This window comes from Amycolatopsis sp. NPDC104775 (genome assembly GCF_055583325.1).
The window spans coordinates 1-85,660 of the sequence record NZ_JBVJOE010000013.1 but is presented as its reverse complement, the minus strand read 5'-3'; the positions used below and the strand labels follow the sequence as shown (position 1 = coordinate 85,660).

Here is an 85,660-nt window from a genome sequence, read left to right as displayed (position 1 = left end):
CTATACCCCCCCCCCCCCCCCCTCCTCCCCCCCCCCCTCCCCCCCCCCCCCCCCCCCCCCCCCCCCCCCCCCCCCCCCCCCCCCCCCCCCCCCCCCCCCCCCCCCCCCCCCCCGCTTCCCGTCTGCGCACCCGGATATTCAGGAAGAAGCCATGAGAAAGATCCTCAGCACGCTCGCCGTCGTAGTCGCCGCCACCGCGGGCCTCACGGCGTGCGGATCCTCGGACGCTTCCGGGGAAACCCTGCGCGTCGGCACCCTCACCGACGCCCCGCCGAGCATCTACCTCGAAAACGGCCAGTTCACCGGCTACGACAACGAACTGCTGCGGGACATCGCCAAGCGCGAGGGCTTCAAGGTCGACTTCGTCGGCACCGAATTCTCCAGCCTGCTCGCGAAGGTGGCCGGCGGCCAGCTCGACATCGGCAGCTCGACGATCTCCGCGACCGCCGCGCGCAAGAAGACCGTGGCGTTCAGCAACGGCTACGACACCAGCTACACCACCGTCGTCAGCAAGAAGGGCGCCGCGCTGCCCGCCGCGAACTCGTTCGCGGGCAAGCGGGTCGGCGTCGTGCAGGGTTCGGTGCAGGACGAGTTCGCCGGCAAGCTCGCCGGTGCGCAGGTTGTCCGGTTCCCGGATTACAACGCCGGTTTCGCGCAGCTCAAGACCGGCGGTCTCGACGGGTGGGTCGTCCCGAAGGACATCGGCCAGAAGTACATCGACCAGAACCCGGCGGTGCCGCTCGAATTCGGCTACACCGTCGCGGACAAGGACACCCCGTCGGCCTTCGCGGTCGCCAAGTCGAACACCGAGCTGTTGAAGAAGATCAACGACGGCCTGGCCAAGGCGATCGCCGACGGCACCGCGGCCCGGCTGCACGCGCAGTTCTTCAAGGAGGCTCCGGTCGCGAAGGAGCTGGAGAAGGGCGGACCGGGCCTCCCGGTGGCGAACTCCTGATGCGCGGGCACACTGGTGGCATGAAGAAACTGATCGTCACCGCCTTCGCGGCGGCACTGGTCGCCGGTCTCACCGCGTGCGGTGGCGACGCTGGCGAGACCACCCTGCGGGTCGGCACCCTCAGCGACTCCCGGCCCAACGCCTACCAGGAGAACGGCCAATTCACCGGCTTCGACAACGAGCTGCTGAAGGACATCGCCGCGAAGGAAGGCCTGAAGCTGGAATTCGTGTCGACCGACTTCTCGGCGCTGCTGGGCAGCGTCGCGAACGGCCGGTTCGACATCGGCAGTTCGGCGATCGCGCAGACCGACGAGCGCAAGAAGACGGTGGCGTTCAGCGATCCGTACAACTACCAGTCGCTCGGCATCGAGGCGAAGGCGAGCGCGGGCATCACCGACGAGAACTCGTTGGCGGGCAAGCGGATCGGCGTGGTGCAGGGCACGGTGTCGGACACCTGGCTCGCCGCGAACGCGCCGAAGGCGCAGGCGGTCCGGTTCCCGAACGACGCGGCGGCGCTGAGCGCGCTGAACTCCGCGGCGGTCGACGGCGCGGTGTTCGACCAGGTGTCCGCGGAGGATTACGCGGCCAAGAACCCGCAGTTGAAGGTCACGAAAGCGATCACTACCAACATTCCGCACGGGTACGCGGTGCGCAAGGGCAACAGCGAGCTGCTGGCCAAGCTGAACGACGGCATCAAGAAGGCGGTCGCGGACGGCACCTGGCAGAAGGTCCACCAGCAGTTCGAGCCGAACATTCCGGTTCCCGCGGATTTCAAGACGAAGTAGCCTGATGGACCAGTTTTTCGACACCTTCCTCAACTGGCAGTACATCTGGGAGGTTTTCCCGGACCTGCTCAAAACCGGCCTGCTGAACACCCTGATCCTGTCGGTGGCGGCGGCTGTAATCGGGACCCTGCTCGGCATGGTGCTCGCGGTGATGGGCCTGTCCACCAAACGCTGGCTGCGCTGGCCGGCGCGGGTGTACACGGACATTTTCCGCGGCCTGCCCGCGATTCTGACGATCCTGGTGATCGGCCAGGGCGTCGGCCTGCTCGCTCGCGGATTGGTGGGCAACAACCCGTACCCGCTGGGCATCGCCGCGCTGAGCCTGATCGCCGCGGCGTACATCGGCGAGATCTTCCGGGCCGGTATTCAGAGCGTCGACAAAGGACAGCTGGAGGCGAGCCGTGCGCTCGGCATGAGCTACTCCAAGGCGATGCTGCTGGTGGTGATCCCGCAGGGCGTGCGGCGGGTGCTGCCCGCGCTGGTGAACCAGTTCATCGCGCTGGTCAAGGACTCGACCCTGGTGTACTTCCTCGGTTTCCTTACCTCGCAACGAGAACTGTTCCGCATCGGCCAGGACCTCGCGGCCAACACCGGCAACCTGTCGCCGCTGGTCGCCGCGGGTGTGGTCTACCTGGTGATCACCGTGCCGCTGACGCACCTGGTGAACTACATCGACAAGCGGCTGCAGACTGGTCGCAAGGTGACCGCGGAGAGCAACGAGATGCTCGCGGGTGGGACGGTATGAGTACGGCAATTCGTTCGTCTTCGGTGGAATTGAAAGACATCCACGTCCGCTTCGGGACACTGGAGGTCCTGCGCGGAGTGAATTTGAAGGTGCCGAGCGGCAGCACCACGTGCGTCATCGGCCCGTCCGGTTCGGGCAAGTCGACCCTGCTGCGCTGCGTGAACCGCCTGCAGGAGCCCGACAGCGGCGATCTGCTGCTGGACGGGGAAAGCGTCATCGCCTCGGATCCGGACGCGTTGCGCCAGCGCGTGGGAATGGTGTTCCAGCACTTCAACCTGTTCGGGCATCGGTCTGTTCTGGACAACATCGTGCTGCCGCTGCGCAGCGTGCGCGGTCTGTCCAAAGAGGACGCAGCGGAGGTCGCCCGTGCCCGGCTGGCCGAAGTCGGTCTCGCGGACAAGGCCCCGTACCGCCCGGCGGCGTTGTCCGGAGGCCAGCAGCAGCGGGTGGCGATCGCCCGCGCGCTGGCGATGGAACCGGAAGTGATGCTCTTCGACGAGGCCACGAGCGCGCTGGACCCAGAGCTGGTGAAGGGCGTCCTGGACCTGATGGCGGGGCTGGCATCGCGAGGCTTGACGCTGATCGTGGTGACGCACGAGATGGGGTTCGCCCGCAGCGTCGCCGACGAGGTCGCGTTCATGGACGCGGGCCGGATCGTGGAGCAGGGGACGCCGGAGCAGGTGTTCGAGGCACCGGCTAGTCCTCGGTTGCAGCAGTTCTTGTCGCAGGTGCTGTGAGGGGACGACCGTCCTCGCAGAGCACGAAGCTTTCGCTGGCTTGCGCGGCTTCCCAGGCGACGCGGAGCCGCCGGGCCAGCGACGGGGCTACTCGCTGAGTCGCCTCGTCGATCGCCACGAGGTGCACGGCCAGGATCTCTGGGTCGGCAAGGGTTAGGCGGGCGGCTTCCGCTTCGGAGATTCGGCCTCCGTCGAAGATGAACGCGAGCCCTTCCGGCATCCGGCCGTCGTCCGGTGCGTAGTCGATGACCAGCAGCGGACCGAGCGGGCGGTCGATCCCGATTTCCTCGGCTTGTTCCCGGCGCGCCGTGCGCCACGGCGGCTCGCCCGCGTCGCATACGCCGCCGGGTATGTCCCAGCTGTCTTTATAAGACGGCTCGACGAGCAGAACGCGCCCCGTTTCGTCGCACAGCAGGGTGCCTGCCGACATCCGCTTCCGCGGCAGCGAGCGCACATACTCGTCGAACGGCAGCAGCTCCTTCGGAACCGCCAGGTACCGTGATCTCCATGGGGATGATCTCGCGGCTCACGTACTACCCGGTCAAAGGCTGCGCTGGCACCACAGTCCAGTCCGCCGACGTGACCCCGGCCGGTCTCGCGCACGATCGTGAATTCATCGTCACCGCGGCCGACGGCGACTTCCGCAGCCAGCGCCGCTTCCCGATCATGGCCGCCATCCGGCCCCGCCTCCTCGACGGCGGCTCCCGCCTCGCCATGTCCGCGCCGGGGATCGAAGACCTGACCATCGAGGTCCAGAAGGACGGCCAACGCCACCCCGCGTCCACCTTCAACTGGACCGGCGAGGGCGTCCACCAGGGTGCCGACGCCGCTGAGTGGTTCTCTACCGTGGTGGGTAAGCCGTCCGTGCTGCTCGGCGTCACTCCGGAGCATGACCGCGTCACGGGCGGCGAGACTCCCGGCACCGCGAGGTTCGCCGACGGCCACGCGATCCTCGTCATCTCGGAATCCTCTTTGGACCACCTGAACGAACGAATCGCCGAGCGCGGCGGCGAACCGGTGCCGATGGACCGGTTCCGGCCCAACCTCGTGATCCGCGGCTGGGCGGAACCGCATGCCGAAGATTCAGTCCGTCGGATGGAAGCCGGTGGCGTCGAGTTCGCCTACGCGCAGCTGTGCGTGCGCTGCGCGGTGCCGATGGTCGATCAGGAAACCGGCAAGCGCTCCGGCCCGGAGCCGATTCGCTCGCTCGCGGGGTACCACCGTGACCCGGACGGCGGCGTCCTGTTCGGCATGAAGGCGGCGGTGACCCGGCCCGGTCAGCTGGCGGTCGGCGACGCGGTGATGGTGCACTCCTCGGCCGGCCCGATCCGCAGCACCGAAGCCGCCGAGCCGCCGTTGACGGCGACGGCCAGCTTCCCCGCCGAGTCGGTGTAGACGAGGTTCGCGCCGGGCGGCACGTCGGCGAAGGTCCGGCCGATCGTGGCGGACACCGCGACCTGTTCGCTGTGCACCGTCACCTCACCGGTCAATCCGGTTAGTTCGAGGTCGGCGGGAGTGGCGGCGAGCTGGACGTTGCCGAAATGGTCGACGGTCAGCACGTCTGAAACGAGCTTGCCCGGGAAGGCTGCGACCAGCGGTTCCGGCAGCCGCACCAGGTCGTGGATGGCGGGCCCGAAGGAGCCGGGGTTCGCGCCGAGAGCGAGCTTCGCGGCAACCGGCGCGAAGATGTCTCGTCCGTGAAAGGTCGCGGACGTCGGCGTGCGCACGTCGATCACGTACGACGCGTACACGCCGCCTAGCGCCTCCGCGGCGGGTATCAGCAGGCCGTTGTCCGGGCCGACCAAGATGCCGTGCGTCGCGACCACCACGATGCCTCGGCGCTCAGTGCCGACGCCGGGATCGACGACAGCGAGGTGTACGGCCTTAGGCAGCGACGGCACGGTCTGGGCGAGCACTGCCGCGCCTGAGCGCACTTGCTGCGGCGGTACGAGGTGAGTGACGTCGAGAACGCGTACGTCGGGCGCGATGCCGGCGATGACCCCGTGGCAGGCGGCCACGAAGCCGTCACGCAGCCCGTAGTCGGAGGTGAACGAAATCCAGCGGTAGGCCATGACCTGCATCATCCTCGCGGTAGCGGTGCTCGGGTTAGGGTGCAGCGGTGACGACGCTCGCCGATTACCCGAAGATCGCCGCCGGAAAAGTCCGGGACCTGTACGCGGTCGGGGACGACCACCTGCTGCTGGTCACCTCGGACCGCATTTCCGCCTACGACTTCATCCTGGACACGCCTATCCCCGACAAGGGCCGCGTGCTCACGGCGATGAGCGTGTTCTGGTTCGAGCAGCTGTCGGACCTGATCCCGAACCACCTTGTCGCGTACGACGACCCGCGCATCCCTGCCGAGGTACGCGGACGCGCGCTGCTCGTACGCCGTCTCGAGATGCTTCCGGTGGAGGCTGTCGCGCGCGGGTACCTCACGGGGTCCGGCTACTCGGACTATCAGCGTACGGGCGCGGTGTGCGGCGTAGAGCTGCCCGAGGGGCTCGTAGAGGCCTCGAAGCTGCCGTCGCCGATCTTCACGCCCGCGACGAAGGCGGCGTTCGGCGAGCACGACGAGAACGTTTCGTTCGACGCAGTGGTCGCGGCTATCGGCGCGAAGCGTGCGGAAGAGCTGCGCGAGGCGACGCTCGCGGTGTATCGCCGCGGCGCGGAAGTGGCGGCGAAGCGCGGAATCCTGCTGGCGGACACGAAGTTCGAGTTCGGCGTGGACGAGACGGGCGCGCTGGTGCTGGCGGACGAAGTGCTGACGCCGGATTCGTCGCGGTACTGGCCGGCGGAGGGGTACGAGCCGGGAAGGGTGCAGCCGTCGTTCGACAAGCAGTACGTGCGCAATTGGCTGACGGGGCCGGAGTCGGGCTGGGACAGGGCGTCGAACGTGCAGCCGCCGCCGTTGCCGAGTGAAGTGGTGGAGGCGACGAGGGGAAGGTACGTGGAGGCGTACGAGAGGATGACGGGGTTGTCGCTGGAGGACTGGCTGTAGCAGCCGAGGGGGCACAGGGAGAGAACCCCGAAAACTGTCGGTGCCCGCTGACAGACTGCAACCATGACCACACCGTACGCAACACCGCGCGCGAGGGCATTGGGCCTGGAGCTACGCGCGGCGCGGGAGAGAAGAAGACTGGGTGTAAGAGAGTTGGCCCGGTTGCTGGGGATGACGCCTGGTTTCGTGACGAACTGGGAACGAGGACTGCGGCTGCCGAAGCCGGAGGACATCGGAGCGGTCCTGGCGCACTGCAGGGTGATCGGGCCGGACCGCAGGCGAATAGTGGAGATGGCGCGAGGAGCGCGAGAGCAGGACTGGATAGACAGCGGCGGAGAAGAGCCGTACCTGGAGTGGGAGCGCACGGCGGAGGCAGTGTTCGGCTGGGAGCCGGAGGTGGTGCCGCCGTTGTTGCAGACGAGCGGGTACGCGCGAGCGCTGCTGTCGAGCGCTTCGGGCGCCGCCGAGGACGAGCTGGAGGCGCGGGTAGCCGAGAGGCTGGCGCGGCGTGCGGTGCTCGATTCGGGTACGCGGTGTGTGCTGGTGCTGGGGGAAAGGGCGCTGCACAAAAGGATCGGCGGCGCGGACGCGATGGCGGAACAGCTGTGCCATCTGCGCGAGCGGCTGGCGGAAGGCAAGGTCGACCTGCGAGTGGTCCCGGCGGACCCCCGTCCCGATCTGGGCAGGGGGTTCACGATTTTCGATTTCGCGGACCTGCCGTCGATCGTCCACGAGCGGTTGCTGCGAGAGAGCGCGAGCAGTTCGAGCCCGGCGCGGGTGGCGAAATATCGCGAGGCGGCGGAAACGTTGCTTGAGTTGTCCTTGCCGAAGCCAGAGACGGACGCTCTGCTGGAGTCGGCGATACGAAAATTGTCGGTGCCCTAGGGCAGAGTGGGTGCCGATGGAGGGAGCGGCATGAGCCGAGCTTTGGTACTGGGCGGCGGTGGCGTCGCCGGGATCGCGTGGGCGACCGGATTGCTGACCGGGCTCGCGGAAGCGGGTCAGGACGTGACCGGGGCCGACGTGCTGATCGGCACGTCGGCGGGCGCGGCGGTGGCGGCGCAGCTGGGCAGCGGGTTGCCACTGCCGCGGTTGTACGCGCGGCAGACCGATCCGGCCTTGCAAGCGGCGGAGATCGCGGCCGATTTCGACCCGGAAAAGTTCGGCGAGGAGTTCGCCGCGGTGCTGGCCGATGGCGGCACCGCGGCGGAAATCCGCCAGGCGATGGGAAAGTACGCCCTGGCCGCGGAAACCGTGCCGGAACCGCGCCGTCGTGCGGTGATCGAATCCCGCCTGCCGTCACACGATTGGCCCGAGCGTGCGGTGAAAATCGTTGCGGTGGACGCGGAGACCGGTGAACCGGCGGTCTTCGATCGTACTTCTGGCGTCTCATTGGTCGAGGCGGTCGAGGCGAGCTGCGCGGTGCCCGGCATCTGGCCGGTGGTGCCGATCAACGGAAAGCAGTACGTCGACGGCGGCGTCCGTTCTGCCGTGAACGCCGACTACGCGGCCGGTTTCGCCCAGGTGACCGTGATCGCCCCGATGGGCGCGGCGGAACCGCTCCCGGTGGAGCGTCCGCTCGAACAGGTCCTGGCAGAGCTTCGCGAGGCAGGCGCGAAGGTCGCGGTGCTGGAGCCGGACGAAGCCTCGGTCACGGCGATCGGCCCGAACCCGCTGGACCCAGAAACCCGAGCGGCGGCCGCGGCGGCGGGACTGGCACAGGGACAACGGGGAGGGATCGTCTGGGAGTAAGGCTGCCCGACCGCCGGACGGCTCGCTGCTGACCTCGGCTGGCCGTCCGTCGGCTGCGGTGCGGGTTTGGCTTGACGGGCGGGTTTGGGTTCCGCGCTGTGCTGGTTGAAGCTTTGCCGTGGTCGTGTGTGTGCGGCCGAGTTCTGCTCGGTGGGGTGTCAGGTGGCTGCGGTGTGGGCTCGCCTTGGTGGGTGGCTCCGGAATCCGTGTGGCGCTGGTTCATGCCTTGCCGTCGCCGTGTGTGCGCCGCCGAGTTCTGCTCGGCTGGCCGTCCGTGGGCTGCGGTGTGGGCTCGTCGCGGCGGGCGGTTCCGGAATCCATGCTGCGCTGGCTTGATTCCAGCCGCCACCGCGTATATACCGGCAAGCTCTGCTCGGCGCGGCAACCGGAGATTCCGGGCGGCCCCAACGCCGACTCCGGGTGTGGCGAGTCAGGCGGCGACCGCGTTGACCCAGTAGCAGTGGGTGAACACCAGGTTTCCCCCGCGCGAGGTGATCCCGCGGCACCTCCCGCACTGGCACACTGGGCTTCGTGCTTCTGCTCATCAGCGGCAGTCTGCGGGCCGGTTCGGTCAACGCGGCTGTCATCGCGACCGCGGCCGGTTTCACGCAGTCCACTGTGTACGGCGGCCTCGCTGGGCTGCCGCATTTCAATCCGGACCACGATCGGGAACCGTTGCCCGTCGAGGTCGTGGCGTTGCGGGAGGCGATCGGGGCGGCGGACGGCGTCCTCTTCTGCACCCCGGAGTACGCCGGTGGCCTGCCGGGTTCCTTCAAGAATCTGCTCGACTGGACCATCGGCGGCGGCGAGATGTACGGCAAACCCGTCGCGTGGATCAACGCGTCTTCGATTGCCGCGCCGACCGGGGGCGCGGACGCGCACGAATCCCTCCGCAAGACGCTCACCTACGCGGGCACCCGCATCGTCGACGACGCTTGCGCGAGGATCCCGATTCCCCGCCAGGCCGTCGAGAACGGCACCCTCCTCGACCCCGACCTGCGCGGACGGGTCGCGGTCGCGGTGCGGCGGCTCGTGGAGGCGGCCAAACCGGTTACTCCGTGAGCGGTGGCGGGCGAGGTGTTCGGAAGGGGCTAGCGTCCTTCGACAGGTCGCGAACTTGTTCTTCGACAACGGAAGTCGGTGCCGCGGCCGAAATCGCCGCGCGAGAAAGCGGCCTGCGTGGATCCTGCGGACAAAGCGAGCACAGGCCGGGGCTTGGCTGAGACACAGGCCCGAAAATCAGTGGCACTGCGGCATTTGCCCGGTTAGCGTCCACAAGAGTGAATTACGAGCATCCTCTCGCCTACCTCATCGGCATCGAAGGAGCCGCGCTGCTCCGCGCGTTCACCGGCGAGCACGATCGCGAGTTCGTCGAAGCGCGGCTGGCCGAGATCCGCGCGCTGCTGGCCGACGAAGAGCTGGCTGAAGGCGTCGAGGTAACCCACCTCGCCCCGCGGGACGGGTACGCCCGCTGGGCCGCCGCGTACGACTCGGGCGAGAACGCTGCCTTCGCCGACGAGCCCCACCTCGCGGCGATCCTCGACACCATTCCGCCGGGCCGTGCGCTCGACGCCGCCTGCGGCACCGGGCGTCTCACCCGCCTTCTGGTCGAGCGCGGGCACCACGTGGTCGCCGTCGACGGTTCGCCCGAGATGCTCAGCCGCGCCAAAGCCGACTCGACTTTGGTCGCCGACCTGCGGGAACTGCCGGTCGACGACGGGTCGCAGGACGTCGTGCTCTGCGGGCTCGCGCTGACGCACGTGCCGGACCTGACGCCGGTGATCGCGGAGTTCGCCCGCGTCCTCGCCCCGGGCGGGCACCTCGTCCTCTCCGACGTGCACCCGGAGCAGGTCCAGCGCGGATCGATCCCGTCAGTGCGCACGGCCGAGGACGCTCCGGCGCGGGTGAGCACGAGCCACCACCGCGTGGGTGACTACTTGCGCGCGTTCTTCGCCGCGGCTCTCACGCCGGTGAGCTGCCAGGAGCCGACGCCCGCGTCGACCGCACCGCGCCAGGTTCCGGGAGGCGGGCCGTGGGACCTCTGGCCGTGGTCGCTCAACGGGCTGGTCCCGGACGCTCATGCCGCGGCGGCGAAGGACGTCCCGTCGATGCTCATCTGGCACTGTCGCAAAGCTGCCTGAACACCCGCGCGGGCCCGACGGTGACTGTCCGCCGCGTAAGTCTCACTCGCAGTTCACGGAGCGGTCAGGCGGTCGCCACACGGCTGCGGCGCAATGGTGGGGTGGATGCTCGCCTGCTGGTCTCGCTGTCCGGGGTCACCACGCGCACGCTGCACCGTTGTGCGCATCTGGCGGCCGAACTCGAACGTCGGCATGTCCCGCTGTCGATCCTGCATGTCGCGCGCACCGAAGACGGACCCGTCACGGCCTGGGTCCGTACGCGCGCCGCAGCGGGCGACTCGGTGCTGCTCAACGGCTACGACCACCGCATCCCGCCGACGCATCGCGCTGTGCACCTGGGCCGTAAGGCCGAGTTCGCCGCGCTCCCCGCGCACGAAGCGCGGCTTCGGCTCATCGCCGCGAAGGCGGCTCTCGACGCTACTGGCGTGACTGTCGACGGCTTCGCACCACCGCGCTGGCTCGCGTCGCCCGGGACCGTGCAGGCGTTGCGGGAACACGGCTTCACGCTGTGCGCCGACCAGAACGCCGTCCGGGACCTGGTGACCGGCGAGATCCGGCGCGCCCGCGTACAGGACTTCACGAGTCAGTCGCACCGTACGGAGACCGTCCGTTGCTTCGCGCTCGTACTGGCCTCCGCCCGGGCCGCGCGCCGAGGCGGGCTGGTGCGGCTTGGTATCGACGCCGTCGACCTCAGCCGCCCCGGCTTGCGGCAGGCGTTGCTGGACGCGGTGGACGTCGCCCTCGAAAACCGGGCTTTCGGGAGCACCTACGGCTCCCTCCGGCACACCGCTCCCGCCTAGACCTCCGTCGCGACGCCTCGCTCCAGCACCTTCACCTCGGTGCCCTCCGGGGCGAGGTTCTGGAACAGCCCGTAGTGCATCGCCGGGTTGGCCAGCACCGCCTCGTGGATCGGCACCGAGCGGCGCGGCGCGACCGCGCGCAGGAAGTCCACCGCTTCGCCGGCTTTCAGCCACGGGGCTCCGGTGGGCAGGCCGAGCACGTCGACCTTCTGCTCGGGCACGAAGAACGAGTCGCCCGGGTGGTAGAACGCGCCGTGGTCGACGAGGTAGCCGATGTTCGGGATGACTGGGATGTCGGCGTGGATCACCGCGTGCTCGCCGCCGACGACCGACACCGAGGTGCCGCCGAACTCGAACGCGTCCCCGGGACGGGCGACCTCGAACTCCAGGTGCAGTTTCTCGATCGCCTCGGCCGAACCGGGGTCGACGATCAGCTTCGCGTCGGGATTCGCCTCGAGCAGCCTGGGCAGCCGTTCGACGTCGAGGTGGTCGAAATGCTGGTGGGTGATCAGCACCGCGGACAGTTCGCGCTCGGCCTCGAAGCCGGTGGAGAACGTGCCCGGGTCGAGCAGAATCCGCTCCGCGGCGGTCTCGAGCAGTACGCAGGAATGTCCGAAATGGACGATCCGCATCAGGTTTTCTCCTTACCAAGATCGGTCGGTTCAACCCTACGCCGCGGGTCCTGTTTACGAGGGCGTCCAGCGCGAGCTTCCGGTCGGAGGACTTTCCGCGCCCGCTCTCGGATGCCATGCTGGCGGGAAGCCCGGGCAACTGTTGGCAGAGTGTCAGCAACCTCGTAGCCTGGGGGTTCACCGAGACGGGGAGACGCCGATGACCGCGGTCCAGCCGAAGCCGACGCACGTCGGCGAGACGTTCGATTCGCTTAGCCCGGCCACCGACGAGGTCGTCGGCACCTATCCGGTGCACACAGCCGACGAGGTCGGTGCCGCCGTCGAGCGGGCCAGGGCGGCTGCGCGCTGGTGGGACGGCCTCGGCTTCGCGGGTCGCGCGGAGCGGCTGCAGCGCTGGAAGGGCGTGCTCACCCGGCGGCTGCCGCAGCTGTGCCAGGTGGTGCGTGACGAAACCGGCAAGCCGATCGCGGACGCCCAGCTGGAGAGCGTGCTGGCGATCGAGCACATCGCGTGGGCGGCGAAGAACGCTCGCAAGGTGCTCGGCAAGCACCGCCGCTCGTCCGGCCTGCTGATGGCCAACCAGGCCGCGACCGTGGAGTACGTGCCGTTGGGCGTGGTCGGCGTGATCGGGCCCTGGAACTACCCGGTGTTCACCCCGCTCGGCTCGGTCGCGTACGCGCTGGCCGCGGGCAACGCCGTGGTCTTCAAGCCCAGCGAGTACACCCCGGGCGTCGGGAAGTGGCTGGTGGACGCCTTCGCCGAGGTCGTGCCCGAGCAGCCGGTGCTGCAGCTGGTCACCGGGTTCGGCGAGACCGGGGCCGCGCTGGTCGGCTCCGGCGTGGACAAGATCGCGTTCACCGGCTCCGCGGCCACCGGCAAGAAGATCATGGCCGCCGCCGCGGACACCCTGACCCCGGTCGTGATCGAGGCGGGCGGCAAGGACGCGCTGCTGGTCGACGCGGACGCGGACCTGGAGGCGGCGGCCGACGCCACCGTCTGGGGCGCGTTCTCGAACTCCGGCCAGACCTGCATTGGCGTCGAGCGCGTTTACGTGCACGAACGCGTGGCCGACGAGTTCGTCGCGCGGGTGGCCGAGAAGGCGAAGAACGTGCGCGCCGGTTCCGACGAGGACGCGCAGTACGGCCCGATCACCATGCCCTCGCAGCTTTCGGTGATCCGCCGGCACATCGAGGACGCGCTCAAACGCGGCGGGAAAGCGGTGGTCGGCGGGGTGGAGAGCGTCGGCGACCGCTATGTCCAGCCGACCGTGCTGGTCGACGTCCCGGAGGACTCCGAGGCGGTGCGCGAGGAGACGTTCGGCCCGACGGTGACCATCGCCAAGGTCCGCGACATGGACGAGGCGGTGGAGAAGGCCAACGCGACCAAATACGGCCTCGGCTCGACGGTGTTCTCGCGGGCGCGCGGTGCCGAGCTGGCGTCGCGGCTGCGCGCGGGCATGACCGCGGTGAACGCGCCGCTCTCGTTCGCCGGGATCGCGTCGCTGCCCTTCGGCGGCGTCGGCGATTCCGGGTTCGGCCGGATCCACGGCCCGGAGGGGCTGCGCGAATTCGCCCGGCCGAAGGCAGTGGCCCGGCAGCGGTTCACCGCACCGATCACGCTCACGTCCTTCTCCCGCAAGGAATCCACGGACGCACTGGTCGCCAAGCTGATCACCGTCCTGCACGGCAAGCGTTAAGGAGAACTGTTGCCCGGCTTCGGCGATTTCCAGCACGAGATCTACTTCGCCGGATTGACCGGCCGCGTTCCGGACCTGCCGATGTCGTACGCGGAGCTGGAAGCGCGTGCGGCGCAGGCACTTCCGCCGTCGGTACTGTCCTATGTGGCCGGTGGCGCGGGCGACGAGCGCACCCAGCGCGCGAACGTCGAGGCGTTCGAGCGCTGGGGCTTGGTTCCGAGGATGTTCGTCGGCGCGAAGGAACGCGACCTGTCGGTGGACCTGTTCGGGATGACGCTGCCGTCGCCGCTGTTCCTCGCGCCAGTCGGGGTGATCGGCCTGTGCGCGCAGGACGGTCACGGCGATCTCGCGACCGCCAGGGCCAGCGCCCGGACCGGCGTGCCGATGGTCGCCTCGACGCTCAGCGTCGACCCGGTCGAAACACTCGTCCCGGAACTGGGCGAGACTCCGGGGTTCTTCCAGCTGTACACGCCCACCGACCGGGACCTCGCCGCCTCGCTCGTGCACCGCGCCGAGGCAGCGGGTTTCCGCGGCATCGTCGTCACGCTCGACACCTGGGTCACCGGCTGGCGGCCGCGAGACCTGTCGACCGCGAACTTCCCGCAGCTGCGCGGGCATTGCCTGGCCAACTACTTCACCGACCCGGTGTTCCGGAAGCGGCTCGGCAAGGCCCCCGAAGACGACCCGGCGGCCGCCGTCGGGTTGTGGGCGCAGCTCTTCGGCAACCCGCTGACCTGGGACGATCTGCCCTGGCTGCGGTCGCTGACGAACCTTCCGCTGCTGGTCAAAGGCATCCAGCATTCCGACGACGCCCGCCGCGCCATCGACGGCGGGGTCGACGGCATCTACTGCTCGAATCACGGCGGCAGGCAGGCCAACGGCGGTCTCCCGGCGCTGGACTGCCTGGCCGAAGTGGTCGATGCCTCCGGCGGCACGCCAGTGCTGTTCGACTCCGGCGTTCGCTCCGGAGCCGACGTGATCAAGGCGCTGGCCTTGGGCGCGACCGCGGTGGGCGTCGGCCGCCCCTATGCCTGGGGTTTGTCGCTGGCTGGTGCGGACGGTGTTGTCCATGTGCTGCGTACCTTGCTCGCCGAAGCTGACCTGATCATGGCGGTGGACGGCTATCCGACCTTGGCGGACCTCACCCGCGAGGCGCTGCGGCGGGTCGGATAGCCCTCACGAGGGGAGGAAATACCCCTCGCTCTCGTCCCACGGAAGATCGAAATCGTCCAGGTGCACGCGCCATTCCGCGTCCGGTAGCGCGCGGCGCAGCTCGGTCACCGAGCCCAGCACGTGTTCGAGCACCGGCATGACCCGGTCGAGATCGAACGGCATCTTGGTGGACCCGGCCACGATCGAGCCTGGCTCGCTGCCGCCTTCCTCGTACAGGAAGAGGGATTCCTCGTCCGGGTAAGGGAAGGACGACTGGCGCGTGGTGACGATGCGCTCGACGGCGGCTGTCTCGGTCGAAGTGAGCGCGGTCGCCCGGCTCGCGTCGTAGTAGAGGGAAGTGCTCATGGCCCGACCGTAGCGAGGGGGTCCGACAAAAACGGACAATCAGGCGAACGGCTCGCCCAGCAGCTGCGGATCGAGGACGATCGGCGCGGGCCGGTACGCGGGCGGCTTCTCGCTCATCAGCTCGCGCACCAGGAAGTCTCAGCCGCGCGCGGGCGTACGACAGGCAGTCGATGAACACGTGCTCGGCTCCGTGCACGATGAGCAGCTCGAAGTCCTTGTTCGCCGCGATCAGCCGATCCGCCAGCCGATCCGCGATCTCCACATTGGACGAGGCCGCCCACGCCGCAACTGTTCGCGCTCCAACCTGACCCTGCCTTGGAACCCGCCCGCTAGCCGGAACCAGGCCAGACCAGCGTCACCAGGTCCCGCCCGGAAGACCCGAGATCCGGCGGCAGTTCCGGATCGACCCCCAGGTCAAGCAACGCCTGCTCGACGTCGTCAACCGCCTCGGCAGGCAAGCACAACCGTCGCCGCACAACGTCCACTGTGGACGAGAATTCCGCGTACTCCGCCTCCGGCGGCCGCCGCCATTCCACGACTTCCGGCTCGATTCCCACTTCCGCGAGCGCCGCGACACAGTCCTCGGTGGTCGGTCCCGTCGGTCGCTCGATGCCGTGAAACTGTTGCCACAACGGATTAAGCTCAGTCAACGGATGCCGCGCGGCCGTCTCGACCACCACCCGCCGCCGCGCCGCCGCAGTGAGCGCCACGGCGAACGGAGCCAGGTCGGGGACGTTGTAGACCACGTTCCCGCACACCACGACATCCGCCGTCCCCGCTTCCTCGGCGAGATCGGGCCACCGGCCGGACAGCAGCCGATGCTTTACCCCCGTGGCCCGCTCCGCGAACGCCGCGAGCAACTCGTCGTCGGTGTCCACGGCGGTCACGGCGGTGACATTCGCCCGGCCGACCAGGGGCAGACTCGCCGCCCCGGCCGCCGCGCCGATGTCGAGCACCGTGCCCGGCTCCCGCAACGCCTCGGCGGCCAGCCGGTGCGTCGCCCCGATGGGGTGGGCGATCTGCCGATCGGCCCGGCGGAGGAACACCTCACGCGGGAGAACCCAGGGCGATTCCGGAGGGTGCACGGTGTCCGGAATCGCCCAGGCGGCAAGGAGATCCTGCCAGGTGGACAGAGCGGTCATCGAGCCCGAATCAGATCCGCCGCCTTCTCCGCCACCATGATTGTCGGCGCGTTGGTATTCCCGCGCGGCACCACCGGCATCACCGAAGCGTCCACCACCCGCAGTCCCGACACCCCGCGCACCTTCAGATCCGGATCCACCACCGCGTGCTCGCCGCTGCCCATCGCGCACGTGCCGACGGGGTGGTACAGCGTCTGCGTGTTTTCCCGGACATGCTCGGTCAGCGCCTCGTCCGACAGCTCATGCGTCGCCGGCAGGAACGGCCGGTCCAGGAATTTCGCCAGCGGGCCCGACCGGCCGATCTCGATCAGCGAGCGCAGTGCCGACTTTACCGCTTCCAGATCGACCGGCTCCGCGTAGTAAGCCGGGTCGATTTCCGGTTTCCACAACGGGTTCGCCGACTTCAACCGCAGCCGGCCGCGGCTCGCGACGTCGACCAGCGTGGCCGCGGACGTGAAGCCGGGGCAGGTCGGTTCGCGCATTCCGTTGTCGTAGAACAACGTCGGGGCCACGTGGATCTGCATGTCCGGCGCGGCGAGCCCGTCGCGGGTCGAGTAGAACGCGCCCGCCTCGCCGATGTTCGACGCGAGCGGGCCGCGTTTGGTCAGCTGGTAGCGCACCAGTCCGGCGGGTGTCGCGGAGTCCGCGATGTCGGTCGTGCCCTTCGTCGACCAGATCACACCGACCGCCGGGTGGTCGTGCAGGTTGTCGCCGACGCCGGGCAGCGCGGCGACCACGTCGATGCCCAGTTCGCGCAGGTGCTCGGCCGGTCCGACGCCGGACAGCATCAGCAGTTGCGGCGAGTTGATCGCGCCGCCGGACAGCAGCACCTCGGCGTCCGCGCGGACGGTCGTCGGCACGCCTTTGTCCAAATAGGACACTCCAGCCGCGCGGGTGCCCTCGAAGACCACCTTCGTGACCTGCGCGTTCGTCCGTACCGTCAGGTTCGGCCTCGACAAGGCGGGCCGCAGGTAGGCGTCCGCGGTGGACCAGCGGCGGCCGCGTTTGCAGGTGACCTGGTAGAGCCCGGCACCCTCCTGCGACTCGCCGTTGAAGTCGTCGGTGTGCTTGAGCCCCCAGCCGACCGCGCTGTCCACCCACGCGTGCGACAGCTCGTGCGTGAACCGCCGGTCCTCGACGTGCAGCGGGCCGTCCGTGCCGTGCAGCGGACCGCCGAAGCGCTGGTTGCCCTCGGCGCGCTTGAAATACGGCAGCACGTCGTCCCAGCCCCAGCCGGTGGCTCCGTGCGCATCGCGCCAGCCGTCGTAGTCGGCGCGGTTGCCGCGGATGTAGATCATCGCGTTGATCGACGAGCAGCCGCCGAGCATCCGGCCGCGCGGCCAGTACTCCTTCTTGCCGGTGTGCTTCTGCTCGACGGTCTCGTAGTTCCAGTCCCACTTCGTCTTGAACAGCGACGCGAACGCCGCCGGGATCCGGACCTCGTCCGCGGTGTCCTCGCCGCCCGCCTCGAGCAGCAGTACCCGCGCGGACGGGTCCTCGCTCAGCCGGTTCGCCAGCACGCAGCCCGCGCTGCCCGCGCCGACGATCACGTAGTCGAAGGAGTCCTGCTCTGGCACGCTGCCTCCCGGTGGTGTTGACACCTCGTCAACGACACATCATGGCGCAGGTCACGCTACGCGCAAGTCCCCGGAAAACCGATCAGTCGGAAGTGGGGTCGAAGGAGGTGACGCACGCGCCGTCCACCGCGCGGTCGTCGGTCTCCACCCGGCCCTCCTTGGCGACGCCGTCGAGCTTGGCGTCGACGTGCACGATCGTCCGGCCCGCGGTCCGCAGCACGTCCGTCTTGCGCACGGCCAGCTTCGTTTCGCCGTAGATCCACTGCTGAGTGCCGTCGCGGGTGGTGTCCGGCGCGTCCCGGCACATGACCGACAACGCCGCCGGGATGTCGCGGGCGTTGACCGCCTCGATGAACTTCATCGCGGCGTCCGTGCCGTCCTTCACCTGCGGGCGCGGCTTCGGATCGGTCGACAGGCTGGCCAGCGGTGCCGGTTCACCGTCCGCCTTGGCGTCGCGCACGCACCAGCCCTTGCCGTCGGGGATGATCGCGATGCCGTAGGCGAGGTTGCTCGCGGTGATCGTGGCCGCGTGTTCCTGCGGGCCGGTCGGATGCACCGGGTTGCTGATCTTCGCCTCGCCCTTCGCGCTCCGGAAGAAGTCGTCGGCGGTGTAGGACCGCTTCGACCGGATCTTGCACCAGAGCTGATCCAGCCCGGTCTGCTCGGTGATCGAGTTCGCGACCGACTGGGCCACCTGCTCCGGCGTCCCCTGGGAGGTCGTGTCCAGCTTCTCCTTGAAGAATCCCGGCGTCACCCAGCCGGTGAACGCGACCGCGCCGCCGAGCACCACGACCGCCGCGCCGAGGGAGATCCACAACCCGGCCTTCGACTTCTTCTTCGGCGGCGGGTACTGGCCGAACTGCGGCGGGTAGGGCTGCTGGAACTGCCCCTGCTGCGGCCCGCGCGGCGGAAACGGACCCTGCTGCGGGTACGGGCCTTGCGGCGGGTGGTTCATGTCTCCCCCTCGATACCGGTCTGTCTGCCGGACAGGCTAGTGAAGTACGCTTCAACCGCACCCACGACCTGCAGAAATAAGGAGCAGCCAGCCGTGGCTCGAGTCGTTGTCGACGTCATGCCCAAACCCGAGATCCTCGACCCGCAGGGCCAGGCGGTGGCGCGCGCGCTGCCGCGGCTGGGCTTCTCCGGGGTCGCCGACGTGCGCCAGGGACGGCACTTCGAACTCGAGGTCGACGACGACGTCGATGACGAGACGCTGGCCAAGATGGCCGAGGGCTTCCTCGCCAACCCGGTGATCGAGCAGTGGACGATCCGGCGGGTGGAGGCGTGAGCGCCCGCATCGGCGTCATCACCTTCCCCGGCACGCTCGACGACGGCGACGCCGCCCGCGCGGTCCGCTACGCCGAGGCCGAGGCGGTTTCGCTCTGGCACGCCGACGACGACCTCAAGGGCGTCGACGCGGTCGTCGTCCCCGGCGGCTTCTCCTACGGCGACTACCTGCGCGCCGGCGTGATCGCCCGCTACGCGCCGGTGATGACCTCGGTCATCGAGGCCGCCCGCAAGGGCATGCCGGTGCTCGGCATCTGCAACGGCTTCCAGATCCTGTGCGAGGCCGGTTTGCTGCCCGGCGCGATGATCCGCAACGTCGGCCTGCACTTCGTGTGCCGCGACCAGTGGCTGCGCGTCGACAACAACGCCACCGCGTGGACCTCGCGCTACGAGGCGGGCGCGGAAATCCTGATCCCGCTCAAGAACAACGACGGCTGCTACGTCGCCGACCAGTCCACTGTGGACATGCTGGAGGCGGAAGGCCGGGTCGCGTTCCGCTACGTCGGCGGCAACCCGAACGGCTCCCGCAACGACATCGCGGGCGTCACCAGCGAGAACGGCCGCGTGGTCGGTCTCATGCCGCACCCGGAGCACGCGATCGACGCGCTCACCGGCCCGTCCGACGACGGACTCGGCATGTTCTACAGCGCGGTGGACGCGCTCGTGAAAGCCTGAGGTGCCCGCATCCGTGAAGGGAACGAGCCGGGATTCTGAGTCCCGCACCGTTCCCTTCACGGACTTGGGCTGGGACGACCGTGCTCAGCCGAGCCGGAAGACCAGTGCCGTGGACTGCCCGCTGTAGATCCCGCGGACTCCGAAAACGGCCCCGTCCGCCCAGAACAAGCGGCAGAACCACGGTGCCAAGCGGCGATCGCCGGAACCCGTGAGCGAGACCGTGTGCACGGGTGTCACAGCTCCGGTGTCCAGCGAGAACTTGACGATGTGCTGATCAGGACTGTCCTGGCCAGCGGAGACCACGGCGATCACCTGCCCGTTGTCCACCGCGAGCGGTGCCGCGACAACGCCGCCGCCGGGTGCCGGGGCTTCCCAGCGTTTGGCACCGGTGCGGAGGTCGAACGCGGCCAGGCGATTAGGCTTCTGCGGGCTTGTCAGCGCGATCATCGTGGTGCCCGTGACGAGTGCTCGCGAACGTTTATGCGACGTGCCGTTGGAGATCCCGCTCAGGCTGTAGCCGAATCCGTCGTCGCCCATGAAGCCGTTGAACGCGTCTCCGGCCTCGATGGTGGAAACCGGTTCGAGCGAGTCGTCGAGAGTTTCGTACATTCCTCTCGATGCGTCGCTGAGGTAGGCGACCAGCGGCGACGCGCTCACCCACGCCATCGTGAGGTAGGACTTGCTCTTCACGAACTCGTTGTGCTGCTTGGTTTTTCCGGTCGCGGGATCGACGGCGACGGCGACGTACAAGTCCTCGCCGGAGTCCTTGGCGCTGCAGTGGGACAGCAGCACGAAGTCCGCGGTCCGCGGCACCCCGTCCGACGGGATGCAGTTCGAGTACACCTTCTCGTCGGTCGGTGGCGTGACCTCGGACCAGCGGACGGCACCGGTGGCCGCGTCCAGCCCGAGCAGCTGTTGGTAGTGCACGACCACGACCGAACCGCCGACGATCTCCAGCACTGCGTGCTCGTCGAGTTTCGCTTCCGACGGGCTTCCCGACGAGGTGATGGGCATCGCCCGCTGCCACAGCAGCTTTCCCGCGTTGACATCCAGCACGGCCGCGCTCGAGCAGAGATCCCCATAGCCGACGGCGATGTGGTTATCGACGACAGCGGTGCTCGCCCCGCAGAAATGGCCGGAGGGGGAGGGAATCCTCCAGCGTTCCCTGCCGTCGCTCCGTGCGTACGCGACCGCATAGGTGTCGTTCACCAGCACCAGCTCGTCGCCCACGACCCAGGAATCGATGCCGTTCCCGTACGGCGGGATCCGGTCCGATCCGAGCTGCCACGGACCTGGCTGGGACACCGCGATCGCGTGGCCGGGCACCTTGCCGCTGGTGAGCGCGAGCGGTACCACGATCGCCGCGATCACCACGGCTGCCAGAAATGCCGCGCCTACGACGAGGGCCCGCCGGCCACCCATTTTTTTCGTCACTACCCGCTCCCCCTTTCGATGCGGGTAGTGTATTTGGGGGAATCAGATTCCTCCAAAGTTCCGCCACGGCTTTCACCGCGCCGGATTTGTCGTCTCCGACGACGGTCTCGGCATGTTCTACAGCGCGGTGGACGCGCTCGTGAAGGCCTGATCAGCTCGCGAAAAGGGGCCCTGGGAAAATCCCAAGGCCCCTTTCGCGTTACTTGCTGTGGTCGCTGGAGAGCCAGCGTTCGGTGCGCACCCGCACCAGCACCGAGGTCCCCTTGAGCGAGCCCTCGACGAACTTCCGCGCCTCGGCCTCCGGCGCGTACCGGGAGGCGATGGCGAGCGCCTGCTCGTACGTCGGAGCCGACGACCGGTCCACGACCGGACCGGACACCGTGACGTACTTGTACGGCTGGGTTTCCTGCTGCACCGTCAGGCTCAGCTGGCCCGCCGCCTCGATCGCGCGGTCCTTCGCCGAGCCGCGATCCATCCAGATCAGCAGTTCGCCGCCGGGCTCGTAGTCGTACCAGACCGGCACGGCGAGCGGGGCCGCGCCTTCCCGGCCGATCGACAGCACGCCCACTCGCTTCTCGGCGAGGAACTGCTCTCGTTCGTCCACCGTCATGACCGCCATCCGGCGTCACCCCCGTGTTGTTGGCCTCGGCTCCGCCGAGGCGTGCGGGATCGCCTTTAAGCCGGTGTCTGGGCGAGCGACGCACTCGGCCCGGGGGCCGAGCACGCCGCCCACCCAGACACCGGCGCGATCCCGCCGGCATGGTTCCGCCTGGAGCCAACGCCGAAGCCCGAGCGGACATTCCGCTCAGCTCGCCGCCTCCACCAGCCGCGAGTACGGACCGCCCGCCGCGATCAGGTCCTGGTGCGGGCCGAGCTCGGTGATCCGGCCTCCCTCGACCACCGCGACGCGGTCCGCCGCCGCGGCCGTGTGCAGGCGGTGCGCGATCGCGATCACCGTGCGGCCTTCGAGCACCGCGTTCAGCGACCGTTCCAGTTCCCGCGCCGAACCGGTGTCCAGCAGCGAGGTCGCCTCGTCCAGCACCAGCGTGTGCGGGTCGGCCAGGACGACCCGGGCCAGGGCCAGCTGTTGCGCGAGACCGGCCGGAACCGCGTACGCGCCGGAGCCGAGCTTGGTGTCCAGACCTTCGGGCAGTCCGGCCGCCCACTCCGCCGCGCCGGCGGACGCGAGCGCGGCAAGCAGCTCCTCGTCGGTCCAGTCCCCGCCGTCGCGCCGGGCGGGCAGCGCCAGGTTTTCCCGCAGCGTCCCGGAGAACGTGTGGTGCTCCTGCGTCAGCAGCAGAACCTCGCCACGCAGGATGTCGTCCGCGAGCGTCGACACCTCGGTGCCGCCGACCCGGATCGAACCCGCCGTCGGCGCCGAAATCCCGGCCAGCAGCCTGCCCAGCGTCGACTTGCCCGCACCCGACGGCCCGACGATCGCCAGCCGTTCACCGCGCGGCACGCTCAAGCTGATGCCGTGCAGTACCTCGCGATCCTCGGTGTAACCGAACCGGACGTCGCGCACCTCGATGTCGCGTCCGCGCGGCACGTCGGTGACCTTGTCCGCCGCTTTGGTCGGCTGCACACCGATGATCCGGCGCGTCGCGGCTATCGCGACCTGCAAATCCTCCAGCCAGAACAACGCCTCGCTGAGCGGAGCGGTCATCGCCTGCGCATACGCCAGCATCGTGGTGATCGTGCCGAGCCCGGCCCAGCCCTGGCTGTAGGCGAACAGACCCAGCAGCAGGAGCGCGGAGATCGGCAGCACGTAACTGATCTCCAGCGCCGGCAGCCAGCGCATCTGCAACGCCCGCATCCGGCGTTCCCCGAGCACCGCCTGGTCGAGCGCGTGCTGACCGGCGCGCACTCGCCGTTCGGTGAGGCTGAGCGCCTCCGCGGTGCGCGCGCCCTCCACGGTCTCGTGGGTGATCGACTGCAGGTCGCCCCAGCGGTCGAGCATCCACGCGAACGCCGTCGGGATCTTCCGCTGGTACCAGATGTTCACCGGCACCAGAATCGGAATCGCCACCAGCAGGGCCAGCGCGAGCAGCGGCGACGTCACGATCATCGCGATGGTGGTGAACAGCACCGTCACCGCGGCGATCAGGATTTCCGGCGCGGCGAACCGCACCGCGACGTCCAGCCGGTTGATGTCGCTGGTCGCCCGGCTGAGCAGGTCGCCGGTACCGGCCGCCTCGACGGTGCCGAGCGGCAGGTCGAGCGCGTTCGTGACGAACCGTTCCCGGGTCTGCGCCAGCACGCGCTCGCCGAACATCCGGCCGCGCAGCCGCGCCGCTTTCCTCGCCCACGCCTGCAGCACAAGGACCACCACGAACGCCACGGCCAGCAGGTCGACCTGCAGCGTGGGGCCGTGTTCGACCACGCCGTCCACGAGCCGGCCGAGCAGCTGCGGCCCGGCCAGCGCGATCACGGTGGCCAGGCAGAACAGCCCGAGCATCACGGAAAACTCGCGCCGGTGCTCGACCGCCACGCGTTTCGCCCACTGCCGTACCTCGCGTTTCGAGGCCAGCGGGAGCCGCGTCGTCATACCGTCACCGCCTTTCCGCTCACGACCTCGTCGGCCACGTTCCTCCACAGTGGACTCTGACTGAACACCACGGTGGTCCTTCCGGCCCGCAATTCCTTGACCCGCTGGGTAATCCGGGCTTCGGTGTGCGCGTCGACGGCCGACGTCGGCTCGTCGAGCAACAGCACGTCGGAGTCGATCGCCAGCGCGCGGGCCAAACTCAGCCGTTGCCGCTGCCCACCGGACACCTCGCGCCCGCGCTCGCCGATCAGCTCGTCGACGCCGCGCGGCAGGGCCTCGATGATGTCCTCGGCGTCCGCCGCGTGCAGTGCCTCGAAGATGTCGACCTCGCGCGGATGCTCCGGGGTCAGCTGATCGCGCAGGATCCCGGAGAACCACAAATCCTGGTTGTGCGCGTACACCACTCGGCGGCGCAGCTCGGCGAGCGCGACGCGATCCGCGGGCACCCCGCCGATCAACACCTGCTCGTCCTCGTCCGCGTCGGCGAACCGGCTCATCCGCGCGGCGATCGCCTCCGCCTCGGCGCCGAGATCGACCACGGTCAGCTTGCCCGGCGTGATCCGGATGCCGCTGGCGGTGTCCACCAGCTCCAGCGGACCGTCCGGCAACGGTCGCGGTGATACCGGGTCGGCGAGCTTCGGCCGCAGGGCCAGCAGCCCGCACACCTTGCGCGCCGCGACCAGCCCCGAGCTGAGCGAGCTGACCTGCTCGGTCGCCGTGGCGACCGGAACAACCAGGAACGCCGAAAGCCCGTAGAACGCCACCAGCTCGCCGACGCCGATCGTGCCGTCGAGCGCGAGCCGCGCGCCCAGCCAGGTGATCGCGACCGTGACCAGCCCGGGCAGCAGCACCTCCGCGCCGGCGAGCCAGGATTCGCTGCGCCCGACCTCGACGCCGGAGCGCCGCACCAGCTGGCTGGCGTCGCGGAACCGGCGCAGGAACCGCCGTTCGCCGCCGACTCCGCGCAGGATCCGCAGCCCGGACACGATGTCCGCGCCGAGTGCGTTCACGTCGCTCAGATTCTCCCGCTGCGCGGTTTTCCGCTTCTGCAGCGGCGCGAGCAGCGGACCGATGCCGAGCACCGCCAGCGGGACGCCGACCAGCGCGATCGTGCCCAGCACCGGAGACGTGCCGAGCATCGCGACGCCGATCACCACGAACGCCACGATCGACCCGAACGTGCGGCCGACGACCTCGAACGCGTTGCCCACCCAGTTCATGTCCGACGACGTGACCGCGACGACGTTGCCCGTGCTGGTCGCGTCGCGCAGGGACGCGCCGAGCCGGGTGGTGTGGTCGGTGACCAGGCGTTGCGTGGAGCCCGCGCCGTGGATCCACAGGCCGTACGAGGCGAAGTGCAGCCCGGTGCCGAGCACCGCCTGTGCCACTCCGAGCAGGCCCGCGACCAGCGCCCAGCGCCACAGCGCGGCCGTATCGCCCGCCGCGATCGCGCCGACGCCCCGGCCGATCACCAGCGGCAGCAGGGCGCTCGGCAGCGACCAGCCGGCCCCGGTGACGATCGCGGCGAGGACGAGGCCCGGCCGCGCGCGCAGGACCGCCAGCAGGTACCGAAGCGGCGTCGGTCGTTCCGGCAGTCTGATGGCGGGAAAGCGGTACGTGGCGGAAAGCACGATCACTGACGCTAAGCCGCCGGGACTGTCCGGCGCGACTGATTTATCCCCGGACGGACCATCGCCGGGCCAGGCCGGGCGGCTGCGGGTGTGACCCCGCCGACACGTAGTCTTAAGCCCGTGGCGAACCCTGACACGGATACCGTGACCAGCACAGTTGACACCACCGCAGTGGCCGCGGCGACCCCGGAAACGAGCCAGCCGTACGTCGAACTCGGCCTCGCCGAAGACGAGTACGCGCGGATCCGGGAAATCCTCGGCCGCCGGCCCACCGACGCCGAGCTCGCGATGTACTCGGTGATGTGGAGCGAGCACTGCTCCTACAAGTCCTCGAAGAAGCACCTGCGCTACTTCGGCGAAACCGCCACCGACGAGATGAAGGCCAAGATGCTTGCCGGCATCGGCGAGAACGCGGGTGTCGTCGACATCGGCGACGGCTGGGCGGTCACCTTCAAGGTGGAAAGCCACAACCATCCGTCCTATGTGGAGCCGTACCAGGGCGCGGCCACCGGCGTCGGCGGCATCGTGCGCGACATCATGGCGATGGGCGCGCGCCCGCTCGCGGTGCAGGACGCGCTGCGGTTCGGCCCGGCCGACGCGCCGGACACCAAGCGCGTGCTGCCCGGCGTGGTCGCGGGCGTCGGCGGCTACGGCAACTGCCTCGGCCTGCCGAACATCGGCGGCGAGCTGGTCTTCGACCCGTCCTACGCGGGCAACCCGCTGGTCAACGCGCTGTGCGTGGGCGCGATGCGCACCGAGGACCTGCACCTGGCGTTCGCGTCCGGCGCGGGCAACAAGATCATCCTGTTCGGCGCGCGCACCGGCCTCGACGGCATCGGCGGCGTGTCCGTGCTCGCCAGCGACACCTTCTCCGGCGACGAATCCGCGGCCGGGCGGCGGAAGCTGCCCAGCGTGCAGGTCGGCGACCCGTTCACCGAGAAGGTGCTCATCGAGTGCTGTCTCGACCTGTTCAAGGAGAACCTGGTCGTCGGCATCCAGGACCTCGGCGGGGCCGGGCTGTCCTGCGCGACGTCCGAACTGGCCGCGGCCGGCGACGGCGGCATGCACATCTACCTCGACCGGGTTCCCTTGCGCGCCACCGGAATGACGCCCGCGGAGGTGCTCTCCAGCGAATCGCAGGAGCGCATGTGCGCGGTCGTCGCGCCGGAGAACGTCGAGGCGTTCATGGCGGTCTGCGCCAAATGGGACGTCATCGCCACCGACATCGGCGAGGTCACCGACGGCGAGCACCTCGTGATCACCTGGAACGACGAGATCGTGGTCGACGTGCCCGCGCACACCGTCGCGCACCAGGGCCCGGTGTACGACCGCCCGATCGAGCGCCCGGCGTTCCAAGACGGCCTGATCGCCGACACCTCCGCGAAGCTGCCGCGTCCCTCGACGCCGGAGGAACTGCGCGCGGACTTCCTGAAGCTCATCGCGTCGCCGAACCAGGCGTCGAAGGAATGGGTGACCTCGCAGTACGACCGCTACGTGCGCGGCAATTCGGTGCTGGCCCAGCCGTCCGACTCGGGCATGATCCGGATCGACGAGGAGAGCAACCGCGGCGTTTCGGTGGCCACCGACTGCAACGCGAAGTTCGTCTACCTCGACCCGTACCGCGGCGCGCAGCTCGCGCTGGCCGAGGCGTACCGGAACGTCGCCACCGGCGGCGCGACCCCGGTCGCGGTGTCCGACTGCCTCAACTTCGGCGCCCCGACCGACCCGGGCGTGATGTGGCAGTTCGAGCAGGCCGTGCACGGTCTCGCCGACGCGTGCGTCGAACTGGGCATCCCGGTCACCGGCGGCAACGTCAGCTTCTTCAACCAGACCGGCGACACGGCGATCCTGCCGACCCCGGTGATCGCGGTGCTCGGCGTGATCGACGACGTCACCCGCCGCATCCCGACCGGCATCGGCGCGGAAGCGGGCGAGACGCTGCTGCTGCTCGGCGAGACCCACGACGAACTGGACGGTTCGGCCTGGGCCCGCGAGCTGCACGGCCACCTCGGCGGCGTTCCGCCGCGCGTCGACCTGGCCCGCGAGAAGCTGCTGGCCGAGATCCTGGTCGCCGGTTCGCGCGACGGCATGATCTCCGCCGCGCACGACCTCGCCGACGGCGGGCTGGCACAGGCTCTCACCGAAACCGTCCTCATTGGACAGTGCGGGGCCCGCGTGTTCCTCGACCGCGACCAGGACCCGTTCGTGCAGCTGTTCTCAGAGTCGTCGGGCCGCGTGCTGGTGGCGGTCCCGCGCACGGAGGAACTGCGGTTCACCGAAATGTGCACCGCGCGCGGCCTGCCGTGGCGCAAGACCGGCGTCGTCGACCCGGATTCCGGCACGCTGGAGATCCAGGGCATCACGGAGTTCACCCTCGAAGAACTGCGCGAGACCTGGGAGAAGACGCTTCCGGCTCTGTTCGACTGAGCCCTCGTGAGTGCCGGTGCCGACCGGCACCGGCACTCACGACCGGAAGATGACCGCCTCCGCCAGCTCTGCCCGCGGAATCGCTGGCCGAGGCTCGTCCGGATCGGCGTACCCGATCGACATGCCGCAGCCGAGGACGTATCCGGCCGGCGGCTCCGCGATCTCCGTGACGCTCCGGTGGTAGCGACCCCACGCGATCTGCGCGCAGCTGTCGAGCCCCTCGGCGCGCAGCAACAGCATCACGGTCTGCAGGAATATCCCCGCGTCCAGCCATTGCGGGGGAAGCATCTGCTCGTTCAAGTAGCAGAACAGCGCGACCGGAGCGCCGAAGCAAGCCCAATTCCGGACCCGGACCCGCTCCCGGCCCGCGAGGTCCTCGCGCGCGATCCCGACTGCGCCGTAACGCAACGCGCCCAGCTCCTCGATCCGCCGCGCGTACTGTTCAGGCAGCGCTTGCGGGTACGGCAACACCTGGGGCGGATCGCCGGTGTCTCCGCTGGAGATCCGCTGCCCGACCAGGTGTTTCAGCTCGGCCAGCTTCGCGCCGGACAGGACATAAACCCGCCACGGCTGCAGATTTCCCCCAGACGGCGCCCGCAAGGCGGCCGAGAGGACGCGAGTCAGGACTTCGTCGGGTACTGGCTTGCCGAGGAAGCCACGGACAGATCGCCGGGAGCGCACCGCTTCGTAGACGTCCACGGCTTCTTGATGCTACTCAGCTCGGCACCGCGAAATAGCCGCCATACCGGGGTTCCAGTCTCCAGCCGTCCGGCAGCTGTACCCAGTCCGAGAAGCTTGCACCGGTGAAAAAGACTGCATCTTCGAAAGCCGCCTCATTGAAAGACGTTCGACCTGCGAATTTTGTCTCGGTGAAATCGGCCAGCTCAGAGAACTCGGTGCCGGAGAACCAAGCTCGGTCGAGGAAAGTCGCGTTGCGGCAACGAAACCTGCCCACCAGCCGCCCGGGTCCGGTGCCCGCGGCGGTGAAGTAGACCTGCCCGGTAAAGACGCACCCGCTGAGATTCGTGCTGCTGTACAGCGAAGCGTGCCGCAGCAGCAGACCGCCGATCCGGCGATGGGAAAGATCGAAATACTCCAGCACGGCACCGGTCAGATCGAGGTCTGGGCCGGGACCGTCCACATCGGACGGTGGCAGCAGATCCCGGATCAGCCGTTGCGCGGTGAGCCGCACCTGCAGCTCGCGTTCCTCTTCCGGCGTGCCATCGTCTTGGGAGCCGCCGTACCGGCCGTGAGTAAACGGCCTCCGCAGATAAGAACACACCACATCCAGCACGGTCTGCCGATATTCCGGCCGCGTCCGCGCCAGCCCGGCCAGCGCGTGCAACGCCCCCACGCGCACCTGGTCGGCCTCGTGCCCCAGCAATTCCACCGATTTCGCGAACCGCTCGTCGGAGATCCGTTCGCGGTCGACGTCGTGCCGTTGCTGTTCGATCACCTGCCGCGCTTCCTCGACCCGGCGACGGCGATCGTTGAGCCACAACGCGTACAGCGCCACGACCGCGCCGCCAGCGAGACCGGCGGTTTTCAGCGCTTCGCTCCGGCTTGTCGCGGGGTCGGTGAGCAGCCAGCCACCGACCCCGCACAGCAGTGCCACGGACGCGATCAACGTCCACAGCAGCGGCGAACGCACCGGGTCAGAACGCCAGGATCAGGTACAGCCCCACGCAGTAGCCGCCGCCGCGGTTCATCACGACCATCGTGCCGCTGGCGTCCTTGCCCGACAGCTTGCCGGTGATCCGGGCGCTCGTGGTGGCGCTGCCCTGGGTGACCTTGCCCAGCGTGAGCTGCGGGTCGCCGCTGGTGGTCTCGTCGATGCTGCGCTTCGACATGCTCTCGGTGCCCTGGCAGGCCAGCGCGGTCGCCCCGGCGGCGTCCTTGGCGTTGAGCTTGGCGAGGAAGTTGTCGATGACCTGCTTCGCCTCGCCGGTGGCCCCGCTGGAACCGGGGTCCTCGCTCGAATCCGTGGACGGCGAGGACGAGTCGCTCGGCAGCGGAGCGTCCGAGGACGGGGACGGAGCCGGGGCCGGCGGCTGCGCCTGCGAACTGCCCTTGTCGTCCTTGCTCAGGAAGAACCCCGGCGCGACGAAGCCGGTGATGCCGAGCGCGACCACCACGACGACCGCGACGGCGATGCCGATCCACAGGCCGGTCTTGTTGTTCTTCGGCGGCTCGCCGCCCGGCCCGCCCGGGTATTGCCCCTGGTCCCAGCCCTGCTGCGGGAACTGCTGGGTGCCGCCGTAGGGCTGCTGCTGGTACCCCGGGTACTGCTGCTGAGCGTTCGGGTCCCAGCCCTGCTGCGGCTGCTGCTGGGCGTTCGGATCCCACGCGGGCTGGGCGTTCGGGTACCCGCCCGGCTGCTGCTGCGCCTGGTTGGGGTCCCACCCCGGCTGCTGCGGCACCCCGCCCGAGCCGGGCTGCTGCCAGCCCTGGCCGTAGGGGTCCCCGCCCTGTCCGGGCTGCGGTGGGTAAGTCATGTCCGGTTCCGCCTTCCTGCTGCACCGACTCGCGCCGCGGTCTGACGCCCCGCCGGCCCAGGCGGTTCCGTCTCCGCCCCAGGTCTGCATTGTGCAAGGCGGGCAAGGCGCGCACAAAAGCGGCTCCCGGCCGCCCCGCCCGGCAGGAGGCGGGGTGAACCGGGAGCCGCGTCGGTGCGCGCCCGTCAGGTCAGCCGTTGGCGAGTGCCTGCAGCCGGTCGTAGGCGCCGTTGAACGTGTCCTGGTCCAGCGGGCTCGAGGTGTACTGCCACACGGTGTAGTAACCCCAGGCGTACGGAAGCGTTCCAGCCGAGGACGCGTACCGCGCGACCCACAGCGGCGCGGTGCTGGAGAAATCGCCGTCGACGCACTGGCTCCACCAGTTCGTCGACGTGTAGATCACCGGCCAGCGGCCCGTTTTCGCGTGATAGGTGTCGTGGAAGTCCTTGATCCACGCCGTCATCGCGGATTTGCTCAACCCGTAACAGGTCGCGCCGTAAGGGTTGTACTCCATGTCCAGCGCGCCCGGCAGCGTTTTGCCGTCCCCGGACCACCCGCCGCCGTGTGCGACGAAGTAGGTCGCCTGTGCCGCGCCGCTGGAGGTGTTCGGGGTGGCGAAGTGGTAGGCGCCGCGGATGAAGCCCTGGTTGTAGGAACCGTTGTATTGCTGGGCGAAGTACGGGTTGGTGTAGTTGGTGCTCTCGGTCGCTTTGGTCCAGACGAACCGCTTGCCCTGGCCCCACCAGTTTCCCCAGTCGACGTTGCCCTGGTAGCTGGCGACGTCCATGCCGGCGACGGTGGCCGCCACCTGGTTCGGCAGCGCGGCCGCGGGCTGCGGTCGCTGCGCGGCGGCTTGCGTCTCGGGGGTGGACCGGTCACCCTCGACGCGCCGGATTTGCGACCCCATGACGTGGTTGTTCGCCTGGATGTCGGCGTTGACGGCGTTGATCTCCCGCGTCGAAAGCGGGGAAGCCGCCGGGGCGGCCATCGCCTCGGTCGAAGCGCCGAGCAGGAGCGCGACAACCGGGACGGTCAGTGCGGACAGCAGCGTGATGCGCCGTCCTCTTCGGGAAGTGGACATCGTCGATCCCTTCACAGATACCCTCGCGGAGGGCGGCTATGTGCAGGTAGCCGCCACGGGGGAGATTCTTGAGGACGAATCGTCGTTTGTCATCAAGTTCCGTGAAGATGAATGGGCCAGTGGGTGATTTTCATCGGGCGGTGATGACTAATTCGTGACCTCGTCACGAATGTTCACCCGAATGCCAGATTGCGTAGCGCTGTTTGGGCTCCGTTGAGCCAGTTCTGGTCCCCGGGCAGGGTCCCGCTGTCCGAGAACTGCCAGATGGCGTGCTGTCCCCAGCCCGCGGGCAGTTCGCCGATGAAGGAGTTGTAGCGCGCGATCCACAGCGGATTCCCTCCGAAAGAAGGGTTGTTTCCGGTGCAGCGTTTCCACCAGCTAGTCGACGTATAGATCGTCGGCAGCCGTCCGGTGCGGGCGAGATAGGTGTCGGAGAACGCGCGGACCCACGCGACCATCCCGTTCGCGTCCTTGCCGTAACACGTTTCGCCGTAGGGGTTGTATTCCATGTCGAGTGCGCCCGGAAGCGTCTTGCCGTCGGCCGACCAGCCGCCGCCGTGCGCGAGGAAGTAGTTGGCCTGCGCGGCGCCGTCGGACACGTCCGGGCGGGCGAAGTGGTAGGCGCCGCGGATGATCCCGGCTTGGTAGGAACCGTTGTACTGCTGGGCGAATTGCCCGCTGACGAACCCGGTGCCCTCGGTCGCTTTCACGTACACGAACTTCGAGCCCGCGCCCGCCGCGGCAGGCCAGTCGACCGGGCCCTGGTGTCCGCTGACGTCGTGCCCGAGGTACTGGTCTTGCGCCGTGTACGAGATGTTCGGCGATCCCAGCACGCCTTCGTGTTTCGCGATTTGCGAACCGGCGTAGTTGTCCGCGGCCCCGGCGTAGCTCGGCGCCGCCGTCGCGGTTTCGCACAGGGACGTGCCGGTGATCCCGGCGAAGAGAACCGCGCTCCAGCGCAGCAGCAGATGACGCTTCACCCAGGACTCCTCACCGGACGCGTGTACTCCTACTGCGTCACGATGCCCGGATGCGCGGAGTTCGGCGAATCATGATCACCCGGCAGTGTGGTCCGCCCAGGTCAGCGCCGCTCTTCGGCCAGCGCCCTCATCAGCTGCTCGGCCGGGACGACCGCGGTGATCAGGTCGTGCGGGTTGATCGCGAGCGGATGCCCGGCGAGCAGCCCGACGATGTCGCGGCCGAGCACCGCGCGGGCGTGCGGCCATTCGCGCGGCACCAGCGACTTCGACGTGTACGCCGGGACCATGACCCGGCCGTCGGCGTTGTGGAAGCCGATCACCGTGCGCTGCACCGGAGACAGGGCGTAGACGAGCAGCGTCGAATCGAGGATGACGCGCGGCAGGTCCTCGGCGGGCCGGTGCTCGGTCCGGACCATCTGCAGCAGCCGCTCGAGTTCGTTGCGCGGCTCGGGAAAACCGAGCGCCTTGGGCGAGGGCCGGTACCGGTCGTTGGGGTGGAAGTCCTCGACGACCTCTCCCGTCCCGTTCACCGGATACGCGCCGACGACCGCCCACGAGGGCACCGGACCGCGGGCGTCGAAGGCCTCGTCGATGACGTACAGCCAGCTGTTCGGGTTCGTCCGCGCGTTGGCCCGCATCTCGGGAGTGATCTCGGGTTTCCCTTGCGGCCCGCGGCGGGGGTACGCGTTCCGGCGCGCGCGTTTGCCCGCCGGGGTCCGGGAAACCATCCGATCTGCCTCGTCCCGCTGCGCCATCGCCGTCCCTCGGTGCCGGGTGCCTGAAAGTCCGTCCGCGGCCACTCTACTGTTGTCGCATGGCCTCTTCGCGTTCGGTCGATCCCGCTCAGTTACGGGCGGCGGTGCTGGCCGTTTCGGACTGGTTGCGTGGTGACGGACCGGATCCGGCCCGTCCTGAACTGGCCGCCGCGGTGCGCGCGACGCTGCGGACCCTCGCCCAGGACGCGCCCGGCCACACCGTCGAGGTCCGGGTGCCGCCGTACGCCGCGGTGCAGTGCATCGAAGGCCCGCGGCACACCCGCGGCACGCCGCCGAACGTCGTCGAGACCGATCCGCGGACGTGGCTGGAGCTGGCCACCGGCCTCCTGGACTGGGACGACGCGCTCAGCGCCGCTCGCGTGTCCGCCTCGGGCAGCCGGGCCGACCTCTCGCACTGGCTCCCGGTCGTGCGGATCTGACTTCCGCGGCAATTCGTTCCCCTCAGGAGTGTCTTCTGAGGCACACACTCCGTAGAATCCCCTGAGCCGAGGCCTGAGCCACGCTGTCTGGAGCAGGGCCTTGCGTGTACTTTGGGTAGTCGGATTTCGATTCCCGGGATGAATGAGCGGCGATGGAAGGGCCCTGGTCATGAACGCGGTAGGCGTGTCCGCCGGCGAGCAGAGCCTCGGCCCGACAGCGCGCCGGATGATCCTCGGTTCGCAGCTTCGCCGGTTGCGCGAGGAAGCCGGGATCACGCGCCAGCAGGCGGGCTACAACATCCGCGGTTCGGAATCGAAGATCTCCCGGCTGGAACTCGGCCGGGTCGGCTTCAAGGAACGCGACGTCGCCGACCTGCTCACCATGTACGGCGTCTCCGACGAGGAGGAGCGCAAAGCGTTCCTCGACATGGTCAAGCAGTCGAACGAAGCGGGCTGGTGGCGCAAGTTCGGGGAGACGGTGCCGGGATGGTTCACCGACCTCGTCGGCTTGGAGGAAGCGGCGTCCCGCATTCAGATCTGGGAGCCGCTGTTCGTCTCCGGCCTGCTGCAGATCGAGCCGTACGCGAGAGCGATCTTCAGCCACGGCCGCCCGGAAATGGCCGACGAACGCGTGGATCAGCTGGTCGCCCTGCGCATGCGGCGGCAGAAGATGCTGGCCCGCCCGGACGCGCCGCGGATCTGGGCGGTGCTCGACGAATCGGTGCTGTACCGGCCGATCGGCGGCCCGAAGGTGTTCCGGCAGCAGCTGGAGTACCTGCTCGAGGTCACCACGCTGCCGCACGTGTCGGTGCAGATCCTGCCGTACTGCCGCAGCGGTCTGTCGGCCGAGCACGCCTTCTCGCTGCTGCGCTTCGCGGAGGCGGAACTGCCGAACATCGTCTACGTCGAGTACCTGACCGGCGCGCACTACCTGGACAAACGCGACGAGATCGAGAAGTACGGCCGGGCGCTGGACCTGCTCGCCGTCGACGCGGAGACGCCCGAGCGCAGCCGGGCCCGCATCGCCAAGCGCAAGGCCGAGATCTAAGCGCAGCTTCCTACCGCCGCGGTTGTATCTGTCTCCGCCGCACCGGGTCGTCGAATTCTCCCCGTCGAGAATTTCAGTCCGCCCATCGAGCGACAGGCAGCCGAATAAAGGCTGCCCGCCCGCATTTCCCATCACTGAACGTGCATAAGTCGGGGAAACCCGTTTCCGCTGACCCGGTTCCGCGTCTCTCTATCGCGGCGCGCGCAATCACAGCCCGTGTTCTTCATTCACCCGCCGCACCCGAAGGCAGCCAGTTACGAACGCGCTGCGTTAACAGATCGCCAATATCGTGACCCATGGTGATAATTAGCCCGTTCGGGTAGTGCTCGACTCACCCGTATGGGAACTTCTACTGAACCGTGCCGTCACGCAGTGAGAAATTTGCAGAAAATTCTGCACGTGCATTTACCGCTGCATGCGCGCGTGCTAGCGTCGAAGTCACGGGCAGATGCACATGCAGATTCCTGAGCTTTTCATCGTCCTTCACGGAAGGTGGCATCATGGCTGAGCGGTTCGAGAACGGTATTCCGGCCGACCGTCTGACCGGCGCCCAGTGGCGCAAGGCGAGCTACAGCGGCGCGGTGGGCAACTGCGTCGAAGTGGCCCCGCTGACCTCCGGCGAGATCGCGATGCGGAACTCCCGCTTCCCAGAGGGTCCCGCGCTCGTCTACACGCGCGCTGAAATGGCCGCCTTCCTCGCAGGCGCGAAGGACGGCGAATTCGACGATGTCCTCGGCTGAGTCCCACGTCGTCGACTCGCGCTTCGACATCGAGCGAGGCCTGCGGCAGCTGATCGCCCGCGGCTACCAGTTCGTCCACCCGACGGACGGAAGCGGCGAGGTGCAGGCCGTGGTCGGAGTGCGAGCCCACGACAACGTGGTGGACGTCGTCCGCTTGAACGCCGAAGACGACGCCGAAGCCACTCGCCTCCCTGGCAGCGAGAAGAACATCTTCGCCCCCGAGTCCACGCTGTGGCGCTCGCGCGGCGAGGCAGGCCAGGTACTGGGCGAGGTCCTCGCCCTCCCCGAGCGCCCACCGGCTGTCGCGGCCGCCCCCGCGAACGGCTGCTGGGTTCCCGGTCGCGGCGGCCGCTCGAAGTGGTTGGCCGCTCGCTGATCCACCGCTCCGCGCCGTCCCCACCGGCCCCTGATTTCAGGCTCCGCACGAAGTGGCCCAATCCATTTCGTGCGGGGCCTGGCTCATTTCCGCCCGACGTCCGCTTGGCGCGTGGTCACTCGACGCCTTCGACGATGCGGAAGTCGCGCTCGACACTGCCGGCGAGGGTCACCAGCGCCTCCTGGTACGCCTCGCTCTCGTAGGCCGCGACGGCCTGTTCGAAGCTGTCGAACTCGATCAGAACGACGCGTTCCGCGATCCCGGCCTCGCGGATGGTGCTTCGGCCGCTGCCGCGGGACAAGACCCGCCCGCCCGCGGCTCGGACGGCCGCCGCGGCCAGCTTGTCGTAGGCAGCCAGCCGTTCCGGGTCGGAAATGTCGCGGTAGACGCTGACCCAGTAGCCCTTGGCCACGGAAACCTCCTGTGTTCGGCCGGACTGCTCCGACTTCGCGAGATACGTACAGCACTCTCTACGAGTTGGCGACCAGGGTCGAGGCCCCTGCCGCGCGGTGACGGAGCGCGCCTAAGCAGGCACTCTGCCCATAAGACCCCCGCTCCGAACCGAGAGCACCGATCCGGAAACCCTCCCCCGTAGTGGGCAGAACCACGCCGCGGACCGGCCCCCCTCGCCGTCCACCCCTTACACTTGAACCCGGCCCGCCCGCGTCTTCCTGGGAGCTTCCCGGTGGTTTCCGACCCCTCCGCCAGTCCTGCTCGTCCCGAAGATCAACCCGAACCGGAACCCCGTGAGGAGTGCGGCGTCTTCGGCGTCTGGGCTCCCGGGGAAGAGGTCGCCAAGCTCACCTACTACGGCCTCTACGCCCTGCAGCACCGCGGGCAGGAGGCAGCGGGCATTTCCGTCTCGGACGGCTCGCAGATCGTCGTCTTCAAGGACCTCGGGCTCGTCAGCCAGGTTTTCGACGAGCAGGTCCTGCAGTCCCTGCAGGGGCACATCGCCGTCGGGCACTGCCGGTACTCCACGACCGGAGCCACGATCTGGGAGAACGCCCAGCCGATCTTCCGCACCACGGACACCGGCAGCGGCCTGTCCTTCGCGCACAACGGCAACCTGGTCAACACCGCCGAGCTGCGCGATCGCACCGTCGCCGCCGGGTTGAAGCCGCACGCCGGGCTCACCGGGTCCTCGAGCGACTCCGACCTCGTCTGCGGCCTGCTCGCCGCGAACGCCGCGGACAAGGGCATCGAGGCCGCCGCGCTGGACCTGCTGCCCACCCTCAAGGGCGCGTTCTGCCTGGTCTTCGCCGACGAGAACACCCTGTACGCGGCCCGCGACCCGCACGGCGTGCACCCGCTGGTGCTCGGTCGGCTGGAGCGCGGCTGGGTCGTGGCGAGCGAGACCGCCGCGCTCGACATCTGCGGCGCGTCGTTCGTGCGCGAGGTCGAGCCGGGCGAGCTGATCGCCATCGACGCCGAGGGGCTGCGCTCGTCGCGGTTCGCGAACCCGGAGCCGAAGGGCTGCGTTTTCGAGTACGTCTACCTCGCGCGTCCGGACACGTCGATCGCCGGCCGCAGCGTGCACGCCACGCGCGTCGAGATCGGCCGCAAGCTGGCCGCCGAGCACCCGGTCGACGCCGACCTCGTGATGCCCGTTCCGGAGTCCGGCACGCCGGCCGCGATCGGATACGCGCAGGGCTCGGGCCTGCCGTACGGCACCGGCCTGGTCAAGAACGCCTACGTCGGGCGCACCTTTATCCAGCCGTCGCAGACGATCCGGCAGCTGGGCATCCGGTTGAAGCTGAACCCGCTGCGCGACGTCATCCGCGGCAAGCGGCTGGTCGTGGTGGACGACTCGATCGTCCGCGGCAACACCCAGCGCGCGCTCGTGCGGATGCTGCGCGAGGCCGGTGCGCTCGAGGTGCACGTGCGGATCGCGTCGCCGCCGGTGCGGTGGCCGTGCTTCTACGGCATCGACTTCGCCTCGCGCGCTGAACTCGTCGCCAACGGCGTCGACCTCGACGGCATCCGCCGTTCGATCGGGGCCGATTCGCTCGGCTACATTTCGCTGGACGGCCTGGTCGCGGCGTCCGAGCAGCCGAAGTCGCGGCTGTGCACGGCCTGCTTCTCCGGCGAATACCCGATTCCGCTGCCCGAGGACGCGCTCATCGGCAAGCACCTGCTCGAAAGCATGGACGCCGCCGGTGGCGCGGCGACTCCGGTCAGCGCCGCCGGGTACGGTGCCGAAGACGCCGTCCGGCGTCCGTGAACCAAGCAAGTCCAGTAGGGAGTCCGCTTCCGTGAGCGAGTCCACGAGCGCCACGTACGCAGCCGCCGGGGTCAGCATCGACGCCGGTGACCAGGCCGTCGAGCTGCTCAAGCCACACGCCGAGCGGGCCACGAGGCCCGAGGTGCGCGGCGGGGTCGGCGGTTTCGCCGGGCTTTTCTCCCTCAAGCTCGACAAGTGGAAAGAGCCGATCCTCGCGTCGTCGACCGACGGCGTCGGCACCAAGATCGCGGTCGCGCAGGCGCTCGACAAGCACGACACGGTCGGCATCGACCTGGTCGCGATGGTGGTCGACGACCTGGTCGTCACCGGGGCCGAGCCGCTGTTCCTGCAGGACTACATCGCGGTCGGCAAGGTGGTGCCGGAGAAGATCGCGGCGCTGGTCGGCGGCATCGCCGAGGGCTGTGTCCAGGCGGGCTGCGCGCTGCTCGGCGGCGAGACCGCCGAGCACCCGGGCCTGATGGGCGAGCACGACTACGACCTGTCGGCCACCGGCGTCGGCGCGGTCGAGGCGTCCGCGCTGCTGTCGCCGGAGAAGGTCCGCCCCGGTGACGTCGTGCTCGCCATGGGCTCGTCCGGGCTGCACTCCAACGGCTACTCGCTGGCCCGGCACGTGCTGCTGGACATCGCGCGGATGCCGCTGGACGGGCACGTCGAGGAGTTCGGCCGCACGCTGGGCGAGGAACTGCTCGAACCCACCAAGATCTACGCGAAGGACTGCCTCGCCCTGGTCGCCGAGACCGAGGTGCGCACGTTCGCGCACATCACCGGCGGCGGCCTCGAAGCGAACCTCGCGCGCGTGATGCCGCGCGGCCTGGTCGCCAAGCTCGAACGCGGCACGTGGACCCCGGCCCCGGTGTTCGCGGTGATCGGCCAGCGCGGCAAGGTCGAGCGCGCGGAGCTGGAGAAGACGTTCAACATGGGCGTCGGGATGGTCGCGATCGTCTCGGCCGAGGACGTCGACCGCGCACTGGCGGTGCTGACCGCCCGGCACGTGCCCGCGTGGATCCTCGGCGACGTCCAGCCCGCCGAAGACCCGGACGGCCCGCGCGCGGTGCTGTCCGGCGACCACCCGCGGTTCTGAAAGCCGCTTGCCCCGGCTTGAGACACTGAAGGCATGGCGGAGGACGTACGCGTCGGCGCCCGGTTCGTGATCCCGGGCGCCGAACTGCGAGAGCGGTTCTCCCGATCCTCAGGACCGGGCGGACAAGGCGTGAACACGACGGACTCGCGCGTCGAGCTGTCGTTCGACGTCGCGAGCTCCGCCGTGATCCCGCCCGCACTGAAAGAACGCATCACGGCCCGGCTGGGCACCCGCCTGGTCGACGGAGTGCTGACCATCGCGGCCAGCGAATACCGGTCCCAGCTGATGAACCGCGACGCTGCCCGGGAGCGGTTGGCCGAGGTGTTGACGACGGCCTCCGCGCCACCGCCGCCCAAGCGACGGCCTACCAAGCCTTCGCGCGGCTCGAAGGAACGTCGGCTGGCGGCGAAGAAACGTCGCAGCGACGTCAAGCGCGGGCGCGGTGGGCGGTTTGACGATTAGGCGTTGTTGATCACTGCGGGTGAAGGCTTGGCTGGGGATATCGCTGAGTTGTCTTCTTGCGGCTTCTTTTTCCTTTTCGCTAATTCTGGGGAGTGACGCGATCTCCTGAACGGCGAATTCCCGCCGAAGTCGATTTCGACCATCTCGATCCTGCGGTTGCCGAGGACGTTTACGCACGTCTCGGTGCTATCCGCCAGGTCTGCCCGGTGGCGAAAAGCTCCGCGCACGGCGGGTTTCACCTGCTGACCGGCTACGACGAGATCCGGGAAGCGGCCAGCAACGGCGACATATACAGTTCGTATGTCTCTGGCCTCGGAGCTGCGGATGTCGTAGCCGAAGATGCTGGATCTGGTGATAATCCGTCGCCTCGAGCACCATTATTTGAATTCGACGGCCAAGCGCACCTGGCTTGGCGTCGTGTTCTCCAGCCCTATTTCACTCCGGCCGCGGCGAAGAAACACGAGTCACTCATCCGGCGGTTGTGCCGAGGGACCCTCGCCGGGTTCGCCGACGACGGCCAGGCCGACCTGGTGACCGCTTACACGCAGGTGGTCCCGCCTCTGGTGGTCGCGGCTTTGCTCGGCATTGCGGAAAGCGACCGGGAGCTGCTGGCGGACCAGGCCAAGCGACTGGTCGCCGCCGAAAGCCGGGAGGAAGCTGAGGAGCGTGGCCGGGAGTACGCGAAGCTCCTGCTCGGCCATATCCGCGAGCGAGCTGGCGCGCCGAGAAACGACATGCTGTCCGACGTGATTCACGCCGACCTCGACGAGCCGGTCAGTGAACGGCAGGTGCTGCGCTTCGCGTCGCTGATGGTCGCCGCCGGGCAGCTGACCACCACCGACGCGGCGGCCACGATGGCACTGCTGCTGGCCGAGGACTCTGACCTGCGGGACCGGGTCCGCGAAAGCCCTAAGGCACTGGACGAGTTCATCGAGGAAGCGGTCCGGTACGAACCAGCGGTGGCGGCCACCGGTCGGGCCGTCACCCGGTCGACCACGCTGGGCGGAGTGCTGCTCGACGCCGGGGATCGGGTGCTGCTCGCCTGGGGAAGCGCCAATCGCGACGAGCGGCATTTCATCGACGGTGATGTCTTCCGACCGGAGCGCGGGCGGACGAGGCCAGCCCACCTCGGCTGGGGAGCCGGTGCGCATCGGTGTCTCGGCAGGCATCTTGCCCGGCTCGAGTTGCGGGTCATGCTGGACGAACTGCTTACGGCACTGCCGGATCTGCGGCTTCAGCCGGACGCCCGGCCTCGGCGCACCTACGGCGTGATCCGCGGGGTGCGGGAAGTGCCGGTCGAGTGGTCAAGGTGACGTGCCTTGCCGCCGCAACGGCAATGCGTTGCGGCGGCAAGGAACTCCTTAACTCAGCGACAAATGCACACACTCGCCAGCAACGCGATACCCAGCACGCCGGTACACCGTCCCAATCCCCACATCGCCCGGCGTAAGGAACGCCGTCTGCGCACCGCGTTCGTGGGCGAGACGTGTTAGGTATGCGGTGATTGCCGAAGCGATGCCTTGGCCGCGGTGTTCGGCGGCTACCGCGATGCCGACGATTTCCGTTGCACCGGAAACGATATCGAGCGCGAGCCCGCCACCCACCACGGTTTCCCCGGCCTCTGCCAGGACGGTCAGATGGTGCCGGTTGCGTTCGATCTCGGCGTCCGACACCTCCGGAGACCCGCCGAAGGCGACGTTCTGCACGGACCGCAGGCGGCGGAAGTCGTCGTCGGACGACGGTTCCCGCAGCCGGATGTGTTCTGGGGCAACACAATCGACGCGATCCTCGGCAGTGCAGGTCATCACCGGAACACGTCGTTCCAGGGTGAACCCCGCGGCGACGAGCACCGCCTCGACATCGGGAGCCGCCTCGGTGAAGAACTCCAGCCGGGGCAGGAGATTTCGTTGCTGGTAGGCGGAAATCAGGAGAGCGATCTCGGCCGGTGAAGGCGTGGCGCCGTCGTCGGGGATGGCGTAGTTCGCCATCGGATGAGAGTTGTCCTGGGCGAAAGTCGCCAGGAACGGGCCGATTCGTTCGGTAGCGCGGCCGATCGGTGCGGTCGCGCGGACGTATGCCTGAAGGACGGACATCTTGAAGGAAGGCCTTTCGAAGAAGGGCAGCACAAAAACCGGGCTGGGCAATCCCACCCCAAGCGCAGGCCGAACAGCTCAGGCCACGCGGCCGGAGTGGGCCGTGGCGGAGCACATAGGCATTCCTTCGTCCGAAAAGGCCATCATCTCAGCCCGGGCAAGCGAATTATGAACTCAGCGCGGCCCGCGCCTGGTCCACGATCCGAGCCAGGTGCACGCCCCGCCGGACGTCGCAGGGGTGCGTGGTCGTTCCGCACGACACCATCGCGGCGAAATCGTCCAGCAGCGCGGTGTACGCGTCATTCGCGGTGCCGGTGCGGCCGAGCGTGCGGAGGCCGTGCTCGCCGAAGACCGAGTACTCGACCACTGTCGGCTGCACCGGTAGGCGCAGGCTGAGTGTCGCGGTGCTGGTGATGCCACCCTCGTGTTCAAGCAGCAGTTGCCACAGGTCTTCGGGACCACGGTGCGCGGCGAGGACGTTGGTGATCGGGCCGAGGGCGGCGTCCAAGAGATCGAACGCGTGCGGGCCGATGTCGGCGAGCGCGCCGCCAGCCGGGTCCTGTCGCCAGGCGGAGGTGGCGTATTTGCCCGCGAGCAGGGCACCGGACAGCCACCGCACGGTGCCTCCTCGCCAACCGCCAGCGGCGGTGACGCCGTCCAGCCAGTCGCGCGTCTGCTGGGCGAATCGCAACGTCAGCATCACCAGCGAGGCGACGCCAGCGGACGACACGGCATCGGCGAGCCGCTGCGCCGTGGCCAGGTCTGGGGCGATCGGTTTCTCCAGGATCAGGTGCTTGCCCGCCTCCGCGGCCCGGGTCGCCAGTTCGGCCTGCACGGTCGGCGGCACGGCGAACGCGAGGGCGTCGACCTGCTCGAACAGCTCGTCCAGGTCGCTGGTGGGCACGGCGTCGTAGTCCTGCGCGAGCGCGGCGGCGGCTTCCGGCCGACGGCTCCACACGGCGCTGAGCACGGTCCCTGGATGATCCGCGAGCCCGGGAGCGTGCACCGTGGTGGCCCACGGTCCGGTTCCTACGAGGCCGACGCGCAGCTGGTCCTGTCCCACGCCCGGAAGTGTAGGTGTGTCCGCGGTCGCTTCCGGCGGGGCCTGCGGTGCGTTAACGTCGACAAGTTCTTCGCCACGAACGGGGGAAGCCGGTGAGAATCCGGCGCTGGCCCGCAACCGTGAGCGGCCCGCGAGGGGCCGCGAGCCGGATCGCCCGTCGTGGTCCGATCGATGCGAGGTACATCTGACATGCGGTTCGTGCACGCGCGGCACTGGGGGCGAGTCCTCGCCGGCTGCGCTCTTCTCGTCGCTACCGGCCTCGGCGGGGCTTCCTCCGCTTCGGCCACCACGCCCGGCAAGGGCGCCGACGGCTATTGCCAGGACGACAATGGCGTCACGGTGATCGTCGACTTCCAGGGGCTCGGCGGTGAAACCCTGATCCGGTGCGCCCTGGGCAAGCAGGAAAACGGCGTCACCGCCCTGCAAAACGCTGGATTCGAACTCACCGGAGCGGGCAAGTACGGCCTGGCGGTGATGTGCAAGATCGAAGGCAAACCCGCCGACCAGACCTGCACCGGCATGCCGCCGGAGAAGGCGTCGTGGAGCTTCTGGACCGCCACCAACGGCGGGAAATGGGAGTCGGCGCAGGTCGGCGCGCAGAGCTGGAAGCCGCCGGCCGGTGCGTTCGAGGGCTGGTCGTTCGCGATCGGCAAGTCCTACGCCGAATATCCGCCGCCGCGCACCGAGCCGGTGCGCAAGGCCAGCGCGCCCGCCTCAGCCCCGGCGTCCACTTCGGACAGTGGTTTCCCGTGGGGCCTGGTGCTCGGCATCGTGGTCGTCGTGCTGCTCGTGGTGGCCGGGACGGTCGTCGCGGTGCGCCGCAGGCGTGCCGCGGAGTAGCCCGCGAGCGCTCCATCCCGGCGCGTGGTGGGTGTGGGCGCTCGCGCTCGCCGTCGCCGCGAGCCGGACCACGAACCCGGTTCTGCTCGCTCTGGTGATCGCGGTGGCCGGGTTCGTGGTGGTGCTCCGCCGCGGCGACGCGCCATGGGCGCTGGCGTTCCGGATGTACGCCTGGATCGCCGGAGTGATCCTGGCGTCGCGCGTGCTGTTCCGGATCTTGATCGGCGGCGAGGACGGCGGCCACGTCCTGTTCACGCTGCCAGCCATCCAGCTGCCGAGTGTCGCCGCCGGCATCCAGCTGCTCGGCCCGACTTCGGCCGAGGAACTGCTCGGCGGGCTGTACGACGGACTTCGGCTGGCCACGATCGTGCTCTGCATTGGTGCCGCGAACGCGCTGGCGAACCCGAAACGCCTGCTCAAGGCCGTTCCCGGGGCGCTGTATGAGGTGGGGACGGCGGTCACCGTCGCGCTTTCCGTCGCGCCGCAGCTGGTCGAGAGCGTGCAGCGGGTGCGCCGCGCGCGTCGGCTGCGGGCCGGCAAGACTCGCGGCCTGCGGTTCGTGAAGGGGATTTTCGTGCCGGTGCTGGCCGACGCCATGGACCGGTCGCTGCAGCTCGCGGCGGCCATGGATTCCCGCGGCTACGGACGGCGCGGTTACCTCGCGCCCCGCGTCCGGATGCTGATCGCGGTCTGCGTGCTGGCCGGCCTGGTCGGCGTCGCAGTCGGGGTCTACGGCGTGCTCGACGGGTCCGCGTCGTGGCTCGGCGTGCCGATGCTCATCGCCGGTCTCGTGCTGGCCGTCGCCGGATTCGTGCTGGGCGGACGGCAGATCCGGCGCACCACCTACCGGCCCGATCCGTGGCGGCTGCCGGAGACGCTGGTCGCGCTGTGCGGCGTCGCGACCGCGGTGCTCGTGCTGCTCGCCGACCCGGTTTCGCTGACCACTCCGGCCAGCCCGCTGACCTGGCCGGAACTGCCGCTGCTGCCGACCGCCGCGGTGCTGATCAGCCTGCTGCCCGCTTGGTTCGCGCCGCGTCCGGCGCTGGTGTCGGAGGTCGTCCGATGATCGAGTTCTCGCACGTCAGCGTCACTTACGACGGGGCGGACCAGCCGGTGCTCCGAGACGTCGACGTGACGGTCGAGGAAGGCGAACTCTGCCTGGTCGCCGGACGCACCGGTGTCGGCAAGTCGACATTGCTGGGCGCGATCAACGGCTTGGTCCCGCATTTCACCGGCGGCACGCTGGCCGGACGCGTCAAGGTCGCCGGGCTCGACACCGCGACACATCCGCCGCGCGAGCTGGCGTCGGTCGTCGGCGTGGTCGGGCAGGATCCGCTGGCCGGATTCGTCACCGATACCGTCGAGGAAGAGCTCGCGTACGCGATGGAACAGCTCGCCGTCGCGCCGGACGTGATGCGCAAACGCGTCGAAGAAACCCTTGATCTGCTGGGCATCGCCGAACTCCGCGACCGTCCACTTCGGACCCTCTCCGGCGGTCAGCAGCAACGCGTCGCGATCGGCGCGGTGCTCACGGCGCATCCGAGCGTGCTGGTGCTCGACGAACCGACGTCGGCACTCGACCCCACCGCGGCCGAGGAAGTGCTCGCTGCGATCACGCGATTGGTGCACGACTTGGGCACGACGGTCGTCGTCGCCGAGCACCGGATGGAACGCGTCGCGCAGTACGCCGACCGTCTGCTTTACCTACCCGGCGACGGCACCGTGGTCTCCGGCCCGCCAGCGGAGGTTTTCGCCGAGACCGATGTCGCGCCGCCGATCGTGGAGCTGGGCCGGCTCGCGGGCTGGTCGCCGCTGCCACTGTCAGTCCGCGACGCCCGTCGGCTCGCCCGGCCGCTTCGGGAACGTCTGGCCGAACGTCGCCCCGCGGAGACCGCGAAAAGCTCTGGCGAAGCGGTCCTCACCGCTCGGGGCGTGCGGGTCCAGTACGGCGGCGTGAACGCGGTACGCGGCGTTGACCTGCGGCTGAACCGCGGCGAAGTCGTCGCGCTGATGGGCCGGAACGGCTCGGGCAAGTCCTCGCTGCTGTGGGCGTTGCAGGGCAGCGGACCCCGGTCCGAGGGCACGGTCGACATCCTCGGCGCGGACCCGAAATCGCTCCGGACCCGGGCCGCCCGCGCCCGGGTCGGGCTGGTCCCGCAAACCCCGTCCGACCTGCTGTACCTCGATTCCGTCGCCGCGGAACTCCGCCAGGCGGACCTCGAATCGAACGTCACCGCGGGCACTGCCCGGAAGCTGCTCGACCGCCTCGTCCCCGGCGTCGAGGACGACACCAACCCGCGCGACCTGTCCGAAGGCCAGCGGCTCGCCTTGGTCCTGGCCGTGCAGCTCGCCGCGGCTCCGCCGGTCGTGTTGCTGGACGAGCCGACCCGGGGCCTGGACTATCCGGCGAAGCGGCACTTCGTGACCATCCTCGCCGATCTGGCCGCCGACGGGCACGCGGTGCTGCTGGCCACCCACGACGTCGAGTTCGTCGCCTCCGCCGCGCACCGCGTCGTGGTCCTCGCCGAGGGCGAAGTGGTCGCGGACGGTCCGACCGCGGACGTCGTCGTGGCCTCGCCCGCCTTCGCGCCGCAGGTGGCGAAGATCCTCGCGCCGGAGCCGTGGCTGACCGTGGACGCGGTAGCGAAGGCTCTGGCGTGACCGACTTCTTGGGTCCAGCCGTCCGCATCCGGCACCGCACGGCGCTGGTGCTGACGGCGGCCGTTGTGGTCGGGCTGGCGATGTTCTGCTGGCCGTTGCTCGCCCGCAGCACCGTCGGCACCTCCGCGCACGTGAGCGACGCGCCGTTCGTGTTTCTCGTGACGCTGCCGGTGCTGATCCTGATCGTGCTGGCCGAGCTGTCCAGCGGAGGGCTCGACGCGAAGGCGCTCGCGCTGCTGGGCGTGCTGTCCGCGGTGAACGCCGCGCTGCGTCCGATCAGTGCCGGCACCGGCGGGATTGAGCTGGTGTTCTTCCTGCTCGTGCTGGCCGGGCGAGTGTTCGGACCGGGTTTCGGATTCGTTCTCGGCTCGACGTCGCTGTTCGCGTCCGCGCTGCTGACCGGCGGGGTCGGGCCGTGGCTGCCGTTCCAGATGCTGGCGTCGTCGCTGGTCGGCCTGGGTGCCGGGCTGCTGCCTCGGCGGGTGAAAGGCCGGTGGGAGATCGCGTTGCTGGCGGTCTACGGCGTGGTCGCCGCCTACTTCTACGGCCTCGCGATGAGCCTGTTCACCTGGCCGTTCCTGGCGAACCACACCGCGCTCGACTTCGTCCCGGGCGGCCCGCTCGGTGAAAACCTGCACCGGTTCCTGGTCTTCACCGTGCTGACGTCCACCCTGGGCTGGGACACCGGCCGCGCGCTCACGAACCTGGTCGCGATCCTCGTCCTCGGCCCGGCGATCCTGACGGTGCTGCGCCGGGCCGCCCGCCGCGCGGCGTTCAGCTGATCGACTGGCCCACCAGGTCCAGCACCTCGACGAACTGGGCCATCCCGGCCGCGTTCGGGAAGTGCGAGGTGTCGAGGTCGTGCACCTTGAACTGGTTGCCGGGCGTGCGCGCGTCGGCCTCGGCGATCATCCGGTCCTGCAGGGTGAGCGGAAGCAGCCGGTCTTGGAGATGCCGGACGTAGAACCGCGGGAGGCGACCCCACCGCTCCGGCGTGCCGCGCGAGTCGGTGGAGCTGCGGCCGAGGATGTCGTCCGGAGCCATCGCGTTGAGCAGGGCGTAGAACTCGCCGTCGGTGGCGTCCGCGCAGAGCGCCGCCTTCGCCGCCGTCAACGCCTCAGCCGAGGAAGACCGCCAGTTGAAGCGCATCGCCCCGATCACCGCCGGGTCGGCCGCGATGAACCCGAGCATCGCCCAGACCTGCGACGACGCCGCCTCGGGCGTCGCCAGGTATTCCTCCGGTGTCGGCAAGTCGACGCAGCAGAACGCGGCGTCGTAGACCAGCGCCGACACCAGCTCGGGGACCTCTTCGGCGACGAGGGTGACCAGCGCGCCGCCGATGCTCGACCCGACCAGCACGACCGGTCCCAGCTCGGCGGCCCGGCGGACGACCTCCACCGTGGCAGCGACCTGGTCGGCCACGGTCACGCCAGCCAGCGCCGACGGTTCGGTGGCGAACGCGCCGAGATCCTGCGGAGCCTGATACGACAGCCGGAACTGCTGCTCCCGCTGCGGCACCCCGACCCCGCGATACCCGCGCAGCACGAGTTCCGGCGGGGCGGCGGACACGCCGTTGGCACCGGCGGCGAAGACGAACGTCGAAGTCATGCCGCACAGTCAAGCGAGCCGCCCGGCCGCGCACAGCGGGTAAAGGTTGACCCGGACCCGCAACTAAAGTCAGGAGTACGAGTAGAACCCGCGGCCGGTCTTCTTGCCGAGCAGCCCGGCGTCCACCATGCGCAGCAGCAGCGGCGGCGACGAGTACAGCGGCTCCTTGAACTCGGCGTACATCGAGTCCGCGATCGCCTTGATGGTGTCGAGCCCGATCAGATCGGACAGCCGCAGCGGACCCATCGGATGCGCCGTGCCGAGCTCCATGCCGCGGTCGATGTCCTCGACCGAGGCGAAGCCCGATTCGATCATCCGGATCGCCGACAGCAAATACGGCACCAGCAGCGAGTTGACGATGAACCCGGCCCGGTCCTGCGACCGGATCACCGTCTTGCCCAGCGCGCCGGTGGCGTGCTCCTCGGCCCGGCGGGCGGTCTCCTCGCTGGTCAGCAGCGACGGGACCAGTTCCACCAGCGGCAGCACCGGCACCGGGTTGAAGAAGTGGATGCCGACGACCTGCTGCGGACGGCCGGTGGCCATGCCGAGCTTCATGATCGGGATCGACGAGGTGTTGGACGCGAACACCGCGTCCTCGCGCGCGACGATCTTGTCCAGCTGCCGGAAGACGTCGACCTTGGCCTGCTCCTGTTCCAGGATGGCCTCGACGACGAGATCGCGGTCGGCGAACTCGGCGAGATCCGTGGTGAAGCGCAGCCGCCCGAGAGCCGCTTCGGCGTCCTCTTCGGCCAGCTTGCCGTTGCGGACGCCGCGCTGCAGCGACTTCTCGATGCGCGCCTTGCCCGCGTCGAGGGCGGGCTGGTTCACCTCGGTGACCAGCACGTCCAACCCGGACCTGGCGTGCACCTCGGCGATCCCGGAGCCCATCAGCCCGGCCCCGACCACACCTACTCGTGCGATGTCGCTCACCCGTCCCACTCCTTTGTCACCTCACCGGCAGGCAAGAAAAACGGGCAGCACACAACGCGCGAGGGCGTCTCGGACTCATCCGTCCGATTCCGCCCTCGCGTGTCGTGTGCCTGCGTCAACGGCGGTACTCGTCGTACCCGTCGTCGTACGGGTCCTCGTACCGTTTGTCGTCCTCGTGGTTGTCCGAGGAACTACTCGACAGCTCGCGCTGCAAAGCATCGAAGTCGGTTTCGTGGGAGCTGTATTTGAGCTCGCGCGCCACCTTCGTCTGCTTGGCCTTAGCCCGGCCGCGCCCCATGGCTCGACCCCCTCGCACAGGGGCGGGGCGGCCGGGGGAATCGGCGGCCCCGCATCGTCTCGACAGTTCTTTCCTGCTGACACCGTACCGTGTCCCGGGGGGTGGATGCGACGTGGCACGGTGTGCTCGTCGTGACAGTGTCCGCCGGACGCCGGTTACCGGCACGTCGATGCCGATCGGTGCTGGTCGGCGTGCCACGATGCTCGGGTGCTCCGACCCTTCGTGGCCTATCTGCGGGTGTACGAACCTCTGCGCGCGCTGGGCGATCCTCCAGCGCAACAGCTGGTCGAGGCCGTTTCCGCGGGCGGGCTCAGCCGGGTCGGGATCGGCGAACGCGAACAGCGGATGTGGCTCAAGTCACAGGCGGCGGCTCCGGTGCGGCTGCTGCCCGCGCAGCTGCGCGACGGACGGCCCGCGCCGAGCCTCGTCAACGACGTGCTCGTGCTCGACCCGGCCGACGTCCCGGCGGGCCACGCGGGCGAAGGCCCGTTCGCGTGCCCGCTCGAACTGCGCGCCCGCTCCGCCGCGGCGTTGAGCACCTTCCTCGCCGACTCCGAGCCAGCGTTGCGGATGGCGGTCCTCGACGCCAGCGGCGTCACCGCGGACCGGGCCCGGGCGCAGACCAAGGCCGCGATGACCGACCTCACCGCCGCCGCCGCGCACACCCTCACCACCACTTGGACCGTCCCGCTGCCCTGGTTCTCGCTCGTCGACCCGGACGAGCGCAAGCTCGTGCTCGGCAGCGGCCCGGCCGACCCGGCGCGGGAGGCGTCCTGGCGCACGCCGATGGCGGCCGCGCTCCGGCGGGCGGCCGAGGCGGGCGAGCTGATCGAGACGACCTTCGGCGACTCCGGACCCGGCCGGGTGCTCGCGCAGACCCGGCAGTGGCTGGAGAGCTTCGACCCGGACTCGATCGTCGAACTGGACTACGGCGGGCTCGTCCAGCTGTTCGCCGATTCGCTGCTGGACGCCGACTCCACTGCGGAGGAAGTCCACGACATCCTCGACGCGCTGCGCACCGGGAACGTCGAGGAACTGGCCGAGCTGTTCTCGCAGCTGCGCGAGTTCTGGGGAGACCTCGCGGCTAAGGAGCACTCCAACTGACCCGAAGCTCGCCCTGCCGTTTGCCGCCGCCGAACACCGGCGGGTGGGTCAGGTCGGACAGCTCTTCCGGGGTTGCGATGCCCAGCCGTGCGAGGACGGCCATGGCCAGCGGCGCCAGGGCCCGCTTGTTGCCGTCCGCGATCTTGATCGCGCACGCGGTGCCATCGCTCAGCGCGAACGCCAGGACGCCCTCGGCACCGCTCTTCGACAGCAGCCCGGGCACGGCCCGCATCAGCCGGGTGTCTTCGCGACCGGTGCCCGCGACCAGCCACGGGTGCTCGCGCATCGCGTCGGCGACCCGGCGTTCCTCAGTACCCGGTTCGGCCTGAACGAGCCGGCCGAACGACCGCGCGAGGCCGGTTGGCGAGAACGCGAACAGCGGGGCGCCGCAGCCGTCGACCCCGACCGCGGCGATGGCTTCGCCGGTCAGCTCCTCGACCGTCTTCGCGAGCTGGACCTGCAGCGGATGGTCCGGCACCTGGTAGCCGTCGGTCGGCCAGCCGTTCGCGACGCAGGTGGCGAGCATCGCGGCGTGCTTGCCGGAGCAGTTCATGGTGATCTTCCGCGGCTCGTCGGCCGCGCGGCGGGCGTCCTCGCCGATCGGCAGCTCGGCAGGGCAGGCCAGCGCCGACGCGTCGAGCCCAGCGCCGGACAGCAGCGCGACGACGTGTTCGAGATGTCCCGTTTCGCCGGAATGCGAGGCACAGCCCAGCGCCAGGTCCGCGCCGTCGTAGCCGAGCCCGGCGCGGAGCATCCCGGTGCCCTGCAGCGGCTTGTTCGCCGATCGGGGGAAGAACGGGCTGGTCACGTCGCCAGCGGAGAACTGGACGGAACCGTCCGGCGCGGTGACGACGAGACACCCGTGGTGCACGCTCTCGACGAACTCGTTCCGGACGACCTCGACGAGGATCGGCTGCCCGGTCATTCCTCGGCGCGCCCCAGTTCGCTGTCCAGCAATTGGTCCACAGTGGCCGCACCGCTGCTGTAGCGCGCGGCGATTTCGGCGTTGAGCGCGTCCATCACGCTCTGGACCTGGCGGCGGAAGGACGACACGGACGCTTCCTCGGTCGCGTAGGTGTCCAGCGCGGCGGCAAGCTTGTCGTCGGAGAGCGAGCCGACGTCGGTGAGCCCGGTGTCGCCGATCAGCGCCTCCGCGTGTCTGCGGTGTTCGCCCGCGCGGGACGGCTCGAGCTGCTGATGACGGCCGGAACCGGCGGCCGGGCCGAGCGCGTTGTCGGCGAGGATCGACGCCAGCCGGTCGACGATGCTGCTTTCCCCTCCGGACGAACGACGCTCCTGTTCGGCGCGCACGATGTCGATGCGGGCGTGCAGGAGCCGGCGCAGGTAGGACAGGTCCGTCTCTTCCTGCGCGGCTTCGTCGCGCCGCTCGCGCAGCACCGGGAGCGGCAAGTCGCCCAGTCCGGTGAGATATCCCGGGCCGAGGACGCGGTCGATCCGTCGTCGCCCGCCGGGACGCACTTCGATCACGGGCACATCCTGCTCCACATTCGGCGACGACGCTACCGTCGAGTTCACTTCAGCCCCGCAGTCTTTGCGCCGCTTCCCGTCCGGGCGCCGCGTGCTCGCCCGGCACCGAGTCCGGATCGACAGTGGCCTGGACCACTCGGTCCTCGTCCCCTGCCAGCAGTTCCGCTCCGCCCGGCACCGAGCGTTTGACCAGAGCCAGTGCGATCGGCCCGAGTTCGTGGTGCTGCGCGACCGTGCCGATCCGGCCGACCACTCGCTCGCCGAGCTTCACCGGATCGCCGGTCTCCGGCGTGATCTCCGGGGAACCGTCGAGGTGCAGCAGCGCGAGATACCGCGGCGGGCGGCCGACGTTGTGCACCTTCGAGACGGTTTCCTGGCCGCGGTAGCAGCCCTTCGCGACGTGCGCGGCCGAGCCGATCCAGCCGACCTCGTGCGGGATGGTTCGTTCGTCGGTGTCGACGCCGAGCCGCGGATGCCGCGATTCCACGCGCAGCGCGTCGAAGGTCCACGAGCCGGCCGGGCGCGCGCCCGCGTCGGTGAGCCGTTGCCACCATTGAGTGAGCTGAGCGCGCGGCACCACGAGATCCGCGCCCGCTCGCGTCGGCCACGGCATCCGGCGCGCGAAACCACCTTCGGGCAGCGCGGCCACCGAGTACGGCTCGGCGCCCAGCTCGACGCCGAGCACGCTGTCGGTCTCGGGGCCGAGCACCGAAAGAACGGCCAGTTCTTCCGTCGCGTCGCGAATCTCGACCTTGGACCAGAACTTCATCGCTTCGAGGTACTCGCGCAGGGTTTGCTTGCCGCCCTTGGGCAACGCGCTCGTCACGAGCGGGCCGGGATCGCTGTCGATGTACACCGTCTCGCCGGTGTGCGCGAGCACGAAGTGAGTGTCGACATGGCCTTGGCTGTCGAGGACGAGCGCTTCGGTGCCAGTGTTGTCGGCGAGTTCGGTGACGTGTTGCGAGATCACCAAATGCAGCCAGGACAAGCGTTCTTCGCCGGTGACAGCGAGGATTTCTCGGTGCGAGCGGTCGATCACGACCACTCCTCGGGCGGCGGTGCGCTGCTCGGCGAACGGATCGCCCCAGTGCCACGGAACTCCGGCTTCCGGATGGCCCTCGGGCGCGGCGACCGCGCGGGGGATTTCGAGCAGCGGCGAGCTGTACGGCATAGCCCTAAGGGTAAGTGAGTACCGTGTGAGGATGCGCGTTCTCGCCTTCCTCGATGGTTCACTGGCCGACCCCGAAGCCGCCCACCTCCGCGTGGACGACCTCGGCCTGCTGCGCGGAGACGGGGTGTTCGAAACGATCCTCGTGGCAGTGAAAAAGCCGCGGGAAATGCGTCCGCACCTCGACCGGCTCGCCCGTTCCGCGGCGATGCTGGACCTGCCCGCCCCGGACCTGGACGGGTTCGCCCGAGCCGCGCAGGCAGTCGTCGACGCGTGGCAGGGCGGGGATGAGATCGCGCTGAAACTCGTGTACACGCGGGGTGTCGACGGTGATCCCGAGGGCAAGCCGACGGCGTTCGCAATGGGCCTCGAGGTCGACGAAAAGGTACTGCGGGCGCGCACCGAAGGCGTTTCCGTGGTGACCCTGGAGCGCGGTTTCGGCCCGGAACTCGCCGAGCGCGCGCCGTGGCTTTTGCTCGGCGCGAAAACGGTTTCCTACGCGATGAACATGGCCGCCCTGCGCGAGGCGGCCCGGCGCGGAGCCCAGGATGTGATCTTCACCGCTACCGACGATTCGGTCCTCGAAGGACCGACGTCGACGGTCGTCCTGGCGAAGGAGCGGACGCTCTACACCCCGCCGTCCACTGTTGGCATCCTGCCAGGAACGACCCAGTACGCCTTGTTCCGCGGCGCGGAGAAGGCGGGCTGGTCGGTGAAGGTGGAGCCGCTTTCGGTGGACGACCTGCTGCGCGGGGACGGCGTTTTCCTCACGTCGTCGGTGCGGAAGGTGACCCGGGTGCACACGCTGAACGGCACGGCGCTGCCGGATTCGACAGCCCTGCACGGCGAGCTGGTGGCGGCTTACGAGAGCGAGTACTGAGGCTTTAGCGGGCTAAGGCGGCGGCGTTCGCTTCGAGGTAGGCGATGTCGCGGAGGTAGAGCTGGTCGTGGCCGTCCGCGACGTGGCTTGCGAAGCCTTCGTGACCAGCCGCCGCCTGGGTCCGCATGAGGTGCACCAGGGCGCGCAGCCGGTTGGCCGCCGCTTCGAGTACGGCGGTGCGATCGGCTGTTCCGTAGGCATCGCAGAACAGTTTCGCGCGGGCGGCCTGCTCTTCGACCGAACCGAAACCGTCCTCATTGGCCGGATCAGTCAGCGGCGCGAACCGGTAGACGGCGTAGCCGAGATCGTGCACGCGGGGGCCGGGGTGCGCGGTGTCGAAATCGATCAGGCCCACGACTTCTTCGCCGCGCAGCACGCAGTTGTGCGGTGCGAAGTCGCCATGGCAGATGACCTCGGCTGGCTCTTCGTCCGGCAGCATCCAGCCGCCGGGAAGCACGAGGTCGGCGGTCGCGTCGTGGTACGCGCGCAGCAGCTTCGCCGCGGAAATCAACGCGGTGGTGCTGCGGGCCGCCGCGGTCAAGGGATAGTTGCTGACCTCGCCAGGAAGGAACTCCAGCACGTCGGTGTCGCCGTCGGTGCCGAAATACCGCGGGGCCTGCCGGAATCCGGCGTTCTCGAGGTGGCGCAGCAACGCCGCGACCCGCTCGCTCCACGGCCGTCGCTCGCGGCGGACCGTATCGCCGATCCGGACGACTGTGTTGAGCCCGCCGACGAACACCTGCCGATCTTCCGCCACACCCTGGAAACTAGCCCGGATTCTCCGTCCGGGCAGCCGAAATAAGCACCACCGACGGCGTGACCCCCTCCGCCCGGTACGCGCTGATCTTGTGGTGCCCGTCCAGCAGCAACGCCCGCGTACCGGACAAAACCACCGCCACCGGCCGGTGCCCGGAGCGGATCGCCGTGCGGTAGTAGCCCACCCGGCCGTCGTCGTCGTCCGGCCAGTCGTTCGCCGGGACCAGGTCGGCCGCCGCCTCGAAGCGTTCCGGGCCGCTGACCCGGTACTGGCCGTCGACGAGCAGGGCCAGCAGGTCGCGGAGGGTTTCCGCCAGCGGGAGGCGTAGCTGGCCGGTCGCGAGCGCGATGCGCAGCGACTGCGGCAGCTCCGCCCGTCCTCCGGTGTTCAGCTCCAGGAAACCCGTGCCGCCGGTGATCGTTACCCGTTCCACGCTCAGAAGGACGCGTGGAACCGCACCAAGGTTCCGGGGCGTGCTTGAGCGAGTGCTCCGAGTGACGCCGGTCTCACGACCGCGACGACCGGATACCCGCCCGTCGTCGGGTGGTCGGCGAGGAACACCAGCGGCAATCCGTTCGGCGGAACTTGAATCGCGCCGGTGAGCACACCTTCGCTGGGCAATTCCGAATTGGACACTCGCCGTAGCGGCGGCCCGTGGAGGCGGACCCCCACTCGGTTGGATTCCGCGGTGACTGTCCACTGTGCGTTGAGAGCGCTCGCGGCGTCGGCGAACCAGTCGTCGCGCGGGCCAAGCAGAACTGGCACGTCCAACCGCGTCGGCAGGGGTGCGGCGGCGACCACGTCGGCACCGGACGGCACCCCAGTGACGGGACCGAGGGGGACCATCATGCCCGCGTCCAAGGTGGAGGGTCCGAGTCCAGAGAGGACATCGGTCGACCGGCTCCCCAGCACCGGCGGGACCGCGACGCCGCCAGACACCGTCAGGTAGCAGCGCAGACCGGTGGCGGGCCGGCCGATCGTCAGTTTTTGGCCTGGCCGCAACGGAATCGGCGTGTGCGAGCCGGTTTCCCGTCCGTCCACGGTCACCGCGACCGGCGGTCCGGTCACCGCGGCGGTGCACGAAGCGGCAGCCCGGACGGTCAGCCCGCCCAGCACGGTTTCGATCCCGGCCGCGTCCTCGGGATTGCCGACCAGCCGGTTGCCGAGCCGCAGTGCAGCCGCATCAAGAGCACCCGACGGTGGGACGCCCAGATGTGCGTAACCGGGGCGGCCGAGGTCTTGCACCAGAGCTAGCGAACCAGGCGAGACGATCTCCAGCGCACGCATCAGACGCTCCGGAACCGCACGCGGAGGCCAGGCGTGAACAACGCTGGTCGCTCGGCGGAGGGGTCGAAAAGCGTCGCCTCGGTGTGGCCGATCAGCCGCCAGCCGCCAGGGGACTCCCGCGGGTAGACGCCGGTGTACTCATCCGCGATGGCCACCGAGCCGGCGGGGACGCGGGTGCGTGGAGAGTCCAGCCGCGGCTGCCGCAGTTCGGCGGGAAGCCCGGCGAGATAACCGAAACCGGGCGCGAAACCGGTGAACGCGACCGTGTAGACCACGCTGGTGTGGAGGGCGACGACCTCGTCCACGCTGAGCCCGGCGTCCTCCGCGACCAAAGTTAGGTCTTCGCCGGAGTAGCGCACGTCCAAAACAACTTCGCGGGCATCGCCGGCCGGAGGATGCGCCAGATCGGCCGAAGCCAGCAACGACCGCGCGGCTTCCAGTGCGCCTGAACCGGGCGTCTCGACCACAACCAGCGTGCGGGCCCCAGGAACGATCTCTTCGACGCCGTCGAGCGCGGCTTCGGCGAGGGTCGCCCGGGCCGCGCTCATCTCCTTGAGCGAGGCGCAGTCCAGCAAGGCAGCGTGTTCGCCGTACCGCCGCCAGCGCACGGCGTCTCCCGGAGCCTCAGCCCACCACGCGGCGCAGCAGCGCGGAGGCGTGCGGCTGCAATTCCTGGCCGACCATCGCGCGTTCCTCGACGTACCCGAGATCGCCGTTCACCAGGCCGTACAGCCGCTGCGCGCCGGTGACCTCCTTGGCCGTCGCGGTGCGGATGACCGCGTCGGTGCCGAGTTCCCAGGCAGTCTGGCTGCGCGGTTTCCCGTAGTACAGCTCGACGATGCCGGAGCTGTGCGTGAGCAGCAGCTCGATGGTGTCGTCCTCCTGCGGACGCCAGAACCCGGTCTCGCGGGCGGCGGGCCGCAGCACGCTGCCGTCCTCGTTCAGCAGCCACGAGCGCGCCTCGTGGACCAGGAACGGGCGGCCGTCGTGGGAGACGGTCAGCTGCTGGGCGAACTTGATCGGCCCGTCGATCGTCGGGTAGTCGATCTCGCCCTCGCCGCGCCACACGCCGACGAGCGGCAGCAGCGCGAGGCACGCGTCGTTCAGGTTCGGGCCCTCGCGCAGGTTCGCCGTGTCGTTCGGGATCGGCAGGTCGTCCCACAACGGCAGGTTGCGGTCGCGCGTGCTGGCGGCCCGCTGCTCGGCTGCCGCGATGGCTTCGTCGCCACTCGTCATGCTGATCAGCGCTGGTCGGCGTACAGCCGGTAGACGACGTAGACCGCGAACCACACGGTGGCGATGCCCGCGATGATCAACAGGGTCGTAAACAAGGTCTCCACAGCGAGGACAATAGTCCGCCCCGGCTCATCCGGCCCTGCGCAGGGTCGCGGCGGTGAGGACGGTCACCGCCAGCAGTGCCGTTCCGGCCACTGACATCGCGGTTCGCAGGCCGGTCGTCAGCGTGTCGCCGTGGCCGAGCAGCGCTCCGAGCGCGGCCACGCCGAGCGCCATTCCGACCTGCCGCGCGGCGTTGACCGTGCCCGCCGCGGTACCCGTGCGCTGCACCGGAAGCCCGGCGAGACCGACGACGTTCGTCGGGGTGATGCTCAGGCCGAGCCCGACACCAGACAGGGTCAACGGGACGCTGAGCAGCCAGTACGGGCTGGCGGTGTCGATCAGCAGGAAGGCGAGGCTGCCCGCCGCGGTGATGGTGAGACCGATCGGCAGCACGCGTTCGGCGGTGAATCGACCGGCGAGCCGTCCGGAGAAGAAGGCGAGAACGGCGTTGGAGACGACGTACGGCAGCATCTGCACGCCTGCCGTCGACGCCGTGCTGCCCCAAGCCTGCTGCAAGTACACGGCGATCAGTACCGGCAGCGGGTAGCAGGCGAAGCCGAGGACGAACGACGTGAAGATCGAAGCGGCGAAGCGGAATTTGCCGAACAACCGGATCGGCAGCATCGGATGCGGAGCCCGCAGTTCTACGACGATGAACGCGATCAGTCCCAGCGCACCGAGCACCGCAACCACGGCGTTGGAAGCGATCACGGCGTAGGTGAACGACCCGATCCACAACGCGCCGAGCAATTGACCGAGCAGGTCGAGGGAACCGTGCGCCGGATCGGACGATTCGTCGAGACCCCGGCGCCCGGCGAGCACCGCGAGGATCCCGATCGGCAGGTTGAGCAGAAAGATCGTGGGCCAGCCGAACGCGTCGGTGATCGGTCCGCCGATCAGCGGGCCGACGACCAGCGCACATCCGGCGACTCCGCCCCACGCACCCAGCATCCGGGCCCGTTCCCTCGGCTCTGGATATGCGTGCGCGAGAAGCGCGATGCCGCCCGGGACGACCGCCGCGGCCGCCGCGCCCTGTATGACGCGTGCGGCGACGAGCAGTCCGAGTGTCGGAGCGAGCCCGCACGCCAGGGAGGCGAGCGTGAACACCGCGAGCCCGCCGAGGTAGATCCGCTTGCGGCCGTACCGGTCGCCGAGCGTGCCGCCGGTGAGCATCAAGGCGGCGAGCGCGACGGTGTAGCCGTCCACAATCCATTGCAGGTCAGTGAATTCGGCGTGCAGGTCGCGCTGGATGGTGGGCAGGGCGACGCTCACCACGCTCGCGTCGAGCAACGCCATGAAGCTGCCGAGGAACACGGCGGCGGCCAGCAGCGGGCTCCGCGTAACGGTTTTCGTTTCGGACACGCTCGCGAGCTTGGGTCCTCAAGCCGCCTTGAGGTCAAGCTCCGGAAAAGCCGTGAGGGGAACCCTGGAGGGAATCAGATTCCCCCAGGGTCCCCCTCACGGAACGTCAATCAGGCGACCGAAATCGCCAGCTGGTGCAGGCCTGGGCCTTCCGCGGTCACGTTGGCTTCGCCGTTGCCGGTGCGGTGCAGTGCGCGCACCGTCCAGGAACCCTCGGCCGCGTAGAAACGGAAGTCGCCGTCCGCCGAGGACACGACCTCGCCCGCGAAGTCGCCGCCGCCGTCGAGCAGCCGGACGAACGCGCCGCCGACCGGTCCGTCGGTGCCGGTGACCTTGCCCGCCAGCACGACCTGGCCGTTGGTGTCGAAGTCCGCCGGGGTCGCGACCTGTGCCGGTGCGCTGCAGCCGTCTGCCATCACTTAGCTCCCAACTCGACCGGAACGCCGACCAGCGAACCGTATTCCGTCCACGAACCGTCGTAGTTCTTCACGTCCGCCTGGCCGAGCAGCTCGTGCAGGGCGAACCAGGCGATCGACGAACGCTCGCCGATGCGGCAGTACGCGATGGTCGGCTTGCTCTCGTCGTAGCCGGCCTCGGCGTAGAGGTCCTTGATCTCCTGCTCGGACTTGAAGGTGCCGTCCTCGTTGGCGACCTTCGCCCACGGCACGTTCAGCGCGCCCGGGATGTGGCCGGGCACCTGCGACTGCTCCTGCGGCAGGTGCGCCGGGGCGAGCAGCTTGCCGGAGAACTCGTCCGGCGAACGCACGTCGATGTAGTTCTTCGAGCCGATCGACTGGACGACCTCGTCGCGGAACGCGCGCAGCGACAGGTCCTGGTCCTTGGCCTTGTAGGTGGTGGGCTCGCGCTTGACCTCGTCGGAGTTCAGCTCGCGGCCGTCCAGCTCCCACTTCTTGCGGCCGCCGTCGAGCAGCTGCACGTTCTCGTGGCCGTAGAGCTTGAAGTACCAGTACGCGTACGCGGCGAACCAGTTGTTGTTGCCGCCGTAGAGGATCACGCGGTCGTCGTTCGAGATGCCCTTCTCCGACAGGAGCTTCTCGAAGCCCTCCTTGTTGACGAAGTCGCGACGGACGCCGTCCTGGAGGTCCTTGCGCCAGTCGAGCTTCACCGCGCCGCGGATGTGCCCGTTGTCGTAGGCGGTCGTGTCCTCGTCGACCTCGGCGAACACCACGCCCGGGGTGTCCAGGTTTTCCTCGGCCCACTGAGTGGTGACCAGGACGTCTTCTCGGCTCATGGGAGGCGAACTCTCTTTCTGGGTTTGGGTTTCTACGAGGACGCCCGCGCGGGGCTGAAACGCTTGATCAGCAGGTACATCTGGCACCCGAGGCAGTAGTTGAACGCAGCGTTGAGGAACGCGGCGAAGAGCGCGAACGCGGTCGCGACGACGCCGAGCGGGGTCACGCCGGTCGCGAAGCCGATCGTGCCGACGAGCGCGAACACGAACCCGACCGCCTGCGCGAACCGCAGCGGCGCCGCGTCCTCGCGTTCGGTCGGCGGCCCGAGCCGCGGCGCGACCACGAGCCGGTACAGCACCGAGTACGGCGCGGGCTTGAGCCCGATGAACGCACCGATCGCGAAGACCACGGTCTGCAGTGCGAGCAGCGGCCACCACTGCGTGACGAGCACGACGGCGAGCACCACCGTGGTCACGATCGCGGCGAACCTGGGACCTCGCGGGTCAACGGCCGGTCCGGCGGACATGGGTTCCTCCTGCTGAGTGCGAGGGGAAAGCGTGCGGACAGCACGCGGCGAAGACGGGTGCGGCGGCGGAACGGCGCGAGACGTGCTTCAGCGCCGACCGGAGGAAGGCAGACACAAGCTGCTGCGCACGCGGCAGAAATCGACCGCGCGGCGCTGCGTCAGGAGGGTGATGGGCAGCTCGTCCACAGGGGGGAGGGTACCCAGGCTCGCTCGCTCCCGGAACCATGTTCATTCCTTGGGACGAGGTCCGGATCCTGAGAATCAACCGTCGCGGGCGATGGTGCCAGGCGTGCCGTTGCGGCGAGGGTCGACGGGCGGCGGCGCGGTCAGTGCGACGCGGCGGCGAGATGCGGGCGGAGCGCTTCGAGCAGCTCCGGGCCCTTGGGCACGCCGCCCACGCGCAGCAGTTCCCGGCCTTGCGAGTCCAGCGCGAGCGTGGTCGGCGTGCTGAGCACCGACAAGGCCTGCGCGACCTCCGGACGTTCGGTGACGTCCAGGTCGACGTGGTGCAGGCCGTCGGTCTTCTCCGCGAGCGACGACAGAATCGCCCGCGTGTGCCGGCACGGGGTGCAGAACGTGGTGGAGATCTGCACCAGGGTGACGGCGGAATGCGGATCAAGGGCCTCGGCGACCGGAGCGGGGAGCGGACGGGTCTGAGCAGCCGGTTTGGCCGCGCGGATCCGGCCGTTGCGGGCGCGCAGGACCAAGCCCGCGGCCGTCGCGACGACCAGCGTCGCCAGCAGCACCCACACTCCGGTCACCGGGATCAGCCTCCGTGGTTGGTGGACAGGTCGGCGAAGTTCACGTCGTGCGCCTCGCCCTTGATGGTCACCGAACCACTGTCCACTCGGACCGCGGTCGGGGTGACCGACAGCGGCAGCCGGGTCGTCGAGATGCTGGCCCGGAAGTTCGGCAGCAGAGCTTTCTGCACCTCCTGCGGAACGATCGTGCTGCCCTGGTCGCCCCCGAACTGCAGCCGGTACGGCACGATCGAGATCGTCTTCTCCTTGAGCTGGATCAGCGCGAAGCAGAAGATCTCCAGCTTCTGCCCGGCCAGCTGCACGTCGCCGGAGATCCGCACGCCCGCGCTGGTGCCGTCGGCCGGTTCGCCGTCGGCGTTGGTCGGCGTCGGATCCGGCTGCTTGCCCTGTTCGCTGTCGCCGTACTTCACATACGCCTGGGTCGACTGCTCGATTTTCAGGTTCTGGAGCTTGTTCAGCGGCGAAACCCGCGCGAGGTCGGACGCCTTGATCGTCACCGCGCCGGTGAGCTTGCCGATCTTCACCGCCTTGGTGTTGCCGGACGTCAGGTCCGACAGCGGCGCGATGACGTCCTCCAGTTCGGCGCTCACACGGAGGTCGCGGAGTTCGTTGCCGACCGGGACGCCGTCCGCGGAAACCGTGATGTGACTGTAGTCACCGGAGAGCGCCTGCACGGTGAACGGGAACCCGTGGATGGTGACCGACGGATCGTCGCTCAGCCCGAGCTGCGCGCGGGCCTTCTGCGAGATCGTGTGCTCGGCGAAGGCGGCCGCTCCGAAATCCGCACCGACCAGCAGGAGCACCAGCACTCCCAGCACGATGAGCCACCGTCGTACGCGCCTGCCGCGGCGGCCGCTTCCGGGGTTCGGGGCCGGTCGGTCGTCCCGGGTCACGGGCCTGCTAGCCATTGCCTCGGTTCTCCTGTTCGGGTGGATTTCGTCGTGGTGCGGGTCACGCCAGCGCCGTTAGGCCAGGTGTGATCGATCCAGCACGAGCTAGGTGCCAGGGTGTTCACCCGCTATTCTCACTTAGCACCGACCGACGCCACATCAGAGGCGACCAATCCGAAGGCGGTGCGGACCATGAGCTTGGACCTGCTGGTGCTGACGGGGGAACTCGACGCTACCTCCGTATTACCCGCGCTGGACCTGCTGCCGCACACCGTACGCGTACGCGAGCCGGAAGTGACGGCCTTGCTCGACGCGGGCCACCGGGACGTCATCCTCCTCGACGCGCGCAGCGACCTCGCGTCCGCGAAGAGCCTGTGCCGTCTGTTGAAGGGCGCGGAGGACGAAGCGGGCACACCGGTCATCGCGGTCGTCGGTGAAGGCGGCCTGGTCGCGGTCAACTCCGAATGGCGCACGGACGACATCCTTCTGCCCACCGCCGGTCCGGCAGAGGTAGACGCCCGGCTGCGGCTGGCCACCACGCGCGACGGCATCGGCCTGCAGGCTGACGCCGAGTTGCGCGTAGGCGACCTTGTCATTGACGAAGCGACGTACACGGCGAAGCTGCGCCGTCGCACGCTAGAGCTGACGTACAAGGAGTTCGAGCTCCTCAAGTACCTCGCGCAGCACGCAGGCCGGGTGTTCACCCGCGCGCAGCTGCTGCAAGAGGTGTGGGGTTACGACTTCTTCGGGGGCACGCGCACGGTCGATGTCCACGTACGGCGGCTTCGCGCGAAGCTCGGCCCGGAGCACGAGCAGATGATCGGCACTGTGCGAAACGTCGGCTACAAGTTCGAGCGGCCGGCGAAGGGCACGAAGCCGGTGGTCGCCGTTCCGTCCGACGCTTCGGAGCTGACCTCCCGCTGAGGTTCGCCGGTAAGGTCGGTTTGTGGCTATCGACCTTGGCGACTGGACGACCGATCCCGACGACGCGGTGCGCGAAGTGCTGCTCGCGGCCAAAGCGACTGACGGACGTCCCGAGGTCGACGCGACCGGGCCGCTGCCGCGCGAGTTCGAGGGCGGGCTGCATCTGCTCGCGCGCTTCGACGGCACGCCGGCCGGATACGTCCACCTCGATACCGAAGGCGATGCCCACGGCCATCAGGTCGCGGAGCTTTTCGTGCACCCGGATTTCCGGCGTCGTGGCGTCGGTACCGCGCTCGCACAGGCGCTGGTCGAGCGCGCCGACGCGGGTTTCCGCGCGTGGGCGCACGGCGATCACCCTGGCGCGGCGGCGATCGCGGCGAAGCTCGGCCTCGGCCGTCAGCGGGAACTGCTGATCCTGCACGTCGATGTGTCCGATGCGGACTGGCCGGAACCGGTGCTGCACAACGGTTTCCGGCTGCGCACCTTCGTGCCCGGCCAGGACGAGGACGCGATGGTCGCGGTCAACGCGCGCGCGTTCGACTGGCATCCCGAACAAGGCGCGCTGACCGCCGCCGAGGTGCGCGCCGAGGAACTGCGGGCCTGGTTCGACCCGGCTGGCTTCTTCCTCGCGGAGAACGAGAGCGGCGAGATCGTCGGCTTCCACTGGACGAAGGTGCACGACCCGGTGCCGGGCCGGTTCGACGGCGACCCGGTCGGGGAGGTCTATGTGGTCGGCGTGGATCCTGCTACTCAGGGTAGTGGCCTCGGCAAAGCACTGACCCTCGCCGGTCTCCACTACCTGCGCTCTCGGGGGCTACCGAGGGTGATCCTCTATGTCGAGGGCGACAATGCCGCGGCATTGGCTGTGTACAACAAGCTGGGGTTCCAGCGTTTCGAGACCGACGTCCAGTACGGTGCGTGATCACGGTCGACGCCACCGGCGGCTTGTGTTACTTTCCGCGTACTAGCAGGTCACGAGCAGGCCACGGCACCCGTTCGGGGTAGTAGTCCTGCTCACAAACGGTGACTTGTTCACCTTCCGTTCACTCAACCTAGGACGATCGTCCACCGAGGCTGCCTAGTGTCCGGTTCCGGTGCGGCTCAACCCGCCGCCAATCCCGACCGGATTCAAAAAGGCACATCTCCGAGTGGAGGAAATGCAGTGAAGATCATGCGGCCCCTGGGTGCCGTCGGCATCGTGGCGAGCGCCGCGCTCGTCCTCGCCGCTTGTGGCTCCGACCCTTCGGCGTCCAACAGCGGCTCGGGCTCGAACTCCGCCGCTCCCGCCGCCACCGGAACCGCCCAGGTCGACTGCGGGGGCAAGAGCCCGCTGTCCGCCGAGGGTTCGACGGCCCAGAAGAACGCCATCGAGGTGTTCAACCAGGCCTACGGCAAGAAGTGCTCCGGCCAGAAGGTGAACTACAACGGCACCGGCTCCGGCGCCGGCGTCAAGCAGTTCAACGCCAACCAGGTCGACTTCGGCGGCTCGGACTCGCCGATCAAGGACGCCGACCTCGAGGCCGCCACCAAGCGCTGCGGTTCGCCCGCGCTGAACATCCCGCTGGTCGTCGGCCCGATCGCGGTCGGCTACCACCTGTCCGGGGTGGACAAGCTGACGCTGACCCCGCAGGTCATCGCCAAGATCTTCAACGGCGGCATCAAGAACTGGAACGACCCGGCGATCAAGGCGGTCAAGGGCAACGAGAGCCTGAACCTGCCGGACAAGCCGATCCAGGTCGTCTCCCGCTCCGAGGAGTCGGGCACCACCGACAACTTCCAGAAGTACCTCGGCGCGGCCGCGAAGGACGTCTGGACCCAGGGCGCCGGCAAGAAGTTCAACGGCGGCGTCGGCAACGGTGCGCAGGGCTCGAACGGTGTCGCGAGCACCGTCAAGGGCGCCGACGGCTCGATCACCTACGTGGAGAGCGCGTTCGCCAAGGACGGCGTCACCCCGGCCCTGATCGACAGCGGCTCCGGCGGCGTCGAGCTCAACGCGCAGAACGTGGCCAAGTCGCTGGACGCCGCCAAGTTCTTCCACCCGGGCACCAACGACCTGGCGATGGACCTCAACGGCATCTACTCCAGCAACGTGCCGGGTGCCTACCCGCTGCTGCTGACCACGTACGAGATCGTGTGCTCGAAGTACTCGAACCCGGACGTCGCGAAGGCCGTCAAGGCGTTCCTGACGGTGTCGGCCACCGACGGCCAGCAGCCGCTGTCGGCCAAGGGTTACGTGCCGATCCCGCAGAGCCTGCAGGACAAGGTGCTGAAGGCCGTCAAGGAAATTTCCTGAGCGACTCCCAGCTGGTACGAAAGCTGACTAGAGACTGTCGATGAGCGACCAATCCTCGACGCGAACGCCCACCGGCGACCCCGGTGGGCGTTCGTCGTCCGCCCGAGCGTTCCCGGAGGATCCGATTTCGGACAAGCCACCCGCGCCGGCGCCGGAAGCGCCGCCCGCGCGGAAGAAGCCGACGAAGGTGCGAGCCGGTGACCGCATCTTCCAGAACTTGACCACCGGGGCCGGGATTTTCGTCGTCGCCCTGATCGCCCTGATCGGGATTTTCCTGGTCGTGCAGGCGATTCCGGCGCTGAAGGCGGACAAGGTCAACTTCCTGTTCAACCACGGGTGGTCGACGAACGACCCGGCGAACATGGCGTTCGGCATCGCCGACCTCGCCGAGGTCACCGTGGCCACCTCGCTGGTCGCGCTGGTCATCGCGATGCCGATCTCGCTGGGCATCGCGCTGTTCCTGACCCAGTACGCGCCGCCGCGGCTGGCCCGGCCGTTCGCCTACATCGTGGATCTGCTCGCCGCGGTGCCGTCGATCATTTTCGGCCTGTGGGGCATTCTCGTTTTCGCGCCCACGATCGAGCCGTTTTCCGAGTGGGTCAACAGCACCTTTTCGTGGATTCCGATTTTCGCGCCGGGCAACATCGCGCCGAACGTGCGCGGCACCATTTTCACCGCCGGGATCGTGCTGGCGGTGATGATCCTGCCGATCATCACGTCGCTTACCCGCGAGGTTTTCGAGCGCACGCCGACCGCGCAGGTCGAGGGCGCGCTCGCACTCGGCGCCACGCGCTGGGAGGTCATTCGCACCACGGTGCTGCCGTTCGGCAAGGCCGGTTTCGTCGGTGCGTCGATGCTCGGCCTCGGCCGCGCACTCGGTGAAACCATTGCGCTGGCAGTGATTCTGCTGATTCCGCAGGGGCGCAACTTCGACTGGAGCCTCTTCGACGGCGGCGCGACGTTCGCTTCGAAGATCGCCCAGAACTACAGCGAGTTCAACAACCCGACCTCGGCCGGCGCCTACATCGCGGCCGGCCTGGTGCTGTTCGTGCTGACGTTCCTGGTCAACTTCGCCGCCCGCTCGATCGTCGGCAAGAAGGGGGAGTGACCGTGTCGACCACCCTCGAACGGCCCGCGACGACACCGGCTTTCCAGCAGGTGAGCGCGGCCCGCAAGGTCAAGAACGGCGTGGCCACCGTGCTGGTGTGGCTGTCGTTCCTGGTCGCCGTGATCCCGCTGGTGTGGGTGCTCTACACGGTGATCGCCAACGGGATCAAGCGGATCCCGTACAGCAACTGGTGGGGCCAGGACTTCGGTTCGGTGCTCGGCGACGAGGTCGGCGGCGGCGTGCTGCACGCGATCATCGGCACCCTGCTGCAGGGTCTGGTGTGCGCGGTCATCTCGGTGCCGATCGGCCTGCTGGTCGCGATCTACCTCGTCGAGTACGGCCGCGGCAAGCTGGCCAGGGCGACCACGTTCATGGTGGACATCCTCTCCGGTGTTCCGTCCATTGTGGCCGCTCTGTTCATTTACGCGCTGTGGGTCACCACGCTCGGCCTGCCGCGCAGCGGGTTCGCGGTGTCGCTGGCGCTGGTGCTGCTGATGATTCCGGTGGTTGTCCGCTCGGCGGAGGAAATGCTGCGGATCGTGCCGGACGACCTGCGCGAGGCGTCGTACGCGCTGGGCGTGCCGAAGTGGAAGACGATCATGAAGATCGTGCTTCCGACGGCGCTGTCGGGCATTCTCGGCGGCATCATGATGGCGCTCGCCCGCGTGATGGGCGAAACCGCGCCGCTGCTGGTGCTCGTCGGCTACACGTCTTACGTCAACTGGAACATCTTCAGCGGGGAGCAGGCGTCGCTGCCGTTGGTGATGAACAACGAACGCGCCACCAACTCGATGGACCCCGGCAGCGTCGGCTTCGACCGGATCTGGGGAGCCGCGCTCACCCTGGTGCTCATCATCGCCGTGATCAACCTGCTCGCCACGGTCCTTTCCCGCATCGTCGCCCCGAAGAAGAAGTGAGTCATGGCCAAGCGAATCGACGTCAAAGACCTGGACATCTACTACGGCAAGTTCCACGCCGTGGACAGCGTCACGCTGAACGTCCCGCCGCGGAACGTGACCGCGTTCATCGGGCCGTCGGGCTGTGGCAAATCGACCGTGCTGCGCACGCTGAACCGGATGCACGAGGTCATTCCGGGGGCCCGGGTGGACGGGCAGGTGCTGCTGGACGGCGAGGACATCTACGCCTCGGCGGTGGACCCGGTGCAGGTGCGGCGCACCATCGGCATGGTGTTCCAGCGGCCGAACCCGTTCCCCACGATGTCCATTAAGGACAATGTGGTGGCCGGGCTTCGCCTCGGCGGCAGCAAGAACCGCAAGGAACTCGACGAGGTCGCCGAGCGGGCACTGCGCGGCGCGAACCTGTGGAACGAGGTCAAGGACCGGCTGAACAAGCCGGGCGGCGGCCTTTCCGGCGGGCAGCAGCAGCGGCTCTGCATCGCGCGGGCGATCGCGGTGCAGCCGGACGTGCTGCTGATGGACGAGCCGTGTTCGGCGCTGGACCCGATCTCGACGCTGGCGATCGAGGACCTGATCGGCGAGCTGAAGAAGGAATACACGATCGTCATCGTGACGCACAACATGCAGCAGGCGGCGCGGGTTTCGGATCAGACCGCGTTCTTCAACCTGGCCGGCGTCGGCCAGCCGGGCAGGCTGATCGAGCTGAACGACACGGAGAAGATCTTCTCCAACCCGGACGAGAAGGCCACCGAGGACTACATCTCGGGCCGCTTCGGCTGATTCCACAGTGGACGGCCGCCCTGGCGCACTCCGCCAGGGCGGCCGTTGTGCTTTCCAGGCACTAAAAAACCGCCACCCCGCGATGGCAGGGTGGCGGTTTTCGCTGGCAACTCAGATGGTCAGGTCTTCGTCGTCGGAACCGTAGCCGGGCATCCGGCCGGTGACCACGAAAATCATCCGCTTGGCGACGGACACCGCGTGGTCGGCGTAGCGCTCGTAGAAGCGGCCGAGCAGCGTGACGTCGACCGCGGAGGCGACGCCGTGCGGCCATTCGCGGTCCATCAGCACGGTGAACAGGTGCCGGTGCAGATCGTCGACCTGGTCGTCCTCGGCTTCGAGGTCTTTGGCCGCGGAGACGTCCTTGGTCTTGATGATCGCCTCGACCTGGCGGGCGAGGTTGACCGCGGCACGGCCCATCTCGGCGAAGTACGGCTTGACGGCTTCCGGCAGCACCGGGTCGGGGTGGCGGCGGCGGGCGGCCTTGGCGACGTGCAGGGCGAGATCTCCCATGCGCTCCAGGCTTTCCGCCGCGTGGATGGCGGCGAGCACGGTGCGCAGATCGGTCGCGACCGGAGCCTGCAGCGCGAGCAGGGCGTACGCCTGCTCCTCGCATTCGGCGCGCGCGTCGTCGACCTTCGCGTCGTCGCTGATCACCTGCTCGGCGAGGCCGAGGTCGACCTCCAGCAGTGCCTTGGTGGCCCGCTCCATGGCGTCGGCAACCTGGACCGACATCGCGGCCAGGTTTTCGGCGAGCTGATCGAGTTCGACATGGTAGGCCTCACGCATGAGCACACCCTACGACGTGGACTGCCCGAATACCGCATCGCTGGGTGAACCGCGTGTGAACCCCGGCTAACGAATCCGAAGTGCTCAACCGGTATTGGTGCTCTTGCGCGAATCCCCGCTGGCGGGCGGCGGTGCGTTGGCGGCGGTTCCGGCGGGCTGGTTGCCCGGGAGCGGAGTGTTGTCGCGCAAGGCGTCGAAGAGGCTCTTGGTCCTCTCCTGGATCAGGACTTCGTTGCCGCGCTTGTTCGGCAGGCCGACGGTGGGCACGGTGAGGAAGTTGATGTTGGCCGGGTCGAGTCCGCGCATCGACTGCGCGAGCGTCATCATCTGCTGCACGCCGAGGTTGTCGCCGAACGTGGCGTGCGCGAACGCGGTGATGAAGCCGGACAATTTGCCTGGATCCAGCACGACGTCCGAAGACATGACCTTCTTGAGCAGCGCTCCGATGAACGCCTGCTGCCGCTTGATCCGTCCGTAGTCGGAGGTCGGGTCGCCCTTGACGTGCCGCGCCCGCACGTAACTGAGCGCCTGGTCGCCGGAAATGGTGACGTCGCCGGTTTCGGCCAGCACCTTGCCGAGCACGGTGTCGTCGATCGGTTTCTCGTTGTGCACGGTAACGCCGTGCACCGCGTCGACCATTTCCTTGAACCCGTTGAAGTCGATGCCGACGAAGTGGTTGATCCGCAGGCCGGTGACTTTCTGAATCACCTTCGTCATGCATTGCGGCCCGCCGACCGCGTAGGCGGTGTTGAGCTTGGCGGTCTTCTGCTCGCGCACGACCTCGTCGGTGGTCTGCGATTTGGCCGGATCCCACCGATTGCAATCCGGCCGGTCGATCTCGAGGTCTCGCGGGAACGAAACGACGACAACTCGTTTCCGGTCCGCGGGAACGTGCGCCACCATCACGGTGTCCGACCGCGCGCCGGGAATGTTGGACGCGTCCCCGACATTTTCTTCGGACGAAGCTCCGTCCCGGGAATCGGAGCCCACCATGAGAAAGTTTTCGTCGTTGGCCTGTGCTTCGGCGTTCTGAATGTCGGAAGAGTTCTCGTCCAGCGCGGACACCTGAGCGAATTTGGCGTCAAACCAGGTAACCGCGCCCCACGCGACGCCGGTGCCGATGAAGATGAGCACCACGACCACGATCAACGCGATCCGGCCGATCCGGACGTTGCGCGCGGTATGCCGCTGTTTCTTTTCCTGGAGCCGGGTCTGCTCGGGCTTTTCGGCGGGCTGTTCTTCTTCCTCGTCTTCCTTGTCCAGCAACACAACCCGCTGCAACGCGGTCCGGGTCTGCTCGAACAACGCCATCGAGCGAGTAGTGAGCCGCTCCCGCCGCTCCCGGCGCTTCGCCTCTTCCGCCGCGGCATCGTCGTGCGCGGCCGAGAACCGAGCGAGACTGTGATCGATCTTGCGACGGTACTGAGTCGCCTCGTCGATCGCCTCCATCTCGTCGGTCATGGTGAGCGGATCCATCTCCGCCCGAACCGCCGCGGCCGGCTTCACCGGAGGCCGCCGAGGCCGCTTGCCATTCGGCCCCTCGACAGCCGGACTCAGCTGGGTGCGCTCCGGGTCGGCGGAGGGTTTCGCCGCCGGGCTGAACTGAGTGCGTTCGGGGTCGGCGACCTCCGAGCTGAGCGGAGCCTTCGCGCCGAGCCCGATCCCCTTGACCGGGGTGAACTGCGTCCGATCCGCTGCGAGCGCAGCACCGACCGGCGGCTTGCCGTCCAACGCCGGGCTGAGCTGGGTCCGCTCGGGTTCTGCCTCGCCCTGCGGCCGCGCGTTCGGCGCGGGCCTGCGCCGGAGACGGCCGCCTTCCGCTGCGGGGTTGCGCTGCGGACGTTCGCCGTCCAGGGCCGGGCTGAGCTGAGTGCGTTCTGGATCGGGGCCGCGCCGGGGTCGTTCGCTGTTGATGGCAGGGCCGCGCCGTGGAGCGTCGTCCACCGCGGGGTCGGCCACGTCGAGCGTCGGATTGAGCTGAGTGCGTTCGGGGTTGCGGCCATCGTCCGGCACTGGGCCGCGGCGGGGCCGTTCGCCGTTGACGGCAGGGCCGCGCTGCGGGGCGTCGTCCAGGGCCGGGCTGAGCTGGGACCGTTCTGGATCGGGGCCACGGCGCGGTCGTTCGCCGTTGACGGCAGGGCCACGCCGTGGAGCATCGTCCACCGCGGGGTCACCCCCGTCGAGCGCCGGGCTGAGCTGAGTCTGCTCAAGCTCCGGAACCACGGCCGGACCACGCACCGCGCCCGGCCCGCCGCGCTCCAGATTCGGCGGGCCGACTCGCCCGCGCCCTGGCCTCTTCGGCCCCGGAGCCTGCCCGTTAGGTCCTTGACCAGCCTGCTTGCCCCGGAGCTGGTCCGGCTCAAGCGCCGGGCTCAGCTGTGTCCGCTCAAGCTCGTCCTCGGGTTCTGGCCCGCCGCGCACACCGTCGACACCGGGCCGCCGTGGACCCGCCACTGGCCGTCCAGGCACGCGGTGCCCGCCGGAGTCCTGTCCGGCCGTTCGCGGCCCGTCGGGCAGTGCCGCCTCGGGACTGGCAATCGGCTGCCCAGCAGCTTCGGGCCCGACCGCCCGTCGCCGCGCGGGACCGGGCATTCGCTGCCCACCCGCGTCCGGACCGGGCACGCGGTGCCCGCCAGAGTCTTGTCCGGGCTTCCGCAGACCCTCGGGATCGACCAGCGCCTCGGGACCAGTTACCCGTGGCTCAGCAGGCCCAGATCCGCCAGGAATCCGCGGCCCGCTTTGCCCCTCCGGCCCCGCCGCGCGCTGCACGTCCGATTCCGAGCCAGGAATCCCCTGCCCAGGAGCGTTCTCCGCACCGTGCGGCCGCCGAGGCCCAGGCGGCTCCGGCGAAACCGGAACCCCGCCACCCTGCCGAGGCCGAGGCGGAAGCCCATCCGCCCTCCGACGCCGCGCCCTCGGCTGCTCAACGCTCCCTGGCAGCCCACCGTCCTCCGCCGGACGGGGTTCGCCCACTCCGGCGGTCCCCCGCGGCCGAACCCGCCCGACCGGTTCCGCCTCAGCCCCCATCGCACGAGAGCCACCCGGCTCCCCGCGACCAGCTACCTCGCCCGGCCCTTCGACCAGACCACCGGCGACTGTCTCGTCAGCCCGCCTAACCCCACCCAAGTCATCGCGCTGAACCCGAGACTCGTCCTCAACACCAGTATCCAGCGCAGCATGCCGAGTCTGCCCGCGAACGTCGCCAGCCCGACGCCGACCACCCGGCGCCACGCGCCCCTCAAGCCCTTCACCCGGCCCAACCCGATAAGGCCCAGTCTCCCGACGCCGTCTGCCGCCGCCCGACTCGCCCAGAGCATCCGCACCGGCAGCGTCCGGGTCACCGGCAGGCACCGGTCCGCCAAGAAGCGCGCGCCCACCCACTCGCGCAGGCCCCGCGCTGTCGACGTTCCCCTTGGCCCGACGTCCGCCAAGCAGACCAGCATCCTCACCCGCCCCGTTGGCGTGGGCTCCCAGCGCGGGTACGTCGTCCGCAGGCCCGCTCGCGCCGTCGCCGGGCTCGAAAGCTACCTCTCGGCTGTGCCGATTGCCGACACCATTTCCCAGATCACCGTCGTCTGCCGTCCCGCGGTGCCGGTTGGCGCGCCCGGTTGCCCGCCTGCCCACTGAATCAGCGTCGTTCCCGAGCGGCTCGCCGTGGCGTCCGCCAACTCCGTTGACCTGCCCGTTCGCCAGTCCAGCAGCTGGTGCCGCGTTGCCTTCCGCGGGCGCGCCGTAGAGAATGCCCACTCCGTTGGAGCGCCCGTTCGCGCGTGCGGCACCGCCTTCCGCAGGCGCAGCGTCGTCTTCGGCTGGCTCCCCGTGGCGTCCGCCGACCCCGTTGACGAGCCGCTTCGCGCGTCCGCCAGCTGGTGCGGCGTCGTCCTCAACCGGCTCCCCGTGGTGCCCGCCAACTCCGTTGACGAGCCGCTTCGCGCGTCCGCCAGCTGGTGCGGCGTCGTCCTCAACCGGCTCCCCGTGGCGCCCGCGAACCCCGTTGACGAGCCCCTTCGCACGTCCGCCAGCTGGTGCCGCGTCGTCCCCAACCGGCTCGCCATGCCGCCCGCCAACCCCGTTGACCTGCCCATTCGCCAGCCCGGTGCCCAGATCCGAGCTGTCGTCAGGCTCAGCGTGCCGTCTGCCGACCCCGTTGGCGTGCCCATTCGCCCGCCGCCGACCCGGTTCGGCAGGCAGCGCAGCGCGACCATTCGTCCCCAGGAACCCAGCGTCCGGTTCCGCCCGGCGCCGACCCGGCTCGGAGCGCTCGGCGTCCGCTCGGCGGCGGCCCGGCTCTGCCCGTCGGGTTCCTGGTTCCGCGAGCCGGTTCACCGGTTCCGCGGACCGCGTCCCGGGATCGTCGGCGAAGGCGGGCCGCTCTCCGGTGTGCCGCGCGACCACGTCGGACACGCTGATGCCGCCGTGAGTGTCCATCGAACGGCGGCGTCCGCCGCGGGGGCGCGCCGTGGTGTCGGAATGGCGACCGGTGCCGGGGGTGGTGCGCTCGTCGGGCACTCGGTCTCCTCTCGCACGTCAGGCGCCAGGCTGGGGCGGCTTACCTTTGAACACCCGGCGGCTTCACCGGGTCTCCCAGGACTCGTCGTACCGGGGGAGCTTTTCGTTATCGTACGGATACCCGCCGTTCGTGACGACACCCTCCCGCGAATTTCTTCACCATGAGTCGCCCTAAGGCGCACTGAAGCGGACGAACAGGTGAAGAACGGGTTCAGCGAATGGAGTAATCGCAGAGGTGCGTTACTCAGAGTGTGTAATTACTTGAGCGGTCTCGCGGTCGTGGAAAGCGACCTTGTTGCGTCCGGCCCGCTTCGCGGCGTAAAGGAGATTGTCGGCTCGGTGGAGCTGCCGCGGCCCGGATCCGGTGCCGTGCGCGAGGCCGACACTGATCGTCACCCGTAAGCCCGGCTGGAGTTCTGACCAGGGATGACGGGCGACTCGAAGGCGTGCGGCGTCGGCGACGCGGACGGCGCCCCGGTGATCGATACCCGGCAGGACGAGAGCGAATTCCTCGCCGCCGTACCGTGCGCAGAACGCATCGGCAGGCAGTCCCTCCTGCAGGAGATCGGCGACCCGGCAGAGGACGCGGTCGCCGAGAAGGTGACCGTACGTATCGTTCACGGACTTGAACCGGTCGAGGTCGACGAGGGCGACGGCCAGTGCGGCCGGGAGTTCAGGAAGTCGCTGATCGAGGTACCGGCGGTTGTAGCTCGAGGTGAGCGGATCGCGCAGACTGCCCGCTCGCGCGATGTCGAGCGCGGAGCGCAGGTGCCGGTAGGCTCGCCGCCAATCGCCGCGTGTCGCGAAGAGGTCCGCGATGGACTCGTGCAACGTGAGCAGGTCTGGTGCGGTGTCCCCTGTTCCGAGCTCGTCGTCCGCCGACACTTTGACCTCCGCCACTCCATCGTTTTCGTCGTAAAGGAGCGGTGGCTTGAGTGATCGGTACGGAAGAAGGTGAATTCCACTCAAGTGGACGACGGAGTTCCGCTGATGTCACGCAGCGCAGTTCTTCGCTCAGAGCCCGGAAAAGGGCTTCTTGTCCTTGAGCTGCGCGAATTGATCGCGAGCCCAGTAACTCGCGGCAGTCCCCGGATCTGTGATCCACCGTGTGTAATCAGCCCAGGAAATCCATCGCCAGTCGCCCACTTCTTCGGGATTCGGCCGCGGATCAACCTCCGTCCAAGCGGCGAACACCGGACAGAACTCGTTCTCCACGATCCCCTGGAAGGGCGGCGTGCGGTAGCGGTAAGTGGGCAGCACACACTCAAGGTCCTCGAGTCCGGCCAGCCCAAGCTCGTACGAAGCCCGCCGGCGCACGGCGGTCTCCAGCGCCTCGGCGGGAGCCGGGTGACCGCACACGCTGTTGGTCCACACCCCCGGCCACACCTTTTTGTGCAGGGCGCGCTGAGTGATCAGCAGGGCGTTGTCCGAACGGCGCAGGACATAGCAGGAGAACGCGAGGTGCAGCCGCGTCTCCGCGTGATGACTGGCGAGCTTCGGCCCGGTCTCCCCGGTCGGCACGCCGTCCTCGGTCACGAAGACAACGCGTTCGGTTTCGACTTCAGTGCTGGTGTCCACTCCGGATACTGAACACCACGCACCTGCCAGTCGATACCGCGAGGCGGGTGGCCGTTTCGCCCGATTCGAGTGCCGGGCCTTCACGCAACGCTCGGATTCCCAGCCCGCGCGACACCCGGCCGAACGACGGTGCGGGCAGGCCTGGCGTCACCGGCTGCCGAGGTGCTCCACGATCAGCGAGGTCAATGCCTCCGGCGCTTCTTCCGCTACCCAGTGCGACACCTCCTCCAGCATCTCGAACCGGTACGGCCCGGTGCACCAATTCGCCGTGTCGAGCGCCGCGGTGGAACCGAAGGCGACGTCCTCTGTGGACCAGACGTACATCGTCGGCACCGAGACCTTGCCGATCTTTCCGCCCGGACGCCCGGCCCGGTACCAGTTCAGCGCGGCGGTGAGCGCGCCTGGCTCGGACAACCGCTGCACGTACTCGTCGATCTTGCTCGGCGGGATGCGTCGGTCGAAGATGTCGCGCAGCGCCTTGGCATTGTCGGCCAGCATGCGGCGCTCGGTCGCGGGAGTCTGCCGCCACTCCGTCATATAGGCCGACCGCAGGTGCTGGTCCTCGTCCGTCCGCATCGCCTCGGCGAGTGCCCCCGGATGCGGCGTGGACACCACGGTGAGGCTGCGCAGCCGCTCCGGGTGCTCGTCGGCCGTCCACCACGCGACCGCGCCGCCCCAGTCGTGGCCGACCAGGTCGAACTTGCTCCAGCCGAGCGTGTCGGCCATGGCCACGACGTCGGACACCAGCGTCGTGATGCCGTACTCGGCCGGACGCTCGGGCCGCACGTCCGGTGAGTACCCGCGTTGATCCGGCGCGACCGCCCGGTAGCCGAGCACGCCGAGCGTCGCCACCTGGTGCTCCCACTCCACGGCGGCCTGGGGAAAGCCGTGCAGCAGCAGTACCGGGCGGCCGTTCTCGGGGCCGGCGGCGATGGCGTCGAAGGATCCCGCGTCGGTCGGGATGGTCAGCTGGTCGATCACGAGACGCACTCTACGGACCGGCACCGACAGTTTCGGCGGTCTCGCGCCGACACTGTGATCTGAGCTACTCGGGAACAAATAAGTTGAGTCGGTCGTTGGCAACTTTGCAAGGCTTGGTCAGCGCCCCAGCAGCTGGCCGCAGTTGTCCGAAAGGGGATTCGACATGCTGATCCGCACCGACCCGTTCGCCCAGTTCGATCGCCTGACCCAGCAGTTCTTCGGTGGTCAGGGCACCGCGCCGCGCTCCGTCCCGATGGACGCCTACCGCGCCGGCGACGAGTACGTGGTCCAGTTCGACCTCCCGGGTATCGCTCGCGACTCCATCGACGTGAGCGTCGAGCGCAACGTGCTGACCGTCCGCGCCGAGCGCACGCCGGTCGCGGTCGAGGACGCGCAGATCCAGGTGTCCGAGCGCCCGCGCGGCAAGTTCTCGCGCCAGCTGTTCCTCGGCGACACGCTCGACACCACGCGCATCGCCGCGGACTACGTCGACGGCGTGCTGACGCTGCGCATCCCGGTCGCCGAGAAGGCCCAGCCGCGCAAGATCACCGTCGGCGGCGCGCCGCAGGAGATCGACGCCTGAGGTTGTGAACAAGGTTGTCCCCAGGTTGTCCACAGTGGGTTGTGGATAACCTGGGGACAGTTGCTATCTGCGCAGGCCAGCTGTGGATATTCGGCGTCGAGGACGAAGTGCTCCACACCGAGCGCGCTTGAACCTCACCAGGCACATTCAGCCGAGCGCGGTGCGGCTTGGCCGTCGGGCGCGCTCGGGGCCGCGCGGTTGCTGGCGGTTCGGCTAGGTGCCGAGTTTTATGGGGCGCTGCATCGACTTTCCTGGCGCACGGGAAGCCACCGGCCTCGGAGCCGTTGCCACGTCTAGCGTTCCGCGATTGGGTGCCGCTTCGAACGATCGCGCCATGATGCCGGAAGGCGCTCACCTAGCGCGGGCGCCGCGATCCGTCGGCGAATTCGCTCGTGATCTCGACAGCGGCAGTGATGGTGCACCCGCAACCCGCCTGTCGTCGAGGCGCTCAAGCAACCCGCGGACCGGGCAGCCTTGCGCTCAGCCGCCGGAGTGCATGTCCTCGGCCTCGGGGACGCAGTCGTCGTCCGGGTCGTCGAGCCAGCCGTGCGGGAGCGTCACCTTGCCCGGCGAGCCCTGCCGCCCGCGCGGGCCGGTCGCGGCGCTCGGGAACGGGGCGTCGTGGTCCAGCTGCGCGATGAGGTCGTCCAGCTGGTTCAGGCTCGTCACCATCGCGAAACCGCGCCGCAGCTCGGACCCGACCGGAAAGCCCATCAGATACCACGCCATGTGCTTGCGGATGTCGCGCATGGCCTTGTTGTGGCCGTCGTGCTCGATGAGTAGTTCGGTGTGGCGGCGCAGGACGCGGGCGACTTCGCCGAGGTTCGGCCCCGCCGGAATCTCGCGCCCTTGGAAGGCGGCTTCCAGCTCACCGAACAGCCAGGGCCGGCCGAGGCAGCCGCGCCCGACGACCACGCCGTCGCAGCCGGTCTCGGCGACCATGCGGAGCGCGTCGTCCGCGCTGAAGATGTCGCCGTTGCCCAGCACCGGAATGCTGGTAACCGCCTCTTTCAGCGCCGCGATCTTCGTCCAGTCGGCTTGCCCCGAGTAGCGCTGCGCGGCCGTGCGCGCGTGCAAGCTGACGGCGGCCGCGCCCTCAGCTTCGGCAATCCGCCCGGCGTCGAGGAACGTGTGGTGATCGTCGTCGATGCCGACGCGGAACTTCACGGTGAACGGAACACCGCCCTCAGCCGCCGCCTTCGCCGACTCGCGCACGATGTCCGCGAACAGCCGCCGCTTGAACGGCAGCGCCGCGCCACCGCCCTTCCGCGTCACTTTCGCGACGGGGCAACCGAAGTTGCTGTCCACGTGGTCGGCCAGGCCCTCGCCGACGATGATCCGCACGGCCTCGGCCATGGTCTTCGGATCGACTCCGTAAAGCTGCATGGACCTCGGCTTTTCGTTCTCGCCGAAGGTCATCATGTGCATCGTGCCGGGGTGCCGCTCGACGACCGCGCGGGCGGTGATCATCTCGCACACGTAGATGCCCGCGCCGTACTCCTGGCAGAGCCGTCGGAACGCCACGTTGGTGATGCCCGCCATCGGAGCGAGCACGACGGGAGGATCGACCTGGTAGGGACCGATCTTCAACGTGGGCGCGGTCAACGTGGCAGTCACTCTTCCATTGTCGCCCGTGACGTACGGCACACGCATCCGGGCGGGTCGGTGGTCGCGAGACCATCTCGTGTCCAGCCTTGAGTAGTGCTACGGATCCGATCTTCGTGCCGTTTCGCCGACGCTGTCCGGTATGACCACGGAAGCTGCAACGCTCCACCGCCTGGCCAGCGAACTGGACGACCTCGGCCGCCGCCTGACCCATGTAGGAGCCGAACTCCGCGCGGTGCGTCCCCTGCCCGAGTCGACTGCTGGCGAGCCTGACGAGGCGTCCGGCTTGGCCACGGCGACAGGTTCCGAGCCGACGCCTGGCGTTCCGGACGGCCGTGCCGAGGTGTCCGACCTGGACGCAGCGGCAGATTCCGAGCCGACGCGGGGCGTTCCGGGAAGCCGCGCCGAGGCACCTGGCCTAGACGCAGCGGCAGACTCCCAGCCGACGCCTGGCCAGTCGGGCAGCCATGCGGGGTCGGCAGAGTCGGCCGGAGAAGCGTCGCAAGCGGCCTATCCGCCGGGCGTCGCTCAGTCCACCAGTGGCGACCACCCGGCCGCGCAGGGCTCTCCCGACGCGCCGGGCCAGGCTACTGCGCCAGGCGAGGCTGCCGCGCTTGGCAAGGACGCCGAGCCTGACCGCGCTTCCGGATCAGACCAGCCTCCTGCGCCTGGCCACCCTGCCGCGCAGGGTTACCCGACGACTGCTCCGGGCTACGCGCCCGCTCCGGGCTACCCGGCTGCGCAGGGCACGGGTCCCTACCTGTACCCGGCCTACGCGGCCGCGCACCGGACAGCGTTCCACCCCCACCCGGGCTACTACCCGTACAACCCTTACGCAGCTCCGTATTCCGCCCAAGCTATGACCGGCGCGACCCACCTGTCGACGCCTCAACCCGGGACTGGACAACCCGCCGCTGGCGATGACGCCGCCGGACAGTCTCCCGCCCAACCGGGCCAAGACCAACCCGCCACCAACCGATCCGCTGACCAGTTCGCCGCCGGGCAGTCAGCCCAAGAACTCCCGCACGCAACTGCCCAACGTCCGCAGCACGGTCAGCCGCCCTACGCCCAGTCGCCATACGGTCAACCGCTCTACGGACCGCCGCACTACACCCCATCACCGACCCTCCGCGAGCGACTCGGTCGCGAAGGTGCCGGTTCGCGGTTGCTGGCGTGGATCGGCGGCGCGGTGACGTTGCTCGGCGTTGTCCTGCTACTGATTCTGGCCATTCAGCGCGGCTGGCTCGGTCCGCTGCCGCGGGTGGCCGTCGGCGCTGCGTTCGGCGGGATCCTGGTCGGCGCGGGCGCTTGGCTGCACCGCAAACCGGCTGCACGCACCGGAGCGTTCGCTCTCGTCGCCACTGGAATCGCGACGCTCTACCTGGACACTGTCGCTGCCACCTCCTTGTACGATTTCCTTCCAGTTCCCGCCGGACTCGCGGTCGGCTTGGCGATCGCGGTAGGCGGCCTTGTGCTTGCGGTCAAATGGGATTCCTCTCTCCTGGCCAATGCCGTGGTGGGAGGTTGCGGAGTGTGTGCGCCCCTGATCACTTGGGGCTTCACCGATGAACTCGTGACGTTCCTTCTCATGATCCAGATCGCGACCGTCCCTGTCCAGCTTCGACGGGCATGGTGGCCCCTTTCGTTTACTGCAGCCATTCCTCCCTTGACAACGGCGCTGATCGGTATCGGGCTACGCACCTTGCCGGTCTGGGCAGTGATCACTGCTGGCGCGGTCAGCGCGGCGTCGGCGCTGATTGCGTTGCGGCGCAACGACAATGAGCCTTACTCGCTGTCCGTTCTCGCCGTCGCTCCGTTGCCGGTACTGGTCGCCGCACTGGTGCTGCACAAGCCGGAATCCGTGCTCCTGGCGGGTGGAACGGCGGTCGTGCTTATCGCGACCTGGACCATCGTGCGAGGGAATTCCGGTACCGTCGCGGGAATCGCGGGACTCGTCGCCGCGATGCAGGCGACCGTCACGCAGTTTGATGGCGGGACTGTCCTGCTCGGCGAAGCGGTAGTGCTCGCGTTCGCGGCGAAGTTCGCTCGAAACCGGTTCGCGCTAGGCGGTTCTCTCACCTTCGCGGTGATCGGCGGACTGATCGCGCTCGGGTCCGATGTGAATCCAGCTCTGCTGGTGCTCCCGCATTGGCATCCGCGCGAGCTTCTTCTTACTGCACTGGTTTCGGCCGCGCTTCTTCTCGCCGCGGCGATCGCCCTGCCGTGGGCGGCGATTCGGCTCAACGTGGTGAAATCGGCCAGCCTCGCACCATGGGTTCCCGCGGGATTGTGTGCGCTCTACGGCGCTGCTGGACTGGTGCTCGCCGCGTCCATGCTCATAGCCCCTGGTCGCGTCGGGTTCCTGGTCGGACACACGCTCGTCACGGTTTCCTGGACCGTGGTGGCGTTCGTCCTTCTCCTGCGCGGGATCGAGGTGGTCGCGTTGCGAATCACCGGGCTGGTGCTGGTGGCAGCTGCGGTAGCGAAGCTCGTGTTGTTCGACCTCGCCGCGCTGGACGGGTTGGCGCGCGTGGGCGCGTTCCTCGGCGCCGGGGTGATCCTGCTCGTGGCGGGTGCCCGGTACGCGCGGGTTGTCGCGTCGCGCTGAACTTGCGAGAAGTCCCCCGATCCGGGGAATCGAGATTGACCTCGGATCGGGGTTTTTCCTTGTGTACCAGCAAAAATTAGTTCATGCGGACATGGTCGAGGATGGCTCGCGAAAGACTCGGCGCGGGCCGCCGGGGCAAAACTGTCGGTGGCTCGTGGTTACCTGGGAAACCTACCGAGGAGGTATCCGATCATGACCTACAGCCACGACCCGAAACTCATTGAACGTGCAGGCGAATCCGTCGCCTGGCTCACCACCGTCACTCCGAGCGGACGCCCCGCGCCGCGGCCGGTCTGGTTCGTGCTCGACGGCGAGGACATCGTGGTTTTCAGCCGGCCCGGAACGGCCAAACTGCGACACCTCGCCGCCAACCCGGAGGTGAGTTTCCACCTGAACAGCGACGAACACGGCGGAAGCATCATCGTCGTCACCGGGCGCGCGCACGTCGACGAAGCCAAAGCCTCCGAAGCCCCCGGCTACTTGGCGAAGTATCAACGGCACTACGCCGGTATCGGGTTCGCCGACCCCGCTGCCTTCGACGCCGACTACTCGGTCCGGATCCGGATCGTGCCCGAGAAGTCCTGGGGGTTCTGAGGACAGCTCCGTATTTAGAAGCCGACGTCCAGGCAGGCCAGCCGTCCACCCGCGGTTCCGGCGTGCCCAGGATCGGTATGGGTGTGGGTTTCGTGGATTACCACGGACTTCGCTCGCCGCACATCGAATGTCCAGTCCACAATGGAGGTTGCATGACCGATGCCTGAGCGGTCGGTGGTGAAGTCGAGCCAGATCTCGTTGCGCGGGTTGGCATAGGCCGGATCCACCGAAGGCTTCACCGGGTCCGGCACGTGCTGGAAGTGTCCGCCCGCGGCATCACCGGTGGCGCCGCAGGAGTTCACATGCGCGTGTGCGCCGTATTCGTGCTGCGGCAGGAGGCCGCTGATCACCAGCACGGTGGTGGTGCCGACGCGACTGGCGGACAAGGCAGAGACGTGCGCCTTTGCTCCGACTGGCACGAGATCCGGACGGTAGGTGACGGCTTGGCTGCCTGGTGCGTATGCCGCGAAGGTGCCGTGGGCAAAGGTGAAGTGCAGCGGCGAGGGCGTAGCCGGAGTGGCTGCGGCGGAGGTGGTCGAGAGGCTCGTGACGGAGAGACCGGCGGCGAGGGCCGCGGAAAGAAACTTAGGGAGGAAACGCATGAAACTTCTCTAACCAGTCGGCGTGGGCTGTGCCATGTTCTCCACTCGAACGTGTGGAGGTCGCCCGAACCCTGGGACGGCCTTCCGCGCGGGGGCCTGAGGTGCGTTGGGTCGCCGGAGGGTGTCCGGGCCGGCCAGATGCAGGCGTGGGCCGAGCTGGGCGAGGTCTGGATACCTGTCCGGATGTCGTGGCGTGGTGCTGACGCTGGTCGTGGCGTCGCTCAGGTGGCCTGGTGCGTTTGGAGCGCGCTTCGCGTACGAGAGCGGCCTGGTCGAGCACAGCGGGCTCGGAGGGCGGTTTCGGCGGACGCGAAGGTCGCCTGGCTGGCCTGGTGAGTTTTCGGGCGTTGCCGCGGTGGGTACTTGGCAGCGTGGCAGCGTCGGACTTGCCCCGGCGATGCTTCGGCGAGCACCGGTGGAGCCTGACATGCCTGACGACCCGAACAGCGCGATGGGGTTCGACGGCCGTCGCGCGGACGACCGTGGATCGGCAGGCGCCAGCGAACCGGTTGAGGCCAGTGGGCAGTCGGAGCACAGTGGACCGGCGGACTCCAGCGAGCAGGCCAGTGGTGGCGGCTCAAGAGGCCACGGCTCGGCCGACGGAGTCCTGGGCAGCGGCGTGGCCGACGATGGTTCGATTGGTGAAGGCCTGAGCAACGACGGCTCGGTCCATGGCTGGCTGGCGGGTCGTGCTGCCCCAGTGCGAGCTGGCGGGCGGGAGCGGGCTGGTGGATCGGCAGCGGCTCGCCGGTCGTCGCGGGTCGGCGGGCCGGACGAGGTCAGTGGGTCGGCGGAGGTCGGTGGGCTGGACGAAGTCAGCGGGTCGCCGCAGGTCGGTGGGCTGGACGACGCCAGTGGATCGGCGGAGGCCGATGGGCCGGACGAGGTCAGTGGATCGACGGAGGCCGGTGGGTTGTCACCGGCTGGCAGGTCGGCAGGTGCCAGCGGCTCGGCGGAGGCCAGTGGCTCCTCGGCGGACGCCAGCGGTTCGGCCGAGGTCAGCGAACCGGCGCAAGTCGGCAGCCCGGCACAAGGCGCCGAGTCGATGGAGGTCGGCGACGACGTCGAGCACACCGGCGAGACGCGGAACCAGATGCTGCAGCGGAACGTCGGCGAGTTGCTGCAGGAGTTGCGGGTCGCGCAGGCAGGAGTCCAGATCCTGTTCGGCTTCCTGCTGTCGGTGGTCTTCACCGGCCGGTTCCACGACGCCAGCGGGTTCGAGAAGACGCTGCATCTGCTCGCGGTGCTGCTCACCGTCGCGGCGACGGCGTTGCTGATCGCGCCTGCGGCGTGGCACCGGATCCTGTTCCGGGCTGGGCGGCGCGAGCAGATCCTGCGGGTCGGCAACCGGGTCGTGCTGGTGGGGTTTGGGTGTCTTGCCGCGGCCATCACGGTGACGGTCGCGCTGATCGCGAAGGTCTCGTTCGGGCCTGTCGCGATGGGGCTCGTCGGCGGGATGGCGGTGGTGCTGTTCGGACTGCTGTGGTTCGCGGTGCCGGGCATGCTCAGCGGCGACCAAAGGCGACGCGACGGTCACTGAGCGGCGTCGGACGTCGTCCGGCGTTTGTCCTGCACAGGACAGAAACGGCGGGGGCGCGGAGCTGTTCATCGAGCCGTCGGCAATTGTTGCCGTGGCGGTCGGGACCGGCCCGTAGCTTCCTGCTCGTGACTGATTCTTCACGGCGGAACTTCCTGCGCGGTGCCGGAATCCTCGGTGCTGGCGCGGCGGTGTCCGCGCTTCCTGGTCTGAACGGGATCGCCGCGGCCGATCCCAGTGTCGCTCGGCGGCCGGACGGTGACAGCCCGCGGTTCACGATCGCGGTCATGCCGGACACCCAGTACCTGTTCGACGAGGACCGGGGCGACTCGGCACCGGTGGACGCTTCGCTGTCGTACGTGCTGCGCCACGCGCACGACGACAACGTTGTCTTCCTCGCGCACCTTGGCGACCTCACGCAGAACGGGCAGGCAAGGGAGTTCGCTGGCATCAGCCGGTCTTTCCAGGTGCTCGACCGGTTCCGCTTCCCGTACAGCACGCTCGCGGGCAACCACGACATCGACGGTTCCACCGACGATCAGCGCGGCCGGACGCCGTACCTCGACGCGTTCGGTCCGCAGCGGCAACGGAACTCGCCGACGTTCCGTGGGTCCTCGAAGGACGGCTACAACACCTACCACGTGTTCCGGGCCGCCGGCCGGGAATGGCTTGTGCTCGCGATGGACTGGCGTCCGTCGGCGGGCGGGTTCGCGTGGGCGAAGCAGGTTCTCGCGCAGCATCTGCGGATGCCCGCCATCTTGACGATCCACGAGCTGGTCAACTCCGACGAGCAGGGCAAGGCGTTCCTGTCCGACTTCGGCAAGCAGGTCTGGGACGAGTTCGTCAACGAAAGCGACCAGATCTTCCTGACGCTCAACGGCCACTACTGGCCGCCGGCCCGCCTGGTGAAGCGCAATGCCGCCGGCCACGACGTGCACCTGCATCTCACGAACTACCAGGACCGCTACTACGGTGGCAGCGGCATGATCCGGCTGTACCAGTTCGACGTCGCGCGCGGCGTGATCGACGTTCGCACCTTCTCGCCGTGGCTCGACGGCCGGCGCGACCTCAGCGAACTCGAGCGGGTCGAGGCTGAGCGCAGCACCGACGTCGACTACTTCAGCATCGACATCGACTTCGACCAGCGGTTCGCCGGTTTCGCGCCCGTTCCGGTGCCGCTAGCCCGCCCGGTGCAGCCGCAGCTCGTGCCGGGCACCGTCGCGTACTGGCGGTTCGAAGGCGGGCGCGCGGGCGCTGCGGTGCCGGACAACGTGCTGATCAAGGACCTCACCGGTCGCGGCAACGACCTGCGTCGCGCGACCGTGCCGGGCAGCGGGCCCGCCGCGCTGACCTACTCGGCGGATTTCTCGCCCCGCCAACCGTCGCGGGCGAGCCTTCGGTTCGACGGCGCGCGCAACCCTGGCCGCGGCGCGTATCTCCAAACCGTCGACAGCGCTCCGATGAACAGCCTGACCTTCCAGCGTGGCTACACGGTCGAGGCCTTCATCCGCCTACCCGAAGACTTCCGCGACGGCACCCACGGCTGGTGCGGCATCTTCGCGCGCCTCGGCAGCGGCGGCGCGGCCGGGAAGTCCGGCGACGACCCCAACGAGTCGGCCGCGACGTTCAGCGTCTCGGACGGCGCGGAGCTGCAGTGGGCGGTGTTCCCGTTGAACCAGAACGGAATCTCGACCAACTGGGGCCACGAACTGCCGCTGGCGAAGTGGTGGCACGTCGCGGTGGTCAACGACGGACGGCGCAGCACGCTGTACGTCGACGGTTGTCCGCTGCTGCGCAACCCCAAGACGCCGGCGATCGGCCTCGCGAACCCGGGCGGCAGTTGGCTGCTCGGAGCGTCGTCGTACCGAGGCAAGGTGGAGCGCAGCTTCTACGGCGAGATCGGCGAGGCCCGCGTGGTCGACCGGGCGCTGGCTCCGCGGGAATTCCTGCTGGGCTGATAAGCCGCGCCGATCGACCGCTCGGCAATTGCGAAGTCGGGGATGGATGCGGGCCGACTTGGCGGCGGAAGGCCGGTGCGGAATCTTCGGCCCATTATTCCGATTGCGCGGTGGGCGCAATCGAGAACTGCGGCCGTTCGGAGGCATTAGTGAAACTGATGGCTTCGGCCGGTCGGTCTAATCAGCGAAGGACTGTAATAGTCATCTTGAAGTAGTATCGGAGGGGGATGAATTCGTTCTGAGATGAGTCGCAGCCCTGTGCCGGTGATCGGGATCGGGCTCTTTGTGCGAAGGCGTTGCGCGGAAGATGCGTCGAAATCGGCGAGCGTTCCCTTGCCGGGGACTGGGGCAGGGAACGTCGGGTGTGCGGCCGAGGGCTGGCCAGCGGCGGTGCTGGGCGATCGGTCAGGCTGGTGGCGGGAGCCGTCAGCGTCGTTGCTGGGGCCGGTGGTCAGGGCGGCGCTGTCTGTCGCGCCAGCGTCGTTGCTGGAGCGGTGGGGTCGCGATCCCCGTGCTGGTCAGCGTCATTGCTCGACCAGCAGTGGGGCTGGGGTCGGTGCCGTGGCTGGACCTCGCCGCCGGTGCCGGGATTGGCGTTCGTGCCGTGTTTCCGAGGCTGGGACCAGTGCTGAAACCGAACCCCGGAGGAGGTGCTCGGCATCGGATCGGTCCGGCCAGAGCAAGCCTGAACTCGGCTGGTCGAGGCTGGGACACCCGCTGGGAGCGGCGGCCCTGGGCCACGCTTGCGGAACCGGGGGGGGGGGGGGGGGGGGAAAAAAAAAAAAAAAAAAAACACGACAACCGGAGAAAGAGACGGGCTTCTCCGCGACAACACCAACCCCAACAACAAGCGCAGAGAACAGA

General features: G+C 68.9%; 86 protein-coding genes and 1 riboswitch. Of the genes, 42 read left to right on the top strand and 44 right to left on the bottom strand.

Annotated features, from left to right (window positions below; genetic code table 11):
• The first annotated feature begins 151 nt into the window (after window positions 1–151).
• The 4 genes from ACZ63D_RS38645 to ACZ63D_RS38630 are packed head-to-tail and all read left to right on the top strand — an operon-like array spanning window position 152 to window position 3,222.
• Window positions 152–955 carry a substrate-binding periplasmic protein gene (locus tag ACZ63D_RS38645; protein ID WP_465359283.1) on the top strand — a complete coding sequence of 268 codons (804 nt, stop codon included), beginning with the start codon at window positions 152–154 and terminating at the stop codon, window positions 953–955.
• Window positions 956–975: 20 nt separating this feature from the next.
• Window positions 976–1,740: an ABC transporter substrate-binding protein gene (locus ACZ63D_RS38640; protein ID WP_465359282.1), complete on the top strand. Its 765-nt coding sequence runs from the start codon at window positions 976–978 to the stop codon at window positions 1,738–1,740.
• Between the two features lie 4 nt (window positions 1,741–1,744).
• Window positions 1,745–2,485: an amino acid ABC transporter permease gene (locus ACZ63D_RS38635; RefSeq protein WP_354746060.1), complete on the top strand. Its 741-nt coding sequence runs from the start codon at window positions 1,745–1,747 to the stop codon at window positions 2,483–2,485.
• Window positions 2,482–3,222: an amino acid ABC transporter ATP-binding protein gene (locus ACZ63D_RS38630; RefSeq protein WP_406639551.1), complete on the top strand. Its 741-nt coding sequence runs from the start codon at window positions 2,482–2,484 to the stop codon at window positions 3,220–3,222. The genes ACZ63D_RS38635 and ACZ63D_RS38630 overlap by 4 nt, the downstream gene beginning before the upstream one ends.
• Here the strand turns inward: ACZ63D_RS38630 and ACZ63D_RS38625 are convergent.
• Window positions 3,182–3,652: an NUDIX domain-containing protein gene (locus ACZ63D_RS38625; protein WP_465359281.1), complete on the bottom strand. Its 471-nt coding sequence runs from the start codon at window positions 3,650–3,652 to the stop codon at window positions 3,182–3,184. The genes ACZ63D_RS38630 and ACZ63D_RS38625 overlap by 41 nt on opposite strands.
• 77 nt (window positions 3,653–3,729) lie before the next feature.
• On the opposite strand from ACZ63D_RS38625, the gene ACZ63D_RS38620 reads away from it, so the two are divergent.
• Window positions 3,730–4,617: an MOSC domain-containing protein gene (locus ACZ63D_RS38620; protein ID WP_465359280.1), complete on the top strand. Its 888-nt coding sequence runs from the start codon at window positions 3,730–3,732 to the stop codon at window positions 4,615–4,617.
• On the opposite strand, the gene ACZ63D_RS38615 is transcribed toward ACZ63D_RS38620, so the two are convergent.
• Window positions 4,500–5,294, bottom strand: a complete 795-nt coding sequence (locus ACZ63D_RS38615) for an SAM hydrolase/SAM-dependent halogenase family protein (protein WP_465359279.1) — start codon at window positions 5,292–5,294, stop codon at window positions 4,500–4,502. The genes ACZ63D_RS38620 and ACZ63D_RS38615 overlap by 118 nt on opposite strands.
• Before the next feature lie 47 nt (window positions 5,295–5,341).
• Here ACZ63D_RS38615 and ACZ63D_RS38610 point away from each other — a divergent pair, with 47 nt between their 5' ends.
• The 6 genes from ACZ63D_RS38610 (at window position 5,342) to ACZ63D_RS38585 (ending at window position 10,916) form a co-directional block, all read left to right on the top strand.
• A complete protein-coding gene (locus ACZ63D_RS38610) occupies window positions 5,342–6,223 on the top strand; it encodes a phosphoribosylaminoimidazolesuccinocarboxamide synthase (RefSeq protein WP_465359278.1) in 882 nt (293 codons plus the stop codon).
• A gap of 63 nt (window positions 6,224–6,286) precedes the next feature.
• Window positions 6,287–7,108, top strand: coding sequence for a helix-turn-helix domain-containing protein (locus ACZ63D_RS38605; protein WP_465359277.1), 822 nt, complete (start codon window positions 6,287–6,289; stop codon window positions 7,106–7,108).
• A gap of 30 nt (window positions 7,109–7,138) precedes the next feature.
• Window positions 7,139–7,975: a patatin-like phospholipase family protein gene (locus ACZ63D_RS38600; protein WP_465359276.1), complete on the top strand. Its 837-nt coding sequence runs from the start codon at window positions 7,139–7,141 to the stop codon at window positions 7,973–7,975.
• 585 nt (window positions 7,976–8,560) lie between these two features.
• Window positions 8,561–9,037, top strand: coding sequence for an NADPH-dependent FMN reductase (locus tag ACZ63D_RS38595; protein ID WP_465359374.1), 477 nt, complete (start codon window positions 8,561–8,563; stop codon window positions 9,035–9,037).
• A 218-nt stretch (window positions 9,038–9,255) separates the two neighbouring features.
• A complete protein-coding gene (locus tag ACZ63D_RS38590) occupies window positions 9,256–10,116 on the top strand; it encodes a class I SAM-dependent methyltransferase (protein WP_465359275.1) in 861 nt (286 codons plus the stop codon).
• 101 nt (window positions 10,117–10,217) lie between these two features.
• Window positions 10,218–10,916 carry a DUF2334 domain-containing protein gene (locus ACZ63D_RS38585; RefSeq protein ID WP_465359274.1) on the top strand — a complete coding sequence of 233 codons (699 nt, stop codon included), beginning with the start codon at window positions 10,218–10,220 and terminating at the stop codon, window positions 10,914–10,916.
• On the opposite strand, the gene ACZ63D_RS38580 is transcribed toward ACZ63D_RS38585, so the two are convergent.
• The gene (locus tag ACZ63D_RS38580; RefSeq protein ID WP_465359273.1) at window positions 10,913–11,548 is read right to left on the bottom strand and encodes an MBL fold metallo-hydrolase; all 636 of its coding nucleotides are present in this window, start codon (window positions 11,546–11,548) and stop codon (window positions 10,913–10,915) included. The genes ACZ63D_RS38585 and ACZ63D_RS38580 overlap by 4 nt on opposite strands.
• Before the next feature lie 199 nt (window positions 11,549–11,747).
• Between ACZ63D_RS38580 and ACZ63D_RS38575 the strand changes: the two genes are divergently transcribed.
• Window positions 11,748–13,244: an aldehyde dehydrogenase family protein gene (locus ACZ63D_RS38575; RefSeq protein ID WP_465359272.1), complete on the top strand. Its 1,497-nt coding sequence runs from the start codon at window positions 11,748–11,750 to the stop codon at window positions 13,242–13,244.
• Between the two features lie 9 nt (window positions 13,245–13,253).
• Entirely contained in the window at window positions 13,254–14,417 is a 1,164-nt protein-coding gene (locus ACZ63D_RS38570; RefSeq protein WP_465359271.1) for a lactate 2-monooxygenase, read from the top strand.
• Window positions 14,418–14,420: 3 nt separating this feature from the next.
• Here the strand turns inward: ACZ63D_RS38570 and ACZ63D_RS38565 are convergent, their stop codons facing one another.
• The 4 genes from ACZ63D_RS38565 to ACZ63D_RS38550 all read right to left on the bottom strand — a co-directional run bounded on the left by ACZ63D_RS38565 (window position 14,421) and on the right by ACZ63D_RS38550 (window position 18,436).
• Window positions 14,421–14,762 carry a hypothetical protein gene (locus ACZ63D_RS38565; RefSeq protein ID WP_465359270.1) on the bottom strand — a complete coding sequence of 114 codons (342 nt, stop codon included), beginning with the start codon at window positions 14,760–14,762 and terminating at the stop codon, window positions 14,421–14,423.
• Window positions 14,763–15,091: 329 nt separating this feature from the next.
• Window positions 15,092–15,904 carry a class I SAM-dependent methyltransferase gene (locus ACZ63D_RS38560; protein WP_465359269.1) on the bottom strand — a complete coding sequence of 271 codons (813 nt, stop codon included), beginning with the start codon at window positions 15,902–15,904 and terminating at the stop codon, window positions 15,092–15,094.
• Window positions 15,901–17,481, bottom strand: coding sequence for a GMC family oxidoreductase (locus ACZ63D_RS38555; RefSeq protein WP_465359268.1), 1,581 nt, complete (start codon window positions 17,479–17,481; stop codon window positions 15,901–15,903). Before ACZ63D_RS38555 ends, ACZ63D_RS38560 begins: the two co-directional genes overlap by 4 nt.
• Window positions 17,482–17,563: 82 nt before the next feature.
• A complete protein-coding gene (locus ACZ63D_RS38550) occupies window positions 17,564–18,436 on the bottom strand; it encodes a hypothetical protein (RefSeq protein ID WP_465359267.1) in 873 nt (290 codons plus the stop codon).
• A 93-nt stretch (window positions 18,437–18,529) separates the two neighbouring features.
• Between ACZ63D_RS38550 and purS the strand changes: the two genes are divergently transcribed.
• The gene (purS, locus tag ACZ63D_RS38545; RefSeq protein ID WP_037808692.1) at window positions 18,530–18,769 is read left to right on the top strand and encodes a phosphoribosylformylglycinamidine synthase subunit PurS; all 240 of its coding nucleotides are present in this window, start codon (window positions 18,530–18,532) and stop codon (window positions 18,767–18,769) included.
• On the top strand, window positions 18,766–19,443 hold the full coding sequence (gene purQ / locus ACZ63D_RS38540) for a phosphoribosylformylglycinamidine synthase subunit PurQ (protein ID WP_465359266.1): 678 nt from the start codon (window positions 18,766–18,768) through the stop codon (window positions 19,441–19,443). The genes purS and purQ overlap by 4 nt, the downstream gene beginning before the upstream one ends.
• A gap of 84 nt (window positions 19,444–19,527) precedes the next feature.
• On the opposite strand, the gene ACZ63D_RS38535 is transcribed toward purQ, so the two are convergent.
• The 4 genes from ACZ63D_RS38535 to ACZ63D_RS38520 all read right to left on the bottom strand — a co-directional run bounded on the left by ACZ63D_RS38535 (window position 19,528) and on the right by ACZ63D_RS38520 (window position 25,056).
• A complete protein-coding gene (locus ACZ63D_RS38535; RefSeq protein ID WP_465359265.1) occupies window positions 19,528–20,877 on the bottom strand; it encodes an outer membrane protein assembly factor BamB family protein in 1,350 nt (449 codons plus the stop codon).
• Between the two features lie 199 nt (window positions 20,878–21,076).
• Window positions 21,077–21,496, bottom strand: a complete 420-nt coding sequence (locus tag ACZ63D_RS38530) for a pyridoxamine 5'-phosphate oxidase family protein (protein WP_465359264.1) — start codon at window positions 21,494–21,496, stop codon at window positions 21,077–21,079.
• A gap of 186 nt (window positions 21,497–21,682) precedes the next feature.
• Window positions 21,683–23,425, bottom strand: a complete 1,743-nt coding sequence (locus ACZ63D_RS38525) for an ABC transporter ATP-binding protein (protein WP_465359263.1) — start codon at window positions 23,423–23,425, stop codon at window positions 21,683–21,685.
• The gene (locus ACZ63D_RS38520; RefSeq protein WP_465359262.1) at window positions 23,422–25,056 is read right to left on the bottom strand and encodes an ABC transporter ATP-binding protein; all 1,635 of its coding nucleotides are present in this window, start codon (window positions 25,054–25,056) and stop codon (window positions 23,422–23,424) included. Before ACZ63D_RS38520 ends, ACZ63D_RS38525 begins: the two co-directional genes overlap by 4 nt.
• Before the next feature lie 120 nt (window positions 25,057–25,176).
• Between ACZ63D_RS38520 and purL the strand changes: the two genes are divergently transcribed.
• Window positions 25,177–27,483: a phosphoribosylformylglycinamidine synthase subunit PurL gene (purL, locus tag ACZ63D_RS38515; protein WP_465359261.1), complete on the top strand. Its 2,307-nt coding sequence runs from the start codon at window positions 25,177–25,179 to the stop codon at window positions 27,481–27,483.
• 36 nt (window positions 27,484–27,519) lie between these two features.
• Here the strand turns inward: purL and ACZ63D_RS38510 are convergent, their stop codons facing one another.
• The 4 genes from ACZ63D_RS38510 to ACZ63D_RS38495 form a co-directional block, all read right to left on the bottom strand.
• The gene (locus ACZ63D_RS38510; RefSeq protein ID WP_465359260.1) at window positions 27,520–28,182 is read right to left on the bottom strand and encodes a nitroreductase; all 663 of its coding nucleotides are present in this window, start codon (window positions 28,180–28,182) and stop codon (window positions 27,520–27,522) included.
• A 16-nt stretch (window positions 28,183–28,198) separates the two neighbouring features.
• Window positions 28,199–29,134, bottom strand: coding sequence for a pentapeptide repeat-containing protein (locus ACZ63D_RS38505; protein ID WP_465359259.1), 936 nt, complete (start codon window positions 29,132–29,134; stop codon window positions 28,199–28,201).
• A 4-nt stretch (window positions 29,135–29,138) separates the two neighbouring features.
• On the bottom strand, window positions 29,139–29,978 hold the full coding sequence (locus tag ACZ63D_RS38500; protein WP_465359258.1) for a hypothetical protein: 840 nt from the start codon (window positions 29,976–29,978) through the stop codon (window positions 29,139–29,141).
• A gap of 190 nt (window positions 29,979–30,168) precedes the next feature.
• Entirely contained in the window at window positions 30,169–31,059 is an 891-nt protein-coding gene (locus tag ACZ63D_RS38495; protein ID WP_465359257.1) for a lysozyme, read from the bottom strand.
• Here ACZ63D_RS38495 and ACZ63D_RS38490 point away from each other — a divergent pair.
• Window positions 31,052–31,186: a hypothetical protein gene (locus tag ACZ63D_RS38490; RefSeq protein ID WP_255443103.1), complete on the top strand. Its 135-nt coding sequence runs from the start codon at window positions 31,052–31,054 to the stop codon at window positions 31,184–31,186. The genes ACZ63D_RS38495 and ACZ63D_RS38490 overlap by 8 nt on opposite strands.
• 46 nt (window positions 31,187–31,232) lie before the next feature.
• Here ACZ63D_RS38490 and ACZ63D_RS38485 read toward each other — a convergent pair whose 3' ends face one another.
• Window positions 31,233–32,024 carry a lysozyme gene (locus ACZ63D_RS38485; protein WP_465359373.1) on the bottom strand — a complete coding sequence of 264 codons (792 nt, stop codon included), beginning with the start codon at window positions 32,022–32,024 and terminating at the stop codon, window positions 31,233–31,235.
• A gap of 116 nt (window positions 32,025–32,140) precedes the next feature.
• Window positions 32,141–32,794 (bottom strand): type VII secretion system-associated protein, encoded by a 654-nt coding sequence (locus tag ACZ63D_RS38480; protein WP_465359256.1) that lies wholly within the window; start codon window positions 32,792–32,794, stop codon window positions 32,141–32,143.
• 59 nt (window positions 32,795–32,853) lie between these two features.
• On the opposite strand from ACZ63D_RS38480, the gene ACZ63D_RS38475 reads away from it, so the two are divergent.
• The 4 genes from ACZ63D_RS38475 to ACZ63D_RS38460 all read left to right on the top strand — a co-directional run bounded on the left by ACZ63D_RS38475 (window position 32,854) and on the right by ACZ63D_RS38460 (window position 35,398).
• Entirely contained in the window at window positions 32,854–33,234 is a 381-nt protein-coding gene (locus ACZ63D_RS38475; protein ID WP_465359255.1) for a sterol carrier family protein, read from the top strand.
• 169 nt (window positions 33,235–33,403) lie between these two features.
• Window positions 33,404–34,282 (top strand): helix-turn-helix domain-containing protein, encoded by an 879-nt coding sequence (locus ACZ63D_RS38470; protein WP_037354011.1) that lies wholly within the window; start codon window positions 33,404–33,406, stop codon window positions 34,280–34,282.
• A 500-nt stretch (window positions 34,283–34,782) separates the two neighbouring features.
• Window positions 34,783–35,022 carry a DUF397 domain-containing protein gene (locus tag ACZ63D_RS38465; protein WP_020664000.1) on the top strand — a complete coding sequence of 80 codons (240 nt, stop codon included), beginning with the start codon at window positions 34,783–34,785 and terminating at the stop codon, window positions 35,020–35,022.
• Window positions 35,009–35,398, top strand: coding sequence for a hypothetical protein (locus ACZ63D_RS38460; RefSeq protein WP_465359254.1), 390 nt, complete (start codon window positions 35,009–35,011; stop codon window positions 35,396–35,398). The genes ACZ63D_RS38465 and ACZ63D_RS38460 overlap by 14 nt, the downstream gene beginning before the upstream one ends.
• A gap of 115 nt (window positions 35,399–35,513) precedes the next feature.
• Here the strand turns inward: ACZ63D_RS38460 and ACZ63D_RS38455 are convergent, their stop codons facing one another.
• Entirely contained in the window at window positions 35,514–35,810 is a 297-nt protein-coding gene (locus ACZ63D_RS38455; protein WP_465359253.1) for a DUF1330 domain-containing protein, read from the bottom strand.
• A gap of 273 nt (window positions 35,811–36,083) precedes the next feature.
• On the opposite strand from ACZ63D_RS38455, the gene purF reads away from it, so the two are divergent.
• The 4 genes from purF (at window position 36,084) to ACZ63D_RS38435 (ending at window position 40,499) form a co-directional block, all read left to right on the top strand.
• Window positions 36,084–37,622, top strand: coding sequence for an amidophosphoribosyltransferase (gene purF, locus ACZ63D_RS38450; protein ID WP_465359252.1), 1,539 nt, complete (start codon window positions 36,084–36,086; stop codon window positions 37,620–37,622).
• Between the two features lie 31 nt (window positions 37,623–37,653).
• Complete coding sequence (gene purM / locus ACZ63D_RS38445; protein WP_465359251.1) at window positions 37,654–38,724, top strand: phosphoribosylformylglycinamidine cyclo-ligase; 1,071 nt, start codon at window positions 37,654–37,656, stop codon at window positions 38,722–38,724.
• 33 nt (window positions 38,725–38,757) lie between these two features.
• On the top strand, window positions 38,758–39,186 hold the full coding sequence (gene arfB, locus ACZ63D_RS38440) for an alternative ribosome rescue aminoacyl-tRNA hydrolase ArfB (protein ID WP_465359250.1): 429 nt from the start codon (window positions 38,758–38,760) through the stop codon (window positions 39,184–39,186).
• A 92-nt stretch (window positions 39,187–39,278) separates the two neighbouring features.
• Window positions 39,279–40,499, top strand: a complete 1,221-nt coding sequence (locus ACZ63D_RS38435) for a cytochrome P450 (protein WP_465359249.1) — start codon at window positions 39,279–39,281, stop codon at window positions 40,497–40,499.
• 48 nt (window positions 40,500–40,547) lie between these two features.
• Here ACZ63D_RS38435 and ACZ63D_RS38430 read toward each other — a convergent pair whose 3' ends face one another.
• Window positions 40,548–41,279 (bottom strand): GNAT family N-acetyltransferase, encoded by a 732-nt coding sequence (locus ACZ63D_RS38430; RefSeq protein ID WP_465359248.1) that lies wholly within the window; start codon window positions 41,277–41,279, stop codon window positions 40,548–40,550.
• 166 nt (window positions 41,280–41,445) lie between these two features.
• Window positions 41,446–42,342 (bottom strand): Gfo/Idh/MocA family protein, encoded by an 897-nt coding sequence (locus ACZ63D_RS38425; protein ID WP_465359247.1) that lies wholly within the window; start codon window positions 42,340–42,342, stop codon window positions 41,446–41,448.
• A gap of 46 nt (window positions 42,343–42,388) precedes the next feature.
• A riboswitch (cobalamin riboswitch) is annotated at window positions 42,389–42,514 on the top strand.
• Window positions 42,515–42,531: 17 nt separating this feature from the next.
• Between ACZ63D_RS38425 and ACZ63D_RS38420 the strand changes: the two genes are divergently transcribed.
• From ACZ63D_RS38420 to ACZ63D_RS38405, 4 genes are read left to right on the top strand one after another with little or no spacing between them, the layout of a single operon-like run.
• The gene (locus ACZ63D_RS38420; protein ID WP_465359246.1) at window positions 42,532–43,182 is read left to right on the top strand and encodes a hypothetical protein; all 651 of its coding nucleotides are present in this window, start codon (window positions 42,532–42,534) and stop codon (window positions 43,180–43,182) included.
• On the top strand, window positions 43,169–44,248 hold the full coding sequence (locus ACZ63D_RS38415; RefSeq protein ID WP_465359245.1) for a CbiQ family ECF transporter T component: 1,080 nt from the start codon (window positions 43,169–43,171) through the stop codon (window positions 44,246–44,248). Before ACZ63D_RS38420 ends, ACZ63D_RS38415 begins: the two co-directional genes overlap by 14 nt.
• Window positions 44,245–45,843, top strand: coding sequence for an ABC transporter ATP-binding protein (locus ACZ63D_RS38410; RefSeq protein ID WP_465359244.1), 1,599 nt, complete (start codon window positions 44,245–44,247; stop codon window positions 45,841–45,843). Before ACZ63D_RS38415 ends, ACZ63D_RS38410 begins: the two co-directional genes overlap by 4 nt.
• Entirely contained in the window at window positions 45,840–46,625 is a 786-nt protein-coding gene (locus ACZ63D_RS38405; RefSeq protein ID WP_465359243.1) for an ECF transporter S component, read from the top strand. The genes ACZ63D_RS38410 and ACZ63D_RS38405 overlap by 4 nt, the downstream gene beginning before the upstream one ends.
• Here the strand turns inward: ACZ63D_RS38405 and ACZ63D_RS38400 are convergent.
• From ACZ63D_RS38400 to ACZ63D_RS38390, 3 genes are all read right to left on the bottom strand, one after another.
• Window positions 46,618–47,451 carry an alpha/beta fold hydrolase gene (locus ACZ63D_RS38400; RefSeq protein WP_465359242.1) on the bottom strand — a complete coding sequence of 278 codons (834 nt, stop codon included), beginning with the start codon at window positions 47,449–47,451 and terminating at the stop codon, window positions 46,618–46,620. The two genes, ACZ63D_RS38405 and ACZ63D_RS38400, sit on opposite strands and share 8 nt — an antisense overlap.
• Window positions 47,452–47,520: 69 nt before the next feature.
• Window positions 47,521–48,381 carry a 3-hydroxybutyryl-CoA dehydrogenase gene (locus ACZ63D_RS38395; RefSeq protein ID WP_465359241.1) on the bottom strand — a complete coding sequence of 287 codons (861 nt, stop codon included), beginning with the start codon at window positions 48,379–48,381 and terminating at the stop codon, window positions 47,521–47,523.
• A 115-nt stretch (window positions 48,382–48,496) separates the two neighbouring features.
• Window positions 48,497–48,679, bottom strand: a complete 183-nt coding sequence (locus ACZ63D_RS38390; RefSeq protein ID WP_037716129.1) for a DUF3073 domain-containing protein — start codon at window positions 48,677–48,679, stop codon at window positions 48,497–48,499.
• Window positions 48,680–48,886: 207 nt separating this feature from the next.
• On the opposite strand from ACZ63D_RS38390, the gene ACZ63D_RS38385 reads away from it, so the two are divergent.
• Window positions 48,887–49,783, top strand: coding sequence for a DUF8083 family protein (locus tag ACZ63D_RS38385; protein WP_465359240.1), 897 nt, complete (start codon window positions 48,887–48,889; stop codon window positions 49,781–49,783).
• Here the strand turns inward: ACZ63D_RS38385 and ACZ63D_RS38380 are convergent.
• The 3 genes from ACZ63D_RS38380 to ygfZ are packed head-to-tail and all read right to left on the bottom strand — an operon-like array spanning window position 49,764 to window position 52,442.
• Window positions 49,764–50,708: an asparaginase gene (locus tag ACZ63D_RS38380; RefSeq protein WP_465359239.1), complete on the bottom strand. Its 945-nt coding sequence runs from the start codon at window positions 50,706–50,708 to the stop codon at window positions 49,764–49,766. The two genes, ACZ63D_RS38385 and ACZ63D_RS38380, sit on opposite strands and share 20 nt — an antisense overlap.
• Window positions 50,705–51,271, bottom strand: coding sequence for an RsiG family protein (locus ACZ63D_RS38375; RefSeq protein ID WP_465359238.1), 567 nt, complete (start codon window positions 51,269–51,271; stop codon window positions 50,705–50,707). The genes ACZ63D_RS38380 and ACZ63D_RS38375 overlap by 4 nt, the downstream gene beginning before the upstream one ends.
• A gap of 49 nt (window positions 51,272–51,320) precedes the next feature.
• Window positions 51,321–52,442, bottom strand: a complete 1,122-nt coding sequence (ygfZ, locus tag ACZ63D_RS38370; RefSeq protein WP_465359237.1) for a CAF17-like 4Fe-4S cluster assembly/insertion protein YgfZ — start codon at window positions 52,440–52,442, stop codon at window positions 51,321–51,323.
• Window positions 52,443–52,473: 31 nt separating this feature from the next.
• On the opposite strand from ygfZ, the gene ACZ63D_RS38365 reads away from it, so the two are divergent.
• Window positions 52,474–53,319 (top strand): aminodeoxychorismate lyase, encoded by an 846-nt coding sequence (locus tag ACZ63D_RS38365; RefSeq protein WP_465359236.1) that lies wholly within the window; start codon window positions 52,474–52,476, stop codon window positions 53,317–53,319.
• A gap of 4 nt (window positions 53,320–53,323) precedes the next feature.
• Here ACZ63D_RS38365 and ACZ63D_RS38360 read toward each other — a convergent pair whose 3' ends face one another.
• From ACZ63D_RS38360 to ACZ63D_RS38310, 11 genes are all read right to left on the bottom strand, one after another.
• On the bottom strand, window positions 53,324–54,076 hold the full coding sequence (locus ACZ63D_RS38360) for an aminoglycoside phosphotransferase family protein (protein ID WP_465359235.1): 753 nt from the start codon (window positions 54,074–54,076) through the stop codon (window positions 53,324–53,326).
• Between the two features lie 10 nt (window positions 54,077–54,086).
• Entirely contained in the window at window positions 54,087–54,509 is a 423-nt protein-coding gene (locus ACZ63D_RS38355) for a hypothetical protein (RefSeq protein WP_465359234.1), read from the bottom strand.
• A 2-nt stretch (window positions 54,510–54,511) separates the two neighbouring features.
• Window positions 54,512–55,363 (bottom strand): 5-oxoprolinase subunit C family protein, encoded by an 852-nt coding sequence (locus ACZ63D_RS38350; RefSeq protein WP_465359233.1) that lies wholly within the window; start codon window positions 55,361–55,363, stop codon window positions 54,512–54,514.
• Window positions 55,363–55,971 (bottom strand): 5-oxoprolinase subunit B family protein, encoded by a 609-nt coding sequence (locus ACZ63D_RS38345; protein WP_465359232.1) that lies wholly within the window; start codon window positions 55,969–55,971, stop codon window positions 55,363–55,365. The genes ACZ63D_RS38350 and ACZ63D_RS38345 overlap by 1 nt, the downstream gene beginning before the upstream one ends.
• Before the next feature lie 16 nt (window positions 55,972–55,987).
• Window positions 55,988–56,599 (bottom strand): heme-binding beta-barrel domain-containing protein, encoded by a 612-nt coding sequence (locus ACZ63D_RS38340; protein WP_465359231.1) that lies wholly within the window; start codon window positions 56,597–56,599, stop codon window positions 55,988–55,990.
• Between the two features lie 129 nt (window positions 56,600–56,728).
• Window positions 56,729–58,063, bottom strand: a complete 1,335-nt coding sequence (locus ACZ63D_RS38335; RefSeq protein ID WP_465359230.1) for an MFS transporter — start codon at window positions 58,061–58,063, stop codon at window positions 56,729–56,731.
• A gap of 110 nt (window positions 58,064–58,173) precedes the next feature.
• Window positions 58,174–58,479 (bottom strand): DUF1416 domain-containing protein, encoded by a 306-nt coding sequence (locus tag ACZ63D_RS38330; protein WP_465359229.1) that lies wholly within the window; start codon window positions 58,477–58,479, stop codon window positions 58,174–58,176.
• Entirely contained in the window at window positions 58,479–59,315 is an 837-nt protein-coding gene (locus ACZ63D_RS38325) for a sulfurtransferase (RefSeq protein WP_465359228.1), read from the bottom strand. Before ACZ63D_RS38325 ends, ACZ63D_RS38330 begins: the two co-directional genes overlap by 1 nt.
• A gap of 32 nt (window positions 59,316–59,347) precedes the next feature.
• Entirely contained in the window at window positions 59,348–59,782 is a 435-nt protein-coding gene (locus ACZ63D_RS38320; protein WP_465359227.1) for a DUF4395 domain-containing protein, read from the bottom strand.
• Window positions 59,783–60,108: 326 nt separating this feature from the next.
• On the bottom strand, window positions 60,109–60,543 hold the full coding sequence (locus tag ACZ63D_RS38315) for a TlpA family protein disulfide reductase (protein ID WP_465359226.1): 435 nt from the start codon (window positions 60,541–60,543) through the stop codon (window positions 60,109–60,111).
• Between the two features lie 5 nt (window positions 60,544–60,548).
• Window positions 60,549–61,451, bottom strand: a complete 903-nt coding sequence (locus tag ACZ63D_RS38310) for an LmeA family phospholipid-binding protein (protein WP_465359225.1) — start codon at window positions 61,449–61,451, stop codon at window positions 60,549–60,551.
• Window positions 61,452–61,625: 174 nt separating this feature from the next.
• On the opposite strand from ACZ63D_RS38310, the gene ACZ63D_RS38305 reads away from it, so the two are divergent.
• From ACZ63D_RS38305 to pstB, 6 genes are all read left to right on the top strand, one after another.
• Complete coding sequence (locus tag ACZ63D_RS38305) at window positions 61,626–62,357, top strand: winged helix-turn-helix transcriptional regulator (RefSeq protein ID WP_465359224.1); 732 nt, start codon at window positions 61,626–61,628, stop codon at window positions 62,355–62,357.
• Between the two features lie 22 nt (window positions 62,358–62,379).
• Window positions 62,380–63,279, top strand: a complete 900-nt coding sequence (gene mshD, locus ACZ63D_RS38300) for a mycothiol synthase (protein ID WP_465359223.1) — start codon at window positions 62,380–62,382, stop codon at window positions 63,277–63,279.
• A 240-nt stretch (window positions 63,280–63,519) separates the two neighbouring features.
• Window positions 63,520–64,650 carry a phosphate ABC transporter substrate-binding protein PstS gene (pstS, locus tag ACZ63D_RS38295; protein WP_465359222.1) on the top strand — a complete coding sequence of 377 codons (1,131 nt, stop codon included), beginning with the start codon at window positions 63,520–63,522 and terminating at the stop codon, window positions 64,648–64,650.
• A gap of 187 nt (window positions 64,651–64,837) precedes the next feature.
• Window positions 64,838–65,758, top strand: a complete 921-nt coding sequence (gene pstC, locus ACZ63D_RS38290; protein WP_465359372.1) for a phosphate ABC transporter permease subunit PstC — start codon at window positions 64,838–64,840, stop codon at window positions 65,756–65,758.
• Between the two features lie 2 nt (window positions 65,759–65,760).
• Window positions 65,761–66,675, top strand: a complete 915-nt coding sequence (gene pstA, locus ACZ63D_RS38285) for a phosphate ABC transporter permease PstA (RefSeq protein WP_465359371.1) — start codon at window positions 65,761–65,763, stop codon at window positions 66,673–66,675.
• 3 nt (window positions 66,676–66,678) lie between these two features.
• On the top strand, window positions 66,679–67,455 hold the full coding sequence (gene pstB / locus ACZ63D_RS38280; protein WP_465359221.1) for a phosphate ABC transporter ATP-binding protein PstB: 777 nt from the start codon (window positions 66,679–66,681) through the stop codon (window positions 67,453–67,455).
• A 111-nt stretch (window positions 67,456–67,566) separates the two neighbouring features.
• Here the strand turns inward: pstB and phoU are convergent, their stop codons facing one another.
• The 5 genes from phoU to ACZ63D_RS38255 all read right to left on the bottom strand — a co-directional run bounded on the left by phoU (window position 67,567) and on the right by ACZ63D_RS38255 (window position 75,309).
• Entirely contained in the window at window positions 67,567–68,241 is a 675-nt protein-coding gene (gene phoU, locus ACZ63D_RS38275; protein ID WP_465359220.1) for a phosphate signaling complex protein PhoU, read from the bottom strand.
• Window positions 68,242–68,325: 84 nt separating this feature from the next.
• Window positions 68,326–69,717, bottom strand: coding sequence for an LCP family protein (locus tag ACZ63D_RS38270; RefSeq protein ID WP_465359370.1), 1,392 nt, complete (start codon window positions 69,715–69,717; stop codon window positions 68,326–68,328).
• Window positions 69,718–72,990: 3,273 nt separating this feature from the next.
• Window positions 72,991–73,650, bottom strand: coding sequence for a GGDEF domain-containing protein (locus ACZ63D_RS38265; protein WP_465359219.1), 660 nt, complete (start codon window positions 73,648–73,650; stop codon window positions 72,991–72,993).
• A 114-nt stretch (window positions 73,651–73,764) separates the two neighbouring features.
• A complete protein-coding gene (idi, locus tag ACZ63D_RS38260; RefSeq protein ID WP_465359218.1) occupies window positions 73,765–74,328 on the bottom strand; it encodes an isopentenyl-diphosphate Delta-isomerase in 564 nt (187 codons plus the stop codon).
• Window positions 74,329–74,475: 147 nt separating this feature from the next.
• Window positions 74,476–75,309, bottom strand: a complete 834-nt coding sequence (locus tag ACZ63D_RS38255; RefSeq protein ID WP_465359217.1) for an alpha/beta fold hydrolase — start codon at window positions 75,307–75,309, stop codon at window positions 74,476–74,478.
• A 163-nt stretch (window positions 75,310–75,472) separates the two neighbouring features.
• Between ACZ63D_RS38255 and ACZ63D_RS38250 the strand changes: the two genes are divergently transcribed.
• Entirely contained in the window at window positions 75,473–75,892 is a 420-nt protein-coding gene (locus tag ACZ63D_RS38250; protein WP_465359216.1) for an Hsp20/alpha crystallin family protein, read from the top strand.
• Window positions 75,893–76,372: 480 nt separating this feature from the next.
• Here ACZ63D_RS38250 and dusB read toward each other — a convergent pair whose 3' ends face one another.
• Complete coding sequence (dusB, locus tag ACZ63D_RS38245) at window positions 76,373–77,545, bottom strand: tRNA dihydrouridine synthase DusB (protein WP_465359215.1); 1,173 nt, start codon at window positions 77,543–77,545, stop codon at window positions 76,373–76,375.
• 1,117 nt (window positions 77,546–78,662) lie between these two features.
• Here dusB and ACZ63D_RS38240 point away from each other — a divergent pair.
• Both ACZ63D_RS38240 and ACZ63D_RS38235 read left to right on the top strand, forming a co-directional pair.
• Window positions 78,663–80,105, top strand: a complete 1,443-nt coding sequence (locus ACZ63D_RS38240; RefSeq protein WP_465359214.1) for a DUF2339 domain-containing protein — start codon at window positions 78,663–78,665, stop codon at window positions 80,103–80,105.
• A 192-nt stretch (window positions 80,106–80,297) separates the two neighbouring features.
• Window positions 80,298–80,699 (top strand): TIGR03667 family PPOX class F420-dependent oxidoreductase, encoded by a 402-nt coding sequence (locus ACZ63D_RS38235; RefSeq protein WP_465359213.1) that lies wholly within the window; start codon window positions 80,298–80,300, stop codon window positions 80,697–80,699.
• 14 nt (window positions 80,700–80,713) lie between these two features.
• On the opposite strand, the gene ACZ63D_RS38230 is transcribed toward ACZ63D_RS38235, so the two are convergent.
• Entirely contained in the window at window positions 80,714–81,301 is a 588-nt protein-coding gene (locus ACZ63D_RS38230) for a superoxide dismutase (protein WP_465359212.1), read from the bottom strand.
• Window positions 81,302–82,346: 1,045 nt separating this feature from the next.
• Here ACZ63D_RS38230 and ACZ63D_RS38225 point away from each other — a divergent pair.
• Window positions 82,347–82,841, top strand: a complete 495-nt coding sequence (locus tag ACZ63D_RS38225; RefSeq protein WP_465359369.1) for a DUF6328 family protein — start codon at window positions 82,347–82,349, stop codon at window positions 82,839–82,841.
• Window positions 82,842–82,966: 125 nt separating this feature from the next.
• Entirely contained in the window at window positions 82,967–84,796 is a 1,830-nt protein-coding gene (locus tag ACZ63D_RS38220) for a LamG-like jellyroll fold domain-containing protein (protein WP_465359211.1), read from the top strand.
• Window positions 84,797–85,660: the final 864 nt, after the last annotated feature.

Excerpts from the sequence above, each read along its gene's own strand:
- ACZ63D_RS38305 (WP_465359224.1), top strand. The coding sequence starts at position 61,626 with ATGAGCTTGGACCTGCTGGTGCTGACGGGGGAACTCGACGCTACCTCC.
- ACZ63D_RS38550 (WP_465359267.1), bottom strand. The coding sequence starts at position 18,436 with ATGAACCACCCGCCGCAAGGCCCGTACCCGCAGCAGGGTCCGTTTCCG.
- ACZ63D_RS38270 (WP_465359370.1), bottom strand. The coding sequence starts at position 69,717 with ATGGATCCGCTCACCATGACCGACGAGATGGAGGCGATCGACGAGGCG.
- ACZ63D_RS38560 (WP_465359269.1), bottom strand. The coding sequence starts at position 15,904 with ATGACCGCTCTGTCCACCTGGCAGGATCTCCTTGCCGCCTGGGCGATT.
- ACZ63D_RS38495 (WP_465359257.1), bottom strand. The coding sequence starts at position 31,059 with ATGTCCACTTCCCGAAGAGGACGGCGCATCACGCTGCTGTCCGCACTG.
- ACZ63D_RS38320 (WP_465359227.1), bottom strand. The coding sequence starts at position 59,782 with ATGTCCGCCGGACCGGCCGTTGACCCGCGAGGTCCCAGGTTCGCCGCG.
- ACZ63D_RS38400 (WP_465359242.1), bottom strand. The coding sequence starts at position 47,451 with ATGACTTCGACGTTCGTCTTCGCCGCCGGTGCCAACGGCGTGTCCGCC.
- ACZ63D_RS38465 (WP_020664000.1), top strand. The coding sequence starts at position 34,783 with ATGGCTGAGCGGTTCGAGAACGGTATTCCGGCCGACCGTCTGACCGGC.
- ACZ63D_RS38390 (WP_037716129.1), bottom strand. The coding sequence starts at position 48,679 with ATGGGGCGCGGCCGGGCTAAGGCCAAGCAGACGAAGGTGGCGCGCGAG.
- ACZ63D_RS38235 (WP_465359213.1), top strand. The coding sequence starts at position 80,298 with ATGACCTACAGCCACGACCCGAAACTCATTGAACGTGCAGGCGAATCC.
- ACZ63D_RS38410 (WP_465359244.1), top strand. The coding sequence starts at position 44,245 with ATGATCGAGTTCTCGCACGTCAGCGTCACTTACGACGGGGCGGACCAG.
- ACZ63D_RS38575 (WP_465359272.1), top strand. The coding sequence starts at position 11,748 with ATGACCGCGGTCCAGCCGAAGCCGACGCACGTCGGCGAGACGTTCGAT.
- ACZ63D_RS38600 (WP_465359276.1), top strand. The coding sequence starts at position 7,139 with ATGAGCCGAGCTTTGGTACTGGGCGGCGGTGGCGTCGCCGGGATCGCG.
- ACZ63D_RS38225 (WP_465359369.1), top strand. The coding sequence starts at position 82,347 with ATGGAGGTCGGCGACGACGTCGAGCACACCGGCGAGACGCGGAACCAG.
- ACZ63D_RS38630 (WP_406639551.1), top strand. The coding sequence starts at position 2,482 with ATGAGTACGGCAATTCGTTCGTCTTCGGTGGAATTGAAAGACATCCAC.
- ygfZ (WP_465359237.1), bottom strand. The coding sequence starts at position 52,442 with ATGCCGTACAGCTCGCCGCTGCTCGAAATCCCCCGCGCGGTCGCCGCG.
- ACZ63D_RS38340 (WP_465359231.1), bottom strand. The coding sequence starts at position 56,599 with ATGACGAGTGGCGACGAAGCCATCGCGGCAGCCGAGCAGCGGGCCGCC.
- ACZ63D_RS38380 (WP_465359239.1), bottom strand. The coding sequence starts at position 50,708 with ATGACCGGGCAGCCGATCCTCGTCGAGGTCGTCCGGAACGAGTTCGTC.
- ACZ63D_RS38605 (WP_465359277.1), top strand. The coding sequence starts at position 6,287 with ATGACCACACCGTACGCAACACCGCGCGCGAGGGCATTGGGCCTGGAG.
- ACZ63D_RS38645 (WP_465359283.1), top strand. The coding sequence starts at position 152 with ATGAGAAAGATCCTCAGCACGCTCGCCGTCGTAGTCGCCGCCACCGCG.
- ACZ63D_RS38325 (WP_465359228.1), bottom strand. The coding sequence starts at position 59,315 with ATGAGCCGAGAAGACGTCCTGGTCACCACTCAGTGGGCCGAGGAAAAC.
- ACZ63D_RS38230 (WP_465359212.1), bottom strand. The coding sequence starts at position 81,301 with ATGCGTTTCCTCCCTAAGTTTCTTTCCGCGGCCCTCGCCGCCGGTCTC.
- ACZ63D_RS38470 (WP_037354011.1), top strand. The coding sequence starts at position 33,404 with ATGAACGCGGTAGGCGTGTCCGCCGGCGAGCAGAGCCTCGGCCCGACA.
- ACZ63D_RS38625 (WP_465359281.1), bottom strand. The coding sequence starts at position 3,652 with ATGTCGGCAGGCACCCTGCTGTGCGACGAAACGGGGCGCGTTCTGCTC.
- ACZ63D_RS38620 (WP_465359280.1), top strand. The coding sequence starts at position 3,730 with ATGGGGATGATCTCGCGGCTCACGTACTACCCGGTCAAAGGCTGCGCT.
- ACZ63D_RS38310 (WP_465359225.1), bottom strand. The coding sequence starts at position 61,451 with ATGGCTAGCAGGCCCGTGACCCGGGACGACCGACCGGCCCCGAACCCC.
- ACZ63D_RS38635 (WP_354746060.1), top strand. The coding sequence starts at position 1,745 with ATGGACCAGTTTTTCGACACCTTCCTCAACTGGCAGTACATCTGGGAG.
- ACZ63D_RS38480 (WP_465359256.1), bottom strand. The coding sequence starts at position 32,794 with ATGGCGCAGCGGGACGAGGCAGATCGGATGGTTTCCCGGACCCCGGCG.
- ACZ63D_RS38350 (WP_465359233.1), bottom strand. The coding sequence starts at position 55,363 with ATGCGTGCGCTGGAGATCGTCTCGCCTGGTTCGCTAGCTCTGGTGCAA.
- ACZ63D_RS38565 (WP_465359270.1), bottom strand. The coding sequence starts at position 14,762 with ATGAGCACTTCCCTCTACTACGACGCGAGCCGGGCGACCGCGCTCACT.
- pstB (WP_465359221.1), top strand. The coding sequence starts at position 66,679 with ATGGCCAAGCGAATCGACGTCAAAGACCTGGACATCTACTACGGCAAG.
- ACZ63D_RS38640 (WP_465359282.1), top strand. The coding sequence starts at position 976 with ATGAAGAAACTGATCGTCACCGCCTTCGCGGCGGCACTGGTCGCCGGT.
- ACZ63D_RS38330 (WP_465359229.1), bottom strand. The coding sequence starts at position 58,479 with ATGGCAGACGGCTGCAGCGCACCGGCACAGGTCGCGACCCCGGCGGAC.
- ACZ63D_RS38530 (WP_465359264.1), bottom strand. The coding sequence starts at position 21,496 with ATGGCGGTCATGACGGTGGACGAACGAGAGCAGTTCCTCGCCGAGAAG.
- phoU (WP_465359220.1), bottom strand. The coding sequence starts at position 68,241 with ATGCGTGAGGCCTACCATGTCGAACTCGATCAGCTCGCCGAAAACCTG.
- ACZ63D_RS38430 (WP_465359248.1), bottom strand. The coding sequence starts at position 41,279 with ATGTCCGTCCTTCAGGCATACGTCCGCGCGACCGCACCGATCGGCCGC.
- ACZ63D_RS38525 (WP_465359263.1), bottom strand. The coding sequence starts at position 23,425 with ATGACGACGCGGCTCCCGCTGGCCTCGAAACGCGAGGTACGGCAGTGG.
- ACZ63D_RS38475 (WP_465359255.1), top strand. The coding sequence starts at position 32,854 with ATGGCCTCTTCGCGTTCGGTCGATCCCGCTCAGTTACGGGCGGCGGTG.
- ACZ63D_RS38250 (WP_465359216.1), top strand. The coding sequence starts at position 75,473 with ATGCTGATCCGCACCGACCCGTTCGCCCAGTTCGATCGCCTGACCCAG.
- ACZ63D_RS38420 (WP_465359246.1), top strand. The coding sequence starts at position 42,532 with ATGCGGTTCGTGCACGCGCGGCACTGGGGGCGAGTCCTCGCCGGCTGC.
- ACZ63D_RS38460 (WP_465359254.1), top strand. The coding sequence starts at position 35,009 with ATGTCCTCGGCTGAGTCCCACGTCGTCGACTCGCGCTTCGACATCGAG.
- ACZ63D_RS38615 (WP_465359279.1), bottom strand. The coding sequence starts at position 5,294 with ATGGCCTACCGCTGGATTTCGTTCACCTCCGACTACGGGCTGCGTGAC.
- ACZ63D_RS38580 (WP_465359273.1), bottom strand. The coding sequence starts at position 11,548 with ATGCGGATCGTCCATTTCGGACATTCCTGCGTACTGCTCGAGACCGCC.
- ACZ63D_RS38500 (WP_465359258.1), bottom strand. The coding sequence starts at position 29,978 with ATGACTTACCCACCGCAGCCCGGACAGGGCGGGGACCCCTACGGCCAG.
- dusB (WP_465359215.1), bottom strand. The coding sequence starts at position 77,545 with ATGCGTGTGCCGTACGTCACGGGCGACAATGGAAGAGTGACTGCCACG.
- arfB (WP_465359250.1), top strand. The coding sequence starts at position 38,758 with ATGGCGGAGGACGTACGCGTCGGCGCCCGGTTCGTGATCCCGGGCGCC.
- ACZ63D_RS38365 (WP_465359236.1), top strand. The coding sequence starts at position 52,474 with ATGCGCGTTCTCGCCTTCCTCGATGGTTCACTGGCCGACCCCGAAGCC.